Below are 115,343 nucleotides of genomic sequence, written 5' to 3'. Positions count from 1 at the left end.
GGGAGGGGCTCTCGACGAGGGGGGCGGCGGACTCCGTCATGCGGGTGTGCCTCCAGGCGCGATCCGGTCCGGCCGCTGACGGCCGGGCTCCGCGGGGCGGGAGTGCGCGGTCGGCACCGTTGCCTTCCGCCCGTTCCGCGTTCGTGCCTACCCTGCCACGACGATCGACGAGTTGGTCAGGCCGACCCACGGATGACGAGCTCGGGCGCGAAGATCAGCGGCTCGCGGTCGCCTCCGCCGTGCAGCTGGTCGAGGAGCCGTGCGCCGGCGGCCCGGGCCATCGCGATGACCGGCTGGATCACCGTCGTGAGCGGGGGGTTGGTCGAGGTCGCCACACCGACGTTGTCGTAGCCGACGATGGCGATGTCGCCCGGGACGTCCCGGCCGAGCTCGGCCAGCACGCCCATCGCACCGACGGCCATCAGGTCGGACGCGACGAACAGTCCGTCGATGTCGGGGTGCGCGGCGAGGAGCCGACGCGCAGCGGCCGCTCCTGAGGTGATCGTGAAGTCGCCGTGCACGACGGCGTCCTCGGGGAGCCCCGCGGCACGGACGGCCTCGCGCCAGCCCGTGAGCCGGTCGATGCCGGCGGACATGTCGAGCGGGCCGGCGATGGTCGCGAGGCGGCGCCGACCGATGCTGATGAGCCGCTGGGTGGCGATCCGACCACCTTCGACGTTGTCGGTGTCGACGTACTGCGCGTCACTCTCACCCGACAGCGGGCGGCCGACGAAGACGTTGGGGAGGCCGGACATCTCCAGGGCGCGGTCGAGCTCGTCGTCGCGGTGGTGCGAGACGACGATCGCGCCGTCGACGTGGCCGTTGCGGAGGTAGCGGATCGTCCGGGCACTGTCGCCCGGACGGGCGATGACGAGGACGAGCTGCATCTCGGAGTCGGCGAGCGCCGTGCTGAGCCCGTTGAGCATCCCGGCGAAGAACGGGTCCGACAGGACCCGCTCGTCGGGCTCGGGGACGACGAGCGCGATCGAGTCGGTCCGCTTGGTGACGAGCGAGCGCGCGGCGCGGTTGGGCGTGTAGCCGAGCTCGGCGATCGCAGCCTCGACCGCGGCCTGCGCCTCGGGGGAGACCCGCAGGCCGCCGTTGATGGCGCGTGACGCCGTGGAGCGCGAGACTCCGGCCCGCTCGGCCACCTGCTCGAGCGTGGGCGCGGGGGGTCGCCCGAGCGTGGGGCGGATCGCATCGTTGTCGATCACCATGGGTCGTCCCCTCGTGAGGCTGCCGGAGCAGCGAATGCAGCAAGAAGTGGTGGGCGGGACCCGCAGCGTGCAGGCCCCGCCCCGGGCTGTCAGCCCTTGACCGCTCCCTGCATGATGCCCGCAACGAGCTGGCGGCCCGCGAAGATGAAGACGACGACGAGCGGCACGACCGACAGTGTGACACCGGCCATGATGAGGGCCATGTCCTTGAAGTAGGTCGACTGCAGCAGCTGGACCGCGACCGGCAGTGTCGGGTTCGAGGACCCGAGCACGATGAACGGCCAGAAGAAGCTCGTCCACGAGCCCACGAACGTGAACAGCGCCAGCATGGAGGCCGCCGGTCGCGCCGCGGGAACTGCGACATGGTAGAAGGTCTGGATCATCGAGGCACCATCGACGCGCGCTGCCTCGATGAGCTCGTAGGGCAGGGCCGACTCGAGGTACTGGGTCATCCAGAACACCCCGAACGCGGTGACCATGCCCGGGACGACGACGGCCGTGAGCTTCCCGGTCCAGCCGAGCTTCGACATCACGATGAACAGCGGCACGATGCCGAGCTGGGTCGGGACCGCCATCGTCGCGATGACGAAGACGAGCAGCGGACCGCGTCCACGGAAGCGGAGCTTCGCGAACGAGAACCCGGCGAGCGTCGAGAACAGGACGACCGAGGCCGACGTGAGGACCGCGACGATGACGCTGTTGCGGAACGCCTTCCAGAACTGGATGTCGGAGTCCAGGACGCGCTTCACGTTGTCGAAGAACTCGCCGTGGGGCAGGAGCGACGGGATCGGGTTCTGCGCGATGGTTCCGGCGTTCGAGCTGGCGAGCAGGAACGCGTAGTACAGCGGGTACGCCGAGATCACGAGCACGAAGGCCAGGATCACGTACGTGACCCACCCGGCGCGACGGTCGGAGCCCGCACCGGTCGAGATGTGGCGCCGGCGGGCCGCGGCCCGGGCTGCACCGCGGCCGGCGGTCTGCTGGATGACGGGGATCGAAGGCGCGCTCATCGCTTGGCCTTCCTTCCGGACTTCGGCGCCGTGTCGGTGGAGATCCGGCGGGTGAGGGAGAAGTTGATGACGCCGACGGCGACGATGATGAGGAAGAGGATCCAGGCGACGGCCGCGGCGCGGCCGAAGCTCTTCTGGGCCCCCCAGCCGAGCTCGTACAGGTACATCGTCACAGTCAGCCACTGACGGTCGGCGCCGCCCTGCCCGAACTGGTCGAACATGCGGGGCTCGTCGAAGATCTGCAACCCACCGATGGTCGAGGTCACGACCACGAAGATGATCGTCGGGCGCAGCATCGGCACGGTGATCGAGAAGAACTGGCGCATGCGCGCGGCGCCGTCGAGGATCGCGGCCTCGTAGAGGTCGCGGGGCACGGCCTGCATCGCTGCGAGGAAGATCAGGGTGTTGTACCCGATCCACCGGAAGTTGACCATCGTCGCGATCGCGAAGTGGCTGGACAGCACATCGGCGTGCCAGCGGATCGAGTCGAGCCCGATGTTGTTGAGGATCGTGTTGATCATGCCGCTCTGGTCCGCGAACAGCTTCGAGAAGATGAGGCTGACCGCGACGGGCGCCACGACGTAGGGGAGGAGGACACCCATGCGCCAGAAGGTCCGGGCTCGCAGGTTCGCGTCCAGCACCGCGGCCAGGATGATCGCGACGAAGATCTGCGGCACCGACGACAGCAGGAAGATGCTGAACGTGTTGCGCAGCGCGCGCCAGAAGTTGGGCTGCTGCAGCACGAAGGCGAAGTTGTCGAACCCGACGAACGCACCCTCACCGCCGATGAGGTGCCACTTGTGCATCGAGACGTACGCCGTGTACGCGAGCGGGAACAGGCCCACGATGGCGAACAGGATGAAGAAGGGCGAGATGTACAGGTAGGGCGAGAGCTTGACGTCCCAGCGGCCGAGCTTCTGGCGGAGACCCACGCGGCGAGGGTCGCGGTCCCGCGTCGGCGGACTGGGGCGGCGGTCCAGGTGCGGAGTGGTCGAGGTCGTCATCGTGATCCTTAGCGGGGCGCTGGGTGAGATGGAGCGTAACCGGGCTGAGCCGACCCGCCGGTGCCTGAGCACCGGCGGGCCGGCTCGGTCGGGCATCAGCCCAGTGCGCTCACTGCGTCGATGAACTTCGTCCAGGACGCCTCAGCGTTGTCCGTCTTGTCCACGTCGACACGGCTCAGGGCCTGCTGCATCGCGTCGTTGATCGCGAAGTAGTTCGTGCCCTTGAACGGCGGGGTCGTGGGCAGCGCCTTGGCGCGGTTCGCGAGGATCTCGCCCGTGGGGGCAGCGTTGAAGAACGCGTTGGTCACGCCGAGCAGGTCGGGGCTCGACAGAGCCTCGGTCTGGCTCGGGAAGGTGCCCTTGTACTTGAACGCGGTGATCTGCTGCTCAGGGGCGGTGAGCCATGCGGCGAGGGCCTTGGCCTCCTCCGGGTGCGCACCCTGCGCCGGGACGGTCAGGAACGAACCGCCCCAGTTGCCGGCGCCGCCGGGGAAGACATCGGCGATGTCCCAGCCGGTGACACCCTTGGCGTTGCCCTCGATGACGCCGAGCATCCAGCCCGGTGCGAGCATCGTGGCGAAGCCGTTCGTCTGGAACGAGGCCTGCCAGTCCGGGCTCCACTGTCCGAGGTGCGCCGACAGGTTGTCGGTCACCGCAGCGGTGAGGACCTTGTTGTAGATGTCCTTCACCTCGGCGCTGTCCTTGACCGTGATGGTGCCGTCGGCCGGGTTCTCGTAGGCGTCGGTGACCTGGTTGATCATGCCCTGGTAGGTCGCGCCGGCGGAGTCGAAGAACGGCACGCCGGTGCCGGCCTTGGCGAACTGCTTGCCGACCTCGAAGTACTTGTCCCACGTCGCGTCCTTGCCGCCGAACAGCGCAGCAACCTCGGCGCGGTCGGTCGGGAGACCCGCGGCCTTGAAGAGGTCGGCGCGGTACGCGATGACCTCGGGGCCGATGTCCGTGCCGTAGCCGATGAGCCGGCCCGTGCTGTCAGTGGCCTGCGCGGTCTTGTACTCGAGCCAGCGACCCTTGGTCTCGTCGGAGTTCAGGTCGACGAACTTGTCCGAGTACTGGAGCAGCTCGGGGAGCCAGTCCACCTCGATGGCCTCGATGTCCGACAGGCCGGAGCCGGCGGCGAGACGCGTGTTCATGTTGTCGCGGGCCTCGTTGGACGTGGCGGCCTTGACGGGCTCGATCGTGATGTTCGGGTGCAGCTTCGTGTACGCGTCGTACAGCGAGCCTGCGGGGTCGTCGTAGCCGAACTCGTTGAACGTCGCGACCTTGAGCGTGATCTTCTCGGTGCTGGCTGCTGTCGTGGCCTTCTCGGTCGCGGCCGGCGTCGTGGATCCGCCTGAGCTGCATGCGGTGGCGAGGAGGGCGATGCCCGTGACCCCGGCCGCGGCTGCCCACATCTTGCGTGTGGTCTTGCGCACTGTGACTCCCTTGTCGTTCGGACGGCGTCCTCGCCGCACCTGAGGGTGTTCGCCGATCGCACCCGCCCAGGGGCGTGGACGATCAACGGACGTGGGCCGTGTGGACCCTCGCGTGGGAGCGATTCCGCCACCTGTGCGGGAGCGTTCCCACGCGCTGCGCTGAACTCTTGTCCGGTGCTGGTCGCGTGTCAAGGACGGGGTGGTCCAAACGGGTGTGGTAGCGATCCCACGGCAGCGTTTGTGCAGGTCAAAGCCCTGACTGTCGCCACCATGTTATCGAATTGTTACGCCTCGCCACCCGTTCCGTGACCTTCCAGCCAACGCACAGCAACGACCCCCTCGACGGAGAGCGCGTCACGGATCACGTCGGCGGCGGCGGATTCGACCGCGCCGGCGAACAGGGGGATGCCGGCCTTGAGATCGCCGTCATAGGTGAGGGTGGACGCCGCACCGTGCGCTGCGAGGACCATCGTCCCCGTCAGGCGCACGGGAGCTCCCGTGATCTCGACGACGACCGTCCCGCGCCGTTCCCCGTCGGGCCGCGGGGTGTCCCAGGCCTCGACCTGACGCACGTGCAGGCTCGACCCGACGAACGCGCGCAGGTTGGCCGGGATCTGGTCGGTCGGCAGCGACCTGCGGGTCGTCACGGTGAAGGCACCGTTCTCGCCGTTCACGACGTCGACCTGCTGGTCGAGCGCACCCGTCGCTCGCACCTTCGCGTGGACGAAGCCAGGGTCCGCGAGCATGCGCGTCGCCGTCGATGGGTCGGCCGGCAGGTCGAGCGTCACGGTCAGGTGCACAGGTCGGTCCTCCTCGTCGGCGCGTGCGTGCGCGCAGTGCTCGGCGCGTGCGTCGCGGGCGACTCGGCCACTGGCTCCGGGGAACCTCGCAGGTCGCGGGCCCTTGCGCGCGCGCCCGCCACCACGCTAGCGCGCCGTGCGCCCGCACGCCGCGAGTCCGCAGGGTCAGGCGACCTAGGCTGGACCTCGTGTCCACCCTGAGCGACCTCGCGTCGCGTCACGCCTCGCTCGATGCCGCCGACCTCGAGTGGCTGCACCTGCTCGTCGGGGACTGGCAGGTGGTGTCCGACCTCGCGTTCGCCGACCTCGTCCTGTGGCTGCCGACGTCGGACGGCGACTTCATCGCGATCGCCCAGTGCAGGCCGAGCACGGGTGCGACCGTCCACTACGACGACGTCGTGGGCTCTCGGCCGCCCGACGGTCAGCGACCGCAGCTGCGGCGCTCGCTCACCGAGGTGCGCGCGCAGCGCTCGCGCGAACCGCGCTGGTTCGGCTCGTACGCCGTGCGCGAGGAGGCGGTCCCCGTCGTCCACGACGGGCGAGCGATCGCGGTCATCGCCCGGCAGACGAACCTCGGTGGGGCCCGCACGCCCAGCCGCCTCGAGCTCAACTACGTCGAGGCCGCCGACGACCTCATGGGCATGATCGCCCGAGGGCACTTCCCGGCAGTCAACGCCCCCACCGGCCCGCGCCGGGGTGCGCCGCGCGTGGGCGACGGGCTCATCCGGCTCAACTCGGAGGGTGAGGTGCTCTACGCGAGCCCGAACGCCCTGAGCTGCTTCCACCGGCTGGGTGCGATCGGCGACCTCGTCGGGCGCTCGCTCGTCGAGGTGACGACCGATGTGATCGACGAGCCCATGGCGTTCGACGAGTCCATGCCGCTCGTGCTCATGGGCCGGGCGCCGTGGCGCACCGACCTCGAGCTGCACGGGGTCGCGCTGTCGTTGCGCGCCGTCCCGCTCACCGAGGACGGTCAGCGGCTCGGCGCCGTGGTGCTGTGCCGCGACGTCTCCGAGCTGCGCCGACGTGAGCGCGAGCTCATGACGAAGGACGCGACCATCCGGGAGATCCACCACCGGGTCAAGAACAACCTGCAGACCGTCGCGGCGCTGCTGCGGCTCCAGTCGCGTCGGATGAGCAGCCCCGAGGCGCGGGACGCCCTCGCCGAGGCCATGCGTCGAGTCGCGACGATCGCCCTGGTGCACGAGACGCTCTCGCAGACCCTCGACGAGATCGTGCCGTTCGACGACCTCGTCGGTCGCAGCCTGCGGCTGGCTGCCGACGTGGCCTCCGCGGGCGGCCAGGTGCGGACCGTCGTGCACGGCACGTTCGGTCTCGTGCCCGCAGAGGACGCGACGGCACTCGCCCTGGTCCTGACCGAGCTGGTCACCAACGCCGTCGAGCACGGCCTGTCGTCGCAGGGCGGGGGGACGGTCGACGTCACGGCCGAGCGCGACGGCTCCGAGCTCACGATCACGGTGGCCGATGACGGCGTCGGGATCCCCGTGGGCGCGGGCGCCGGGACGGGGCTCGGCACGCAGATCGTGCAGACCCTCGTCACGAACGAGCTCCGCGGCACGATCGCCTGGGAACCGCGGGAGGGCGGCGGGACGCAGGTCGTGCTCCACATCGTCCTGCGCAACCCGGGCCGGGACGCTGCGACGTCAGGGGAGTCGGGCGGCTGGTGACCCTGCGGGGCTCGTCCGCGCGACGAAGCCCCCGGCACGACGAAGCCGCCGGCGCTCAGGTGAGCGGCCGGCGGCCTCGGAAGAGTGGTGCGGGAACTAGCAGGTCAGCTCGCCCGGCGCTGGCGCGCGGTGCGACGCTTGAGCGCGCGGCGCTCGTCCTCCGAGAGGCCACCCCAGACGCCCGCGTCCTGTCCGGACTCGAGTGCCCACTTCAGGCACGTGTCCATGACGGGGCAGCGGCGGCAGACGGCCTTCGCCTCTTCGATCTGGAGCAGGGCCGGACCGGTGTTGCCGATCGGGAAGAACAGCTCGGGGTCCTCGTCGAGACACGCTGCGCGGTGGCGCCAATCCATGAACATCTCCTCAGGACACGGCAAACCCGTCCCGTTGAGGGGCTGGGCTCAGGGGGCGGACGCGACCTTGCCGTTGTGCAGGCACAGGCGAACCCGGCCCGCTACGAAGGGTGGTGGTCAACTGCTGAGACTTAGCCTCACACCTGAACAGGCGGGGCACAAGGGTTACCGCGAGGTTTCGCCCGCGTAAAGATGAGGTCTTCATCACACCTGTGTGCAGACCATGGATCTAGCGGTCACCGTACCCTGTCGGGCCATCTCGGTGCCAATTCCCTCCCGTAGCCTCGAACCGTGACATCTCGCCGCCCCGAACCCGCTGCCCGCCCGCCGCGTCCAGGTCGCCCGGCGGGAGCGCGAGGGGGCGACGGGGCGGAGTCCGCCGGAGCCCGGGCCGCCGGGGCCAAGCCTCTGATGCTTGTCGTGGTGTGCGTGCTCGTGCTCCTCGAGGCGACGCTGCTGGTCGCTGTCGGGATTGCGTTCGGTGCCCAGCTCGTGCGCGGGGCCAGCGTCCCGGGCGCCGCGGCGTTCCTGCTCGCCTTCATGCTCGGGGTCGCGGCCGTGCTGGTCGCCTCGGCGCGCGGACTCTGGCGGGGTCGGCGGTGGTCGAGGTCGCCGGTGCTGACCTGGCAGCTGCTGCTCGCCGTGCTCGCGTTCGGGTGGCTCGGGGTCGAGGCGACCTGGTGGGCGGGACTCGTCCTGGGGGCGGCCGTCGTCGTCGGCGTGGGACTCGTCCTCCCGTCGGTGGTCGCCGCGACGACCGGGGCTGCCTCGCCGACGAGCTGAGCCCGGCTCACGATCGGCTCGCGGCGTCAGCGACCTGGACGGGGACCACCTGTCGGTCGTCGTGGAGCACCCCGCGGCCGCGCGCGTGCGGCCGCGCCGGGTCGAGGGCCCACTCGAGCGTGCGGCCGAAGACGTCGGCCGATCCCGGCTCGTGGGGGTCGAGGACGAGCCCTCGGCGACCGGCACGCAGGCGGGCGAACGGCTCCCGGTACGCGGTCGCGGCCCGTGCGGTTCGCGCGGAGGCGATGAGCCGCACGTCTCGGTTCGCGTCCGGAGCGACGATCCGGGCGAGCAGCTCGACCTCGAGCGGGCAGGCCTGGTCGAGGTCGTCGAGGTCGTCGACGACGAGGTCGACGGCGTCGGTGCACGTCTCCAGCTCGTCGAGCAGCGCCCGCAGACCGTCGTGCCCGACGGACCACCCCAGCCCGGGAACGTCGCGCAGCGTGCCGGCGGGGGCGACGACCGCGACCCGACGGCCTGCGCGGACGAGCCCCACTGCGACGACCTCGAGAGCGTTGGACCGGCCAGAGCCCGGCGAGCCGACGACGAGCGCCCCGCAGCTCGTGTCGAGGTGCACGGTCGCAGCGTCGTCCCCGCCCCGTCCCATGGCCGCACCACGTCCTCGGCTCGGTGTGAGGGCAGCCCACGGGACATGCACCGGAACGGGGTGCAGCCGCACCGGCTCGCCTTCCGTCGCGACCTCGACCCTGTTGCCGGCGTGGCGTCCGCGCCCCCCGGCCCCCGCCGCCGTCTCGGAGACCAGCGCGACCTGGCACTCGACGGCACCGTCACCCGCGACGAGCACGGCCCTGCCGGGGGTGCGTCGAACGCCGGCGAGCTCCGTCGGGACCCCGACAAGGACGTCGGCGACCGCGTCGGCCTGGCCGAGCACGAGCCGTGAGGAGAAGTGCGGAGCGTGCGTGAGGGCTCGGGCGGACGCGCGCGCCCCGGCCACGACCGTGACACCCCGGCGACGGCCGTCGCGCAGGAGATCGAGGAGCCGCTCGCCGGCGGCGCCACGGGCCACCGAGGCGAGGGAGTCGAGCGCGGCCTCGAGGTCGTCGACGACGAGGAGACGCGGCGATCGGGTGTCGTCGGCCTCGGCAAGGAGCGTGACGAGGCGCGCGAGCCGGCGCGGGTCGTCCGTACCCACGATCGTCCCGAGGCTCGTGCCGTGACGATCGAGGTCCTCGTCCGACGAGCACAGGTCCACCGCCGTGCCCGTGGGGAGGTCGAGCCCGACGAGGTGGACGTGCAGCCCGAGGTCGATCGCGCCCGCTGCGACGGTCCGTAGCGCCGTCGTCCGACCGCTACCCGGACCGCCGAGGACGAGCAGGTGCCCGGCGGCCGGGTCCCAGCGCACCGCGGCGCGGCGCTGCTCGGACGGCAGGTCGCCGAGCGCGAGGGGGATCGTCCGCGCCGGGTCGACGCCCGGTTCGAGGGGGAGTGCGTCGATCTCTTCGACACGGACCCGCTCGGGCAGGGCCGGTAGCCACGGCGGCGTCGGTGCCGGAACGCCGTGGGCAGCGCGCCGGATGGCCTCGACGTAGCGACGGACGTCATCGGCAGGGGCCGTCGTCGGGCTCGTGCGGTCCAGCGCCCTGCCCGGGACGGACGACGTGCGCGTGCCGCTGCCCGCCCAGGGGACCCAGCTGGCGTCGGCGGCTGTCCACGACGCGGCCACGTCGACCGGGTTCCGTTGACCCGGTGCCAGCACCTGCGCGACCTGCACCCACTCGGGTCCGGCGGTGCCGCGCCGCACGAGTGCACGGCCGGGGGTCGACGGGAGGATCGAGGCGGCGTCGGGGATGTCGAGGACGTCGACGGACTCGGCGACGTCGGTCACGCGCAGCGCGATGCGCAGCGAGATGTTCGCCCGGAGGTCTGGGCCGATGGCCCCTGCCGGGCGCTGCGTGGCCAGCACGAGGTGCATGCCGAGCGAGCGGCCCTGGGCGGCGAGCCGCAGGAGCCCGGGAAGGAAGTCCGGGTGCTCGTCGGCCATCGCCCGGAACTCGTCGACGACGACGAGCAGCCGCGGCGGCGGAGCGGTGCTCGTCGTCCCGGCGTCATCGGCGAGCCACAGCGCGGCCAGGTCGGCGACCCCCGCCGCCGCGAGGGTCCGCTCGCGGCGGTTCAGCTCGGCGCGCAGTCCCGCGAGGGCGCGCGTGGCGAGGGCCCCGTCCAGGTCGGTGACCTGACCGACGACGTGGGGGAGGTCCGCGCACGCGCCGAAGCTCGCCCCGCCCTTGTAGTCGATCAGGGCGATGGCGAGCCGCGTCGGCGGGTGCGCGAGCGCGAGCGAGAGCACGAGGGTCTGCAGGAGTGCGGACTTGCCCGCGCCTGTCGTGCCCGCCACGAGGGCGTGGGGACCGTCGCGCACCAGATCGACGGACACCGCACCGTGCTGGTCGGCACCCAGCATCGCGCGCAGGCCGCTCGGTCGGGTTGCGGCCCAGCCGGCTCGGACCCGCGTCTCGTCGGGCGGTCCGACGTCCGGGAGGTCGCCGAGCGCGACCCGGTCAGGAAGGGCGTCCGAGCCCGGGGCGCCGGTGCGGTCAAGGGTCCGGATGGCCGCCGTGCGACGGCTCTGCCGGCTCGCCCAGTCGGCCCCGACCGCGCGCAGCGGGACGGGCCACGCCCGCGCGCCGCGTCGGAGCGTCACACCGGTCGCGCCGACCTCGACGACGGTGTCGCACCAGGCCGGCACAGCACCAGCGCTACGCGCGACGAGGACGAGGTGATGCGTCGCCCCGGCGCCGTGCCACCACCGGGCGATCTCGGGGTGGGTGCCCTCGCCGTCCGCCACGACGACCGTCCGTCCGGCGTCGGGACCCGGTAGCGGTGCCGAGCGGTGCGTGAGCCAGCGTGCCCAGCGCCATGACTCGTGCTCGCCGACGTCGCACCTGACGACGAGCGCTGTCTCGCCCGCGGGGCCGACCAGCCCGAGCGTGAGCGCCCTCGCGATCCCGAGGGCCAGCTCCCGCGGACCGACGACAGCGACCGCGCGACCCGCGGCACTCGCGCCGAGCGACCGGTCGGCGGACCCCGGACCCGCCGCGCCCTGCGCCGCTGCCCCGGGCCGGTCCGGGACCGGACCCGCGCGGACGGTCCCGCGCCGAAGCCTGACAAGGGCTGCGGTCGCGAGATCTGCGGGGTGGATGGAACCCTCCAGACATGACGCGTCGGACGCGACCCCGGCCCGGCCCCCCACGTCGGCGTGCTCGCGGGCCGCCCCACCTCGCCGTGCATCGGGACGCGAGGCGTGGCCCCCACTCGGGACCCGTCGGCGCTCGACGACGACCTGACCCAGCGCGATCGCCGGGGCGATCAGCATGCACACGAGCAGGACGCGGTTACCGGTCGCCGCGGCGAGCGCGACGGTGCCTGCCGCCGGGGCGAGCCAGGTCAGAGCGGTCGCGCCGAAGCCGGAGCCGGAACCGTCAGCCCGGACCGGCGGGGGAGGGCCGGACCCGCCTCGGTCACGGGCCCGCGGATCTCCACGACGCTGGCTCCGAGGTGCAGGCGGTCACCGGGCCGCACCCGAACCCAGCGGCGGTGCACCGCCCGGCCGTGGGGAACCCTCCGGGCGGCCCTGCGAGAGACGCTGCGCCGGACGAGCCTCGTCCCGTTCGTCGAGCCGACGTCGCGCACCGCGAGCTCGCCGCGTCGCAGCGTCAGCTCGACGTGACGCTCGGACATCGACAGGTCCCGCAGGGCCAGGTGACGTTCGTGCGCCGTCGCAAGCGTGCTCCGACGGGGGACGAGCGGCGGCTCCGGTACCCAGCGGCCGACCACGAGCGCTCCGCAGACGGCGCGCAGCGCACCGCAGTCGGGCCCCTCGACGACCGCGAGGTGGCGGCGTGCGTCGATCGCGTCGTCGTCGGCAGGCCGCGGGCCGCGCCCGATGCGGAGCCGTGCGCCGGCCAGCAGCGGCGGCTGGCCGCACGGTTGCTCGTCGTCGACCGCGACGTGATCGACCGAGAGCCGAGCGCCGGGGGTCGTCCAGCCACGGTGACCGGTGATCCGCGCGAGGTCCGCGCGCAGGTCGCCGAGGCGTGCCCCCGGGCGGACCTCGACGTCGGTCGCGACGAGCGCGGAGGTCGTCGCCGACTGCTCGGGCGTCAGGAGGGTGATCCGCACGACGGCACTGTGGACGATCGGGTCGGGACCCGGAGCGGAACCTGTGGACGCCGCACCGTGCGCCCGCGTCCACAGGCCAGCCTGTCGGCCGACGTCAGTCCACGGTCAGCGCCGCGACCGGCGAGGTGCGCGCGGCGGCGCGACCGGGGACCACCGACGCCGCCAACCCCGCCGCGACGGCGACGACCAGCACGATCACCACGTCCCGCCACGGCACCGCGAGGGTCACCGGCCCGACCGTGCTGAGCACCGTCGCGGCGCCGACCCAGCCGTACAGCAGCCCCAGCAAGGTGCCGAGCACGGCGCCGATCCCGGCGATGAGCATCCCCTCGATCGCCAGCATCCAGCGCAGCTGTCGTCGCGAGAGTCCGATCGCCCGCAGCGTCGCGGACTCGCGGCGACGTTCCAGGACGGACAGCGAGAGCGTGTTCGCGACGCCGACGAGGGCGATGACCACGGCGACCGCGAGCAGTCCCACGACGACGGCGAGCAGCGTGCTGATCAGGGTCTGGTACGACGCCCGCTGGAGCGCCGGTCCGTCGACGGAGACGGCCGCCGTCCTGATCGCGTCCTGCACCCGGGGGACGACCGACCCCGCATCGTTGACGTCCGCGAGCCGAACCCACAGCTCCGCGACCGGCGCAGCGGGTGCGACCGTCCGTCCGATGGTCGTCGTGACGAACGCGGCCCACCCCTCGGTGCCCGCGACGGCGACCGTCAACGTCGTGACCTGACCGCCCGGCGAGGGCGTGCTGTCGTCGGCGAACCCGGTGTAGGCCGCGACGTCGACGCGGTCCCCGGCCCCGACGCCGAGCCTCGTCGCGAGGACGGGGCCGATCACGATGGTGTCGTCGTCGAGAGCCGCGGGCAGGTCCGGCGTGCGGACGACGGCCGCGAGGTCGGCCGGCGAGATCGACCGCAGGTGGATCGCCCCGGCCGGGTCGGCCGGGTGCCCGGCGGTGCTGATGCGGGCCGCCGTGACGCGCATCTCGGTGACCTGAGCGACCCCGGCGACGTCGGCGATCGTCGGTGCGACGTCGGAGGGCATCGCATCGATCGATCCGTCCGCCGCGGCGGTGGCCTCGAGCGTGAGATCGACCGGGTAGTGGGTGTCGAGGTCGTTGTCGAGCGTCACGCGCGTGCTGGCCGCCCCCGCGCTCATCAGCGCGACGAGCGTGACGCCGATGAGCAGCGCGGAGCTCGTCGCGGCGGTGCGGCGGGGGTTGCGAGCCGTGTTGGCCGCCGCGAGCCGGGCGCTCGTGCCGGTCCGGGCGAGCCCCCGCCCGACGAGCGCGACGACGCGCGGGATCCAGAACACGGCGCCGACGAGCACCCCGACGAACGAGACCGCCCCGCCGAGGACGGCGACGGCGAGCCCGAGCAGAGGCTGCCCGGCGAGCGACAGCGGGACCCCGGCCAGCAGGGCGGCAAGCCCGCCGACGGAGAGCACAGCGGCGATCACCAGTCGCGCCCGGCCGGCCCGCTCGCCGACGGCCGGTGCGTCGGACGGACGCAGCGCCTCGATCGGCGCGACCCGGGTCGCAGCGCGGGCCGGGACGAGCGCGGCGAGCAGGGTGACGGCGGTCCCGAGGACCACGGGGACGAGGACGACCCAGCTGGTCACGGTCACCGCCGTGGGGAGCGGCACGCCGAGCTCCATCCGCCCGAGCACCATCAGCGCACCCTGAGCCAGAGCGATCCCGACGGCCAGCCCCACCAGCGACGCCGCAGCGCCGAGGATCGCGGCCTCGACGAGGACCGACCTGCGCAGCTGGCCGCGGTCGGCCCCGACGCAGCGCAGCAGCGCGAGGGTGCGGGTGCGCTGGGCGACGAGGACCTGGAAGGTGTTGGCGATGACCAGCGCCGCGACGACGAGCGCGACGGCGGCGAAGCCCAGCACGATCCCGGTCAGCACCTCGGCCTCGCTGCTGAGCTCGGCGATCTGCGCCTTGGCGGCCTCGTCGCGCGTACTGACCTCGGCGTCGGGCACCGCCGCACGGATCGTGGTGCTCATGGCACCCAGGTCCGTCCCCGGTGCGAGGGCCACCAGGACCGGGCCGTCGAGCCCGGCGAGCGAACCGGCCCCGCCCCAGCGGGCGGCGTCGGCGGCGGTGACGGCCGCGGCGCCGCCGAGCTGGGCGTAGGCGTGGTGCGGGTCGTCGAGCAGCCCGACGACCGTCAGGGTCTCGTCGACCGTCGTCCACGTGTCGGTCGGTGCGGCGGTGCTCGACGGGTCGTGGCTGGTCACGAGGACCGGCTGCGGCGTCACGAGGTGGTCGCCGACTCCGACGGCCAGCCGCTGCGCGACCGCGACCGGCAGGGCGATCTGGCCCGGCGCCGCCGGCAGGGCGCCCGCGCTCACGACCTGCGCGTCGAGGCGGGGGTCGGTCGTCGTCGGTGCCGCGTGCACCCAGACCCGCACCCCGCCGTTGTGCAGCTCGACGCCCACGAGAGGGACGGGATCGGCCGCGTCGACGCCGGGTACGGCCCGGATCGCCGCGAGCTGCGTGTCGTCGACGGTCTGCGTCACGACGAGGTCGGCCTGCGCGTACCGCGCGGTCACCGTGTCGTACGTGGACCGTGTCATGACGCCGCCGGCGAGAAGCGTGGCAGCGACGAACGCGGTCCCGATGGCGATCGCCACGCCGGCCGCCACCAGGCGGCCGATGCTGCGTCGCATCTGGGCGAGGGTCAGCCGCAGCATCAGGCACCCGCCCGCGGGAGCGCACCGAACGCCGTGCCGTCGCCGACCGGGTCGTCGAGCTGTCGCAGCGCATCGAGCCCCGCGAGCACCGACTCGGGTGTCGGGGCCTCGATGTCACCCGCGATCCGCCCGTCGGCGAGCAGCACGACCCGGTCGGCGTAGGCCGCGGCCGTCGGGTCGTGCGTGACCATGATGATCGTGCGCCCGAGCTCGCGGACGGACCGGCGCAGGAAGCTGAGGACCTCGGCACCCGAGCGCGAGTCGAGGTTGCCGGTCGGCTCGTCGGCGAACACGACGTCGGGCCTCGCGATGAGCGCGCGGGCGATCGCGACCCGCTGCTGCTGGCCGCCGGAGAGCTCGGAGGGACGGTGCGTGAGCCTCGCGCCGAGCCCGAGCGTCGCGACGAGCGTCTCGTACCACTCCTGGGTGTCGCCGGTCAGGGGAGTGCATGCCAGCTCGAGCGGGAGCGTGATGTTCTGTGCGGCCGTGAACATTGGCAGCAGGTTGAACGACTGGAAGACGAATCCGACGCGGTCCCGGCGCAGACGGGTCAAGGCGTCGTCGCCCAGGTGGGTGACGTCGGTGTCACCCAGGAAGACGGCCCCCGACGTCGCCGAGTCGAGACCGGCGAGCAGGTGCATGAGCGTCGACTTGCCCGAGCCGGACGGGCCCATGATCGCGGTGAACGCGCCGGCCGTGAACGCGACGTCGACCTCGTCGAGCGCACGCACCGCCGCGGCGCCCGTGCCGTAGACCTTCGTCAGACCCTGTGCTCGAGCAGCCACCGTGGGTGGTGCGAGCGTCTCGGTGAGGGGCAGGTACACGGTCGTGTCCACGGTGAGGCTCCATGCGTCGGCTTGTTCGGCTCGTTCGGTCGCCGACGACGCTACGGAGAGAGCCGGTCCGCCGCGTCAGGCCCAGGGCGGGCACAGCCTCATCCCGTGGTTGGACGCGGTCCCGAGATCCTCACGCGCCGGGTCGGACGAGCGCCGTCTCGTAGGCCACGACGACGGCCTGGACCCGGTCCCGGACCCCGAGCTTCGCGAGGATCCGCCCGACGTGCGTCTTCACCGTCGCCTCGGCGACGAACAGGTCCTGGCCGATCTCGGTGTTCGAGCGGCCGTGCGCCATGAGGACCAGCACCTCGCGCTCGCGGTCGGTGAGGTCGGCGACGGCGGAGTGGGCAGGGGTCGGCCCGTCATCGGGCAGCTCGGCGGGCAGCACGGTCACGAGGTGCTCGAGGAGCCGACGGGTGCTCGACGGAGCGATCACCGCGTCGCCCCGGTGCACCGTGCGGATCGCGCCCAGCATCTCCTCGGGCGGGGCGTCCTTGAGCAGGAACCCGCTCGCGCCGGCCCGGATCGCTGCGAGCACGTACTCGTCGAGGTCGAACGTCGTCAGGACGATCACGCGAGGTGCGGGGCACAGCTCGGTCCCCGCTGCGGTGATGGCTGCTGTCGCCGTCAGCCCGTCCATCGTGGGCATGCGCACGTCCATGAGCACGACGTCGACGTGCCCAAGGGCTGACCTGCCCGGCGACCCGCTCGCGAGCGCGCGCACGGCCTGGGCTCCGTCCCCTGCCTCGAGCACGACCGTGAGGTCGGGCTGGGAGTCGATGACCATGCGGAACCCGGCGCGCACCAGCTGCTGGTCGTCGACGAGCGCGACCCTGATCGGCTGGTCAGTTGGGTCGCTGCCTGCGGGGAGGGTGGTCACGGTCTGCTCTCTGGGGGTCGGGACGGAAGGCCTGTCGCGGCGAACGTGCTCACGGGGAGCGGGGTGGCGCGTCCGCCGGCGGCGCGTCGGGCGGGGCCGGAGGCAACGGGATCTGCGCCCGGATGCGGAAGCCGCCCCCGGGGCGAGGGCCGACGGCGACCGTCCCACCGAACATCGCGGCGCGCTCGCGCATGCCGAGCAGCCCCTGGCCCAGCCCGTCGGACTCGGCCGCCGCGCCGCGACCGTCGTCGCTCACCTCGAGGGTGATGCCGGCCGGGAGCCAGTGCACCAGGACCGTGACCGCCGGGTCCGGCCCCGCGTGCTTGAGCACGTTCGTCAGCGCCTCCTGGCAGATGCGGTACACGGTCAGCCCGGCGCCTGGCGGGAGACGGCGTGGCGTGCCCATCCGGACGAGCGAGACGCGCAGGCCGCTGGACCGCACGTGCTCGACGAGCGACTCCACATCCAGCTCGGCAGGCTGCGGCACGACGACGACGTCGCCCGTCCGCCCGGCTGACGCGGGGAGGCCGTCGGCGTTGGGGCGCAGCACGCCGAGCAGTCGGCGCATGTCGGCGAGCGCCGCCCGCCCCGTCTCGGAGACGGTGCCGAGCGCGCGCGTCGCTGCGTCAGGGTCTCGCTGTGCGGCGTACCGCCCGCCGTCGGACTGGGCGATGATCACGCTGAGGGAGTGGGCCACGATGTCGTGCATCTCGCGCGCGATGCGCGAACGTTCGGCCGAGGTGGCGATCTGGTGCTGCTGGTCGCGCTCGATCTCGAGCCGGTGTGCGCGGTCGACGAGCGCGTCCATGGCCTCGCGGCGGGCACGCCGGACGAGCCCGAACGCCCAGACGGCGAGGGCGACGGCCGAGCAGAACATCCAGATGCCACCGGCCGTCCCCCGCTGGGACGTTCCCGCGATCGAGACGGCCAGGACGAACGAGCCGGCGACCGCACCGGCGATCGCGACCCGGTGGGCCCACCGGGGCCCGTGCACCGTCACGGAGTACAGCGCGAGCAGGACCGCGAGGTCGGCGGGCACCAGGAAGCCGTGGCCGCGTGCGAGGTGGACGAGGGCCACGGCATACACGGTGGCGACGCTCGCCGCCGGCAGCTGACGCCGCCACGCGAGCGGTGCGACGAGAGCGAGGGCGAAGAGCGCGGTCGCTGCCGATCGGGTGCCCGACGCGAACGCGGTCGTGAACGGTACCGCCACTGCCAGGAGCAACGCGGTGCCCGCGGCGTCGACGGCGAACCGGTGGGTGTCCTCCCACCGGACGGCACGCTCCCACCAGCCCACGCCCATGAGAGTAGGCACTCGGGCACCGGGCCGTCGCGCACCCGGGGGCTGAGGCCGCGCTGGGCGGGCTCAGCCCTCGGACGGAGTGACGCACAAAGACTCAGCGCCGCCGGGTCGGGCGCGTCAATTCGGTGCTGTCGACGCGTTCGTTCGCGCTCCACACCCACTCGTGACCTAACATGGGCCGATGACCCAGGTGCTGCTGGCGGAGGACGACCCCGCGATTGCCGAGCCTTTGGCTCGTGCCCTCGGACGTGAAGGTTATGACGTCCGCGTGCAAGGCACCGGTCAAGGCGCGATCGACGCGGCGTCCGATGCGGACATCGTCGTGCTCGACCTCGGCCTGCCCGACATGGACGGGCTCGACGTCGCCCGCGCCATCCGCGCCATGGGCCTGACGACCCCCGTCCTCGTGCTCACCGCGCGCGCCGACGAGGTCGACCTCGTCGTCGGGCTCGATGCGGGCGCCGACGACTACGTCACGAAGCCCTTCCGGCTCGCCGAGCTGCTCGCCCGCGTCCGTGCGCTGCTACGCCGCTCCGCCGGCGACTCCGCCGACGAGGACGAGCTGCACGCACAGAACGTCCGCGTCGACGTGGCGGCGCACCGCGCGTTCCAGGGGGAGCGCGAGCTGCACCTGACCGCCAAGGAGTTCGACCTGCTGCGCGTGCTCGTCGCCGCTGCCGGCACGGTCGTCGCGCGCGAGACGCTCATGCGCGAGGTCTGGGGCTCCGACCCGTCCGGCTCGACGAAGACCCTCGACATGCACGTGTCGTGGCTGCGTCGCAAGCTCGGCGACGACGCCAACGCACCCCGCTACGTGACGACGGTGCGGGGCATGGGCTTCCGGTTCGAGATCGGCCCCGGCGAGCGGGGCTGAGTCCGTGCGGCGCCGCGTCCTCCAGGCCACGATCGCGGCCGTCACGGTCGCCGTCGTGCTCCTGGGCTTCCCCCTCGCGTTCCTCGGTGCCCAGCTCATCCGCGAGAACGAGATGCGCGGGCTCGAGGCCCGGGCGGATGCGCTCGCGCGCACCGTCGACTTCCGCATCGACGAGAGCATCCCGCTCACCGAACGCATGCTCGAGCCGTACGTCGGCGGCAACGGCACGCTGCGCGCCAACGTCTTCGTGCTCGCGCCCGACGGCGGTCGCTACCAGGCCGGCCCCGAGCTCACCGACCGAAGCCTGTCCGTCCGGACCACCTCGAGCAGCGGCGCCGAGATCAGCCTGTACGTGTCCTGGTGGGACGTGTTCTGGCTGAGTCTGCGCGTCATCGGCCTGGTCGTGGTCGCCACCGTCGTCGCGTTCGCCGCGGGGATCGCCATGGCCATCTGGCAGGCCAACAGGCTCGCCGCGCCGCTCGTCTACCTCGCGGCGTCCGCCGAGCAGCTCGGCTCCGGGCAGGTTCGTCCGCAGGTCCAGGCGTCCGGGGTCGAGGAGATCGACCTTGTCGCGTCCGAGCTCGCCCGCAGCGCCGACCGCCTCGCTGGACGGCTCGCCGCCGAACGCCAGTTCGGGGCCGACGCGTCCCACCAGCTGCGCACGCCGCTGACGGCGCTGTCCATGCGCCTCGAGGAGATCATGCTCGAGTCCGATCAGCCGACCGTCCGCGACGAGGCCCGCATCAGCCTCGAACAGGTCGAACGGCTCGTCACGGTCGTCGACGACCTGCTCATGCGCTCGCGACGGGCGAGCGGCGGCACCACCGAGGCCATCCGGCTCCTCGACGTGCTGCACCAGCAGGAGGAGGAGTGGGCGCCCGCGTTCGAGACCGCAGAACGCCGGCTCGTCATCGACGTCGACCCGCGCATCCAGGTCCTCGCGACCCCCGGCGCACTCGCGCAGGTTATCGCGACCCTGGTGGAGAACTCGCTCAAGCACGGCGGGGGGACGACGACGATCACGTCACGTCGCGGCGGCGCATCGGGAGCTGTCGTGGTCGAGGTCGCCGACGAGGGCGAGGGCGTCCCCGACGACCTCGCACCGCGCATCTTCGAACGCGAGGTCACGTCGGGGAAGGGGACCGGCCTCGGCCTGGCGCTCGCGCGGGACCTCGCGTCGGCCGACGGCGGACGGCTCGAGCTCGCGCAGCGCCGACCCGCGGTGTTCGCGCTGTTCCTTGCCGGGGTGCCTGCATCACTCGCGCCTGACGTGGTGCTGCCGCGCGGGTCGGTCGTGTCGCCGCGGACGGGGCGGCGGTGGCGGTAGGCCGAGACGGCTCCGGGGAGATCGCGACGGGACCGTGCGCTGACCGCGGTCCGCCGAGAACGGCTCGCCGCAGGACGTCAGGCCAGTGCTTCGACCTCGTCGTCGGAAGTGATCCGCTCGCGGTCTGCGAGCTCCGCATCGACCGACGGCGTGATGAACACGTACCGCTTGTAGCCGACGTACCGCACGATCGTGCCGAGCGCGATGCCGAGGACGGTCGAGATGTTGTCCGCGAGCGGAGTGTGCAGGCCCAGGGTGTAGTGCGAGAACGCGAGCGTCGCGATGCCGATCAGGACGCCGAGGACGTTGATGACTGCGTAGAGCAGCAGCTCGCGGCCGCGCTGGGCCGTCCGGTGGTCGGCGAACGTCCAGTGCCGGTTGCCGACCCACGACACGAGCGTGGCGGCAGCGACGGACAGCACCTTGGCGGTCAGCGGCTTGTGGAGCAGCAGCTCGCCAGGACCGAACCGGAGCAGATTGAACAGGCCCAGGTCGACCACGAACGACACGCCGCCGACGGCCAGGAAACGGGTGAGCTCGACGACGCGCGCCCGGACGGCCGCCAGCCGCGGAGACCGCGCCACGAGGTTGCTCATCGTTCGAGGATAGCCCGGGCGCCTGGACGGTTCCTGAGTCAAGGGTCCCGACCGAATCCTTCCGGGCGCGATGTCGCCTCGGAGCGTCCCACCGGCGCCCACCGGAAGCGGCTGCGCCGGTCGTCTCGGTTAGGCTCGGGCGCTGTGGCAGCACCCGTGGTGGCAGTGGTCGGTGGTGGGCAGCTCGCCCGCATGATGGCCGCGCCCGCGGCCGCCCTGGACGTGCACCTGCGGGTGCTCGTCGAGGACCCGGAGTCGTCGGCCGCCCAGGTCGTCGTCGACGCGCCGGTCGGTGCTGCGGGCGACGCAGCAGCGATCGAGGCGCTGGTCGCGGGTGCCGCGGTGCTCACGTTCGAGCACGAGCACGTCCCGAACGTCCTGCTCGAGCGGCTCGTCGCGCGCGGTGTCCCCGTCCACCCCGGCCCGGCGGCGCTCGTGCACGCCCAGGACAAGCAGGTCATGCGCACCCGGCTCACCGAGCTCGGTGTGCCGTGCCCGCGCTGGGCCCCGGTCCCGGACGCCGCAGCGCTCGAGCGGTTCCTGCGCGACGTGGGCGGTACAGCGGTCGTCAAGACGATCCGCGGCGGGTACGACGGCAAGGGAGTCCGCGTCGTGCACGCCGCGACCGAGGTCAGCGACTGGCTCGAGGCGTTCCACGACGGCGCCGGCGTGGCGCTCATCGTCGAGGAGAAGGTGCCGTTCACGCGCGAGCTCGCGGTCCTCGTGGCCCGCAGCCCGTCGGGCGAGGTGCGTGCGTGGCCCGTCGTGGAGTCGGTGCAGGAGCGCGGCGTGTGCTCCGAGGTCATCGCGCCTGCGCCCGACCTCGACCCCGCGACCGCGGCGCGGGCCCTCGAGGTCGCGCGGACCATCGCCGTCGGCCTCGGCGTCACGGGGGTCCTCGCGGTCGAGCTCTTCGAGGTCCCGGCCGCCGTAGCGGGCGACCCGCCGCTGGTGCTCGTCAACGAGCTCGCCATGCGCCCGCACAACTCCGGGCACTGGACCATCGACGGCTCCGTCACGAGCCAGTTCGAGCAGCACCTGCGAGCGGTCCTGGACCTGCCGCTCGGTGAGACCACCCAGACCGCCCGCTGGACCGTGATGGCCAACGTGCTGGGCAGCGGTGAGGTCGACCCGACCGATGCCGTCGGCGCCGTCGGGCGGTGTGACCCGGGCGCCAAGGTGCACCTGTACGGCAAGAGTGTGCGGGAGGGACGCAAGCTCGGGCACGTGAACGTCTCGGGGGACGGGCTCGCCGACGTGCGTGAGCGTGCCCGGACCGCCGCGGCGCTGCTGCGCGGCGCGGTGGGCTGACCGACCCGGTGTGTTCGAGACTGGTCTTCTCGAGACTGGTCATGATCGCGCTGATCATCTGAACGCTGAGCTTCTCGCACTGCACATCACGATCCTGGGAGACGGACATGGCTGTGAACCCGCTGGTCGGCATCGTGATGGGCTCGGACTCGGACTGGCCGGTCATGCAGGCGGCCGCCGACGCCCTGGCGGAGTTCGACGTCGCCGTCGAGGTGGACGTCGTCTCGGCGCACCGTCAGCCCGAGAAGATGCTCGACTACGGCCGCACGGCCGCGGCGCGAGGGCTGCGCGTGATCGTCGCGGGTGCCGGGGGAGCCGCGCACCTCCCCGGGATGCTCGCGGCCGTCACGACGCTTCCGGTCGTTGGAGTGCCCGTGCCGCTCGCCTACCTCGACGGGCTCGACTCGCTGCTGTCGATCGTGCAGATGCCCGCGGGGGTCCCCGTCGCGACCGTCTCGGTAGCCGGCGCGCGCAACGCGGGACTGCTCGCGGTGCGGATCCTCGCCTCGGGGACCGACGACGACGCGCGCCGGCTCGCTGTCGCGATGGCAACGTTCCAGGACGGTCTGCGGGCGCAGGCGGAGGCCAAGGGGGAGCGGCTCCGCGCGCAGTTCGGGTCGGGCCGACGGGGCGCCGCCGGGTTCAGCGCCTGAATCTCAGGCGGTCGGTGCCCCACCAACGGGGCCAGCGGGAAGCGTGCCGTTCTTGATCGCCTCGAAGAAGGCCGGGGTCGTGTCGGGGTCGAGCAGCACCGTGGACCCGAGCTTGTGCCCCGGGCGGTAGTCCATGTTCGAGATCGGCGGCGTACCCGTGATGCCGCCCGGACCCTTCGCGTTGCGGAACGCGATGGCCATGCGCCCCAGGTCGACGATGTCCGAGCCCTTGCTCACCGCGAGCGACCCGGTCCCTGCACGGATCAGGCTCACCTGCGTGCCCGGCGCGACCAGCAGCGAGGGCGTGGAGACCTTCGACGTGATCGCTCCGATGAGCTGCTGCTGACGCTCCGCTCGACCGATGTCACCCGCCGGGTCGGCCTTGCGCATGCGCGCGAACGCCAGCGCCTCGACCCCGCCCACCTCGTGGCAGCCGGGTGTCCACACCATGCCGGAGTCTGGGTCGTTGACCGTGAGGTCCGAGCACAGGCTCACGCCGCCGACGGCATCTACGAGGTTCTCCAGTCCTGCGAACCCGACCTCGGCGTAGTGGTCGATCGTCAGCCCCGTGAGCTGCTCGACCGTCTGCACCAGCAGCGGCGCACCACCCCACGAGAACGCCGCGTTGAGCTTGGCAGGCCCGTGCCCGGGGACGTCGACGTAGGTGTCACGCGGAAGGCTGATGAGCGCGGCCGGCCCGCTCGACGGCACCTGGAGCACCATGATCGTGTCGGTCCGGGCGCCCAGCGTCCCGTCCTCGGGCACGGCTCCGTCCCCGCGCGAGTCGGAACCGGTGAGCAGGTAGGTCGTGCCGGGCGTGCCGGCGGCGCCCGAGAGGGCATCGATGTGGGTCAGCCTGCCGTTCGCCCAGATCGCCAGGCCGATCGGCCACGCGAGCAGGGCCATGAGCACGACGACGGCGCCGATGACGATGGCTCGCCTGCGACCGATGCGGGTGCGGGCTGCGCCATCGACGGCGGGCATCGGCCGCGCCGGGGTCGCCGCTGTGCGAGAACCCGGAGACCTCGGGGTCGCCGACTGTGGTCCAGCAGGCGCCGCTGTGGGTCGTCGCCCCGGCGGGGGCGCGGTTGCCGGCCGCGCGGCGCTGGGCGTGGCGGACCAGCCCGGAGTCGTCGTGCGTGGCGGCGACGGTCGCGAGACCGGCGGTGCCACAGGGGACGCCGGGTGCGTGGGGCGACCGACGGGCACCGCATCATCGGCGGCAGCCGGTCGGGACTGCCCGCCCGCCGGCGCGAAGCTCGGCGGCGTCGCGGGAGCGCCAGGCCGCGGCGAGCCGGGGGTTGCGGACCGTCCGGTCGGGTTGACCGGACGTGCCGGGCCGCCGGCGCGGGCGCGGGAAGCGGCGGTCCGCTTCTCGGAGTCGTCGGACGGCATCGTCAGCTCTCCCTCGTCAGGAGCACGCGGCCGGCGCGGCGTCGTCCGGCGTGATCGTGCCGTCGGTCTGCGTGGTCGCGGCCGGGGTCGGCGCTGAGGTCGTCGCGCCGGGCTTGGGTGTTGACAAGGGCGACGTGCCCGGGGCTGTGGTCGCGGCCGGCGCCGTCGTCGCACCGGCAGTGTCGCCAGCAGTAGCGGTGGCAGTCTCGGTCGACAGCATGGGGACGTCCTGGGCGATGTTCGCCCAGATGGCGTCCGCGGCCTTGGTCCACACGACGCGGTTCGGGTCGCTCGGTGCCGCGGCGAACGGGATCGTCATGAAATGGATGTCCCGCGTGTCCTTCACGCTGAACGCCACACCGGACATGTTGGGGATCGAGGCGAGTCCGGGGTCGGCGGTGATCGAGCTGGTCGCCGCGTTGAGGAACCGGACGAGCTCGGGGATGTCGGTCAGCAGGTTCTTGGACCGCACCGCCGTCACCGTCGCGGCGAGCAGCTTCTGCTGCCGGATGATCCGGCCCGTGTCCGACCCGTCGCCGAGCCCCGCACCCTTGCGGGCGCGTGCGTAGGCGAGCGCCGTCGGGCCGTCGAGCGTCTGGAACCCCGCCGAGACGTGCAGCCCGGCGTCGGGAGAGTCCATGTCGTTGGGAACGCAGATCGGCACGCCACCCAGGGCGTTGATCATCGTGATGAAGCCCGCGAAGTCGATGACGACGTAGTGGTCGATGAACACCCCGGTCGTCTGCTCGACCGTCTTCATGGTGCACGCCGCTGCGTCGGAGACCTTGCCGCTCTCCGACCCGATCGAGAACGCCGAGTTGAACATCCCCGTCTGGGCCTTGGACGAGGTCCCGTCGGACCGGTCGCACTTCGGGATCTTGACGAGCGAGTCCCGCGGGATCGACACCGCCTCGATGCGGCTCCGGTCGGCCGAGATGTGGAGCAGGATCGTCGTGTCCGAGCGCATCCCCGTGACGACTCCGCCGATGGTGCCGTTCTCACCGGACCGAACGTCCGAGCCGATGAGCAGGATGTTGACGGCCTTGCCTGCGTTCGGGTCGTCAGGGTTGGCCGGCGCCTGGGTGGGGCGGTCGCCGAGCAGGCTCGTGACGTCGGCGGACTTGATGTTCCCCTGCAGGCGCGTGTACGCCGATGCGGCGCCGGCAATGCCGAAGGCCAGGACGGCCGTGACCACCAGTGCGACGCCGCGCAGGGCGTGATGGGTGCGGCCACTCCGGGAGTGGCGGGCCGTTCTGGGTCCGGGCGCGGCGGCATGGCGGGTGGTCACGTCAGGAGCCTAGGAGCAATGCCTGTGCAGGTCGCGGAGCGGCGCGTCGGAGCCGGTGGAGGATCTGTGCAGATCAGGCGGTCAGCGCCCGAGCTGCGCGTACTTGGCCTCGGTCGCGTCCTTCTGTGGGCGCCACCAGCCTTCGTTCGCCGTGTACCAGTCAATCGTCGCAGCGAGCCCGTCGCGGAAGTTCTCGTACTGCGGGGCCCACCCCAGCTCGTCCCGCAGCTTGAACGAGTCGATCGCATAGCGCAGGTCGTGCCCCGGCCGGTCGCTCACCAGGTCGTACGCGTCGCGCGGCTGCCCGGTGAGTTCGAGGATGAGCTCGACGACGTCCTTGTTGTTCTGCTCGCCGTTCGCGCCGATCAGGTACGTCTCGCCGATACGCCCGCGCTCGATGATGGCCCAGACGGCCGAGTTGTGGTCCTCGACGTGGATCCAGTCGCGCACGTTCTCGCCTGTGCCGTAAAGCTTCGGCCGGATGCCGTCGATCACGTTGGTGATCTGCCGCGGGATGAACTTCTCGACGTGCTGGTAGGGGCCGTAGTTGTTCGAGCAGTTCGAGATCGTCGCCTGCACCCCGAACGACCGGGCCCAGGCACGCACGAGCAGGTCGCTCCCGGCCTTGGTCGAGGAGTACGGGCTGGACGGGTTGTACGGCGTCTCGGGGGTGAACTTCGCCGGGTCGTCGAGCTCGAGGTCGCCGTACACCTCGTCGGTCGAGATGTGGTGGTAGCGCGTGCCGTGCCGACGGACAGCCTCGAGCAGCGTGAACGTGCCGATGATGTTGGTCTGGACGAACGGCCACGGGTTGCTCAACGAGTTGTCGTTGTGCGACTCGGCGGCGAAGTGGACGACGACGTCCGCGTCGCTCACGAGCTCGTCGACCAGGTCGGCGTCGGTGATGTCACCCTTGGCGAACGTGATGGCGTCCGCGACGGGCGCGAGGCTCTTCTCGTCGCCCGCATAGGTCAGCGCGTCGAGCACGGTCACCTCGACCTCAGGGTGCTCCCGGACGGTCTGGTGGACGAAGTTGGAGCCGATGAAGCCAGCTCCGCCGGTGACGAGCAGACGCACGAGGGACCTCCCGATCGACAAGCTTGCGAGCCAAGACTACCCAACCACGGGCGGCTGGTGGGCTGCAGCCGCGCCCCAGCACCCCGCACCCCCGCACCTCAGAGCGAGGCAGGGCGCTGGTATCGTTGCCGCGCCAACCATCATGCGGCCACCCGGGACGTCGGTGGCGGTCTGGCAGTCATGTGGTGCCCCTGACCTGGAGGATCCTCCAAATGGAAGCCAACAGTTCCGAGGTTGCTCTGCGGCTAAGCGCAGGCGATTCGGAAGGGTCCCCGCGGCCGGTTCGCGAGGTAAGATATACGCCACCCATTTGGCGGCAGTGGAATCTTGTCTGGAACTTCGGACAGCGAGACCTCAAGTCAAAATTCAAGGGTTCGGCGCTGGGTTGGGCCTGGTCGCTAGTCGTTCCACTGGCGACCCTGGGTATATACACAGTCGTATTTTCTGTTGTGTTCAAGAGTGCCCCGCCAGATCTTGGCAATGGTCGTAGCGGGATATTCGTGGTATGGTTGTTTGCCGGACTCATTGCATGGACGTTCTTTGCGTCGAGTATCAATGGCGGCATCAGTGGCCTCATCGGAACAGGGGCCCTGCTTAAGAAAATATACTTCCCGGCCTATGCCCCAGTCCTTGGAGCGACGGTCGCGGTTGGCGTCCAGAGCATGATCGAGCTCGGCATCTATGTCACAGTCCTGATCTTCCTTGGAAACGTCGGATGGAGTTGGCTCCTGCTGCCAGCGTGGGCGGCGCTCTTCGTGATCTTCTGTGCCTCAGTTGCCTCGGTGCTCGCCATCCTCAATGTGCTGGTTCGCGATCTTGCTCACCTTGTAGCGGTTGCCCTGCAGCTTGGATTCTATGCGACGCCGATCATCTATTCGCTTGGCGTCATTCCGGTCATATTTCACGGGATCCCCTTGCGCGGAATCATCAAGTGGAGCCCCATGAGCGTCTTCGTCGAGAGCCTGCGAGACCTGACATACGGCCGTACCGTCACCAGCGTCGCTGCGTGGGCGGCGATGATTGTGTCAGCGGCGGTGGCCTTCTGGCTCGCCGCTCTCGTGAATCGTCGCTTTGGCGGCGATCTGGGAGAGGAGCTGTGAGCGTGTCGGCGATCCGTATCGAGGACCTTTCCAAGACGTTCAAGCTGCATTCGGACAAGCGGGGCACCCTGAAAGAGCGGTTCGTTCGCGGTGGGACCAAGCCGACCGGTGACTTCAAAGCGCTCGACCACGTCTCGTTCGATGTCCCTCGGGGCACAACGTTCGGTCTCATCGGGCACAACGGTTCCGGGAAGTCCACGCTCCTGAAGATCCTGGCAGGAGTCTATCGCCCGACCGAGGGTGCGGTCATGGTCGACGGGAGGGTGTCGGCGCTCCTGGAGCTCGGTGCGGGCTTCCACGGCGACCTGACAGGTCGCGAGAACATCTACCTCAACGGTTCGATACTCGGCATGACACGTCGTCAGATTGACGAGTCGATGGATGACATCATTTCGTTCGCGGGTATCGGCGAATTTATCGACTCGCCCGTCAAGATCTACTCCAGCGGAATGTATGTCCGGCTCGGGTTCGCGATTGCAGTGACACTCGAGCCGGAGATTCTGATCGTCGACGAGATCATCGCCGTCGGCGACGAGGAGTTCCAACGCAAGTGCTTTGATTATCTCTACAAGCTTCGGAGTCAGGGCACGACGATCGTTCTGGTCACTCATTCGCTCGGACTGGCGGCTGAGCTGTGCGATAGTGCTGCTTGGCTGGATCATGGAACACTGCGGGCGCTCGGGCCGGCAGGTGATGTCATCGATGCCTACATTGCAGAGGTGAACAGGCGCGAGGCCGAGATCAACGAGGCACCGGTCATCGAGGAAGATGCAGGCATGGTCGTCGGTACGCGGACCGGATCTGGCGAGGCGTATATCACGGACCTTGAGTTTCTGGGTCCCGACGGCGAGCCGGTGCCAATCGTTCTGACGGGACAGCCGTTGATTGTGCGGGCTCACTATGTGGCTCGAGAGCCTGTCTCACGCATAACGTTCGCGCTAGGGTTCAACCACGAGAACGGCGTCGGCATCGCCGGAACCAATACCCGAATGCGCGGCGACTATCTCGACTTGGCCGCGGGGCGCGGACACGTGGACTACTCGTTCGACGAACTGCCGCTTCTTCCTGCCACGTGGCGTGTCTCAACTGCGATACGTAGTCAGGGGCATGTCTACGATCACATGGAGAAGGCATTTCCCCTCGTCGTGCGCGCCCCCGCGGGCGGCGCCGAACCGGGTGCGGTGCGGTTGAACGGGACATGGAGTGCAGTCGTTTCCGAGCCGCTCAACAGCGCGGAAATCGGAGTTTCGTGAGCGTCGACCCGCTCGAGCAGGGACGTGGTGCGCTCGCGGCCCACGTCGCTGAGCTCGAGCGTGAGGCCGCTGCGCTACGCGGCCAGAGAGACCAGGCGTGGATGCAGTTGCAAACGATGCGGCGGAGTTCCAGTTGGCGACTGACATGGCCGTTGCGATGTCTGGCCCGGATAGCCTCGCAATACTGGAGGCGGTGAAGTGCGGTGGCTCGGACTTGGAGGGCACGCGTCGGTGGTAGCGCTCGCGCGCGACAATACATCGGTCGAGCGCAGTGGCCGTGTGCAAGCCTGGGGCAATCGTGTGGCACTGCTTGCCCATTTTTCGAAGTCGTCTCGAGTGTCTCGTTCCTTTCGCGCTCTTGTTGAGGCATTCCAAGAAGAGTCTTACCGGGTTCTTGTGGTATCGAGCGCGACTTGCGCCGGCCCGCTCGACTGGGGTGATTTCACACTCGGCGACACGACGGTGATGCGCAAGCCGAACGTCGGTTACGACTTTGGGTCTTGGGCGATAGCGCTCGCACGTTTTCCTGACATTGCGAGCGCCGAAAACGTTGTGCTGGCCAACGACAGTCTCGTTGGGCCGTTCGCGTCGATCTCGAAGCTATTCGCCGCTTTCCACAGCAGTCCTGCCGACGTCTGGGGGCTCACGGAGACGCTCCAGTTCTCGCGGCACCTTCAGAGTTTCTTCGTCGGGTATCGCGGCGGCGTCCTCAGGGACGAGCCGCTAGCGCGATTTTGGCGCGACATCCGGCACTTCGACGATAAGAATGACGTCATACACCGGCATGAGATCGGTTTGGGACGACTGCTATTCAGCGAAGGCTACACAGTCGACGCTGCGTTTCCGGCAGGTCAGGTGGTGGATGCTGCGGACAACCCGACGATCATCGGCTGGCGCACACTCCTCGAACGTGGCATGCCACTCGTGAAACGTGAGCTTGTCCGGTCGCCGCACCTCGCCGAGGACGGCGCCGACATCGGTGCGGAAGTGCGGCGTAGGTACGGGACCGACGTGGCTGAGTGGCTGTAGTGATCGACGTAATGGTGGAGAGGATGCTGGAGGCATGAGACGAATAACGCGGGCAGGTCTCGCGGGCCGCATCAAGCGACTGCGGATTGCTGTGGGGACGCGCGTCGCGGGGATGCGGCCGCGACGCGTCGACTCTGGCTCGCGGACGAGCCTTGCGACCTGGGTGCGACGCGATCGGGGGCGGCGTTCGGGAACATTCCCTGATGCCTGGCGCGTGCACCCCAATCTGCCATTCGAGCAGCCGTCGCGGGTCGCAGTCCTCATGCATGTCTACTACCCGGAGCTCATGGGCGAGCTGCTTCAGCAGATCAGCCAGATCCCCGTCGACGTAGATCTCATCGTGACGAACTCGTCCGGCACTGATCTGGGTATCGACGTCGACTCATTGCCGTGTGTCCGGAATGTCGCTGTGCTCGAGTGCGCGAACCACGGGCGCGACATCCTGCCGATGATTAGCGTCGTCAATGCGGGGCTTCTCGATCCATACGAGCTGATTCTCAAGGTGCATACCAAGAACAGCACGTGGCGCGCGGACCATGAACTCCTGAACGGGAGCGGCGCCGAGTGGCGCGAAGAGTTCCTGGATGCCCTGCTATCGAGCACTCAAAACATCGAACATATCCTGGCGGCGTTTGCTGGCGAACCAAATCTTGGCGTCGTCACTGCCGATGGCAGTGCGCTCGGGCCGGAGTTCTGGGGCGGCGACGAGCGCGCGGCGAGGGAACTTCTTGAGCGGCTCGGACTGGAACTCGATCCCTCTGCACTTCGGTTCCCATCGGGATCGATGTACTGGACAAGAGGGTTCTTGCTGCAGGGCTTGCGTTCACTCTCGCTAACTGCTGACGATTTCGAGCCCGAGGCGGGCCAGGTCGATGGAACAACCGCGCACGCAGTCGAGCGCCTCGTTGGCATCCTTGCGGCGGAGGCCGGGCTTCGAGTCGAAGAAAGGTCGCTCCTCGAGGCGACGGGCAGCCCTCAGCGCTATGCGATTGATGCACCCGAGGCGCGACGTATTCGCGCGATTCCATTCTACCTTCCGCAATTCCATCCTACGCAGGAGAACGACCGATGGTGGGGCGCCGGATTTACTGAGTGGCAGAACGTGGTCGCGGCGCACCCAGTGTTCCCTGGACACCATCAGCCGCGTTTGCCGGCCGCGCTGGGATTCTACGATCTCCGGCTCGACGAGATACGCGAGGCGCAGCAAGACCTTGCAGCCAGGTTCGGCGTTGAAGGATTCATGTATTACTACTACTGGTTCGCGGGGCGTCGGCTTCTCTCGATGCCGATCGAGTCACTCGTGAGCGGTACAACCGACAAGCGGTTCTGCGTGATGTGGGCCAACGAGAACTGGACCAGACGGTGGGATGGCCGTTCCACTGATCTGCTCATCGGCCAGGACTACGACCAGGTGCCTGCGACCGAGTTCATCGACGACGTGATGGACCTGCTGCGTGACAAGCGCTATCTGCGAGTGGACGGCAAGGCCGTATTGTCCATCTACCGAATCTCGCAGATTCCGGACTACAGGAGCGTTCTTGAGCACTGGCGTGCGCGGGCGCGCGAGGAGGGTGTGGGCGAGCTCTTGCTCATCAGCGTCGACGTCGCGCGTGAGTTCGACGGGCTCGACTCGACAGCTTCGGCAGTCGGACTTGACGGCATCCATTGGTTCCCGCCGCACAACTCGAAATGGGATTGGATTGGCTATTCCGAGCTAGGAGCGGACGCGGAGTTCAAGGGCAATCTCCTGTCGTACGAGTCACTGGTGCGCGACGCCGAGGAGCGCGTGAAGTCGATTGATGCTTCCGCGTACCCAGCCGTGATGGTTGATTTTGACAACACAGCTCGCAGGCAGTGGAGCGCGGATATCTGGTACGGCTCCAATCCGTACACGTTCAGGCGATGGCTCGCGGCAACTGCCGATGCTGTGGCGACGCGTGAGGCCGAGCGGCGGCTGGTATTCATCAATGCGTGGAACGAGTGGGCCGAAGGTGCGATACTCGAGCCGACTGTCCGGCACGGATTTGGATATCTCTGCGCAGTCCGCGATGTGGTTCGAGGATGACGCCGGTTCGCCGGCCGATGAAGGATGTGGGATTCCGTGCCTGACGTAAAGACTCCGATGACCCCGCTGCGGAGTCTGGCGACAACTGACGATGGCGGCGTCCGGGTCATCCGTGACACGGGCGCCGCGTGGCTTGACGGATCCGAGCAGGTGCTTCTCGATAGAATGCGCAGCGGATTGGCGCTCGACTCGCTGAGCGACGAATTGTTTGCGACCGCAACGAACTGGCCGGAGCGATATCATTTGTCTCCGTCGAGGGCGAATGTGATCCGTTCACTCGATCTGCCATCGGATGCGGCTGTTCTTGAGATCGGCGCGGGCTGTGGAGCAATCACGCGCTACCTCGGCGAGACCTGCGCGACCGTCGATGCCCTCGAACCGACGCTCGCTCGCGCGCGTGTTGCAGCGGCACGGTCTGCGGATCTGCCTGGAGTAGCCGTCTTTTCAGGTGAGGTGTCCGACATCCCTCTGCAGCCAGCCTACGACGTCGTCGTCGTTGTCGGCGTGCTCGAGTACGTTGGCGGCGGGAGCGCCATCCGCGGCCCGTACATCACGTTCCTCGAGCTGTTGCGGCAGACGCTGCGGCCGGGTGGCCAACTTGTTGTGGCAATCGAGAACGCGCTCGGCGTCAAGTACCTCGCCGGTGCACCAGAGGATCACTCGGGTGAGGTCTTTCATTCAGTAGAGGGCTATCCGAAGGATGGTCCCGCGCGGACTTTCAATCGACGTCAGCTGGTCGGGCTTGCACAGGACGCTGGATTTGTGTCGACCTATGTGCTCGGTGCATTTCCGGACTACAAGTTGACGCGGCTCGTCTACGCAGACCGGCTACTAGAGCGCGCCCCTTCACTTGCGCTCGAGGTCCCAAGGTTTCCGAGTCCGGACTGGGTGATAGATCGCCCGGTGCTGCTCGACGAGGAGTTGCTCTGGACTCAGCTGGTTGACGCAGGTGTGGGTGCCGAGTTCTCCAACTCCTTTGTCCTGGTGGCACAGGCTGAGGGGACGCCGCGCCAGCTGTGGCCCGACGGCAGGCTCGCGTCGTACTTTTCGATGCGGCGTCGCCGTCCCTTCCAGGTGCGCAAGACGATTGACACCGCGGCCGGCAGAACCTTGGTGACGAGCGCGCTGCTCGGATCCGGCAGCGCGGACGGACTACGCGTGATTCCGTATGTCGAAGAGTGGGTCGAGGGTACGTCTCTCGTCGCCCTTGCGGTGGATGAGCCAGAGATCTTGCCGACTCTTGTTCGCGACTGGGTTCGCTTACTGAAAGAACGCGTCGGTTCAAGCGACGAGGGCACACCTTTCGATGTGCTTCCCCACAACGTGCATTACGTTAACGGCGAACCGCGCCTGATAGACGATGAGTGGCGCTCGGAGTTGATTTCCGTTGAGCAGACGATGATCCGCGGCTCACTGCTCCTCGCGCGAGACCTAACGAGCCGCTCCGAGTTGAGCCGTTGGGGTGTGGACTCGGTGAGCCAACTCGCTCAGCGGATCGCCCAGATGGTTGGTGCTCTTCTAGGTGAGACCTCGATCGATGTGGCGCTGGGGGATGAGGCGCAGCTTCAGGCGCTTGTTGGCGGCGGCCGTCCCGGAACCGCGGCATACGACACAACGCGGGCTGATGTGACTGAGCAACTCCGGCGGGTCTTCGTTGAACGACGCGCCGAGATGGCACCGGTCAAGGCGTGGATCGGCGAGAAGCAGATGGAACGAGATGCAGTCGTGGCACGTGACCAGCTCTTCGAGACGGGTCGCCAGCTTGGCGTCGCCCGTTCGGAGCGCGATGCAGCGCGAGTCGAGTTCGATGCAGCGCAGGCCCAGCTCGAACTCACGGAACGGGCCCTGCACGCAGCACGCGCCGAGCGGGACGCTGCGCGATCGGAAGTCCTATCTCTGCCGGTGCTTGTCGAGCGCGCTGGACGTCGAGGAGTCCGACGTGCCTGGCGTGCGATTGCCCGCCGACGCATCGGTCGGCCAGACTGAGGCGATCAGCGGATGTCTATGGCACGTTGATGGTGCGGCAGCCGAGGGGGCTGGATGTTCCCGGGCCTGTGTTGATGGCGTAGAGGCACACGGTGTGCCAGCCGGCGGGGGTGCTCATCGTGAGGCTGTAGCCGTGGGCTGGGCCCGCGGCTGGGAAGGCGTCGCCGATGTCGGTGCGGTTCTGGTTCGCCCAGGTGAGGGCATTCGTCGCGCCGTCGATGTACATCTGGACCATGATCGACGCGTTCGTGTCGGGGTCGATGGCCCAGCCGTTCGCGGTGACGGTGCTGGGTCCTGCCGTTGCGGAGTCGAACTGACCGAACGGGTTGCTGGACAGCACGTTGATGGTGCGGCAGCCGAGGGGGCTGGATGTTCCCGGGCCTGTGTTGATGGCGTAGAGGCACACGGTGTGCCAGCCGGCGGGGGTGCTCATCGTGAGGCTGTAGCCGTGGGCTGGGCCCGCGGCTGGGAAGGCGTCGCCGATGTCGGTGCGGTTCTGGTTCGCCCAGGTGAGGGCATTCGTCGCGCCGTCGATGTACATCTGGACCATGATCGACGCGTTCGTGTCGGGGTCGATGGCCCAGCCGTTCGCGGTGACGGTGCTGGGTCCTGCCGTTGCGGAGTCGAACTGACCGAACGGGTTGCTGGACAGCACGTTGATGGTGCGGCAGCCGAGGGGGCTGGATGTTCCCGGGCCTGTGTTGATGGCGTAGAGGCACACGGTGTGCCAGCCGGCGGGGGTGCTCATCGTGAGGCTGTAGCCGTGGGCTGGGCCCGCGGCTGGGAAGGCGTCGCCGATGTCGGTGCGGTTCTGGTTCGCCCAGGTGAGGGCATTCGTCGCGCCGTCGATGTACATCTGGACCATGATCGACGCGTTCGTGTCGGGGTCGATGGCCCAGCCGTTCGCGGTGACGGTGCTGGGTCCTGCCGTTGCGGAGTCGAACTGACCGAGTGGGTTGCCCTGATTCGGATCCGTGTCGAGGATGTCGTTGTCGATGTTGATCGTGACGCCACCGAACGTCTCGTTGTGGCCCCCGCGGTACTGCTTGATGCGCTGGTAGGGCGACCACTGGTCGTCGCGAACGTAGGGCGCATCACCGTAGACGTCTGGCACCCCGTTCCACCGGGCGATCCAGATCTTGTCGGGAGCGACGAATCCGGGCTGACCTGCGCCGATCGCGAGGTCGGCGATTCCGGACGCGAGGCTGCTGTACACGCCTGAGCTATAGCCGTTGTAGTGGAGAGTGTCTGTCCACGATGAGAGAAAGGCCCGAACTGACCCGCTGCACTGAGTACCTACGGTGTATCCCTCCATGTCGTAATAGATGTCTGAGCCCGCGCCGATGCCGAGAGCGCGCGCGCGCGAGACTGCGTCGAGTGCGGCATCGCGGCCCTGGTTCCACTCCTGCCCGTACGTGATCTTCGACGTGAAGTTGCTGCAAGGCGCCTGAACGCCGACGTAGATGGGCTGTGCTGTCCAGCCGAGGGTGGCGACGCTGCGGACCCAGCTCGATGTGAGGTTGGGCTGCGCGCATCCGCGAAGGGCCCCGCCGATGTACACGCCGATCGCCCGGTACGGCGACGCCAGCCATGCCTGCATGGTCGACAGGGCAGGGGCAGTGCAGGCGTCGAAGCCAGGCCCGTGGTGCCACGTGAACGTCCGATCGAGCGGTGGCGGGTCGGCCAGCGCAGCAGTTGCGAGAAAGCTGGTCGGCACGACGAGCCCGCGGCTCTGGACGCGCGCCGCCGCGACCGAAACGGTCTTCAGCGCTGCGACTGCCTCGCCGACGTCCGCACCGAAAGTGGCCGTGACGAGAACGTCCGAACCATCGACGCGGGCGACGATCTCGCCGGCGAGGATCTGCTCCGGGCTGGGCGCGACTGTGGTGCCAGGTATGAGTATCACGGTGCCGAACGGCAGCTCAGATGGAAGCGGCTGAAGCAGTATCGCCGCGATTCGTCCAGCGACGATGGCTGGACAGTCTTGGGCAGGCCCAGGCGTGCCCACGTACACGGCGTGCTTGTCGAAGCGGACACATGCGGTCGGGTCAGCGCTCAGATCAACAGTTGGCCAGCCTGTCGGGATGTCGACGCTGACATTCGCCACCGTCGCTGTCTGCAACACAGTCGCCGGCGGTGATGGTTCCGTCGTGGTCGTAGCGCTTGTCGAAGGCGATGAGTCAGGGGTGGGTGCGACGCTGACGGTCGGCGACGAGGATGCATCTGCCGTCGGTGTTGCGGGACTGGTCGCGTTGTCGACCGACTGCGCAGTCGTTGGGGACGTCTCAGCTGTTGGAGACGAGACCGAGGCCGGTTCGGTAGCGAGGGCGCTGCCCGGCACCGCGGCCGCCACCGAGAGCAGAAAAATCGCAACCCGACGTGGTCGAAAGCGCTGGCGCATTGTCCTATTTCTCCCTCGAGACCCGTTTTGCGGGATTGTGGGCGCGTGCCCGCAATCGCTCCAGACGATGACGCAGCGCCACGCCGCAGTTACGTGCACGCGGCGATCGTCGCACAGGTTACGTTACCGGCATTCGCACGGGCGTCGCAGGCAGACCTGCGCGTGTTGACCGAGGAGTCGTCATGAGTAGTCCAGTTCAGCGCCTGGTCGCGACGGTACTGACGTTTGTCACGATGTCCACTCTTGCGCTCGTGACCGTGGTCGCTGCACCTGCGCAGGCAGCCGAAGAGGCGTACGCGGTTCCTTCCTCCGGGCAATGGTCCGTGGAGGGTCGCGGCTACGGTCATGGCATCGGCCTGTCGCAGTGGGGCGCGCAGGCAGCCGCCCTGCAGGGGCAGTCTGCTGACCAGATCCTCGACTACTACTATCCGCAGACAGCCCGATTTGACATCGGCCAGGACTATGCACTGCGGGTCCGTCTGCTCCGGTTCGCTGGGACGCAGCTCACAGTCGGTCCTCTGCCCGGGGCCGCAGTTTTCGTCCTCGATGTCTCAACGGGCGAAAGAGTGGCAGCTCCCGTGGACGCCCGAGTGCAGGTGACAAGGACCGCGACGGGATTTGCGCTTTCCGCGATTGGGACATCGGCGAGCTTGCCTCTCGTGCTTGGTGCGACTTCCCAGGTCGTAGGTCCCGTAGAGGTCACAGGCGGGGGCGGGTCACAGCTGTGGGCATTCGACGCCGCGGGCAGCGGAACTAGGTATGCGGGGGCATTGCGCGCTCTTGCCACGTCGAGCTCAAGTCTCGAGGTGGTCAACAACGTGCCGATGGAGGAGTACCTCCGCGGTGTTGTGCCACGCGAGAGCCCTGCGTGGTGGGCGCCGGCTGCGCTCCAGGCACAGGCGATTGCCGCAAGGACATACGCGCTAGCCGTGCGACAGACAGCTGGCTCAGCCGACCTCTGCGATTCGACGCTGTGTCAGATGTACGGAGGCGCGGCCACCGTCACGGCAGCCGGGTCCGTGACTGAGCTTTATGACCCACGAACCGATGTCGCAGTCCTTGCAACGGCGCGAATTGCCCGCTATTTCGGGGGCGGGCCCGCGCTTACCCAATTCTCATCGAGTAACGGTGGGTATGCCAAGGACGGTGCGCGGCCCTACCTTGTTGCACACTCTGATCCGTACACCGGCTCGGCTCCCGGCGACACGGTCAGTCGCTGGACGAACACGCTCGAGGTGGCGCGTGTCGAGAGAGCGTGCCCGTCAGGCGGTCAGCTGCAGCGTCTTGTGCTGGAGCGAGACGGAAACGGAGAACTCGGCGGTCGCGTGACGTCCGCGAGAGTCGAGTGCACGACGGGCAACGCGACGATCTCATCTCCCGCATTTGGACTTCTCTCGAACTGGTGGCGGATCGTGGATGCGGCGCCGCCCTCACCGTTCGGCAACCTGGAGGTCGTCAAGGGTACGACGGGTGGCATCGGCGTCGTTGGTTGGGCGATCGATCCCGACACCACCGGACCAATCGACGTGAGCGTGGCGTTCTCCGGCCAGACCAGAACAGTCCTTGCGGACCGCGACCGTCCGGACGTCGGCGCGGTCTTTCCAGCGTCCGGCTCGAGTCACGGTTTCGACGCGACACTCTCGGCCGTTCCAGGTGCCACGCGTGTGTGCGTCACGGCGATCGATGTCGGTGGCGGCAGTGATACCACGCTCGGGTGTGCCGACATCCAGGTCCCCGCGGGGGCCCCATACGGGGCGGTCGACTTCGTAGGTGGGCAGCCCGGAAACGCGGGCGAAGACACACATCTTGATGTGAGCGGCTGGGCTGTCGACCCGGACGCGGGTACGGGGGCTGTCGCCGTGCTCGTGGTGACAGACAAGCAGGAGCCGATCACGGTGACAGCAAATGGCATCAGGCACGATGTTGAGGCGGCTCTGCCGGGAGTCGGCGCAGAGCACGGCTTCTCGGCAAGTATCCCGGCCGAACCGGGAACTCACCGTGTCTGTGTCCTTGTCGTGAATGAGCCGGCTGGGCCTAACCCATTGTTGGGGTGTCGGTCAGTGGTGGTCCCTGGTGGGTCGCCGCTGGGGAGGGTCGACGCGGTGACGGGTGCGTCGGGCGGTGTGTCGGTGAGTGGTTGGGTGGTGGATCCCGATACGTCGTCCTCGTCGTACGTGTGGGTGGACGTGGATGGTCGGGGGCAGCCGGTGCTGGCGGGGTTGCTGCGCGCTGATGTGGGTGCGGCGTTCCCGGGGTATGGCGATGCGCATGGTTTCGCGGGGTTGGTCAACGCTGTGCCGGGTGCGCACCGGGTGTGTGTGACGGCGGTGAACGTGGGTACTGGTGGTGACGTCTCGCTGGGGTGTCGGTCAGTGGTGGTCCCTGGTGGGTCGCCGCTGGGGAGGGTCGACGCGGTGACGGGTGCGTCGGGCGGTGTGTCGGTGAGTGGTTGGGTGGTGGATCCCGATACGTCGTCCTCGTCGTACGTGTGGGTGGACGTGGATGGTCGGGGGCAGCCGGTGCTGGCGGGGTTGCTGCGCGCTGATGTGGGTGCGGCGTTCCCGGGGTATGGCGATGCGCATGGTTTCGCGGGGTTGGTCAACGCTGTGCCGGGTGCGCACCGGGTGTGTGTGACGGCGGTGAACGTGGGTACTGGTGGTGACGTCTCGCTGGGGTGTCGGTCAGTGGTGGTCCCTGGTGGGTCGCCGCTGGGGAGGGTCGACGCGGTGACGGGTGCGTCGGGCGGTGTGTCGGTGAGTGGTTGGGTGGTGGATCCCGATACGTCGTCCTCGTCGTACGTGTGGGTGGACGTGGATGGTCGGGGGCAGCCGGTGCTGGCGGGGTTGCTGCGCGCTGATGTGGGTGCGGCGTTCCCGGGGTATGGCGATGCGCATGGTTTCGCGGGGTTGGTCAACGCTGTGCCGGGTGCGCACCGGGTGTGTGTGACGGCGGTGAACGTGGGTACTGGTGGTGACGTCTCGCTGGGGTGTCAGTCAGTGGTATCCAGCGGCTAGATTTCTACAGCAAGCGACTTGCTCATCCGGATTCCCAACGGGCTGAACTGTGTCGCGCGTGAGCCCGCGAACTTCTCGCGCACGCGGCCACTGGCGGTCCCTACAGAAGACGTCGCACACACCGCCAGTAGAGGCGCAGCGCACCTTGAGCGGCGTTCGCGCCAGACGGCAACGAGAACTGAGCTGGGTCGAACTTGTCAGTGAGCAGGTATGCCAAGTCCTTGTCTCGGATTGTCCGGGAAGACTGCACGGCGGATCGCCGCGAGCGGAGCCAAGTGAGGTGAGAAAGGATCCAACGCCATCCTCGAATCTTCTGGGGCGCCCAGCCCTGCGCGGCGGCAACGATCACAAGCGCGAGTTCCATGATCACGAGCGGGAACCCCAGCAACAGCAGTGTGCGCGACTCGTAACAGGTGGCGAGGAAGATCAGCCGATTGCGCTCCACCAGATACATCTTGAGGTCGCTGCGGCTGAAGTCGTAATGATGGTTGGCAACGGCCGAAGGAACGTACTCGACCCGAAGGCCACGCTGCCAACAACGCCAGCTCAGCTCGAGGTCTTCGAGATAGGCGAAGTACTCCACAGGGAAGCCCCCGAGCTGCTCCCAGACCTCGCGGCGCACTGCTGCGCACGCGCCGCTGATGCTTGTCACAGTGCCAGGTTCGCTGTGCAGGGCGACGGGCTCGTTCATGTGCCCTGCCCAGGAGAGGCCTAGAACATGGAGCGGATTGCCCGCTGAGTTGATCATCCCCGGGTCGCCGGCCAGTCGGATCTGGCCGCTCGCCAGCCCGACGCCCGGGTCCGCAACTGCTCTGACCAGTTCGGCGAGGGCTGTTGGCTCGACTGTCGCATCAGAGTTCACGAACGCCAGCACGTCGGCTCGCGCGCGGGCGGCACCGAAGTTCACGCCCCCGGCAAAGCCGAGATTGCGTGAGGGGGTCACGAGAGAGATTCGATCGTCAAGCGGGAGCTCGCGGACGGCACTGCTGGAGCACCCGTTGTCCACGAGGATGATCTCGACGTGGACACCCGTTGACGCGAGCACGGCGTGGATCGCCTCACCCAAGTACTTCTCGTCTCCGTATGCCAGCACGATCACACTGACGTCAGGCTGCGTCGGGGCCATGGCCGACCTCCTGTGCCCAGTGGGAAAGAGCTCGCCGCAGTGCGATCGACGCCGCAGCAAGGGCTGCGAGAGATCCGCATACGAGGGCTGCCGAGACGCGGGTGCTCAACGGCAGCGGAAGAGTGAGCCCAGCGCCAAAGCCGATGAGACCGACGACCCAAGATGCCGTGGCCGGGGCGTCGGCAGATCGGGCGAGCAAACCCTGGACGAGCACCTGAACGTTCATGAAGAGTGCCGCCGACGCGGCAAGCAGCACGATGTCGAGTCGTCCGATGTCGAAGGTCGGACCGAAGAGCAAACGAACAGCCTCCGGCCCCGCGCCCCAGGTCGCCAGTACTCCGAGCGCTCCGAGAAGCGCAGTGACGGACGTGGCCCGACTCAGCGCAGCCTCGTACTTGTCACGGCTGCCAAGGCCGACGTATCGAGCCAGCGTAGGGAGAAACACCGCTTGGACGGCCGCGAAGAGGAAGAGCGGGATGCGCGCGACGGTCAGAGCGTTCACCAGATTGCCGGCCGACGCGCTCTCGTTCGAGCGCTTCAGAAGCTGGACGGCGACCGGGCCGGCGTTGGCGAGTGATTGTGACGCCAGTGATGCAACGGCGAGGCGGACGATTCCGCCAGTCGCTCCCGTGCGGCCGGTAGAACCGGGATCGAGCAGGCGCCCCGAGCGCGCCAATGCGAGCGCAGACGCGAGCATCGGAGCGCCAGCCAGGACGATGCCGTACGACACTGCGTCAGGACTGCCCGCGGCCGCCAGAGCGCTGGCGCCGGCGACGCGGAACAGACCGTCGATCGCGAGCTGGAGACCATATCGAGGGAATCGACCCGTTCCTGCCAGGATTCCCCGCACAAGGTAGGCGATTGCCATGCCAGCGAGGGCGACGACGAAAACTGCGGTGAACTGCGTGTTCCCACTGAACATCCCGTCAGCGATGGGGCGCCGAGCGAAGAACGCCACCGCAGCGAGCGTGATCAACGTCACGGCGGCATACCGCGTCGGTCCCGCGAGTGTCCCCGACGTGGTGTGGCTGAGGCTGCGGCGCGCCGCAATGGTTCGGCCGGACTCCTGCTCGATCGGCAGGTACAGGCCGATTCCGAGAGCGTTGAGCAGCGTCCACAGGAGGGCGAGGCTGTTGTATCCCGGACTTTGCCCCAATGCGTGTCCGGCGATCGCGAGGAAGGCGAAAGACGACAGGCCGTAGACCCCAATCCCGGCGCCGACCCACAGCACGCCGGAAGTGACGCCGCGCGAAAGCTTGACGCTCTTTGCTCTCACGTGGCTCGCTCGTTGTCTGAGGCCGTCGGCTCGTCGGTCGATCCGCGGCGGATGTCGCCCCTGAGGAACTGCTCATCGACCTCGATACGACGCCCCAGCAGGGCAACCTCCTCGGCGATCGTACGGGTCTCTTCCTCGAGCCGAGAGATCTCCATGCTCAACTGGATGCACACGAGCAGCAGGACCACGAAGCTGCTCGCAAAGAGCAGATTTGTCGGCGTTTCGACGCCGACCGCCCTCGCGAGTCCGAACAGGACCCCGGGGAATGCGCCGAGTACGACAACTGCTGCGAGTACCAGGAACCAGATCGCTGCATACTTCTCGCGGATCCGACGCGTTCGCAGGAGGTAGACAATGAAGCCCACCGTCACGACGCATAGGGCCACTGCAAATGGATATCCGCTCATCGCGTCACCTCCGGAGCGAGAGGGGTCGCTGGCCTCGTGAGGGCGATCCCGAGCGCGAGACCAGCTCTGAGCAGGAATATCGCCGAACGGATTGGGCTGTGCGACGGCTGGCCTCCGGATCGTGGCCTCATCTCGACACCGACCTGTCGGATGCTCAGCCCGGCCCGATGCGCGATCACCAACGACTCGACGGTGTCGCCGAGATACTCTGCTGGGTAGTTCGTCGCGAAGAGACGGACCGCTCGCGGTCCGGACAGCTTGAAGCCGGACGTTGTATCCGTGAGCCGAGTGCCAACGAGCCGCGACAGGACGAAAGACAAGCCTCGCATCGCCCATCTCCGAGGGCCACGGGATTCATAGGCACCGACACCGGCAAATCGCGCGCCAATGACAACGTCGACGTTCGCGCTAGCCATCGCCTGTAATAGGGTCTCGACATTTCGTGGGTCGTGCTGCCCATCGGCATCGAGCTGGATCACCGCGTCATGCCCGGTTCTGAGCGCGTACTTGAAGCCCGCGCGCATCGCACCTCCGACCCCGAGGTTCACGGGCAGGTCAAGGACGGGCACACCCAGCCGTCGAGCCACATGCGACGTGGCGTCCGTCGAGCCGTCGTTGACGACAAGCACGGCGATGCCCGGCATCAACGTCCGAATCTCCTGCAAGACGCTCGGCAGGGCTTCCTGTTCGTTCCACGCGGGCAAGACGATCAGCGGATTTACGGGTTGGTGGTCGAGGTGTACCGGGGTTGTCATGTGGTCGCCAGCGTCCGTGGGTGTCATGGGTGCCTTATGCGAGTCGCGCGAACGACAAGGTGAGTGTTCCGGCCGCGATCAGCACCATGATCGCAGTCGCGGTGCGGGTTCGGATGCACGTCGCGGTGAGCGCAACCATCATGGGGACGAGCGTGTATCCGTAGCGGGCGGGCGGCGGAACATAGACGGATTGTGCGTAGAAGCTCGCGACGATGAATACCGACGCGCCAACGAATGCAGTCGCGAGGCACGCCCAGGCCATGGTGCGGATGCGCAACGATCGCTCGCCGAACAGGGCGGTGGCGATCAGGCCCGCTGCGATGAGGAGTTGACCGAGGCGCTGGAGGACGGTAGTCAACTCAGGGTTGCCCACAGACGCCCACGCATTGGAGAGCGGCGTGATCCAGTTCCCGAGATTCCCGACGAGTGGGCTGACAACGAGAGTGGTCGCTGTAAACTGTTGATTCATCGGAATGTCGGAGAGGTCCCCGTGCGTGAGCGCATGCTGCACCGCGAGCCAACCAAGCGTGACGACGAGCGCCGAGCTCGCGAGTGCAGTTCCGCCGATGATCCAGGAGCGACCTGCAGGCGATTCATCCGGGGCGACGTCCTCCGAGTCGTTCTGGCGAGGCAAGTGCAGCTGAATGAGGCGCAGCAACATGTAGAGGCCAATCGCCCCGATAACAACGATGTTCGTCATCTTCATCGCTAGTGCCAGTGCTGTGACGATGACGATCATCGGCCAACGGCGCTGCGGCCTCTTCTCCCACCACAGCGCAACCCAGAGCACGGCGGCGCCGACCGCGAAGGTTGCCGCGTCGGGAGTGATCGTCGCACTCGGATACACAACAGCGGGTGCACACGCTATGACGATCAGGAGGGCGGCGAGCTGCCACCGTCCCGCGCCGAGGCGTTGGCCGGCGAAGTAGGTCATCAGGAGCCCGACGCCGAGCCATAGCCCGCCGACGGCACGACCGGCTGTCACGAGGCTCGTCATCCCGGTGACTCGCAGCAGGACTGTCGCGAGTCCGTGCGTGATCGAGTAGTAAAGCGGCGTGTTCGCTGACGCGGTGTTGTAGCCCTTCTCCTGGAAGTCGCCCGGTCGATAGACGGTGCCGGTCGAGCATGCAGGCAGCGGAAAGCCGGGGTAGTCGAGGCCGCGGCACGCTTCCTCGCGCATCGCGTCCTGACCGATGCGATCCCCGGGCGCGACCAAGGCTGGGCTCTTGTATAGATAGTCGATGTGCTGGAGCTCGTCGATCGGCCCCACCTTGGTGTAGATGTGGACGTGCAGAGCGACCGTGGTGACGGCCACGACGATCAGCAGCGCGGGGATGAGCCACCGGTGCGAGCCGTTGTCGAGGCGCATGCGTCGGTGCGGTGCGGCTTCTCGCGCACGATGGCTCTCGTCAAGAACGGACACGTTCATACCCCAACGGTGCTCGCGAATGTGAAGGTCGTCGGCCGGGACGGCCGCGATCACCCTACCTTGTGGCACGCCGCGGGTGGAGTCGCCGACTGGGCGGCTGCGCCAACGGCCCGCCTTGTCCGTCGCACCCGTCTCGCAGCCCGCGCAAGAGGAGCTTGGCGCGCACGATTCGAGGAGCGGTCGTTAGTGCGTAGAACACGCTGTACTTGGTGATCCACGCCGCGTAGCCCCACGCCCACTGGGTCGTGAGCAAGCCGGATCGGATCAGCAGGATGGTGTTCCGTGCCATGTAGTAGTTGCGGACGGGCGAGTGGATGTGCACATCGCGCGCGCGTCCGGGAATCCGTTGAGTACGGTCGCCGAGCGAGTGCGCAAGCTTTGCACCTACCACGCCGTAGACGCCGAAGCCCGCGCGCCTGGCGCGAAGTCCCCACTCGAGGTCGATGTGGTCGATGAACCACGACTCATTCATCGGGCCGATCACGTCGAGGGCTTCCATGTCGATGAGGCAGCCGGATGCGATGAGGAACGTGGCATCGATCAGGGCTCCATCCTGTTCGGGGACGACGGCCCGACGAGGACCCCACCGCTGTGAGGCGAAGATCAAAACGGCGCCGCGGTTTCGTTGGTCCACCGTGATGGGGCCGACGGCCGCCGGGGGCAGCCCCCCCTCATCCAGAGCGTGGGTGGCCGCATTGGCGAGGCCAGCGAGGAGGCGGCTCACCATGTCCGGTGCGGGTAGTGAGTCCTGGTCGGACAGGAGGATGAAGTGCGCACCATGCTCACGGGCCCATGCAATACCGATGTTCTGCGCGGCGGCGATGCCCAAGTTGGATCCGAGGAGTCTCAACTTCGCGCCGACTTCGGCGGCCACTTTCGCAAGGTCACGAATCGTCGTCGCGCTGCTGCCGTTGTCGACGATGATGATGCTGCCAACCTGCGGGGCGAGCGCGCGCAACAACTCTGCCGTCGCAGCGACCTCCGGTCCGTAGGTCACGACGACGGCGAACACGTGCTCGAGAGTGGCTACCTCGGCGACCGAACCGTCGCTCGCCGAGGCTGGTTCTGTCTTCACCTCACCGGCGTCTCGACGCGGCATACGCGTCGACCGCCTCGAGCGTGGGCAAGAGGCCTTCCGCGCGTGCGACCTCCAGTGTTGGCGCGGCGACGTCCTTTTCTGACAGGAGCGGGACCAGCGGGCTCCCGTCCCGGGCGGTCGTCGGCCAGGCGATGCCGATCGCGGGATCGAGCGGGTGGATGCCGTGCTCCCGTCCCGGGGCGTATTCGGTCGAGCAGAGGTAGATCACGGTCGAGTCGTCCTCGAGGGCCATGAATCCGTGCCCAAGACCCTCGGACAGATAGATCGCGCGCCGGTCGACGTCGTCGAGCAGAACCGCGTCCCACTGCCCGTAGGTCGGGGAACCGACGCGAACGTCGACTGCCACGTCGAGCACTGCCCCCTTGACGCACGTGACGTACTTCGCCTGGCCGGGCGGGACATCGGAGAAGTGGATGCCGCGGACAACGCCTGCAGCGGACACGGACATGTTCGCCTGCCGCAGGTCCAGGTTGTGCCCCACGGCATCCAGGAAAGTCGTCGACTTGAACCACTCGAGAAAGATCCCGCGGGAATCCCCGAACTGCTGGCTCGTGATCTCCCAAGCTCCTGGAACGGCAAGTTGGCGGTACTCCACGTGGCTCTCCTCCGTCGACGTCGGTCAACGTCTCAGCCTACCGGCGCAGCTAGGCTGACCCGGAACACGTCGTCGGACATGGGAGTGGTTGTGCGTTGGTTGGTCACGGGTGCCCGGGGCATGCTTGGACAGGATCTAGTTGCTCGGCTGCTCGCACGCGGCGACGAGGTGACTCCGTCTGATCGCGACGAACTTGACATCACGGACCCGCGCGCCACGTCGGACGCCGTTGCGGGTCACGACTTCGTAGCGAACTGTGCTGCTTGGACCGCCGTGGACGACGCGGAGACCAGGGAGCCGGCAGCCTTCGGGGTCAACGCGATCGGTGCCGCTTCCGTCGCACGCGCCGCTGCACGCCATGGTGCACGCGTCGTGCACGTCTCGACCGACTACGTCTTCGACGGCACGGCCACCTCCCCATATCGGGAGGACGGCCCTCTGAGCCCCCGTTCGGCATACGGTCGGACGAAGGCGGCTGGTGAGTGGGCGGTACGAGCAGAGGCCGCCGACCACCTCATCGTGCGCACTGCGTGGCTGTACGGTGCCGGCGGTTCTTGCTTCCCAAAGACGATCGCGCGCGTAGCGGCCGAACGTGGCGCGCTCGACGTCGTCGACGACCAGGTCGGGCAACCGACCTGGACGGGTGACCTCGCAGACCTGATTCTGAGGCTTGCTGACGCCAAGGTGCCGTCGGGTGTCTACCACGGCACGTCCTCCGGAGAGACGTCCTGGTTCGGGTTCGCTAGGGCAATCGTTGCTGCGGCGGGACTCGATCCTGAGATCGTACGGCCGACGACGAGCGGTGCTTTCCTCCGACCGGCGCCTCGACCCAGCTATTCGGTCCTCGGACACGACGGCCTGCGGGTCGTGGGTGTCGCACCAATCGCGGCGTGGGAGGAGCGGTGGAAGCTGGCTGCAGGCGCCGTGCTAGGTGGGTGACGTGCGGAGTCATCGCACGCCCCCGAGCTCCCAAGGCAGGATCAGCGGCATGGATCTGACGGTCATCGACCGCTCCGCTGAACGGGCGCGGCCCGGGTTGCGCGGCGTCGGCGACGTCTTCGACGGCTCGCTCGATGTGACCGTTGCATCGCTCGCCTGGTGGACGATTATCTATTTCGGACTCTTGGTCGGACTACCACTATCCGCAGGCTGGGGCGCGTGGTTGGTCGGTACAGCGGGATTGGCCTTCCTCCGAGTTCGCAGACCCTGGTATCCGGCTCCGCCCTCGGGTTGTGGCATCGCGACACCGACCGTCACCGTGATCGCGCTCGTGACTGCCATTCTGGCATCATCGATGTCAAGGCCGGAGTGGGATGACGCCTTCTATGTCACCCGATCCACATGGGTGGCAGATCACGGCGTTCCCGCAGTGCGGGACTTTCTCTTCACAGACGGACGCTGGTCCGCCACCGTTGGTGCGGTTCCCAACGTCAGCTCGATCGAGACGTTCTTTGGTGCAGCAGCTCGGTTCCTGCACGTCGCCACAGGCGATCTCGTCTATCGAGGTTTCGTTCCGGTCGCTGCCTTCGGAGCAGTCTGGTCATTGTGGCTGCTGCTCCGATCACTGCACGCCCGACGTCCGACGGCATCGTTGCTCATCGCGATGGCGTTCCTTGTGATGGGTGGCTACACGCACGCGTCTTGGGGCAACATGTTCATCGGACGCATCTGGCAGGGCAAGGTTGTGCTGCTGGCAGTTCTGGTGCCCTACATCTACGCGGTCGCGGTGTCGGCTTCCCGTCTGGCACTCGACACCGCCGGTCGCATTCCTCGCGTCCTCCTCCTGGTGTTGAGCGCCTGCGGCGTCGCCGCCGTCGGCGCATCGTCGACAGCTGTGTTTCTGGTGCCGCTGATTGCGATTGTGGCCGCCATCCCACTCCTGCTCAGGCGCCTGCGGCCGGCGGCTGCGTGGATGGCCGTAGCACTCTCCGGCGGACCTGTGGCGGCTGGCGTCGCGACACTCCAATCGCCGGTCGGCTCTCGAAACATCATGGTGTCGGAGAGGAACGTTGTCTGGCAGCAGGTGTTTTCTAGCGGCTGGATCGCTGCGTTGGTGATCGGCGGCGGCTTGGCCGTCCTCATCGGTGCGATCTGGCCGCGACGATGGGCGGCGATCGACGCCTCGTCCTACGAGCTGCTGGCGTCCGCCGCCGTCTGCGGGGCTCTCGCCACCCTCACGCCCATGTACTCCCTACTCGTCCGAGCCATGGGGGGCGACGCCATCGCCTATCGACTCGCCTGGCTCGTGCCCGTGCCTGTTGTCGTCGGTCTCGTCGCCAGTATCAGTGTGCGTCGAGTCGCGGCGATCGGATCAATGCTCACTATCGCGATCATCTTCGCGGTCGGCGCACCGATCTGGAACGTCTCGAACGCCGTGCATCTTTCGGGGCTTAGCAGCTGGAAGATTCGCTCCGACGATGACCTCGCGGCCGCCCGATGGGTGGTCTCGCGCCACCCGGCGAATTACCTCGCAGCCAACTGGGTGACGTTCCTGGTAGGCACGGTCTCGTCCGGCCCGCGTCCCGTCGGGACGAGACTGGACTACCTCGAGACACTGAAGGACGTGCCGGGTTCGCACTATGGCCAACGCGTTCTCCTCCAAGGAATCGCCGATGGAGCCGACGGTCGACGCCCATCACAACGGCAGGCGGCTCAGCAGGCGCTGACCGACCTGCGGGTCGATGTCGCTTGCGTTGCGTGGAACGACGCGTTCACCGACACATTGTTCTCCTCATCTGGCTATGGGGTTGGCTTCGTCCAGGGTCCATGGACGTGTTGGGCGCTGGAACTCGGCGGAGCTCATGCCTGAAGTTTTGCCCGTCATGATCAGGCATGGTTCGCAGCGATTGGCGGCCAGCGACCGCGATCGACATGCTGACCTTCGGCCGAACTTCGCGCAGACCCTCGAACAGTCCGATTCGACATCCGTCACGAATCGCAATGAAGGAGCAGCCGGACCGTGAGCAGTGCTCTGTCATGAGAACCCTCGAGAAATTGCGGGGTGGTCTCGTTGAGTCCGGTGCCGCGAGCGCGTTGTTTGGCTACGGGATCTATCTCCTTGTCCTCACCGTGGCGCCCTACTGGCTCAGCTACACGATCTCGGCCGTCGCGAGCGCGCTCCTCGTATGGGCGGTGCATCGGTTCAAGGCGTACCGCACACTCGGGGATCTTGTCGGCCCGATCTTCACAACCAGGACGTACGTGCTCCGATGGGCTATTGGACTGCTGATCGTCCGGCTGTGGATTCGCACATTCGGACTGCCGGCGGTCTGGGCGCCGTTGGTGGCTGCGGCCATTGTGATCCCAGTTGCATCTCTCTGGGGCACGCGCTTCATTGAGCGTTTTCAGACTTTGGCACCCGCGGCTCGGACCTCCGCCTCGAGAGCCCGATCAAACGTCGCCGCGACTGTGCTCACGGCAACGGCAGCGCTAGCGGTTCTGCTGGGATTCTCCTATATCGGGTACGGATATGTCTTCTCCAATGGACTTTGCTGCGCTGACGACTCTTCGATTGCCGTCGCAGCAAAAAACTTGGCTCTTGGGTACGGATACACAACCTCCGTACCTTATCTCGGCGGCGGCGGCATGAGAGCTTTCGACCCGCTGCTGTCTACGGGTCCGACCCTCGTGCTCCCTGCAGCGGCGATCATCAAGTTGTTCGGACCAAGCCCATGGGCTCCCGGACTCGCGACGGCAATCGTGACCACGCTCCTGCTGGCTCTGATTGGCGTGGTGATCGCTCGACACGTCAGCAGAGTTCGAGCGCTCGGGTACCTCGCCGCCATGGTTGCGGTGCAGTACACGACGACTGCGGGTGCGCGTTTCGTGCAGTGGTACTCCTTGCTCGGTGAGGTGCCGGCTGCAATGCTCACCGTTCTCGGCGCAGCGCTACTGGCGTGGGGCGGGGGACGAAGAAGGTCCTTGGTCACCTCCTTTCTCGCTTTCGGGCTCGCTGTCATGGCCAAGACGCTCGCGCTGCTCGGCGTCGTCCCAGCGGTCGTCTGGCTGCTCTGGTTGCTTGTGCGTCGAAGCGGTCTGCGAACGCGCAACTGGACTGACATCGCAATCGCTGCCACGAGTTTCTCTCTACCGATAATTGCCTTTGAATGCTGGAAGCTGTCAACACTCGGCATGACAGGCTACGTTGCGAATCTCCGAGACTTCCGTCACTTCCTGACAAGCACAGGCGGTAACGTGAGTCCCGATGGAGCGGGCGCGGTTTTGGCGAAGATTGCCAACAATGCGACTGTAATGCGCGACAACTTCGGGTTCGGACTCTTCGAACTTGTCCTGGTTGTCATCATTGCAGTGTGCGTGGTCAACTTGTCAGCCGAACGCAATTCGAAAGTATTCGCGGGGCTTGTCGTGGGGAGCGGAACCATGCATCTCGTATGGTTCATGTGCGCGTCCGTAGGTAACCCACGCTATGCACTCATCGGTATTCTCCTTCTCGCTGCAGGTGTTTCGTGCGTCATATTCTCGCGGCCGGCCACGCCCGCTGCTCTAGCCACGATCGTGGTGATACTTCTTGCGGCGGCCCCGGCGTACGCGCGACTGTGGGGCCCGGTTGCTTTCGCTCAGGACGGCGGGTTCCGACCGAATGAGCGGGTGGCGAATCTGCACGCGACGACGGACTATCTCACCAAGCTCGGGCGCGACCAACCATTCGTGGGAGGTTGGTGGGCAACCGTGGTGGATCTGGAATATATGCTACCGAAAGTGGAGAACTTCGAGAATGTTGACGACGTGGATCCCGCGGACATGCGGCGCGGACGGATACTTGTTCGCAATGAATTCTTCGCCGGCTTGGCACCGGCTCCGCTGTTCACCGAGTGGGAGAAGGTGTGCAGCGAGGTTCTCTTCACAGCCCCGCCATATCTGGTGACGCGATGTCCGGACGATCGACAAGTGCAATAGGATCTTAACTATTCACGGCGCAGCGGGCTTGTCGCGCGCTGCGCCGAAGCCCGCACGTCGCCTCAATGGGCCGATCCAAGTGCCAGCGCCGGGAGTGTGCCCCTGCGATGGGCTTTCAGGACTGCGTCGGCTGTTCGCCGGATTCCAACGGGCAATGGTGTCGGCCGCTGGGCCGCTTCGAGCGGCCAGCGCGAGCGCAGCCGCAGGTCGCGAGCATGACCAGTGCCGGGCGTGATGATCTTCTGGGTGACGCCGACGCGGCTCCGCGTGACGGTGCGAACGATGTGGACGAGTTCTGCGATCGTGGTGGCACGCTCGGAGGCCATCACCTGCAACTGAGGCGCGTGGCCGGTCAACAGTCGATGGACGACCTCGCGTGTGAGACGTGCCGCGTCGTCGACATACAGGTAGTCGCGGAGCGTGTCCATGGGAACGTAGATGCTGATCGGACGGTTGAGCGCGGCCTGGACGCACATCTGGCTGATTAGCCCTTGGGGCTTGTCGAGACGTTGGCCAGGTCCATACAGAGTCGAGAAGCGGCCGATCGTGAATGGCACCTTCTCGGTCAGAAGCGAAGACGCGAGGACCTCCTGGCCGAGTTTCGTGCGACCGTACGCGTTCATCGGTTGCGGTTCGGACAGCTCATCGAATGGTGCATGGGCCGAGCCCGCGTACACGCCGGCCGAAGACGACAGGAAGAACCCGCCCACGCCACGTGGTGGCCTACGGGCCAGTCGGGTCAAGAATTCCTCTGTGATCGAAAGCTCGTCTCTGAGACTCGAGGCAGGGGTCGCGATGACAGCTGCTCCTGCCGCCCAGACGATCGACCATCGATCGGTGCCGGATATTCCTCCGCTGAACCGCTCGAATTCGGCGCTCAAGACTGCCGACGCCGCGTGGGGCTCACGCCAAGGGATCGGTTGACTCCGAAACATGTCCAGGCCCGCCAGGGCACGTGTCACTGCCGAGCCCAGAAGCCCGCCACCTCCGACGACCCAGACCCGTGCTGGGCGGCTGCTAGTCATCGCGCGGATTCTCGTCGAGGAAGGTCCCGTAGGGGTCGCCCACAACGACGTAGAGCGGCTTTCCCATCGACATGCTTGCTGCCGTGCCTACGTACTCAGCTATCACACCCAGAGAGATCATGATCACGCCCCCTACGACAAGTTCGGCAACAATGGCGGACGTCCACCCCTGGACCGAAGTGGCACCGGTGATCCGCTCGACGACCAACCAGACCGCGAGCACGAGTCCGAGCGCAGCCGTGAGAAGGCCGAGACCGGAGACGATCCTGAGCGGCCGGGTGCCTGACGACAGGACGAGTCGCCAGAAGTGCGACAGAAGCTGGCGTGTCCGGTAGTTGGAGGCCGCTCGGCCCTCGTCCCGCATGTGAACGGGGCACGTCGTCGCGCGCGCGATGACCCAGCCCAGTGCAACGTCCAGGTAAACACCCGGTCCCATGTAGGCGGCGACGCTGCGGCCCTGCTCGCCGCCGACGAGTCGAAAGCTGTGGAACGGAACGGTCGGACCGGGAGACAGGAGCCGGAGAAACACCGTCTTCACAGTCCAGGACGCGATATTGCGCAACAGAGAGTGCGGAGGCTTGTTAATGGGGCTGGCGTACACCAGGGTCGCTCGTTGATCGAACGCTCTGTCGAGCATTCGGCCGATGTCTCGCGGGTCGTGCTGTCCGTCCTCATCCATGGTCACGATCCAGTCGCCGTCAGTTGCGGTCATGCCCGCAACTGTTGCCGCGTGCTGCCCGAAGTTGCGAGACAGCCAAACTGGCCTGATCCATTCATGCTGAGCTGCGAGCTCACGGATCACGAGGTCGCTGCGGTCGGGCCCACAGTCCCAGGCGAGCACCAGCTCCACGACGGCGAATCTCCGGCCCTCAGGTGTGGTTCGCCCGGCCAAGTACTCCGCGAGCTCGTTGACCAGAGCAGGCAGCGTCTTGGCGCCGCGATACACGGGGATCACCACACTCACAGTGTGGACTCGGGTGCCCTCCGGTGCAGTATCGAGCTGGGTCACAATTTCCCCTTCGTGTGGTTGCCCTGACGGGGTGCCGTCAGTGCCGGATCCGACGTCCCGGCGCGAAACACAACGTTCTTGTACATGACGAAGTTCCACACGGCGGCAACGACGATCCCTGTGCACTTGCCGGCGACGAGGCCGATGGTGTGGCCCACGGGCAGAATTTGGTCTAGGAGGTCGGCGACGGCGAGGATGGTGATTGGCTGGATGATCCAGATGCCGATGGCGCAGACGACGAAGAACAACGTTGCCTCACGTACGGGATGGCCAGTGCGCCCGAAGACGAACCGCCGGTTGCCAACGAAGCTTACGGCCATACCAAGAGTCGTAGAGATGGTGTTGGCAGCGAGGACGCCAAGACCGAGCCGTGTGAGCACGAGAAAGACGCCAAGGTCGACGAGTGTATTGACGACTCCGACCGAGGCGAAACGGCCGACCTGGTGCCTGGCCATGCGTACCAGCCGGTCGCGCAGGATTGCGGTCCGTGGCGCCTTGGACGCGCTCATGATGCTTCACTGGCAGTCACGCGCGCCGCAAGGTGAACATCGTGCGCCTCCGTCGGCTTGGAGCGACCTGAGTGAGCCTTATCCGAGGTGAATGTCATCACCGCGCGAATGGCAGGCCATACGAACAGTCCTGCCAGACCCGTAGCGAACGCGAGCCACGCTGCAGTCAAACCCGGGAGAATGTACCTCAGCGTGACCGTCGATCGTCCGCGCGGTACGTCCAGACGCACTTCGCCTGCTCGTCCGCGCAGTGGTGTCGCGGCGGAGCACGAGGATTTGTCAGTGCAGACCTCCGCCTGCCAGCCGGGGTAGAATGCCTCGTTGAATGACACTGTGGTGTCGGCCTGACTGACGACGTCGTATGTCATTGGGGTGGCGGGTGTATAGGCGACCGGTGTGACCTGGACCCCCTCCCCGCATTGCGCTGTCCGGACGCACCTCAGGACCACGTCGTGTAGCGGCAGCCCGCCGAGCTCCCGCGACGAAGTTACGGCAATGCCTGGCGCAGACCAGAATGCGGCGGCGTCGGCAGCAGTCACAGGGTCGAGCAGTTCGCTGTGAATGGTCTCGAAAGTCTCGGCACCCTTCAGGTTTGCGTATCCTGCGACGCTCAGACCGCCAGTGTAGAAGACGCGTGCCCACCGGGTGTCCAGCATTCCTGCCTCGGAAATCGCGGAGCCGGGGCCGACCCGGGCCGGACGCTGCGTCGTGTGAAGGGGTTGCTCAGGCCTCTGAGCAACGAGAGTATCAACGGGCGAACCGAAGGCGCGTTCGGTAGACACCCTGTCGACGTGCCACGGGATAGTGGTCGTCATGACAGCCAGCAGGCCCGAGCACGCTGCGACCAGGATAAGCCCCGTTACGGCCCGGGTCGCCGAGGTGCGTGACCGCGCGGCTGTCGCCCATGTGATCGTTGCCGCGCATACGACAAGCGCCCACTGTCCGAGCCACGCATATCGGCCGAAGGGTCCACTCGCGCCGACGGCGGCGGCGGCGATGACGACGATCGCAATATAGGCCGCACGCCAGGGCCCAATGTGGCCAAGGATGGATCGAGTATGCGCTTCGCCAGCTGGTACGCCTTTTGCGCAACGCGCTGCGCCCAACATCGCGAGTATGCAGATACTGGCGAGCAACATGAGCTTGAAGTCGTCCATTTTGAATCGGCTCAGGTGCAGCCCTGGGAGCGATTCGACGAGCGGACTCCAGGGCGAACCGGGAAATCCCAAGGCTATCGAAGCCGCCGTAGTGCCGGCGGCGATGCGTGCGAGCGGGTGGCGCCATGCAACGAAACCGACGAGCACCAGGGCCACTACCGGCAAGAAGAACGAGCGCATGGTGATGTCGTTGGGAAGGCGGGGGTCTCCGTAGGCGTAGAGCAACGTCCCGATAAGCCGCCATGAGAATATCGACGTATCGCCGGCCGATGGGGTCCCCAGGCCGCGGACGAGGGCGAACGGGAGGAATCGCAACAACGTCATCAGGATGGCGAGAGTTGTCGCCGCGGCGATCGGCGCGATGTAGTCGCGAATCCGCGGGCGCAGCGTCAACTGGACGAGGAGAACCCAAACCAGGAACGCGTAGACCGAGGCAACTAGCGCGCCAGGGTACATCGCGAGGATCGCTTGCCAGATCACGAGTCCCGCCAGAGGTGGTCCCCACCACCGCTTCCACGCCCACTGGGGTGACACGCACAGCAGGACCCACGGAATCCAGGCATATCCTCGCATGATGTCAAGGTGCGAGGCATGGGCGTAGAAGCCCGACGCGAAGAACCAGATCACGAGCCCCAGAAGTGCCGCGACGTGCGGCAGCCGCCACCGGCGGCCGAGGACGTACATCCCGACCGAGCCGAAGCCGACATGTAGGGCCGAGAGGATCGCCGAAGCGTGCAGGTCAAATGTGGTCACCGCGCTCATCAGTCCGACTGGTAGATACCAGGAGCTGTTCTGGAGATCGAGTGTCGCGGGGTATCCGCCCCACATGTAGGGCATCCACTGCGGGGGTGAGAAGAAGGTGCCATCGCGCCACCAAGCGAACGCCTCGGTGTTGTAGTGGCTCAGAAAGTCCCATCCGACGATCGATCGGCCCGAGAAGTAGTCGTGGAAGATCAACAGCTCAAGCACGACCACCACGGTTGCGACCGTCGTCGCACTTCGGAATCGATCGCGGATGCCGGGTCGGGCGGCCGCCATTTTGTTGCTGTCCGGTCGAGCTAGTCCACTCGGTCTGACGTGCTGTATCACGCTCCACGCTCGAGGAGGTCGAGCAGATAGCCTCCGTAGCCCGACTTCAGGAGCTTCTCCCCTTGCGCGCGCAACCCGTCATCGGACAGGAAACCTCGGCGCCACGCGACCTCTTCGGGCGCCCCGATCTTGAGTCCTTGGCGGTGCTCGATGGTGCGGACGTAGTCGGACGCTTCGACGAGGGAGTCAAATGTCCCGGTGTCGAGCCACGCGGTACCGCGAGGCAATACCTCGACCTGGAGGCGGCCCTGTTCGAGGTACACGCGGTTCACATCCGTGATTTCGTACTCTCCGCGCGGGGAAGGTTTGAGGTCGCGGGCGATCGCGATCACGTCGTTGTCGTAGAAGTAGAGCCCCGGGACCGCGAAGTTGCTCTTGGGATGGGCCGGCTTCTCCTCCAGCGACAGCGCCCGACCTGTCTCGTCGAACTCGACCACGCCGTAGGCAGTCGGGTCGGCGACGCGATAGGCGAAGACGGCACCCCCGTCGATGTCATGGAAGCGCTGGAGCCGGGAACCGAGCCCTGGCCCGTAGAAGATGTTGTCACCGAGCACGAGCGCAGCGGAGTCGTCGCCGACGAACGTGGCGCCGAGCACGAATGCCTGCGCTAGCCCGTTCGGCTCGTGCTGCACGGTGTAGCTGATCGAGATGCCGAACTGCGATCCGTCGCCGAGGAGCCGATGGAACTGCTCGGCGTCGTGTGGCGTCGTGATGACCAGCACGTCCCGGATGCCCGCCGCGATGAGCGTGGACAGCGGGTAGTAGATCATCGGCTTGTCGTAGACAGGCACCAGCTGCTTGCTGACTCCCAGGGTGATCGGGTGGAGCCGAGTGCCCGAGCCGCCTGCCAGAATGATTCCGCGCATGTGGCCCATTGTGGCGCATGCGCAAGGACGTCATGAACGTATCTGGCGTCGAGCCCGGCGGTCCGGTGTCGCCACCCAGGGCTCGTCGCAACCGGCCAGGAGGTCGACGTGATCGAGATCGTCGGCGCGTTGCGCCACTACGCGTGGGGGTCGCGAGTCCTGATCCCAGAACTGGTCGGCATGCCGCCGGACGATCGCCGTGTGGCGGAGGCGTGGCTCGGAGCGCATCCGACCGGACCCTCGGCCATCGTGGCTCCCGACGGGTTGCCCGGCGACCTCTGCGACCTGATCGCGAGCAGTCCGGTCGAGTATCTCGGTGAGGACGTCGTCGCCCGCTTCGGCTCGCATCTCCCGTACCTCCTCAAGGTGATCGCTGCTGAGAAGCCTCTGTCTCTCCAGGTGCACCCGCACATCGATCGCGCCCGGGAGGGCTACGAGGAGGAGGAGCGCGCGGGAGTTCCGATCGATGCACCGCACCGCAACTACAAGGATCCCAACCACAAGCCCGAGCTCGTGCTCGCTCTCACGAAGTTCGAGGCACTCTGCGGGTTCCGCGCTCCACGACGGGCAGCGGAGCTGTTCTCGGGGCTGCAGGCGCCACTCGCGAAGGAGCTGCACGGCGTGCTGACGGCCCAGCCGACGGTCCAGGGGATCCGCGCTGCGTTCACGCAGCTGCTGGAGCCGAGCACACGGCCGAGTGCGGCCGAGGTCGAGGAAGTCACGGAGGCGTGCCTCGCGCGCCTTGCGGTCGGTTCGACGTCACCGCGGGCGGACCGGACGGTGGGGCAGCTCGCCGCGGCGTATCCGGGCGACCCGGGTGTGGTGACGTCGCTCCTTCTCAACCCCGTGACGCTGCAACCGGGCGACGCGATGTTCGTACCTGCTGGGGGCGTCCACGCATACCTGCACGGACTTGGCATCGAGGTCATGGCGAGCTCTGACAACGTGTTGCGTGCCGGCCTCACGCCCAAGCACGTCGACGTCCGGGAGCTGCTGCGGAACGTCGACTACGTCGCGGCGCCGCCGATCCGCATCGCGCCCGAGACGTTCCACGGCGCGACGAAGGTGTTCTACGCCCCGGTCGACGACTTCGAGCTGTCGGTGACCACCATCTGTGACGACGTCGCCCACCCGATGCCGGGTCGCGGTCCGCGGATCCTGCTGTGCCTCGAAGGGCGGGTGACCGTCACCTCATCGGGTGCAGGTTCGCTGACCCTCGAACGCGGGCATGCTGCTTTCGCGCCTGCATCTGACGGCCGACTCACAGTGACGGGCGCCGGGAAGCTCGTGCAGGCGGACGTCCCCTGAGGATCCTGACGCCGGCGGCGCCCTTGTGCCGAAGGGAGTGCCTCTAGACTCGAGCAGTGCGGGCGGCGCCGATAATGCGACGCTTTGTCCTTGCACGCTTGTGCCTGACCCGCTGGTCGTTCGGTGACCCGGTGGTCGAGTGCACGCGCCAGAAGACCAGCCATGGGCGCAGAGCAGCCCAGGGCAATTCCCGCACCGATGCATCGAGCGCACGACCTGGACCGAGGGGAACATGTGACAACCGCTCTCCTCTGCGTGGCAGCGGCGGCGCTCTGCTCGGGCACCGCGACGGTCCTGCAGGCGCTCGCCGCCCGCCGGATGCCCGTCCACCCCCGGCTCGACCACGTCCTGGTAGGTCGGCTGCTGAAGAGTCGGACGTATGTCGCCGCGCTGCTCCTGGTCGGGGCGGGGTCGGTGCTCTCGCTGGTCGCGCTGCGCACCCTGCCGCTCTTCGCTGTGCAAGCCGGCCGCGCGTCGAGCCTCGCGGTCGCAGCCGTGCTGGCGACCGTCGTGCTGAGCGCACATCTGCGGTGGATCGACTACTCGGCGCTCGTCGGCATCGGGACCGGCCTCGTGCTGCTCGCGCTGTCGGTCGCCCCCTCGCCGGCGGGCGCGGCGAGCAGCGCCACCGAGGGCGTGCTCGCGGGTGTGGTCGTCGCGGCGGTCGTGGCGGCGGCGGTCGCGCTCCGGATGAGCTCGGCGTCGCGGGCCGGGCTCGTCATGGGTGCCATCGCGGGTGTGGCCTTCGCCGTCGTGGCTGCCGGTGCTCGGACGCTCCCGAGCCTGGCGCCCGCGGTTCTCGTCGGAGATCCCGTCGCGTGGACGATGTGCGTGGCCGGCGTCGTGGGTCTCGCCGTCAACGCGCTCGCGTTGCAGCGCGCGGCTGCGGTGGCCACGACGGCGCTCATGGTCGGGATCGAGACGACGCTCGGTGCCGGGCTCGGCATGGTGCTGGCGGGGGACCGGCCTGTGGTCGGTGCCGAGGTGCGGACCGCGATCGCGTTCCTGCTCGTCCTGCTGGGCACTCTGGCGATCGCGCGGTTCGCCTCGCCGGACGGCGTGCTGGTCGCGGCGGGGCTCGAGGCCGTGGCGGACGACCAGGTGGCCGAAGCAGACGAGCCGGCCGACGAGGCAGCTGTCGTCGCGGGCGGCCCGCCGGCTTCCTAGCCGGGGAACCTCAGCTGGTGGCGGACGTCACCGTGATCCGCTCGGTCGCCACGAGCCGGTCGCGGCGACTCGCGTCCGATGCGAGCGCCTCGGACATGACGGGGTCGACGAGGACGACCGAGCCCGTCGATCGCAGCGCGGCGAGCACGTCGTGCAGCGCGCGTGCAGTCCCGTCGGCGACCGAACCGCTCGCCGAGGTCGGCACCAACGCGCGGGCACCGTCCGGGATCGCAGCGTTGACGGGCCAGGCGATCAGCTGCGCATGTGTGACCTCCAGCCCGGCACCGACGAGCGCGGGCGCGGCCGGGTCGACCGGCGGCGCCCAGCCGAGGACGTCCCCATAGGTCATCACCGCCGCGGCGGCGTCGACCGCACCGGCCGGCAGTGCGGACCCGAACGTGCGGGCGAGCACCGGCAGCGCGACCGCGACCACGGGAGCTGGCCGGTCGAACTTGTCGGGCCGGTCGGTGACGACCACCTCGACCTCCGACGTCGACGCGTCCGACCCCAGCACCACGCAGGCGCCGACCCGCCACGCGGCGAACGCCCACACGACGGTCCGCCAGTGCGGGGGCAGGTCGACCAGGACGCGCACGCCAGGCCCGGCGTCGAACTCCTCGACGAGCAGGTTCGCGGTCTTGCTCACCCAGTTCTCGAGGACCGCTCCGGACAGCTCGATGCGCTCGCCGCCGTCGCCGTACCACGTGAGGCGTGGCCGACCTGGCTCGCGCTGGAGGGAGGCAAGAACATCGGCAATCGTGGGTGCTGGCACGGCCACAGCGTAGGTCGTTCGGCGTGTCGCGGAACTTCACCCGACAAACCGCGACAACTAGCACAGCCCGGCTTGACGGGTGAGAACGACACGCGTGTAATTCGTAGGAACCGTTTCAGATCAGGAACTGTCGCGGGGTGGCGCATCCGTGCGTCGCACTCGCACATGGTGAACAGCACCATCGAGCACGGAGGAACCCATGTGGAATCTGCTCGACGACGACGGATCCTTCCCCTCCGACGCACGCCACGCCACGTCGATGACCGAGGCGCCGTCCAACGTCCTGCCGATCTTCGGCACCCCCGATGACGACGGCGTCATGGGGTGGCAGGAGCGCGCGCTCTGCGCCCAGACCGACCCCGAGGCGTTCTTCCCCGAGAAGGGAGGCTCGACCCGCGAGGCCAAGAAGGTCTGCACAGGTTGCGACGTCCGCTCCGAGTGCCTCGAGTACGCCCTCGCGCACGATGAGCGGTTCGGCATCTGGGGTGGGCTGTCCGAGCGAGAGCGGCGCAAGCTCAAGCGTCGTGTCGTCTGACGTTGCTGGGCCGGCCGCGCGCATGATGTCGTGAGGATGACTGACTCAACGCTGACCACCCCCTCGCGCGCCGGCACCGCATCGTTGCGGCCCGTCGCCGCCGTGACGGCCGTCGTCGTGACCCACGGCGTGAGCCGATACCTCGCCACGACGCTGGCCGCGCTCGCGGCGCAGACCCGCGCGCCGGGTCGCGTCCTCGTCGTCAACGTCGCTTCGGAGCAGGACGCGAGTGTGTCGCGGGCTGCGGGCGACGCTTTCGCGGCGCAGCCACCCGACAGCTCGTGGGACGGGCACGGTGCTCGCGCGCCCGAGGTCCTCGCGGTGCACGCTCCCGGAGCCCGGACGTTCGGCGACGCCGTCCAGCGTGCCCTCGCCGGTCTGACGTCCCAGGTCCAGACCGCCGCAGGGCAGCCGTGGCTGTGGCTCCTGCACGACGACAGCGCGCCCGAGCCGTCCGCGCTCGCCGAGCTCGTCCGCGCCGTCGAGAAGGCTCCGTCGGTCGCGATCGCGGGCGTCAAGCAGCGCACCTGGACCGACCCGCCCCGACTGCTCGAGGTCGGCGTCCGCACGTCGAGGTCGGGGCGGCGGATGACCGGCATCGAGGATGCCGAGGTCGACCAGGGCCAGCACGACGGCCGTGACGACGTGCTCGGGGTCGGCATCGCCGGTGCTCTGGTCCGTCGCGACGTCTGGGATGCGCTGGGCGGCACCGATCCCGCACTGGGTGCGTTCGGCGACGGGTTGGACCTGTCTCGGCGCGCGCGCCTCGCGGGGCACCGGGTCGTCGTCGTCCCGAGCGCCGCCGTGCGGCATGCGCAGGCCGGGTATCACGGTCTGCGCGACGCGGCGGTGGCGGATGTCGAGGTCGACGCCGACTCGGACGGCGTCCCCGACTCGGCGGATCCGCGCCGGTCGTTCGCCGCGCGTCGGCGTTCACTGCTGCACCAGCGGCTCACGTCGGTGCCGCTCCCACTGCTGCCCGTCATCGCCGTCCTGGCCGTGGTGGTCGGGGCGATCCGCTCGCTGGTACGGGTGACGACCAAGGAGCCGGCCCTCGCGGTCACCGAGCTCGGGGCGCCGTTCCTCGCGCTGTCACGGCTCGGCGCGATCGCCCGGTCCCGGACGCGAGCCCGCGCCACCCGGCGGCTCCCACGTCGCGCTCTGCGCCCCCTGCAGGCCACGTGGCGGGACGTGTGGGCGGAGTGGCGGGACCGTCGGCTCGCGCGCGCCGAGGCGCGGAAGGTCGGCCAGGCGCCGAGCGAGCTCGAGATGGGGGAGCTCGCCGGGCTCGCATCGCGTCGCCGCGTCGGGCTCGGGGCTCTCGCGGCCGTTCTCGTCGGGGTGACGGCGCTCGCACTCGGGCAGGTCCTCTCGGGTGTCGTCGGCGGCGCTGCCTTGGTCGGCCCCGCACTGGTGCCGAGCGCGGCCCGGCTCGCCGACCTGTGGGCCGCGGCCACCTCGGGCTGGGTGCCCGGAGGGCTCGGAGCTCCAGGCCCGGCGGACGCGCTGCTTGTCGCACTTGTCCCGGGCACAGCCGCGCTCGGGTCGTCGTCCGCCGCGGTCGCAGGGCTCCTGCTCGGTGCCGTCGTCCTCGCGGGCGTCGGCGCATGGTTCGCGGCGGGGGCGGCGACGCGCTCGGTCGGTGTGCGCGCCTGGGCCGGGATCGCCTGGGCCGCTGCGCCCGCGCTGCTGCTCGGGCTCGGTGAGGGGCGGATCGGCGCCGTGCTCGTGCACGTCATGCTGCCGTGGGTTGGGCTCGGGCTCGCACGGGCGATCGGCGTGCAGCGCGTGGACACGGTCGTCTCGGGCCTGGTCACCGCGCGGCGCAGGGACGACGACGTGGTCGACGACCCGGATCTCGACGCGGACTGGCGGGCCGAGGTCGCCGCGCACCGGGACGAGATCCAACCGACCGAGGAGGACGACGGCGGTGCCGATCGTCCGGATCACGTCGCTGCCGCGGACCACTTCGCTGCCGCCGGCGACGCGGCGGCCCTCCGCGCGACGGCTCGTGCCGACCGGGCCGCGGACGCTCGCGGGCGCACGGTGGCCGTCATCGAGCCCGCGGTCGATCAGAGCCTTCGCGTCGGCGCGCCCACGCCCACCGGGTCGCTGGCAGCAGCGGCAGGCGCAGCCCTGGCCTTCGCGGCGGTCGTCGCGGGGGCGCCCGCGCTGATCGTCCCTGGCGTGCTGGTGCTGCTGGCGGTCGCCCTGTGCGCACCCCGCGGACGGGTGCGGGTCCTGCTCGTGCCGCTGCCCGCGCTCCTCCTGCTCGGACCGACTCTCGTCGAGGCCGCCGGCCGCGGTGCGGGCGGACTGCGCCTGCTGCTGGCCGATCCGGGACCCGCGCTGAGCTCGGTCGCCGCGAGCCCCGTCGAGCAGCTGCTCGGCGTGCCGGCGTCGGCGGGGCAGATCGTGCCGAGCGGCCTGACCGGCGTGCTGCGTGACGTGTGGCCGCTCGCCGTGGGCGGGGCTGTCCTGCTCCTCGCACTGCTGGCCCTGCTGCGCGGGTCGCCGGTGGCTCGCGGGGTCCGGGTCGCGTGGCTCGCCGCCGCGGCCGGGCTGGCCGTCGCCGCGGTCGCGGGGCTCGTCCCCGTCGCGGCGTCCGACGGCGGTGCGGTGCACGGCTGGCCCGGGAGCGGGCTGTCGTTCGCCGGTGCCGGGTTGCTCGCGGCCGCGGTGATCGGGACCGACGGCCTGAGCGCGCGGCTCGCGAGGTCGTCGTTCGGCTGGCGTCAGCCGGCCGCGGTGCTGCTCGCGGTCGTCGTCGTGGCCGCCCCGGTGGCGACGCTCGGCGCGTGGTCGTGGCAGGCGCGGACCGGCGACGCGACCCGGTTGACTGCGCTCGACCGGCGCGTCGTGCCCGCCGTCGGGCAGCAGGCGCAGGCCTCGCCGACGGCTTCCCGCGTCCTGGCACTGACGGCCGGTGCCGACGGCGTGATCACGTGGCAGCTCCTGCGGGGCGACGGTCCGCAGCTCCTCGAGGAGTCCGCAGCCGTGCGGGCGCGCGGTCTGAGCGGCTCGATCACCGACGCCACGATCGTCCCGGCCGACGCCGGCACGGCCGAGGTCGAGGACCTGGTCGCCCGCCTGGGCTCCGGGTCGAGCGGCGACGTCTCGTCGGACCTGTCGGTGATCGCGGTGGCTGACGTTCTCGTGCCACCCGCGACCGGAGATGCGAACGCGACGGCGCGGGCCCAGCTGGTCGGGAGGCTCGACTCGACCGCGGGGCTGGAACGGATCACGGCGAACTCGTCCGGGGTGATCTGGCGCGTCCAGCCGGCGACGGTGGCCGGTGCGGCCGCCACTCCTGTCGTCAGCTCGTGGGCCCGACTCGTGACTCCGCCCGCGGCGGGGGCCGCCGAACCGTCAGGCCAGGCCACCGGCGCGACAGACCCCGTCGGGATCGCCTCGGACGGACGCTCCATCGACACCCGGATCCCGGCTGGCACCGCCGGACGACTCGTCGTGCTCGCCGAGCGCGCCGACGCCGGGTGGCACGCGACCCTCGACGGGCACCCGCTGCGGTCCGTGTCGGGCGGCTGGCGTCAGACGTTCGAGGTCGGGGCTGACGGCGGGCGGCTCGTCGTCGAGCTCCAGGCGCCGAACCGTGTCCCGTGGCTCGTCGCGCAGGGCGTGGTGGGGCTGCTCACGCTCCTGCTGGCGATCCCGGTCCGACGACGGAAGGCGGGACGGCGATGACCGACGACGTGAATGCTGGCACGTCGTCGCGCGTGTGGCGCGGCCGGATCCTGCGTGCGACCACCGCCGTGGCCGCGCTCGGGCTGGTCGCCGCGGTCGTCGCGAGCCCGCGCCCGGCCCGCGGGGACCTGGCGGGCGCGTCGGACGCCACGCTGGTCGCCGTGGCGCCGCCCCGCACGACCCTGGTGTGCGCAGGTCCGCTGATCCTGCCTGCTGCCGGGAGTGCCGACTCGGCCTTCAACCGGGTTCCGGTCGCACCGGTGACGCGGGTGGACGCCGTGACCGCGCCGGGCGCCGACGCGACGGCGGCGACGGGTTCGCTCGCTCTCCTCGGTGCCGCGACGGCGACCGCAGCGCTGGACCCGTCGACCGGGAGTGCGTCAGCGGGCATCGACGGACCGTCAGCACCCGTCGTCGTGCAGGCAGACCCCGCGGGCTCCGACCCTGCACGGGCGGCGGGGGTCACGTCGGCGCTCGTGACCGCAGGAGACCTGCGCGGCCTGACCGCGTCGAGCTGCCAACGCCCCGCCACGGACCTGTGGCTGGTCGGAGGCAGCACCGAGATCTCCAGCTCGGCCGACCTTGTGATCGACAACGCCGGGAGCACGTCGAGCGACGTGACCGTCGAGGTGTGGGGACCGTCCGGCAAGGTCGAGCTTGCGGGCGGCGAGCACGTCCTCGTCGCGCCCGGAAGCGAGCAGGTCGTCGGGCTCCCCGGGATCGCGGCCGAGCAGCGGCGCCTCGTCGTGCACCTGGCCGCAGCCGGGGGGAACATCGCCGCCCACGTGCAGGACTCGTTGCTGCGGGGCTTCACTCCTGCCGGTACCGACCTCGTCGTTCCCGGCGCTGCCCCCGCGACCCGGCAGGTCGTCTCGGGGATCGTCGTGGGCGCCTCGACTGTCGCAGACTCCGATCCTGCGGTCCTGCGCGTCCTCGTCCCGGGTGGCACGGCGGCGACAGCGCAGATCACGATGCTCGGTCCCGACGGCGTCGTCGCGCTGCCCGGGGCGGACTCGATCGACGTCGCACCCGGTGAGGTGACCGACGTGCCGCTCGGGGGCCTGCCGCCCGGCGCGTACACGGCGGTCGTCGACGCACCGGTGCCGCTCGTCGCAGCGGCGATGATCACCCGACCCGGTCTGCCGGGCGAGCTCGACGACACCCCGACCCTCGAACGCGCGTGGGTGGCGTCCGCGACATCCGGTGCCGGGAGCCTCGTCGCCGTCCCCCGCGGGACTTCCGCGAGCCTGGTGATCGGCGCGGTCGCGGCCGGCGCCGACACCACAGCGGGGGGCGCGGTCACCGCGAACCTGCGGGCGCTCGGCCCGGACGGCAGTGTCGTGACGGAGCGCGCGATCAGCGTCGCCGCGGGCAGCACGACCCACCTTGACGTCGCGAACCTCGGCCTCGGAGTCACGGGGATCGAGCTCGAGCCGGCGGGCGACGACCCCGCGGGCGTGAGGTTCGCCTGGTCGCTGATCGTCACCGTGACTCAGGCGGACGGGGAGCTGGTGTCCGTCCTCCTGCCGACCCCCGACGGTCAGGACGTCAAGCAGGTCCCGGTCCGCGCCGGCACACGGCTGGGACTCGGCTGAGCGGTCTGCCTTCACCGCTCAGCCGACGCCGGTCGGACGAGCGGGCAGGTCACCAGCGGTGCGCGACGTCCACCACGATCCGCGAGCCGGTGCCGGGGCCGTCGAGGGTGAAGACCCGGAACGGCAGGCGTGCACGCGTGCCCAGCCCGATCGTCGTGTAGCCCTCGAACGAGCCGCCCCACGCGACTTGCCGGAAGGTCCGGTACGTGGCGACCTTGGCGAGCTCCTTGGGGTTGGCCGGTGTGTACGTCGCGGTGCCGGTGTTGACGTCGTACGCCGGGTCGTGGACGACGATCTGCAGGAACGCACGCCCGCGCAGGGCGATCGCGAGGCCCGAGCCCTCCGCAGCGACCTGGCTGACGTAGCCGACCGTGTAGCCACCCGCCGGGCCGGCGACGTCGATGACCAGCCTGTCGTAGCACGCGTGGCGGCCGGTGCGGACGGCGGTCATCGGCGCGCTCGACATGGCGGGGTCGGTCTTGGTGAGCGAGCCCCAGCGAATGCCGCAGTACGGGGACGCATCGGCGGGGGAGGCGAGCGTCACTCCGGTGGCCGCGAGCAGGACGACGAGCAGGACCCTCATGAACCGCTTCATCGCGGCACCCTCTGTCCACTCAGGTGCAGTCCGTGCGACCGGTTCGGCCACCACGGCCGACGCGGCCGGCGCAGGGGTTCCGGCGTCGCCGTGCTGCCCTGCCAGGCTATCGCCGGTACGTCACGAAATCGACACGAAACGGACCACGACCCGCGTCACGAGGGGTCACCGCGCGGCGCGCAGCTCCACGAGCTCGCGGACCTTCAGCCCGATGCGCAGCGCGACCCGCACCGGCCACTCGAACCATCGGTCGTAGCGCCCGGTCAGGTAGCGCGTGGCGCTCGCGTGGTGCGCCGAGATCATCGTTGCGGGGCGCTCGCGCCAGGAGGTCCCGCCCACGTGCGTGACCTGCGCGGACGGGACGTACACGTTGTTCCACCCCGCTCGCCCGAGCCGCTCGCCGAGGTCGAGGTCCTCGAAGAACATGAAGTACGACGGGTCGAACCCCCCGACCGCCTCGAAAGCCTCCCGGCGCAGCAGGAGGCACGCACCGGACAGCCAGCCTGCGGTCCGCTCGGTCCCGACCTGCTGCTGGCGGCGCTGGTAGGCGCGCGTCCACGGGTTTCCCGGCCAGACTCGGCCGAACAGCGCGTGCCCGGCTCCCTGGGTGAGGGACGGCAGCTCGCGGGCGGACGGGTAGACGGTTCCGTCGGTGTTGAGCAGCGCGGGTCCGAGCGCGCCGGCCCGGGGGAGCCGGTCGGCGGCGTCGAGGAGCAGGTCGAGCGACCCGGGGTGCCAGACGATGTCCGGGTTGACGACGACGATCCACGGCTGGGTGGCCCCGTGGGCGCCGAGGTTCGCCGCGACGCCGTACCCCAGGTTGCCCCCGGGCGCCACGACGCGACCGCCGTGCGCCTGGGCCACCCGTCGGGACTCGCTGTCGTCGGTGCCGTTGTCGACGAGGACCAGCTCGAGGGGCGCCGTCGTGGCCTGTCCGATCGAGGCAGCGAACGCCTCGAGCTCAGGTCCGGGGTGGTAGACGACGCAGACGACGCGGACTGCGCGGGGATGGGTCGGTCCGGCGGTGCTCATCGTCGTCCAGGTTAGTGCCCGTCGGAGTAGCCCGGGTCCACGTCGTCGGGCGACCGGCCGAGGAGGTGCGCGACCTGTTCGACGACGACGTCGTGCACGAGGTCAGCGAGGTCGTCGTGGTCGAGCGCGCGGGTCTCGAGCGGGCGGCGGTACACGACGATGCGAGCAGGGAGCCCGGCGTCCGCAGGGAAGTACCGGCCGAGCGGGACCCCGCCGCGCTCCCAGGGCGCGGGGTTGGACGGCGGGACGTCCTCGACGGCGAACTCGGTGCCCTCGAGCTGGCGCGACCACTGCTTCTCGAGCCCGTCGACCGCACCCAGGACGAGCTCGTCGAACCGCCGCGCGCGCGACCGGTACGCGGGCACCGTCGCGGGCAGCAGAGGTCCGCGCGGACCGCGCCCACGCCGGTCGCGGCGCCGGACCGGGCGCGGCTCGACGGGCTCGTGGGGGACGGGGGAGCTCACCTCGGCACTGTAACGCGGCGTGGCCGTGCACTGCGGTCGCGCGCGCGGCGGTACCGTCAGCCTGTGAGATCCGTCCGGCAGTGTTCGCGCCCGGCGTGCGTCCGGTCGGCCGTCGCCACCTTGACCTATGTGTACGCGGACTCGACCGCGGTCCTCGGTCCGCTCTCGACCACAGCCGAGCCGCACTCCTACGACCTGTGCACGGAGCATGCCGCGCGGCTGACCGCGCCCCGGGGCTGGGAGGTCGTGCGGTTGACGCCCGACTTCGTCGAGGTGGGCCCGAGCAAGGACGACCTGCTCGCGTTGGCCGACGCGGTCCGCGAGGCCGGCCGGCCGCGCGCGACCGCCCGACCTGCAGTCGTCGAGCCCGCGGGACGGCTCGCACCGGCCTCGGCGCTCGCCGAGGGCAGTGCACCTCGTCGCGGGCACCTGCGCATCCTGCGCGGGGACGAGGGCTGAGCCCGTGACGTCCACGAGGAGCGGCGCAGCGGCCTCGGACGAGCCCGGCCGCAAGCCGCGGGCACGCAAGCCGGTAGTCGCGACGGAGCCGTTGGGCTCCCTCATCCAGGGTGACGACCTGGCCGGCCCGGGCGGGTCGGAGTGCCGGTCGTGCCGGGGGACGCTGCTCACGCAGCTGCGGATGGTGCTCGGTGACGGCACCCCCGTCGTCTTCGTGTCGTGCCACCAGTGCGAGGAGCGGACCTGGTTCGCGCTCGACGGGACAGGTCAGGAGCTGACCCGCGAGGACGTGCTCGAGCGCAGCGCCAAGCGGTGACCAGTAAAGTTGCCGCGTGCCCACGAACGACGCAGTGACCGCTGCCGCAGGGCCTTCGCGTGACCTGTCGGACCTCATCAAGGCCTACGACGTGCGCGGCGTCGTCCCCGACCAGCTGAGCCCCGAGGTCGCGCGGGCGATCGGCGCCGCCTTCGCCGACGTCGTCGTCGTCCCCGAGTCTTCAACGGGCCTGCGTCCGCAGGCCGTCATCGCCCACGACATGCGTGCGTCGGGTCCTGAGCTCGTCGTGGCGTTCACCGACGGACTGACCTCGCGCGGGGTCGACGTCACGCTCACCGGGCTGGCATCGACGGACGGTCTGTACTACGCGTCGGGGCTGCTGGACGTCCCCGGCGCGATGTTCACCGCGAGCCACAACCCGGCGCAGTACAACGGCATCAAGATGTGCCGCGCGGGTGCGCGCCCGGTCGGTCAGGACTCCGGCCTGGCCGCCATCCGTGACCTCGCCGCGCAGCACCTCGCTCGCGGCGTCCCCGCGCTGCCCGACGACGGCGTTGCGGGCAGCGTCACGGAGCGCGACCTGCTCGCGGACTACGCGGGGTTCCTGCGCTCGCTCGTGGACCTGTCCGCCATCCGCCCGCTCAAGGTCGTCGTGGACGCGGGCAACGGCATGGCGGGGTTCACCGCCCCGGCCGTGCTCGGGACAGGCGCGGGCCTGCCAGCGCTGCCGCTCGACGTCGTCCCGCTGTACTTCGAGCTCGACGGCACGTTCCCGAACCATGAGGCGAACCCGCTCGAGCCCGCGAACCTGCTCGACCTGCAGGCCGCCGTCGTCGCGCACGGCGCGGACCTCGGGCTCGCGTTCGACGGTGACGCGGACCGCTGCTTCGTGGTCGACGAGCACGGCGACCCGGTGAGCCCGTCGGCGATCACCGCGCTCGTCGGGCTGCGGGAGATCGCCCGGGAGCGGGCTGCGGGCCGCACGCCGACCATCATCCACAACCTCATCACCTCCCGCGTCGTGGCGGACCTGGCACGCGCTGCGGGTGCCACCGTGGTGCGCACGCGGGTCGGGCACTCGTTCATCAAGGCCGAGATGGCGCAGCACGACGCCGTGTTCGGCGGTGAGCACAGCGCGCACTACTACTTCCGCGACTTCTTCTTCGCGGACACGGGCATGCTCGCGGCGCTGCACGTCCTCGCGGCCCTCGGTGGCCAGCCGCACCCCTTGTCCGCCCTCGCCGAGCTGTACCAGCCATACTCGGCGAGCGGCGAGATCAACTCCCGGGTCGCGGACGTCCCTGCGGCGCGCGCACGCGTCGTGCAGGCGTACGTGACCGACCAGGGCGCCGGGCCGGTCGAGGTCGACGAGCTCGACGGGCTGACCGTCTCGCACTGGGGCACCTCGCCCCAGTGGTGGTTCAACCTCAGGGCGTCCAACACCGAGCCGCTGCTGCGGCTCAACGTCGAGGCCGCCGACGAGGACATCATGGTCAAGGTGCGCGACGACGTCCTCGCGCTCGTGCGCACCGGCCTGACCGAAGGGATCTGACATGACATCGAACGACGCTCGCGAGGGCACACCGCGTCTCGAGCCGTGGCTGCGTGACATCCTGCGGTGCCCGGTCACGGGCGCCGAGCTGGTCGACGGCGTCGGGCCCGACGGGTCGCCCGAGCTGCACTCGACCGACCCCGACAACCCGCTGGCCTACCCGGTGCGCGACGGCATCCCGGTGCTCCTCGCCGACGACGCCCGCCCGCTCACCCGCTGAGCCCACCCCGCCCGCACGAACCTCGCCCGCACCGAACCTCGCCCGACTGCCCGTCGGTGCTGACAGGAGAATCCCATGGCCCACGACGGCGGTAGCAGGGCGATCATCGCGGCGCTCGGCGCGAACCTCGGCATCGCAGCGACGAAGCTGGTCGCGTTCTTCCTGACCGGCTCGAGCTCGATGCTCGCCGAGTCCGTGCACTCGTTCGCCGACTCGGGCAACCAGCTGCTGCTGCTCGTCGGCGGCCGGCGGGCGCGGCGCGAGGCGGATGAGGCGCACCCGTTCGGGTACGGACGCGAGCGCTACCTCTACGCGTTCATCGTCTCGATCGTGCTGTTCAGCATCGGCGGCCTGTTCGCGCTGTACGAGGCCTGGCACAAGTGGGCCGACCCGCACCCGATCGAGTCGTGGCAGTGGGTCGCGCTCGCGGTGCTCGTCGCGGCGATCGGCATGGAGGGGTTCTCGTTCCGCACCGCGATCCACGAGTCCAACCGGACCCGCGGCGGGCTGTCGTGGGTCCAGTTCATCCGGACGGCCAAGGCTCCGGAGCTTCCCGTCGTCCTGCTGGAGGACGCCGGCGCGCTCGTCGGCCTGATCTTCGCGCTCGGCGGCGTGAGCATGACGCTCGTCACCGGGGACGGCCGCTGGGACGCCGCGGGCACCGCCAGCATCGGTGTGCTGCTCGTCGTCATCGCGGTCGTCCTCGCGCTCGAGACGAAGTCGTTGCTGCTCGGGGAGTCCGCCACGGCGGACGACGTCCGCGCGATCGAGGCCGCCCTTCTGGGTGAGGGCGTGGTCTCCGTGATCCACCTGCGCACCCTGCACCTGGGCCCCGAGGAGCTGCTGGTCGCGGCGAAGATCGAGGTCGACGGCGCCGAGACGGCCGCGCAGGTCGCGCTGGCGATCGATGTGGCCGAGCAGCGCGTACGCGCGGCGGTCCCGATCGCCCGGGTCATCTACCTCGAGCCGGACCTGCGGCGAGTCGCGGGCGCCACCGCGGACGACGCCGTTCAGGCGGGCGGCACCGGCACCCTCTGACGCCGGGCCAGCTGTCCGGTGAGGAAGGTCTCGACGACCGAACCCGGGAACCCGGAGGCGTCCAGCACGAGCTCGGGGAGCGGCTCGGCGCCCCAGCGGGCCAGCTCGCGCCGCAGCGCCGGTCGCCACACGGCCCCGTCGGGCACCGTGGCCACGGCCAGGACGACGACCGCGTACCCGGCACGCGCGTAGTCGACGGCATCCCGGGCGAGCCCGGTGACCCCCTGGCCCTCCTCGGGGTCGCCAGCGACGTGCGACGGGAGCTGCAGCAGCCCGAACCCGCACCGGCTCAGGATCGTGAGAATGTCCGGTGGGGCGAGCTCGAGGTGGGCGTATCGGGGCGCGTCCGGGTTGACCAGGCAGTCGGGGACGAGGGCGACGCCACGCCCGGCCACACCACCAGGCAGGCTCATCCGGCGAACCTCGTGGCGGACTGGCGCATGAACCGTCGCAGCTCGTGCACGGCGAAGGGCACCTCCGTGTCGGGGAGGCCGACGTCGAACCCGGTCGCGCGGGGGAACGGCAGGCCGGCCTCGGCGAACGCCGTGCGCAGCACCTCGATCCAGACCCCCTCGCCCGGCACCGGGACCGGGTCGTCGACGGTGGTCGGCCGACCGCCCCAGCCGGCCTCTCCCGAGGTGGTCCGAACCCCGCACGACGGGCTGCCGTCGACGCCGATGACCACCGCGTCGTACCCCGCGGCCCGGAACTGCTCCACCTGCCGCAGGACGGGCCCGGCCAGCCGCCGGCAGTGCGCCCGGAACCCGGGGGTGTCGAGCATCTCGCGGGACTGCCACCACCGTCGCACGCCGAGATGGCCGACCTCGGCGGCCGGCAGCTGGACCAGCTCGCACCCGAGGTCGCGCAGCGTGCTCACGACGGGCAGCACGGGTCCCCGCGACGCGGGGTGCCGGCCCGCGTCCGCGGCCGGGTTCAGCAAGCTGTGCGTGAGGAACGCGACCTGTCGGGTCGTCACGTCCGGTTCGAGCTCCATGTCCGCCTCCTTGCCGAGGCCACGAGCATCTACCAACGCAGTTACCCCTGCGCGGCGCCCGTGTGACATCCGTGTGACGTCGAGCGGCGGCGGCCCGACGCGGCGCCGCTGGCCGGTCGTCGGCGGGCTCAGACCTCGCTGACGCTGCCCGCATCGACGACCCAGCGACGGTTGACGCTCACGGCGTCGAGCATCCGCCGGTCGTGCGTGACGAGCAGCAGGGTCCCGGTGTAGCCCTCGAGCGCCGCCTCGAGCTGCTCGATGGCGGGCAGGTCGAGGTGGTTCGTCGGTTCGTCGAGCACCAGCAGGTTCACGCCGCGGGCCTGGAGGAGCGCGAGGGCCGCGCGGGTCCGTTCGCCCGGCGAGAGCGTCGTGACCGGTCGGAGCACGTGCGCCGCGCGCAGGCCGAACTTCGCGAGCAGCGTCCGGACGTCGCCGTCCGGCCAGTCGGGCAGCGCGCGCGCGAACGCCTCGAGCAGCGGTGACTGGGCCCCGGCGTCGAGCTGCGCCCGTGCCTGGTCGACCTCACCGATCGCGACGCTCGAACCGAGCGAGGCAGCCCCCGCGGTGAGCGGTGCACGCCCGAGGAGCGCATGGAGCAGCGTGCTCTTGCCCGACCCGTTGACACCGGTGATGGCGATCCGGTCACCCGCGTCGACCTGCAGGTCGATCGGACCGAGGGTGAAGGCGTCGCCCCCGTCTCCCCGTTCGCCGAGGCGCACGACGGCTCCCCGCAGCGTCGCGACGACGCTCGAGCTGCGTGGTGCGGCGGCGATCTCGTACTGCAGCTCCCACTCCTTCCGCGGCTCGGCGACCTCCTCGAGCCGTTCGATCATCCGGTCGGTCTGCCGGGCCTTGGCGGCCTGCTTCTCCGAGCCCTCGCGGCGGGCGTTGCGCAGGAGCTTGTCCGGGTCGCTCGCCTTGCGGACGGCGTTGCGCACGCCCTTGTCCATCCAGCCGCGCTGCATGCGACCGCGGGCCTCGAGGGACGAGCGACGGTCGGCGTACTCGTCGTACTCCTCGCGCGCGTGCTGCCGTGCGCGGGCGCGCTCCTCGAGGTAGGCGTCGTACCCGCCCCCGTACACCGCGACCTGCTGCTGCGCGAGGTCGAGCTCGACGACGCTGGTGACGCACCGGGCCAGGAACTCGCGGTCGTGGCTCACGACGACGATCCCGGCCCGCTGCGCGCTGACGAACGACTCGAGCCGGGCAAGACCGTCGAGGTCGAGGTCGTTGGTCGGCTCGTCGAGCAGCAGGACGTCGAACCGGGACAGGAGCAGCGCCGCGAGGCCGACGCGGGCCGCCTGCCCACCGGAGAGCCCCGTCATCGGGTGGGAGGGGTCCACGTCGAGGCCCAGGTCGGCGAGCACCGCGCCGGTCCGTTCCTCGAGGTCGGCGGCCCCGATCATCATCCAGCGGTCGAACGCGACGGAGTAGGCGTCGTCGGCACCGGGGACGCCCTCGGCCAGGCCGGCGGCGCTCTCGTCGAGCGCGTGCTGCGCGGCGCTCACCCCGGTGCGACGCGCGAGGTGGGCCGCGACCGACTCTCCCGGGATGCGCTCGGTCTCCTGCGGCAGCCAGCCCACCAGGGCGTGCGCGGGGGACAGGCTCACCGACCCGTCGTCGGGCGCCCGGAGCCCGGCGAGGAGCCGCAGCAGGGTCGACTTGCCGGCACCGTTCGCGCCGACGAGCCCGACGACGTCACCCGGGGCGACCACGAGGTCCAGCCCGGAGAAGAGCGTGCGGTCGGCGAGTAGGACGGCGAGGCCGCGGCCGACGAGGGTTGCGGTCATGGCGTCAGTCCACCGGGTCGGGGACGGCGTGCGGCAGGCGCGCGAGCATGGCGCTCTCCGCGGCATCACGCTGCTCCGCCCGGAGTGCGGCGGCGTGCTCCCGGTCGCGCCGCTCGGCGAGCACCGCGGCGAGAAAGTACTCGGGGTGCGTCCCTGCTGGCGGCAGCGGAGCGACGTACCGGGCGACCTGCGTCGCGAGGTCGGTCCCGAGCTGCACGCGGGAGGCCGGGTGCAGCGTGCTCGTGCGCCCGAGGAACTGCCGGACGCTGAGTGCGAGACCGTCGGGGAGCCGGCGCACGTCCGCGGTGCGCGCCCACCCGGCGAGCTGGGGCGGCATGTCGATCGTGGCGCGGGTCGGTGCCCGTCCGCGGAGCCGGATCGCGTACGTGCCCGCGAGCACGTCGCCGACGCGCTTGCCCTGCGGGTGCACGAGCGAGCAGATCAGCGCGACCGAGCCGACCGTCAACCACAGCTCGCCCACACCCACCAGCGCGCGGATGAAGGCCTGCCGGAACCGGACGGGGCCGCCGTCGTCGCGCACGATCCGGATGCCCATCGCGAGCTTGCCGAGCGAGCGGCCGCGCGTCGCGGTCTCGACGGTGGTCGGCACGACGACGGTGACGACGGCGATGAGCACGACGGACAGGATCCGTGCGCCGTTCGAGGTCAGGTTCAGCGCCGTCTGGGAGGCCACGATGACGACAGCGATACCCACGACCGCAAGCACCGCAACGTCGATGAGAGACGCGAGGAAGCGGGAGGCGAACGACGTCGGTCGCGTGTCGAGCAGCACGCCCTCGCCGGTGACGATGCCCTCGTCCATCGGTCTCCCTCTCCGAGTCGTGCGGTGCCCGCACTCCCGGAGCACGGAGGTGACCGGAGCGCGGATGCGCGGGACCGCGCTGTGGCAGGGTATCGGGCGTGGACCTCGATGCCTTCACCGCCGTGCGCGCGGGCTCCTGGGCGCGGCTCGACGAGCTCGCCCGACGGCGCAGGCTGACCGGTGCCGAGGCGGACGAGCTCGTGCGGCTCTACCAGGCGGCGGCGACCGACCTGTCGACGGTGCGCTCGAGCGCGCCGGACCCCGAGACCGTCACGCGGCTGTCCCAGCTGATCGCGCGCGCGCGTGCCCAGATCGCCGGCGCCCACGAACCCGCCTGGCGTGACGTGGCCCGGTTCCTCGTCGTCTCGCTGCCGGCGGCCCTCTACCGGATCCGCTGGTGGACGCTCGCGGTCACCGTGGCGAGCGTGGCGCTGGCTGTCGTCGCCGGGGTCTGGGTCGCGACCCAGCCCGACGCGCTCGCGGCCATGGGGACGCCGAGCGAGCAGAAGGAGTACGTCGACAACGCCTTCGCGTCGTACTACGCCCCGGGCGCCGGGTTCGCCGCGATGGTGTGGACCAACAACGCGTGGATCGCGGCGCAGGGCGTCGGGCTCGGGATCACGGGCGTCATGCCGGTGTTCGTCCTGGTCAACAACGCGGTGAACGTCGGCGCGACCGGCGGGATGATGGCCGCGCACGGCGAGCTCCCGATCTTCCTCCAGCTCATCGCCCCGCACGGCATGCTTGAGCTCACGGCGATCTTCGTCTCGATCGCCGCGGGGCTGCGGCTGTTCTGGACGTGGGTCGCACCGGGGCCGCGCACCCGGACCCGCGCGCTCGCCGAGGAGGGCCGGGCGCTGTTCACCGTCGCGCTCGGTCTCGTCGGCGTCCTGGCGGTCTCGGGGGTGATCGAGGGGTTTGTCACGGGGTCGGCGCTCCCGTGGGTGGTCAAGATCGCGATCGGGGCGGTGGCGCTCGCGGCGTTCTGGACCTACGTGCTCGTGCTCGGCCGCCGCGCGGCTGCGGACGGCGAGACCGGTGACCTCGAGGCGGACCAGGCCGGGTACTCGCTCGCGGTCGCCGCGTAGCCGTATCGGCAGCAGGACCGGCTCACCGCAGCGGAGGATCACCGCAACGCTGGCTCACCGCAGCGGCGCCCCACCTCGACGCGGCCTGGCAGCGGCCCGGACCGCGGCGCCGCGGTCCGGTCAGGGCGGCACCACCCGCACACGATGGTCGGCCGCGTCGTCCGCGACGAAGCGCACGAGGCCTTCGCCCTCGGCCGTCACCGCGCGGCTCGTCGTGGCGTCGAGCGCGTCGAAGGGGCGCAGCTCCAGCGTCGCGAGCTCGCGACGAGGACGCACCTGTCCGGTGTCGACGCGTTCGCGCGTGACCGTCCACGTCCCCGCGACACGCCCGTCTGCGAGGAACGAGCCGGGGAGCCCGCCGTTGAGGCTGGTGAGGCGCCGTCGATGCTCCTCGGAGATCACGCGCGTCCGGTCGGCGTGCGCGAGGAGCAGGTTGTCCAGGTCCGGCAGGAACCTGATCGGCGCGTCGACCGCGGGGTCGGGGCGCGGGGCGTCGGGCAGGTCGAACAGCTCCCGACCGGTCGCCGAGCCGGGACCCGGCTCGGCCCTGAACGTCACGAGCCGGTCACGGAGCTGATCGACCACCGACCGCAGGCCACCGAGCCCCGACCACTGCTGGACGTCGGCCACGCTCGCCGGGCCGAAGGCCGCGAGGAACCGCAGCACGAGCCGCTCGAGCTCGGCGGCGCGCGCGTCCGGGTCGGTGAGGTCGGGCGCGCTCTCCACGGCGGCCGGTCCGAACCAGGCGTCCGCCGTCGTCCACGTCGTCGCTCCGGACTGCCGCCACACCCCGCGCGGCGGCACCTGGACGAGCGGAAGGGTTCCGCGCGCTCCGTAGGCGAGCGTCGTGGGCGCGACGCGGGGCCACCGTTCGGCGAGCAGTCGGCCGAGCTCGGTCGTGGTCCGGGGCGACTCCTCCACGAGCGCACGGGCCGCGTTCGTCAGCTCGGCAAGCTCCAGCTGCCGCAACCCGGCGCCGTGCTGGGTGTTGAAGCGCAGGTCACGGGCGTACAGGGGCGACGCCAGGCCGGGGAGCACGAGCGCGTCCGCGGCAGTCACGAGGTGGATCGTGCCGCGCATGACGGCGATCCGCGCGGCTCGGCGGCTCTCGAGAGCCGCACCGATGTCAGCGTGCCGGAAGCCCTCGAGGCGGCTCCAGAGGGCCGTGTACGGGCTCGGCGGGTTCTGCGCCTGCAGGCCGACCAGGTGGTCGACGAGGTCGAGGGCCGGCCCGGTGGCGCGCGCGAGCAGGTGCTGGCGCGCGAGCAGCGCACGGTTCAGCGCGGCGCGGGTCAGGAGCGGGGCATCGACCGTCGGCACACCGCGACGTTACCGAGCGGCCCTGACACCGGCACGGCTCGCCGCCGGATGGCGCCCCGCTGGCGAGCGGCGGGCCCGGCTACAGGCGCCCGGCAGCCTTGAGCGCGAGGTAGGTGTCGGCGAGCCGCGGGGCCAGGTCGTCGGGCAGTGCGTCGACGATCTCGACGCCACGCTGCCGCAGCCGCACACCGACCGCGGCACGCTCAAGCCCCGCGCGCTCGGCGGCTGCGGCGTCGAACACCTCGGCAGCGTCGCGGCGACCGGTGCGCAGCTCCTCGACCTCGGGGTCGCGGACCGAGGCGAGCACGACGCGGTGGCGTTCCGTGAGCTGCCCGACCACGCCGAGCAGGCCCTGCTCGACCGCCGCAGGCTCGAGGGTGGTCAGGAGCACCACCAGCGAGCGTTGGGTCAGTCGCGCACGGACGACCTCGACGGCACCCGGCCAGTCGGTCTCGACGAGCGTGGGCTCGACGCCGGCCAGCGCGTCGGCGATCGCGGGCATGAGACGTGGACCGCTCACGCCCGCGACCCTGGCGCGCACCCGCCGGTCGAACGCGACGAGCTCGACGCGGTCACCGGCACGGGAGGCGAGAGCGGCGAGCAGCAGCGCGGCTTCGATCGACGCGTCGAGGCGCGGGGCGTCGAGCACGCGGGCGGCCGAGGTGCGGGAGGTGTCGAGCACGATCAGCACGCGGCGGTCGCGCTCCGGGCGCCACGTCCGCACGACGACGTCGTTACGGCGGGCCGTCGCGCGCCAGTCGATCGACCGGACGTCGTCACCGATGACGTACTCGCGCAGCGAGTCGAACTCGGTCCCCGCACCTCGCAGCTGCACGGCCGCGCGCCCATCGAGCTCACGCAGCCGCGCGAGCCTGCTCGGGAGGTGCCGCCGGGAGGCGAACTCGGGCAGCACGCGTAACGTCGCGGGCACGTCGAGCGAGACCTGGCGCCCTGCGAGCCCGAGCGGTCCGACCGTGCGGATCGTCACGCGGTCGGCGTGCCGGTCGCCGCGACGCGTCGGGACGAGCGACGTCACCAGTCGGCGACCGTCGCCGGGCGGGACGTCGACCTGGTGCCTGTTGGGGCCGGCACCGGCCGACGGCTGCCACGCGTCGCGGACCGTCGCGCGCAACCTCCGCGGGCCGACGTTGGTGACAGTCACGGTCGACGTCGCCGGCTGGGTGAGCCGGACCGAGCCGGGCACGGTGCGCGTCACCGCCACGAGCCGCGGGGAGGCAGCCAGGCCGGCGTCGAGGGCGCACGCGATCGCGACGACGACTGCCCAGAGCAGCACCGTGCCAGGAACGGGCACGACGAGCACGGCCGCGATCCCGAGCGCGGCGAGCGCGACGGCCCGCCAGGTGATCGCCACGGCTCAGCGGGGGACCGGCACGGAGGCGAGCACCGTGTCGAGCACGCTCTCGGTGCTGACACCCTCGAGCTCCGCCTCGGCGCGCAGCTGGACCCGGTGCCGGAGGGTCGGGTGCGCGAGCGCCTTGACGTCGTCGGGAGTGACGTACCCACGGCCGGAGAGCCACGCCCACGCGCGGGACGTCGCAAGCAGCGCGGTGGCGCCACGCGGGGACACCCCGAGCGAGAGGGACGGCGACTGGCGGGTCGCCCGGCACACGTCGACCGTGTACCCGAGGACCTCGCGCGAGATCTGCACCCGAGCCACCTCGGCGCGGGCCCGGGCGAGCACGTCGACGCCGGCCGCGGGCCTGACCCCGGCCCCGGCGAGGTTGCGCGGGTCGAACCCGCCGGCATGCCGAGCGAGGATCTCGATCTCCTGGTCGCGCTCGGGCAGCGGCAGCGTGAGCTTGAGCAGGAACCGGTCGAGCTGCGCCTCGGGGAGCGAGTAGGTCCCCTCGTACTCGATGGGGTTCTGCGTCGCGATGACGAGGAACGGGTCCGGCAGAGCGCGCGGCAGACCGTCGACGGTGACCTGTCGCTCCTCCATCGCCTCGAGCAGCGACGCCTGGGTCTTCGGCGGCGTCCGGTTGATCTCGTCGGCCAGCAGCAGGTTGGTGAACACCGGGCCCGCGCGGAAGGAGAACTCGGCGGTCCGCGCGTCGTACACGAGCGAGCCCGTCACGTCGCCCGGCATGAGGTCCGGGGTGAACTGCACCCTCTTGGTGTCGAGGTCGAGCGCTGCCGAGAGCGAGCGCACGAGCAGCGTCTTGGCGACGCCCGGCACCCCCTCGAGCAGCACGTGGCCGCGGCACAGGAGCGCGATGACCAGACCGGTGACGGCGGCGTCCTGCCCGACGACCGCCTTCGCGACCTCGGCCCGGACGGCGCCGAGCGCGTCGCGCAGCTCTTGCGACGGTGTCGGACCGGTGGCGGGCGACAGGGCGGGCGACATGGCAGGGGACAGGGCGACCCCGCTCGTGTCGTGCACGGTCGGCCACGGGGTCTTCGGGTGTTCCTCGGTCACGATCGGTGAACCTCGCTCTCCAGCTCGTCGAGCCTGCGGGCCAGCTGTGCCAGCCCGACATCGTCGGTCGGTGGTGGTCCGTACAGCAGTGCGGCGACCTCGTTGCTCGGTCGACCGGTCGCGCGGGCGAGGGCGTCGATGACCGCGGGGGCGCCCGCCGTCCGGGGCAGCCCGACCCGCGCGGCCGCCCGCGTCGCGGCACCGGCCCGCAGCGCTGCGGCCGCATGGCCGTACGAGCGGGACCGACGGTACAGGCGGCCGCGACCGCGCGTCGTCTCGGCCGACCGCACCGTGACGGGCAGCGGCTCGGTGACGACCCGACCGAGCCGTCGCGCGCGCCAGACCCCGGCGACGACCGCGATGAGCAGCAGCTCGAGCGCCAGCACCGGTGCGACAGGGGGCAGCAGATCGGTGAGCGACGGGCCGGTCATCGTGTCCGAGCCGGTGTCAGCCAGCGACGGGACGTACCAGGTGAGGTGCTCGTGGCGGCCGAGCGCCCGCAGGACGAGCGCGGCGTTGCCGTCGTCGGTGATGCGGTCGTTGCTCACCACGCTCGCGTCGGCGAACGCCGTGATGCGCCGGGTGCCCTCGACGACGAGGTAGGCGCCGTTGCTCCGCTGCTCGGTCGCGGCCGGGAAGCAGACGGTCGCGGACGGCCCGAGCGCCTCGAACCCGTCCGCGGTGCCGGACATGGTGCCCGCGGCCTGCGCGTCGGGGTCGGCGCACTGCGGCGTCCGCGGCGCGGTCGAGACCGCGTCGGGGGCCCAGGACGTCGTGGCGGCGTCGGTCACGGCGTCGAGCAGGTAGCCGGGCGCGAGCAGGACCAGGTCGGCGCCCGTCTGCGCGAGACGGTCGATCTGGTCGGGGCCCAGCAGGTAGTCGCTCGTCACGAGGAGTGTCGTTCCGGCCGTCGCGTGCGCCGTCGCCGACGCCGTCGTGCGCACGTAGTCGATGGTGACGCCCTGCCGTCCGAGCACCTGGGCGACGGCGCGCGCACCGATGCCCTGCGGGTTGTCCGGGGCGAGCGGGGTGGACGAGGTGCGCGGCTCGGGCAGCGCCGCGAGCAGAGCGGTGAGCAGGATGACGCCGACGACTGCCAGCGGCCAGCGCGCGCGCCGCCATCGGCTGCGGGCCCGGGTCCGCGCCGTCGTGCCGTCGCCGACGACCGGAGCGGGACCGGTCACGGTCGCCGCGTTCACGTCGGCCCCCCGCCGTGCGTGCCTGCCTCGGACGGTGTCGAGATCCCCGCCGACACCCTGGCGCGCGCGACGGAGTCGTCGAGACCACGCAGCCACGTGTCGTCGGTGGCGTCGGCGGGCCCGTCGCCGTAGACCACGTCGTCGAACCGGCGCGCCGCGCGGCGCAGGTCCGCGTCCAGCTCGGGCAGTCGCGCTGCCGCGGCGTCGACCGCCTCGTCAGCGGTTCGACCCGGTCGGTCGTCGAGCACCGTGCGCTGCTCCAGGTCGCGCACGATCGCACGGAACCGTTCGGCGACGGCGAGGCCCCAACGACCCTGGTTCGCGGCCTCGTCGGCGGCGGCCCGGAGCTCAGCAGCCGTGCGACGGTCGTCCCCTGCGCGCAGCGCGCCGGCGGCGCGCACCCGGCGGGAGCGGCGCACCGGACCGGCCACCCAGAACGCGAGCACGGCGACGACCAGCAGGACGCCGACGACGACGGCCGCGACGACCAGCGACGGGGCGCCGAACCGCGGCGCTCCCTCGAACTGCTGCTGGAGCCAGTCGAGGAAGCGCTGCAGGAGGCTGCGGCTGCGGTGGTACACGGGATCGAGCAGCTCGTCCTCGAGCCATGAGCGCGCCTCGTCCGCGCCCGGGGTCACCGGGACAGCGGACGCGACGAACGCGAGGAGCCGGTCGCTCACGCGGCCGTCTCTGCGGCCCGCGCCAGCTCGACGTCGAGGCCCTCACGGCGCATGCGCACGTCGATGTAGAGCAGCGCGATGACCGCGGCGGAGAACACGGTCGACAGCGTCTGCGCGACGACGGAGCCGGCCGAGGTGAGCGCGATCTGCCCGAACGAGGTCATCGTCGGGTCCTGGAACAGGACCATCGACAGGAGGGTGACCGGGTAGACGATGATCGAGGCGACGACGCCGACGATCACCTGCACGAGCAGGTAGATGCCGAACAGCCGCCAGAAGCTGCCCCGGGTGAGGAGCCAGGCCCGCCGGACGGTGGCCCAGAACCGAGCCCCTTCGAGCATGAGTGCGGCCGGGACGAGCAGCGTCCGCACGGTGACCCACACGACCCCGACCGCGAGCGCGAGCCCGCCGGCGAGCGCGACGGCGGCGAGCGCGCCCCACTGCTCCTGGCTGGCGAGCAGCGCGATCGAGCCGCCGTACAGGGCGAAGGCGACGGACCAGGCGAGCCCGAGCAGCACCGTGAAGCCGACCACCCACCAGATGCGCCCGCGCGCGATCCGGTTGACCTCACCGACGCTGATCTTCTGGCCGATGACCGACCGGCTCACGGACACGATCAGCAGGCCGGTCAGGAGGGTCGTCGCGAGCGCGACGAACGGTGTGGTGAGGATGGTCGCCAACGACGGCCCGAACTGGTCCGCGAGCCCGAGCTCGCCGGTCGGGTCCGCGGATCGCGCGAGGTCGTCGAGCGCGCCCGCGATCAGCCCGCCGACGTACCAGGTCAGGACGGCCTGGATCGCGACGACGACCGCCACGACCGCCGCGCTGAGGCCGAACATCACGCGCGGGTTCGCCCGGATCGCGCGGAAGGACCCGTCGAGGATCTCGCCGAGACCCAGGGGGCGCAGCGGGACGATGCCGGGCTGCAGGGCCGGGGGACGCCAGGCCGGGACCCCGTACCCCGAGGGCGGGCCGGGCTGACCGTAGCCGGGGCCACCGTAGCCGGGCCCTCCGTAGCCGGGGGCGGGCCCCCAGCCGGGTGGCTGCGTGGACCCGGGGGCCGGTCCCCACCCTGGCGCCGGTGGGACACCCGGCGCCGCTGGTCCACCCGGAGCAGGCGGTCCGACCGGCCCTGCTCCCGGCGCAGCAGCGCCCGGCCCACCAGGCGGAGGGCTGCTCGGGTTCGGGAGCGCCCAGCCCGGCGGCCGGGGCGTGTCCTCGTGCGGGGTGGTCATCGCGGGTGCTCCTGGTTCGTGGTCGGCTCCATCGTGGATCTTCGCAGGTCCGACGCCCTGGCGTGCCGCTGTCGGCCTGTCGAGGTTCGATCCGGCCCGACCGGCACATCGTGCCACGCCGTGCTGCGCCGGCGCCGGGGTTGCTGCTGCCTCGTCCGACGCCGACGCCGGGGTGAGTTCGGGCCGCTCGGGCCGCGCGGAGGGGTGATCTGCGCCCGGACGTCCCCATGGATCGGGTACGCGATGCGATCATGTGCGCATGAAGGGTCGAGTGCTCGTCGTCGACGACGACACCGCGCTGGCGGAGATGATCGGGATCGTGCTGCGCTCGGAGGGGTTCGAGCCGGTGTTCTGCGCGGACGGCGACGGTGCGCTGGCCGTGTTCCGGGCGTCGCAGCCAGATCTGGTGCTGCTCGACCTGATGCTCCCGGGCAAGGACGGCACCGAGGTGTGCCGGCTGATCCGGGCCGAGTCGGGTGTGCCGATCGTCATGCTCACGGCCAAGACGGACACCGTCGACGTCGTCCTGGGGCTCGAGTCGGGGGCGGACGACTACATCTCGAAGCCGTTCAAGCCCAAGGAGCTCATCGCGCGGGTGCGCGCGCGGCTGCGGCGCAGCGACGACCCGGCGCCCGAGCACCTGGGGATCGGTGACCTGACGATCGACGTCACGGGCCACCGGGTCACGCGCTCCGGCACCCCGATCTCGCTGACACCCCTGGAGTTCGACCTCCTCGTGGCTCTCGCACGCAAGCCGTGGCAGGTCTTCACGCGCGAGGTGCTCCTGGAACGCGTCTGGGGCTACCGGCACGCGGCCGACACGCGCCTCGTGAACGTGCACGTGCAGCGCCTGCGCTCGAAGATCGAGGCGGACCCGGAGCGGCCCGAGATCGTCGTCACCGTCCGCGGCGTCGGGTACAAGGCGGGCGTCACGCCGCAGTGAGTGCGACGGGGTCAGCGCGCGCGCGACGGGCGTGGCGCCTCATCCGCGTCCGGCTCGCCCGCCGACCGCGGGCATTCGCTCGCTCCTGGCGCTCCTCGCTGCAGCTGCGCGTCATCGCCACGACCCTCGCGATCGGTCTCGCGACCCTCGCCGGCCTCGGTGTGTACCTGTCCGACCGGATCCGCAACGGGCTGTTCACGCAACGTGTCGACCAGGTGCTCGAGGAGAGCGCCCGCGGCACCCAGCAGGCGCAGGCGACCTTCGACTCGTCGACGGCGACCACCTCGACCGAGGTCCAGCAGCTCATCAACGACGTCGTCCTGGCGCTCAGCTCGGGCGGCTCGGGCGATCGCGAGGTCTTCATGCTCCGGGCTCCCGGTCAGGCCATGCCTGTCCTGGTGATCCCGATGGCATCGGACTCGAGCCTCGTCTCGTTGATCGGCCCGGACCTGCGCGCGCAGACGCAGGCGGGCAAGGGGCAGCGCTGGCAGTCGGCCGCGTGGCCGTCCGCGACGGTCACCGAGGCCGGCGCGCCGAGGGTCGAGCCTGCGGTCGTGGTCGGCCAGACGGTCACCGTCCCCGTGGCGGGCACCTACGAGCTCTACTTCCTGTACAGCCTGCAGTCCGAGCAGGAGCGGCTCGCGTTCCTCCAGCGGATGCTCGCGATCGCGGGGGCCGCGCTCGTGGTGCTGCTCGGCACGATGACCTGGATCGTCACCCGGCAGGTCGTCCGGCCCGTCCGGATCGCGGCGGAGGTCGCGGAGCGCCTCGCAGACGGTCACCTCGAGGAGCGCATGCCGGTGCGCGGTCAGGACGAGCTCGCGACCCTGGGCCGTTCGTTCAACGAGATGGCGGAGAGCCTCCAGGAGCAGATCATCCGCATGGAGCAGCTCGGTGCGCTCCAGCGCCGCTTCGTGTCCGACGTGTCCCATGAGCTGCGCACCCCGCTCACGACCATCCGCATGGCGGGGGAGGTGCTGCACGCCTCGCGCGCCGACTTCGAGCCCGGGATCAAGCGGTCGGCCGAGCTGCTGCTCATGCAGATCGACCGGTTCGAAGACCTGCTCGTCGACCTCCTGGAGATCAGCAGGTTCGACGCCGGTGCGGCCGTGCTCGACGCCGAGGGCCGGGACGTGCGCGATGCCGTGACCGCTGTGGTCGAGCAGTCCGTCCCGCTCGCGGAGCGCAAGGGTTCGTGGCTGAGCGTCGTCCTGCCGGAGCAGCGCTGCCAGGCCGACATCGACCCTCGTCGGGTCGAACGCATCTTGCGCAACTTGCTGGTCAACGCGATCGAGCACGCGGAGGGCACGACGGTCGAGGTCACCCTGGCAGCCGATGCCGAGGCGGTCGCGGTCACGGTGCGCGACACGGGGGTCGGGATGACGCGCGAGGAGAGCGAGCACGTCTTCGACCGGTTCTGGCGCGCCGACCCGGCGCGGGCGAGGACGACCGGCGGCTCGGGGCTCGGGCTCGCCATCTCGCTCGAGGACGCGCACCTGCACGGCGGCTGGCTCGAGGTCTGGAGCCGCCCGGCGCAGGGTGCGTGCTTCCGGCTCACGCTGCCACGGCGCGCCGGGATCCGGCTGACCGGGTCGCCGCTGCCGCTCGAGCCCGCGCGGCCGCCGGACGTCGCAGCCCCCGTCGAACGCACGGGGGCCGATCCGGCCGCCCTGCCCGACCTCGAGCCGGACACCGACCTCGACCACCTGGACGCCCGATGACCACCACGCGCAGGCCTGTCCGCCGCACCGCCGTGCTTCCCCTGGTCGCGGCGCTCGTGGTGGTGCTCCTCGGTGCGTGCGCGGCGATCCCCACGTCGGGCGCGGTCGGTGTCGGCGTCAACGAGGTGAGCGAGCCCGGCCCGCTCAGCCCGCTCGGTGAGCGGCCCGACCCCGGCGCGGGGCCGGTGGCGATCGTCCAGGGGTTCCTCACGGCGAGCGCGGCCGGCTTCAGCCGCGACCCGAGCGCCGACGTGAACAACGACTTCAGCGTCGCGCGCGAGTACCTCGCTGGGGAGGCCCGCGGCACCTGGCGACCGCGCGAGCGCGTCGTGGTGTACCCGACGTCGTCGATCCCCGAGATCACGCTGGTCTCCGACACGCAGGTCCAGGTCAAGCTCACCGTGGCGGCACGGATCGACGCGAACGGCCAGTACGCCGAGGCGGTGCCGGGAGCCCAGGAGTCGCTGGTCTTCGACCTCGTCGAGGACAGCTCCGGGCAGTGGCGGATCTCGGTGCTCGACGACGGCGTCGTGCTGTCCGCACCGAGCTTCGAGCAGGTGTACCGGTCGGCCGCGATCTACTTCCTGTCTCCGGACAACAGCTACCTCGTGCCCGACGTCCGGTGGTTCCCGGTGCGCAACCTCGCGACGTCGGTCGTGCAGGCACTGCTCGCAGGCCCGTCGGCGTGGCTTCGGGACGGTGTGCGGACGGCGGTCCCGGACAGCGTCGAGCTCACCCCGGACGCCGTGCCGATCGCTGCCGACGGCACGGCCGTGGTGGGCCTGTCGGGGGCGGCCCTGGCCGATGCGGACGAACGCGCCCTGCTGCTCGCGCAGATCGAGGCGACGCTCCGGATCCCCCGCGTGAGCGGGGTCGAGGTCACGGCGGGAGGTGTCCCGCTCACGACGACGCCGGCCGTGCTGGAGAGGGGTATCGCCTCCGACGAGCCGCTCGAGGCTCTGCAGGGCGACGTCCTGACGACGATGTCGAAGGGCGCGCTGGTGCCCGTCGACGGCGTGGGCTCGCTGGCCGGTCTGGCGGCTCACGACCCTGCGCGCGACGAGGCCGGCACGTTGCGCGTCCTGCTGTCGGGCACCGACTCGCTGGTGCTGGCGCCCACCGTCGACGCGCCCGCGAAGGCTCTGCTCCAGGCGCCGGGGCTCGTGGCGCCGTCGGTGGACCGGCTCGGCTGGGCGTGGACGGCGCACACCGGGGCGACCGGCTCGCTCGACGCGGTCAGGGCCGACGGGCAGCTCGTCTCCGTGGGCGCCGACTGGCTCGTGGGACGGACGGTGCGGTCGTTGCGGGTCTCGCGGGACGGCACCCGGATCGCGGTCGTGTCCAGCGGGCCGGACGGCCTCACGCTCGACGTCGCGGCCGTGATGCGGGACGACAAGGACCGACCGCAGCAGCTCGGCGCGGCGCTGGGTGTCGGCTCCACGCTCGTCGATGCGACCCGCGTCGTCTGGGTCGACGACTCGACCCTCGGCGTCCTCGGCCGATCCGGAGCGGCGACTGCCGCGGCCTACCACCTCGTGCCGCTCGCCGGGCAGACGCGCGCCCTGCCCACCCTCGAGGACGCGGTGACGATCGCCGGCGGCAAGGGTGAGCGCGCGCTGTACGCAGCGACCTCCGACGGGCAGCTGTTCTGGCGGTCCGGGCAGAGCTGGGTGGTTGCCTCGACGGGTGCGCGGGACCCGTACCTGCCGGGCTGAGACCTGCAGGGCCGAGTCGACCCGGCCCTGTGGACGGGGTCGGCACGTCGGCCGCCGAGCCGGGCACTCTGAGGGCATGCCGACTGCCACGACGCGGAGCGACGGACGGGCGCCTCGGACGCCCGTGAGGATGCTGGGCGGGCTGGTCGGCGCGGTCGCCGACCTGGGCGGGCTCGTCCTGCCGGTGTCCTGCCCGGGGTGCGGTGCCTACGACGAGGTCGTGTGTGCCGAGTGCCTCGCCCTCCTCTGCGGCCCTCCGTGGAGGTGCGAGGCGGGGGCCGGACGGCTCGACCGGATGGACGGGCGCCCGCTGCTGCCGGTGTGGACGCTCGCCTCCTACACCGGGCCGCTGCGTGAGCTCGTCGTCGCCTGGAAGGACCGGGGGCGTGCAGACGTCGGCGGCCGGTTCGAGCAAGCGCTCGACCGAGGTGTTCGCGAGCTCGTTCCTGCCCTCCGGGCCGGGACGACCGATGCGCTGCTCGTCGTGCCTGCGCCGTCCTCGGCGGCCGCGCGACGGCGCCGGGGGGACGACGTCGTCGGACGCCTCGCGCGGGCCACGGCTCGGGCGTGCTCGACCGAGGGCCTTGCTGCGGTCGCCGTGCCGGTCCTGGTCCGTCGCGGCCGGGGCCGCGACCAGGTCGGGCTCGGGGCGCGGGCCCGCTCCCGCAACCTCGCGGGGCACGTCGTCGTCCGGCGCGCCTCGACCTCCTCGATCCGCGGGCGCTCGGTCCTGCTGCTCGACGACGTCCTGACGACGGGAGCGACGTTGGCCGCCTGCGAGCAGGCGCTCGGGCTCGCCGGCGCCGTCGTGATCGGCGCCCTGACGATCGCCGCGACGCCTTCACCCGGTCGAACCGCGGGGCGAGTGGAAGTTGGCGCGGACCCGGTCTAGCGTGAGTCAACGAACCGACGGTATCGGGGAGCGACAGCACGTGGACCGCACAGGTCCACGGAGCGGGGCCCCCGGTGCGGGAGGAGGTGGTGCCGGTCGTTCGCCCCGCGGGGCGCCCCCAGCACGTCACCGGGCGGTAAGCAAATCTCGCCCTTCCCTCCAGGAGGTTCACATGGAGATCGTGGTCACAGGCCGTCACACGGAGGTCCCGGAGAGGTTCCGGCTGCACGCCGTCGACAAGCTCGCCAAGCTCGATCTGCTCGCCCCCCAAGCCCAGCGCATCGACGTCGAGGTGACGCACGAGCGCAACCCCCGTCAGGCGGAGAGTGCCGAGCGCGTCGAGCTGACAGTCGTCGACAAGGGTCCTGTGATCCGCGCCGAGGCATGCGCGGACGACCGGTATGCGGCGCTCGACCTTGCCCTTGCGAAGCTCCAGGAACGCCTGCGCAGGTCGCGCGACCGGCGCAAGGACCACCACGGCAACGCGACGGTCCCACCCGTCGACGTCCGTCCCGCGCCTCCTGAGGAAGACGTGGCCGGTGTGCCGGCCCCGCACGTGCCCGGCGACGTCACGGAGACGACCCTGGGTGACTCGCCCGTCGTCATCCGCGAGAAGGTCCACGCCGCCAAGCCGATGACGGTCGATGACGCGCTCTACGAGATGGAGCTCGTCGGGCACGACTTCTACCTGTTCATCGACATCGAGACCGCACAGCCGTCCGTCGCCTACCGGCGTCGCGGCTGGAGCTACGGAGTGATCAAGCTTGACAGCCCGGTCGCTCTGCCCGGTGGCCAGGACAGGTCGGCAGCTGCCAGCTGAACCTGCGCAGCCCGCACGGATCGCCCAGCACCGCCCGCCGACCGACCGGTCGACGGGCGGTGCTGCGTCGTCCGGGTGCCCCGCGGGCCGGGGACGTGGTGGTTCGTGTCGGGGGTGCCGGGCAGGATGAGCGTGTGCCGCTCACGTCGTCGACCCTCTCGCTCGCCCAGGCCCGCCGCGTCGCCCTGCGTGCGCAGGGGCTCGACCGTCCGCGCGCCGCCAGGACCGCGCCGGCCACGATGCGTCAGTTCCAGCAGGTCGTGGACCGGGTCGGCCTGCTGCAGATCGACTCGGTCAACGTGCTGGCGCGCGCGCACCTGATGCCGGTGTTCTCCCGGGTCGGCCCGTACGACACCGCCCTGCTCGACCGCGCCGCCGGCGACGCGCCCCGCCGCCTGGTGGAGACCTGGGCCCACGAGGCGTCGTACGTCCCACCCGCGACGTACCCGCTGCTCGGCTGGCGGCGGCGCGACTACCTGTCGACCGCGTGGGGCATCATCCGCGACGTCCCGCTGCAGCACTCGGGGCTTGTCACCGAGATCCGCGCGCTCGTCGCCGCCCACGGCCCGATGACCGCGAGCCAGGTGCAGGTGTTCTACGAGGCGGATCATCCGCGCAGCCGCACCGGGTGGGGCTGGAACTGGACGGCCGCCAAACGCGTCCTGGAGTTCCTGTTCTTCACCGGCGAGGTCACCCCGGCACGGCGCAACGCCTCGTTCGAGCGCTGCTACGACCTCACCGAGCGGGTTCTTCCCGCCGACGTGCTCGCACGTCCCGCGCCCAGCGACGCCGATGCCGTCCGCGCGCTCGTCGAGATCTCGGCGCGAGCGCACGGCATCGGCTCGCTGCGCTGCCTCGCCGACTACTCCCGGATCTCCACGGCCCGCGCCACGCCGGCCGTCGCGGACCTCGTCGAGGCGGGCACCCTCGTCCCGGTGGCGGTCGAGGGGTGGAACCGCACGGCGTACCTGCACCGGGACGCGGCACTGCCGCGCCGTGCGCATGGCCGGGCGCTCCTGAGCCCCTTCGACCCGCTCGTGTTCGAGCGGCGCCGGGTCGAGGAGCTGTTCGGGCTGCGCTACCGCATCGAGATCTACGTCCCGGCCGACAAGCGCGTGCACGGCTACTACGTCCTGCCGTTCCTCCACGGCGACCGTCTCGCGGCCCTCGTCGACCTCAAGGCCGACCGGCGGGCAGGCGTGCTACGGGTGCACGCGGCGCACAGCGTCCCGGCGGGTGTTGGTCGAACCGACCCCGACGTCCCAGCGGCGCTCGCGGCCGAGCTGCGGCTGCTGGCGGACTGGCTCGGGCTCGGCGAGGTGGCGATCGGGACGCCGGGCTCCGGCGCGCTCGGGGACCTTGCTCCCGCGCTGGTCGCGGCGCTCGCGACCGCCCACGACGTCGCGCGCTGACGGCCCGGGGCAGCGCCGCGACCCGAGATCTTCGTCGCCCGCGTGCAGGCTCGCCTACGATGGTCGGGCCCGGCCGAGCGGTCGGGTCAGCTCAGCTCGCTCCGACGCCGCGCGCGCGGAGCGCGAACACGTCGGGAGTCACGCGTGCCTGCGATCCTCGAGAAGGTCCTGCGCCTCGGCGAGGGCCGGATCGTCAAGAAGCTGTCCGGCATGGCCAACCAGGTCAATGCGCTCGAGGACAGCTTCCACAGCCTGTCCGACGCGGAGCTCCGGGAGGAGACCGACCGCTTCAAGGCGCGGCTCGCCGACGGTGAGAGCCTCGACGACCTGCTGCCTGAGGCGTTCGCGGCAGTGCGTGAAGCGTCGCGCCGGACGCTCGGCCAGCGCCACTTCGACGTGCAGCTCATGGGCGGTGCGGCCCTGCACCTCGGGAACATCGCCGAGATGAAGACCGGTGAGGGCAAGACGCTCGTCGCGACCCTCCCGGCCTATCTCAACGCGCTGTCCGGCAAGGGCGTGCACGTCGTCACGGTCAACGACTACCTGGCGAGCTACCAGTCCGACCTCATGGGTCGCGTCTTCCGGTTCCTCGGCATGTCGACCGGCGTGATCCTGTCGAACCAGACGCCCGCCGAGCGGCGTGAGCAGTACGCGGCCGACATCACGTACGGCACGAACAACGAGTTCGGTTTCGACTACCTGCGCGACAACATGGCGTGGACGACCGACGAGCTGGTCCAGCGCGGTCACAACTTCGCGATCGTCGACGAGGTCGACTCGATCCTCATCGACGAGGCCCGCACCCCGCTGATCATCTCGGGCCCGTCGTCGGGCGACGCGAACCGCTGGTACGGCGAGTTCGCGAAGGTCGCGCGGCGACTGACCGCCGAGCACGACTACGAGGTCGACGAGAAGAAGCGGACCGTCGGCGTCCTCGAGCCCGGGATCGCCCGCGTCGAGGACTACCTCGGGATCGACAACCTCTACGAGTCGCTCAACACGCCGCTCATCGGCTTCCTGAACAACGCGATCAAGGCCAAGGAGCTGTTCAAGCGCGACAAGGACTACGTCGTCATGAACGGCGAGGTCCTCATCGTCGACGAGCACACCGGGCGCATCCTGCCGGGACGCCGCTACAACGAGGGCATGCACCAGGCGATCGAGGCCAAGGAGGGCGTGGCGATCAAGGCCGAGAACCAGACGCTCGCCACGATCACGCTCCAGAACTACTTCCGCCTGTACGGCAAGCTCGCCGGGATGACCGGCACCGCCGAGACCGAGGCCGCCGAGTTCCAGGGCACGTACAAGCTCGGCGTCGTGCCCATCCCGACGAACAAGCCGATGCGCCGCCTCGACCAGGGTGACCTCGTCTACAAGAACGAGTCCGCCAAGTTCGACGCGGTCGTCGTGGACATCGTCGAGCGGCACGCCAAGGGGCAGCCGGTCCTCGTGGGCACGACGAGCGTCGAGAAGAGCGAGCTGCTCTCGGCGAAGCTCAAGAAGCTGGGCGTGCCGCACGAGGTCCTGAACGCCAAGCAGCACGCACGTGAGGCGTCGATCGTCGCGCAGGCCGGGCGCAAGGGTGCCGTGACGGTCGCGACGAACATGGCCGGTCGCGGTACCGACATCATGCTCGGCGGCAACGCCGAGTTCATGGCCGTCGCGGACCTCGCCGCACGCGGCCTCGACCCGGCGGATGACGCGGTGGAGTACGAGGCCGCGTGGCCCGACGCTCTCGCGAAGGCCGTGGAGGCGGTCGCCTCCGAGCACGACGAGGTCGTCGACCTGGGTGGCCTGTACGTGCTCGGCACCGAGCGCCACGAGTCGCGGCGCATCGACAACCAGCTGCGTGGACGGTCCGGGCGCCAGGGCGACCCGGGGGAGTCGCGGTTCTACCTGTCGTTGCAGGACGACCTGATGCGATTGTTCAACTCGGGGCTCGCGGAGTCGCTCATGACCCGCGCCGGCTTCCCGGACGACCTTCCGCTCGAGTCGAAGCTCGTGACCCGCGGGATCCAGAGCGCGCAGTCGCAGGTCGAGGCGCGCAACTTCGAGATCCGCAAGAACGTCCTCAAGTACGACGACGTGATGTCCCGTCAGCGCACCGTGATCTACGACGAGCGTCGACGCGTCCTGGAGGGCGAGGACCTCCAGGAGCAGATCCAGCACTTCTCTCGCGACGTTCTCGCGGCGTACATCACGGGTGCCACGAACGCCGGGCGCCCCGAGGAGTGGGATCTCGACGCGCTCTGGGTCGCGCTCCGCGGCGTGTACCCGATCACGATCACGCCGGACGAGGTCGTCGAGCAGGCGGGCGGTCCGACCCGCCTCAGCACCGAGCTGATCGAAGCCGAGGTGGTCTCGGACGCGACGCACGCCTACGCCGAGCGCGAGGCCCTGATCGGCGAGGAGAACATGCGTCAGCTCGAGCGACGGGTCGTCCTGTCGGTCCTCGACCGCAAGTGGCGCGAGCACCTCTACGAGATGGACTACCTCAAGGAGGGCATCGGCCTGCGCGCCATGGCCCAGCGTGACCCGCTCATCGAGTACCAGCGCGAGGGGTTCCAGCTGTTCGGGGCCATGACCGACGCCATCAAGGAGGAGTCGGTCGCGTACCTGTACAACCTCGAGGTCAAGGTCGCCGAGCCGGAGGCCGAGGAGGGTCAGGTGACGGCCCAGTCGGCCGCCCAGGCCGCTCTCGGGGCCGGAGCCGCCGCAGCCGGACCGCGCCCTGACGGTGGCGAGGCGCCGTCGGTCACGCCGGCCGCGGTCGAGTCGGGACCGCAGCGCACCCGACGCCCGACGATCGTGGCGAAGGGCATCGACGGCCCGGAGCGGCGCGCGCCCCTGCAGTACTCGGCGCCGAGCGTCGACGGCGACGCGGGAGCGGCGGGCGCTGCATCCGCCGCAGCAGGGTCGGACGACGCGGGTGCAGGAGCAGCCGGCAGCAACCGCGAGGAGCGCCGCAAGGCGGCCAAGCAGCAGCGTCGCCGCGGCTGATCGTCAACCGGCACAGGCCCGTCCCCTCGGGGGCGGGCCTGCGCCGCGCCTGGAGCCGTGTCGCACGGCTGCGCCCTGCGCACCGGGTCAGCCGATCTCGAGCGCCACGGCCCGCCACGCCCCACGCCACGACTCGAGCCTGACGGCGACGGCCCGCACCCGATGGCCGTCGTCGACCACGACGCTCGCCTCGGCGACGTGCTCGCCGATGCGGCACACGCGCACACGCCGGACCTCGGGGCGGCGCGACGCCGCTCGTGCACCGAGCACGCGAACGGTCAGCGCGGCGCGCGTGCTGAGCGCCTCGTAGACCTCGGGGGTGACCCATCGGGCCAGCTGGGCCACGGAGCGGATCCCCGCGAGCGACTCGACCGCGGCCAGGACGAGCGAGCAGCACACGGACGTCGGGTCACCGGTCGGCACGGGCCCGACGGCTGACTCGGCCGTGGCTGCGGCCCGCTCGGCGGCGAGCGCTGCGCGACGGCGGGCGAGGACACGCTCGTCGAGCGTCGGCGGACGGGAGTGGCCCGGGCCGGCGGGTGCGGTCAGCCGGGGGAGCGGCGCCAGGCTCGGGACGAGGCGAGCCCGGACGGGTGTCGGTGACTCGGCCCGTCGGCCTGCGCAGGCGGCAGGGTTCTCGCCGACGCCGCCACGACTGACGCGGCCGACATGACTCGACTGAGCGGTGGGCGCGGGATCCGGCGCGGCGTCCGGCTCGGCCAGGTCGTTGGTCTGTGCCGGCGTCGAGGGGCGGTCGTGCGCCGGCCCCACGCTCGCCCGCGCGCCGACGATCGCGGTGAGACCGACGATGGCGGACTCGGCGGCTGTGAGCGTCAGGGGATCGTTCGTGATGCCCGCGCGGTCCAGGGTCAGGGTGGTCATGAGGCACCGTCCGTCGAGGTCGTGGTGGGGGCGTGCAGCACCTGGCCGGGTTGGAGCAGGTCGGGGTCGTCGCCGATGAGTGCGGCGTTGGTGGCGTACCAGGCGGGCCAGGCCGAGGCGATGTCGGCGGCTCCCGCGTCGCTCGGCAGCGCTCTCTGGGCGATGTGCCAGAGCGTGTCGCCCGGCTGCACGATCACGCTGTCCGTGGGTGCCGTGGGTGCCGTGGGTGCCGTGGGTGCGTCCGGCCCGCTCGCGACCGAGCTGACCGTCGTGGCGGCGGCCGGTGCGGTGCCTTCCGCCGAGCGGGGCGTGGCTACCACGACGGGATCCACGGTCGCCGTCGTGGCTGTCGCGGACCATCCGAGGTCGAGGTCGCCGGGCGCTGCCGCGGTCGCGCCGGTGGCCGCGGACAGCCCGATGCCTGCCCCGACGGCGAGGACGAGCGCCCGGCGCACGAGGTCCGGCGCGCAGCGGGCGACCAGCCGCTCGCCGGCGCGCCAGGTGACGCCTGCGGCGCGACCGGTGGCGCACGCCGTCGCGACGACGAGGGACAGGGCGAGCCAGCCCGCGAGGCCGACGCCGACGACGAGCACCCCGGTCTCGACCAACCGGTCGACGCTCGCGCCCGCGAGGCCGTCGGTGAGCACGGCGTCGAGGCGTGCCGCGATCCCGACGGTGAGCCCTGACGCGGCGACGAGGCCGAGCCAAAGCACGCCGAGCGCGGCAGGCGCGGTCTGTGAGCGTCGCCGCGGGTCGGTGGGGGTGGTGCCGGTCGGTCGCATGGCCGCCTCCGTCGTTCATCGCATTTGATGTCGTTTGATGATGCCTGGTGCGACTAGGTGTAGTGCATCAACCGGGCGGCGTCTAGAGGGTGTCCACAATCGGACATCTCCGACATGCGATTGACCGGGGTGCCCTACCGTGAGCGCATGCGCTGGGAGGCCCTGTTCGCCGACATGGAGGCGCAGCTCGATGCGGCCCGGACCGCCGACCTCGCCGCCGAGGTCGTGGAGCTGACCCGCGCGGAGCGAGCGACCGTCGCCGTGGCCGACCGGTTCCGGGCAGCGCACGGGGCCCAGCTGACCGTGCGCACCCACGGTGGCGAGCAGGTCAGTGGCGTCCTCCGGGACGCAGCCACGCAGTGGATCCTGCTCGATGTGCAGGGCCGGAGCTCACTCGTCCCGCTCGGTGCCATCACTGCGGTCCGCGGCCTGCCCCGGCACTCCGCGGGTGCGGGCGGGGTCGTCGAGCGACGCCTGACGCTCGGCCATGCCCTGCGTGCGCTCGCGCGCGACCGGGTCGTCGTGCAGGTCGTGACCGACGGCGGCGAGCTCGCCGGACGGGTCGAGCGGGTCGGCGCCGACCACCTCGACCTCGCGGCCGGTCATGTCGAGTCGCGCGACGGCGAGCTGTGGGCTGTGCCGTTCGCGGCCATCCTCGTCGTTCGATCGAGCTGAGCCTCGGGCGTCAGTCGACGAGCAGCCCGTCCACGTGTGCGCCCGGACCGGGCGAGGTGTCGTGGTCCGTCTCGATCCGCGCGCGGGTCTGCTGGTACATCCGCTGGATGTAGTTCTCGAGCTCCGTCGCCTCGATGCGCCACTGGAGGCGCCCGCCGATCTGGATCGCGGGGAGCTCACCCGAGCGGACGAGGGCGTAGGCCTGAGGTGCGGAGATGTTCAGCACCTCCATCACGTCGGCGAGCGTGAGGAACCGAGAAGCCATGACCGAAGTGTGGCACGGGCGCGCACGGAGGTCCGGTTGTCCACAAGGCTGTGCCCGAGATGTCGGAATCGTCGGCATGATGGTGCCCTCGCGCGTGGACGAGCGGAACAGAGGAACAGATGGACACGACGGTCCTGGACCTGCCGACACCGGTGGCGAACCGGTTGCGACGCCCTGGCTGGCGCGACCCGCGCCTGCTGGCAGGGGTCGCGATGGTCGCCGGATCGGTCGCGCTCGGCTCATGGGTGGTGCAGGGAGCCGAACGGACGACGCAGGTCTACGTGGCCCGCGACGCCCTCACCCCGGGGTCGGCCGTCGAGGCGAGCGGGCTCGGCGTGGCACAGGTGAGGCTCGTCGACGTCGACGTCGAGCGCTACGTCACGGTGGCCGACGGCGTGCCGCTGGACGCGGTCGCGTTGCGTGTCGTGGCTCCCGGGGAGCTCGTGCCCCGTGCCGCGCTCGGGTCGGCAGCCGACCTTGACGTGCGTCCCGTGGCGATCGCCGTGACGGTGGCGCCGTCGGCGGACCTGGTCGCGGGCTCGCTCGTGGACCTGTGGGACGTTCCGGCAGCCACCCGGTCCGCAGGCGGTAACGAGGCCGCTGTGCTGCCTCGCGAGCTGGCCCCCGCCCTGACCGTCGCTCAGGTGAAGCGCCCGGACGGCGCCTTCGTGACAGGCGGTTCGACCGTCGTCTACGTGCTGGTCCCGACCGCGATCCTGCCGACGGTGCTGGCGGCGGTCGCGGGTGAGGGGGAAGTGCAGCTCGTGCATGTCCCGGGGTCGGGGAGCTAGGCGATGACGGTCGGGGTGCTGTGCGCGGTGCGGGGATCGGCCGAGGCTGTGATCGTGCAGGCGGTCGACGGCACAGGCGGCCGGCTGACGGTCACGAGGCGGTGCGCCGACCTGGCTGAGCTGTTGGCTGCCGCAGAGGCCGGGCTCGGGCGCATCGCTGTCGTGTCGGTGGACCTGCCGATGCTCGACCGGGACGCGGTCGCGGCTCTCCACCGTTCGGGCGTCCGGCTCGTCGGGCTCGGCGAGGCAGGGGCTCCCTGGTTGAGCGAGCGGATCACTGCGCTGGGCGCCGATCTCGTCGTCGACACGCCCGACGACGCAGCCGGGGCGGCCGCGCTCGTCCGTGACGTCGTCGAGGTGCTGGGGCGAACGGCCGACGACGTGGGGCAACCCGGTGCGACGCCGACCGACGGGCACGCCCGTGGCCCGCGCTTCGACCCGCCCCACGACGCCGCCGGCGTCGATCACCTCGGGGACCCGCCACGGCGCACCCAGCTCGGCCGGGTCGTGGCGGTGTGGGGTCCCACGGGAGCTCCTGGCCGGACGACTGTCGCAGTCAACCTCGCGGCTGAGCTGGCCCTCCTCGGCGGTCATACGCTGCTCGTCGACGCCGACACCTACGGCGGCACGATCGCTCAGGCGGTCGGTCTGCTCGATGAGGCGCCCGGGCTGGCCGCGGCGGCTCGAGCCGCTGGTCAGGGTGGTCTCGACACGGAGCTGCTCGCGCGACTGTCTCCGCTCATCTCGCCGGACCTGCGCGTGCTGTCCGGGATCTCGCGTGCCGACCGGTGGCCGGAGCTGCCGTCGGCTGCGCTCGACGTGGTGTGGACCGTGGCCCGGACCCTCGCTGCCTGGACCGTGATCGACTGCGGCTTCTGCATCGAGCAGGACGAGGTTCTGAGCTACGACACGCGCGCCCCGCGCCGCAACGCCGCGACGTTGTCCGCGCTCGGTGACGCCGACGAGGTGGTGGTCGTGGGGGCCGGGGACCCGCTCGGGATCCAGCGCCTGGTGCGTGCGCTCGGCGACCTCGCCCAGCTGGGGCTCGTCGGACGTACGACGGTCGTGGTCAACCAGGTGCGGGCGTCGGTGGCCGGCCCTCGGCCAGGTGAGGCCATCACGGCGGCGCTGGATCGCTACGCCGGAGTGAGTGCTCCGCAGCTCGTCCCCGAGGATCGGCCGGCGCTCGATGCTGCGCTGCTCGAGGCGCGGCTGCTCCATGAGCTCGCGCCGACCTCGCCGGCTCGCCGCGCGATCGCCGCACTGGCGCTGCGGCTCGGCGACCGGCCGAGCCGGTCGAGCGTCGCGCGCCCGGCGCGCCGGTCCCGCGAGCCGGCCGCTCTCAGCGAGCCCCGGGATGCGGCGCGCCTGGCGGGGGCGTGAGTGCCGAGCGGCAGACTGGGCGCGTGCGCATCTACCTTCCCTCGACCCTCGACGAGCTCGACGCGACGGGCGCGGTCCCGTCCGGCGCACCAGGCGGTGCGGTCGCGTCGTTCGAGCCGCGCATCGTCCACGCGGTGACGGCGGCGCTCCGGGCCGCCCTGCCGGATGAGGACGAGGAGGGTCTCGAGTTCGTCGCCCTGCTCGCCGCCGCCGACGAGGTGCTTCTCCGGCTCGCCGGGCGCCCGGACGCACCGCGTCTGCGGCTCGTCCTCTCCGTCGACGTCCCCGAGGCGGACCTCACGGCCGTCGACGACGACGAGCGGGCACCGAGCGCGGCGCAGCTCCGGGTCGCTGTGAAGCGGGACGACATCGTGTGCGCGCACGTCGACGAGCCGGCGGCGTCGGCTGACGTCGAGCGTGCCGTCGCGGGGGACTCCGGTGCGGTCGAGCGGCTCGACGACCTCGACCTGCTCTGGTACGACGCGACGGAGCTCTCGGCGATCCCGCGCTGACGACGGGCTCTCGCGCTCACGGGCATCGCGCCGGTCGGGTTCGCCGAGCAGAGGCTCGCGACGACCGGCCGCGACGATCAGCCGTCGATCGGGTCGAGGACCTCGAGCGCGGCAGCGTGGAGCAGGCCGTTGGAGACCAGCGCCGACCCGCCGAAGGGTCCCGGCACGCCGGTGATCGAGGTGAACGTGCCGCCTGCCTCGGTGACGATCGGGACGAGCGCGGCCATGTCGTGCAGGGCGAGGTCAGGTTCGGCGGACAGGTCGACTGCGCCCTCGGCGACGAGGACGTGCGACCAGAAGTCACCGTAGGCGCGTGTGCGCCACACCTGACGACCGAGCTCGAGGAAGTTGTCGAGCTTCCCCCGCTCCTCCCACCCGGTCAGGCTCGAGTACGAGAGCGACGCGTCCTTGAGGGTGCTCACACCGGACACCTGGAGGCGCGACGCGGCGGCCAGCGACTTGCCGGTCCACGCCCCGGAACCCTGGGCTGCCCACCACCGGCGGCCGAGCGCCGGCGCGCTCACGAGCCCGACGACGACCTCGTCGCCGTCGAGCAGCGCGATGAGCGTCGCCCACACGGGGACGCCGCGGACGAAGTTCTTGGTGCCGTCGATCGGGTCGATGACCCATCGGCGCGGTCCGTGCCCGGTGTCGGGCATCTCCTCGCCGTGCACGGCGTCCCGCGAACGGGCGCGCGAGAGCTGGCCACGGATGATCTCCTCGGCCGTGCGGTCGGCGTCCGTGACAGGCGTGAGGTCCGGCTTGGTCTCGACGCGGAGGTCCTGAGCCTTGAACCGGGCCATCGTGACGGAGTCGACCTGGTCGGCCATGACGTGGGCGAGGCGCAGGTCGTCGTCGTAGCCGGGGCGCAGGGTCATGCGAGACACCGTACTGGCGCCGCGTCGGGGTCGAGGGCGACCCACCGGGCCGAGGCGACGCGAGGCGGCAGGTACGGCATCAGCCGGCACTGGCGACATCGGGTGCCGAGCTGACCGTCGGCTCGGCCTCGACGGCGCCCGTCCGGCTCGCGAAGAGGCGCCGGAAGGACTCCACGCGGGCTGCGCGAGCGAGCCGCACCGGCTCGTCGGGGGCTCCCGCGACCCACGCGTCGAGCACGCAGTCGGGGGCGTCGGCCGTGTGCGTGCAGCCGCGCGGGCAGTCGTCGGCGACCTCGGCGAGATCGGCGAACGCGCCCAGGAGGTGCTGGGGATCGACGTGGGCGAGGCCGAACGAGCGCACCCCGGGGGTGTCGATGACCCAGGTGGGTGTGGCGCTGTCCGGCACGACGACCCGCAGGGCGACCGCCGACGACGACGTGTGCCGACCGCGCCCCGTCGTGTCGTTGACCACCCCGGTCGCCCGGTACGCACCGGGGACGAGCGCGTTGACGAGCGTCGACTTCCCGACCCCGGAGTGACCGACGAGCACCGACGTGCGCCCGGCGATCGCGCCGCGGAGCTCGTCGAGGCCGATGATGCCGTCGGGCCCGCGGCTCGTGATGACGACGCGCACGCCGATCGGCTCGTACATCGCGACGAGCTCGGCGGGATCCGCCAGGTCGGCCTTCGTCAGCGCGAGCAGTGCGTCCATGCGCGCGTCGTAGGCGGCAGCGACGCAGCGGTCGATCATGCGGGTGCGGGGCTCGGGGTCGGCGAGGGCCGTGACGATCACGAGCTGGTCGGCGTTGGCGACGATGACGCGCTCGATCGGGTCGGAGTCGTCGGCGGTGCGACGCAGCACCGTGGTGCGCTCGCGGATCCGCACGATCCGGGAGAGCGAGCCGTCGACGCCGGACGTGTCGCCGACGAGGTCGACCCGGTCGCCGGGCACGACCCGTTCCCGACCGAGCTCGCGGGCCTTCATCGCGATAGCCTTGCGCTCGTCAGGCCCGCCGACATCGACGAGGACGGTGTAGCGACCGCGGTCGACGCCCGTGACGAACCCGACCTCGGAGTCGGCGTGCTCGGGGCGGGTCTTCGTGCGTGGCCGTGTCCCGCGGCGCCCCGGTCGGATCCGGACGTCCGACTCGTCGAGGGCCCGGCGCGCCACGCTCAGCAGCCCCCGCCGTGTGCGGGCGTCATGCGAGCATCCCGGACCACAGGCCGACGAAGTCGGGGATGGTCTTGGCCGTGGTCGCGACGTCTTCGACCCGGACACCGGGGACCGCGAGCCCGATCAGTGCGCCGGCGGTCGCCATCCGGTGGTCCTTGTAGGTGCGCACGGTGCCGGACCGCAGCGGCCGCGGCGTGATGACCAGTCCGTCGGTGGTCTCCTCGGCCTGCCCGCCGAGGCGGGTGATCTCGGCCGCGAGCGCCGCAAGACGGTCGGTCTCGTGACCGCGCAGGTGGGCGATGCCGCGCAGTCGCGTGGGGGAGTCCCCGAGCGCGGCGAGGGCCGCGATGGTGGGGGCGAGCTCGCCGGCGGCGTGCAGGTCGAGGTCGATGCCGTGGATCGCACCCGTGCCGCTCACCGCGAGAACGTCGCCCTCGAGCACCGTCGTGGCGCCCATGCGCTCGAGGATGCCGGGCAGGAGCCCGCCGGGCTGCGTGGTCTCGCCGGGCCAGCCCGGCACGCGCACGGTTCCGCCGGCGACGAGCGCGGCGCACAGGAACGGTGCCGCGTTGGAGAGGTCGGGCTCGACGCGGATGTCACGTCCACGGATGGGGCCCGGCGCGACGTGCCAGATCGCGGGACGCGAGTCGTCGATCTCGACCCCGGCGGACCGGAGCAGCTGCACCGTCATGGCGATGTGCGGCAGGCTCGGCAGGGTCGGCCCGATGTGCCGCAGCGTCAGCCCGTGCTCGAAGCGCGCGGCCGCCAGCAGCAGGCCGGAGACGAACTGGCTCGAGCCGGACGCGTCCACGTCGATCTGACCGCCGCGCACTGACCCGCGCCCGGTCACCGTGAAGGGGAGACGCCCGGGCTCGCCGTGCTCCTCGACGCGGACGTCGAGGATCCGCAACGCGTCGAGCACCGGGCCCATGGGGCGCACGCGTGCTCCGGCATCGCCGTCGAACCGCACGGCGCCGTCCGCGAGGGCAGCGACGGCGGGGAGGAAGCGCATCACCGTTCCGGCGAGCCCACAGCTGATCGTCGCGGGTGCGCGGGGAGGCGTCGGCGTGACCACCCAGTCGTCGCCCCCGCCGGGTGCATCCTCGATGCGGGTGCCGAGCGCGCGGAGGGCATCCGCCATGAGCAGGGTGTCGCGTGAGCGCAGCGCGCCGCGCAGCCGCCCGGGCGCGTCGGCGAGAGCCGCGAGGACGAGGTAGCGGTTGGTGAGGGACTTCGATCCGGGGACCTCGACGGTGGCGTCGAGCGGGCCGGGCGCGATCGGTGCGTCCCACGCGTCCTCGTCGAGGCCGACGGTGTCCAGAGTCTCGGGCGTCGTCATGGGGTCAGGGTATCGGCCCGCGGGTCGGCACCGACGGGCAACGGCCCGGCCGCGGCCCGTCGGGCGATCCGTCGCACCGCGTCACTGCGCTGCGGACGCGTGCTCCTCGCGTGCCTTCGCGACCCGCCACGCCACGCCGGGACGACCCTCGTAGTCGGCGCCGGCGAGCAGCGCCCCACCGGTGAACGCGACGGCGCGCACCAGGCGGTCTCGGCGGTCGCGGCGCGCCTCCTTGTCGAGCGCCGGGCGCTCGCGGAGCGGCAGGTTCGCCACGATCAGCGGCGCCGTCAGTGCGGCGAGCGCGAGCGCAGCGGTGCGGGGCGCCCTGCCGGTCGCGAGCATCATGCCGGCTGCGGCCGTGGCGGCGCCGTGCGCGCGCACCAGTGCCGCGACCTGGGCGGTCGTCGGTGCGCGGTAGGGGTCGAGCGCGCCACCGAGCGCCCCACGCGGCACCAGGCGGGCAACGCTCTCCACAGCGGCGCGTGCGCGCACCGCGTGCGCGTCGGGACGTCGTGCCGCGTCGTACCCCTCGGACACGAACCAGGAAGCGAACAGAGGGCGGGCGATGCGGCGGAGCAGCATGGCGGATCTCCTTGACAGCCGGGGGCGGGTGCGGTCGCTGGTCGAGCTCAGAGTGCTCCGCCGGCCGCCGCAGGTGCGTCCGCGGACTCGCCGCCGTCGCCGACCTGCTCGCGTGCGACGTAGTTCTCGAGGTCGAACAGGTTGTCGCCGGCGCGTGTCGCGACGGTGCGCAGCGTCGTGGCGGACGCGACCTCCTCGACCTGCTCCTTGAGGAACCACAGGAGGAACTGCTCGCCGAGGGCGTCGCCCTCCTCGCGAGCGGCCCGGAAGATGGCCTCGATCTGCTCGGTGACCTGCTGCTCCTGCGCGAGCGCGAGGGAGATCGGGTCGAGGACCGACGCGAAGTCGTTCCGCACCGGTCCGCCGGCCGGGATCTCGACCTGCAGGCCTCGGTCGAGCAGGTAGCGCACGATCATCAGCGCGTGGTTGCGCTCCTCGATGGCCTGCCGGTAGTAGTGCCGGGCCAGCTGGGGCAGGTCCTGACCGTCGAACCAGACGGCGATCGCGACGTACTGCTGGTGGGCGTCGAACTCGTGGCCGATCTGCTCGCGGAGCAGCTGCAGGTATCTCGAGTCAGTCATGACGTCACGCTAGCGCGCACGCCACGCGTCTGCCGAGGGGCGCAGGCGGCGGGGCAGGGAATCGCCGGGTACCGCACCGCGTTGTGCGCATCATGAGCTGTGCACTCGCCGCCCGCCCGACCGTCAGGTCGCTGCCCGGCCTCACCGACCCGATCTCGCCCTGGGGGGGCCTCTCGGCGTCGAGCCGCCCGGCGGTTGCGGGGCTAGGCTCGACGACGATGAACGAGGACACTGACCGAGCGCCTGGCGCCGAGGACGACGCGGCACGCAGCGAGCGGTTCGAGACAGAGGCGCTGGTCTACCTCGACCAGCTCTACGGTGCTGCGCTGCGCATGACCCGCAACCCTGCCGACGCCGAGGACCTGGTGCAGGAGACCTTCACCAAGGCGTTCGCCGCCTTCCACCAGTACCGACCGGGCACGAACCTCAAGGCGTGGCTGTACCGGATCCTGACGAACACGTTCATCAACACCTACCGCAAGAAGCAGCGGGAGCCGCTGAAGTCCGCGGCCGAGGACGTCGAGGACTGGCAGATCGCGCGTGCCGCGTCACACACGTCCACCGGGCTGCGGTCGGCCGAGGCCGAGGCGCTCGACCACCTGCCCGACTCGGACGTCAAGGAGGCTCTGCAGAGCATCCCGGAGGACTTCCGGATCGCGGTGTACCTCGCGGACGTCGAGGGGTTCGCGTACAAGGAGATCGCCGAGATCATGGGGACGCCCATCGGGACGGTGATGTCCCGGCTCCACCGCGGGCGCGCTCAGCTGCGTGACCTGCTGTCGGACTACGCACGCGGCCGTGGACTCGTCGCGGCCGCACCTTCGACACCGGAGGACGCCCGATGACCGCCCATGAGGAACCCGAGAGCACGTCGAGCCTCAATCTGACGCCGCGAGCGCACGGCGACTGCGGGGTCGGGTGCACGGAGGCGCTCGACAGGTTGTTCGAGTACCTCGACTCCGAGCTCGTCGCGCCGGACGCCGACCGGGTGCGGGCGCACCTGGCCGAGTGCACGGGCTGCCTCGAGGAGTTCGACGTCGAGGCCGTCGTGAAGAAGATCGTCCGCCGCAGCTGCCAGGAGGCGGCACCGGCGGAGCTGAGGGTGCGGATCCACGAGCGGCTCGTGTCGTTGCGCGTGAGCGACGGCACGGTCTAGCGAGAGGTCGGCTGACCGGGGCCCTGACGAGGGGACCGGGGGACGACGAAGGGCCCGGTGCTTGCGCACCGGGCCCGCGTCATGTCTCTGACGTCCGCGCGAACGACTCAGGCGTTCGGGCGGTTGCCGTGGTTCGCGGCACTGCCCTTGCGGGCGCGACGCTTGCGGCCACGCTTGCTCATCGGTATCTCCTCGGGTTCTGGCGCCCACGGTGCGCGCCGGATTCGGCTCCATCGTCCCACACTGTGCGGGTCGCGTTCGCCGCTCCCCTGGGTGCGACCGGCGATCTGACGCCGTCACGGGTTCAAGTCGGGCCGGGTGCGCTCCGATGTACGAGGGGTGAGTGACCAGCCCATGTCCGTGATCCCGCTGCTTCATGCCCTCGCGAGCACGGGAGGCTCCGACCTGCACGTGAAGGTCGGGTCCGCCCCGCGCGTCCGTGTCGACGGGAGGTTGCGCAAGCTGCAGGTACCCGAGCTGCGCCCCAACGACACCGAGCACATGGTCGCCGAGGTGCTGCCCGAGGACCTGGTGGACGAGTTCCGCAGGACGCACGAGGCGGACTTCGCGTTCTCCGTCTCGGGGGTCGGGCGCTTCCGCGTCAACGCGTTCCAGGCCCGTGGGACGTTCGGTCTCGTGTTCCGGCGCGTGTCGATCGGGGCGCAGTCCCTGGCGGAGCTCGGGCTGCCCGAGGTCGTCGGCGAGCTGGCCCTCGAGCCGCGCGGGCTGATCCTCGTGACGGGGCCCACAGGCTCGGGCAAGACGACGACCCTGGCCTCGATGGTCGACCTCATCAACTCCTTCCGTGAGGTCAACATCGTGACGATCGAGGACCCGATCGAGATCCTCCACCACGACAAGAAGGCGATCATCTCGCAGCGCGAGGTGCGTCAGGACACGGCGGACTTCACCGTCGCGCTCCGTGCGGCGATGCGGCAGGACCCCGATGTGATCCTGGTCGGCGAGATGCGCGACGTCGAGACCGTGCGTGCCGCGCTGTCCGCCGCCGAGACCGGGCACCTCGTCCTGTCGACCCTGCACACGATCGACGCGGCGGAGTCCGTCAACCGGATCGTCGACTTCTTCCCGCCGCACGAGCAGAAGCAGATCCGCATCGCGCTGGCGCAGGCGTTGCGCGGCATCGTGTCGCAGCGACTGGTGCGCAAGGCTGACGGCACCGGCCGGAGGCCCGCCATCGAGGTGCTCGTCAACACCGGCCGCACGGCCGAGGCGATCCTCGACCCGTCGACCGCCCCGCCGCTCCTCGACCTCATCCGTGAGGGTGAGTACTACAAGATGCAGACGTTCGACCAGCACCTGTTCCAGCTGATCCGTGATGACGTCATCACGTACGAGGAGGCCTGCTCGGTCGCCACGAACCCGCAGGACCTCACGGTCGAGCTGCGGGGTGCGGGGCTCGTGTCCTGACTCCTTGCCTCCTGGGCATTTCGAGATATATCGTGTCTTGAACGCGATATATCTCGAAATGAGGAGCAGTCATGCCCACGGAGTCCTGGGTCGTTGCCGGCCCGCAGATCATCGAGGTAGAACAGGTCGACTCGCTGCGGGTGCAGCTGGTGGGCGGCCGGGTCGATGTCGTCGTGCACGACGACCCCGCCGAGACCGGCGCGCGCATCGAGGTCCACGCCGTGAGCGGCAAGCCGCTCGAGGTGTCGCTGGCCGACGGCGAGCTGCGGGTCGGGTACAGCTTCACGCTCGTCGGCTGGGAGGCCTTCGTCGAGAAGTTCCGCACCTTCCGCGACAAGGACTCGGCCGACGTGCACATCGCCGTGCCGCGCACCATCGCCGTGAAGCTCGGCACGGTGACTGCCGAGGGCCTGCTCGCGGGCGTCCAGCACGACGCGAGCGTCTCGACCGTCTCGGGGAGCATCGTGACCGACTCGACGCGTGGCGCGCTGTCGGCGAACGCGGTCTCGGGCGAGATCGTCGTCCGAGGCCACACCGGTGACCTGACCCTCAACACCGTCTCCGGCGACGTCACCGCAGCGGGGGACCTCGCGCGCGTGCACGCGAACACGGTCGCCGGCGCCCTGGTGCTCGACGTCTCGACCGGGACGTCCTCGATCGGCGCGACGACCGTCTCGGGAGACATCACGGTGCGGCTGCCCCAGGGGCGCGGCGTGAACGTCGAGGCGCGCAGCGTGACGGGCCGGGTCGTCGTCGACGGGCACGACTACAAGGCGCCGATGCCCGGTCAGACGAAGGTCGACCTGCGCTCGGGCGAGGGTGCGTGCTTCGTGTCCACCACGAGCGTCTCCGGTCACCTGACGGTCCTGCGCGGCGGCGGGGTGGCGTGATGGCGCCGGTGTTCGCCCACGGCCAGCTGAGGCTGTACCTGCTCTCCCTGCTGGAGTCCGGGCCCAAGCACGGCTACGAGCTCATCACGGCCCTCGCGGACCGGTTCGGGGGGACCTACCGGCCGAGCCCGGGGACTGTCTACCCGCGTCTCGCCCGGCTCGAGGAGGAAGGGCTGGTCCGACGCGTGGACGACGGCCGGAAGGGCACCTACGCGCTCACGGATGCCGGCCTGGCCGAGCTCGCCGCGCGCAGCGGGGAGCTCGCGTCGCTCGAGGAGGGGCTCGCCGAGACGGTTCGCGGCCTCGCCGCTCAGGTGCGTGCCGACGTCCGCGGCTCGATGGCCGGACTGCGGGCCGACCTGGCGGCGGCGGCCCAACAGGCGCGGGCATCGGCCGTCCCCGCAGCGAGCGCGCGACCGGGTGACGCCCGGACCGCCTCGCACGTGCGCTGGACCGAGAGCGAGGCGATGCTCCAACGGTTCCGGGACGACCTGCGGGCCGAGCTGCGCCGGGTCGACGCGGTCGACGGGGTCACCCAGCTCACCGTCGACACGCTGCGGACGGTCCTCGAGAGTGCCCGTACCGCTGTGCGAGCGACGCTGCAGTGAGCGCGACGCCGCAGTGCGCGTGACGCTGCAGTGAGCGGGTCACCCGGCCGGGCTCAGGTCGGGTGACCCGAGCTCAGACGGCGTCGTCGGGCAGCCCGAGCCAGCCGTGCCACCCGGTGTGGAGCACGAGCCATGCCATGAGCCCGTAGCCGGCCTGACCGGGCAGGACACCGTCGCCTGCGGCGAGGTCACCGAGCCACTGCTCGTGCGCCGCGAGCGGGGTGTAGGTGTCCACGTAGGGGACCCGTCGTCGCGTCGCGACGTCGCCATAGGCTCCGGAGAGGTCGGCGATCTTGTCGCCGTCCCCGGCGCGGCCCGGCGGCGGGCCGACGACGAACGTGCTGATCCGGCGCTGCTCGGCGATGTCGAGGACGTTCGCGAGGTTGAGCCGGCTCCGCGCAAGCGACAGCCCGGCCTCGACGTCCGCGCGACCGAGGGCGACGACGAGGCGGTTGTCCGCCTCGGGGGACAGGCGCCGATCGACCTCGTCCTCCCAGCGCGCGCCGAGCGCGGTGCTGGTCTCACCGGGCACGGCCAGCGTCAGGACGGTCACGGGGGTCGGGGCATGGGTGCGCGCGGCGACGCGCCCGACCCACCCGAGGCCCTTCGGGTCGCCCACGCCGGCGACCAGCTCGTCGCCGATCACCGCCAGGCGCAGCGGCAGGTCGCCCACAGTCATCACTCCTCGGAAGTCGTGTGCGCGGGTCGGCCGGGTCGCTTGCCCGGTGACGCCGCACGTGTCGGCCCCAGTGTCGCAGGCAGGGCGCGCCGGGCCGCGGTCATCGCCGGGCGCGCCGGAGCCTCACCGCGCGAAAGCGCCCTCGAGGAGGGCAGCCTGCTCGGCCTGGTGCTGCTTGGCCCGACCTGCGGCCGGCGACGCCGACGCCGACCGCGAGACGACCCGGACCGGGCGCCCGACGACCTGCGGCAGGTGCATCGACACGTGGGTCCACGGGCCCTGGTTCTCAGGCTCGTCCTGGACCCACACGAGCTCGGTGTCGCCGTACGGCGCGAGGACCTCCGCGAGCGTGTCGCCGTCGAGCGGGTACAGCTGCTCGAGGCGGACGATCGCGGTCCGCTCGTCGCCGATCTCGGTGCGGTGCGCGAGCAGGTCCCAGTAGACCTTGCCCGAGCAGAGCACCACGCGGTCGACCTGGCTCGCGCGCGTCGCCGCCACGTCGTCCCCGATGACCGTCCGGAACGTGCCCGAGGTGAAGTCGGCGACGTCGGACGCCGAGGCCTTGAGCCGCAGCATCGACTTCGGTGTGAAGACGACGAGGGGTCGACGCGGACGGTCGTAGGCCTGGCGCCGGAGCAGGTGGAAGTGCGAGGCGGGGGTCGACGGCTGTGCCACCGTGAGGTTGTCCTCGGCGCACATCTGCAGGAACCGCTCGATCCGTGCCGACGAGTGGTCCGGTCCCTGGCCCTCGTAGCCGTGCGGCAGGAGCAGGACGACCGACGAGTGCTGGCCCCACTTCTGCTGCGCCGAGGAGATGAACTCGTCGATGACCGTCTGCGCGCCGTTGACGAAGTCGCCGAACTGCGCCTCCCACAGGACGAGCGCGTCCGGGCGCTCGACCGAGTAGCCGTACTCGAAGCCGAGGGCCGCGTACTCGCTCAGGGACGAGTCGTAGATCCAGAACTTCGCCTGGTCGGCCGCCAGGTAGAGCAGCGGCGTCCACTCGGCGCCCGTCTGGCGGTCGTGCATGACGGCGTGCCGCTGCACGAACGTCCCGCGGCGCGAGTCCTGCCCGGCCAGCCGCACCGGTGTGCCCTCGATGAGCAGTGAGCCGAACGCCAGCAGCTCGCCGTAGCCCCAGTCGATCCCGCCCTCGCGTGACATCTGCTCGCGCTTGGCGAGCAGCTGGGCGAGCTTGGGGTGGATCGTGAACCCCTCGGGTGGCCGGACGTGCGCGCGGCCGATCCGCTCGAGCACGCTCGCGTCGACGGCCGTCTTCCAGCCGACCATGACGCCGGCGTCCTCGAGCTGGGACTCCGGGCGTTCCAGCCCGGCGACCGGCTCGCTCGACGGCGGCGGGGTGTAGCCACCCTCACGTGTCTCGCTGAAGACCCGCTCGAGCTGCGTCTGGTAGTCCCGCAGGACATGCTCGGCCTCGTCGACCGTGATGTCGCCGCGTGCGACGAGCGTCTCGGTGTAGAGCTTGCGGACCGAGCGCTTCGCCTCGATGAGGTTGTACATGAGCGGCTGCGTCATCGACGGGTCGTCGCCCTCGTTGTGGCCGCGACGCCGGTAGCAGACCATGTCCACGATCACGTCGCGGTCGAACTGCTCGCGGTACTCGAACGCGAGCTCGGCGACGCGCACGCACGCCTCGGGGTCGTCCCCGTTGACGTGGAAGATCGGCACCTGCAGGCCCTTGGCCACGTCGGTGGCGTACTGCGAGGACCGCGACGAGGACGCGCCGGTCGTGAACCCGACCTGGTTGTTGATGATCACGTGGATCGTGCCGCCGGTGCGGTAGCCGCGCAGCTGCGAGAGGTTGAGCGTCTCGAAGACGACGCCCTGGCCCGCGAACGCCGCGTCGCCGTGGATCAGGATCGGCAGCACGGAGAACCCGTCGCCGCCGAGGTCGATCCGGTCCTGCTTGGCGCGCACGATGCCCTCGAGCACCGGGTCGACGGCCTCGAGGTGCGACGGGTTCGCCGCGAGGTAGACCTGGGTCGTCGCGCCGGACTCCGCGGTGAACGTGCCCTCGGTGCCGAGGTGGTACTTGACGTCGCCCGAGCCCTGGACCGACTTCGGGTCCTGGTTGCCCTCGAACTCGCTGAAGATCTGGCCGTAGCTCTTGCCCGCGATGTTGGCGAGCACGTTGAGCCGTCCGCGGTGGGCCATGCCGATGCCGACCTCGTCGAGCCCGCCGTCCGCGGCCTTCGACAGGATCGCGTCGAGCAGCGGGATGACGGCCTCGCCGCCCTCGAGCGAGAAGCGCTTCTGCCCGACGTACTTGGTCTGCAGGAACGTCTCGAACGCCTCCGCGGCATTGAGCCGGCGCAGGATGCGCAGCTGGTCCTCACGCGGTGTGCGCGCGTACCCGGACTCGAGGCGCTCCTGGAGCCATCGGCGCTGGCGCGGGTCCTGCAGGTGCATGTACTCGACGCCGACGGACCGGCAGTAGGAGTCGCGCAGGAGTCCGAGGACCTCGCGCATCCGCGCACGCGGCTTGCCGGTGAACCCGCCGGTCGGGAACGTGCGGTCGAGGTCCCACAGCGTGAGGCCGTGCGACTGGATGTCGAGGTCCGGGTGCTTGCGCTGGCGGTACGCGAGCGGGTCGGTGTCCGCCATGAGGTGGCCGCGCGAGCGGTAGGAGTGGATCAGCTCGGCGATCCGTGCCGGCTTGATCGCCTCGGCGTCCGGGTCGTTGGACGAGTCCCGGACCCACCGGACCGGCTCGTACGGGACGCGCAGTGCGGTGAACACGCGGTCGTAGAAGCCGTCGCTCCCGAGCAGCTTGACGCCGAGGATGCGCAGGAAGTCGCCCGACTGCGCGCCCTGGATGATGCGGTGGTCGTACGTCGAGGTGATCGTGAGGACCTTCGACACGCCCATCCGGTTGAGCTGGTCCTCGGACGTGCCGGCGAACTCTGCCGGGTAGTCCATGGCGCCGACGCCGATGATCGTGCCCTGCCCGGCCATGAGGCGCGGGACCGAGTGGACCGTGCCGATCGTGCCCGGGTTCGTGAGCGAGATCGTCGTCCCGGCGAAGTCCTCGACCGTCAGCTTGTTGCCGCGCGCGCGGCGGACGACGTCCTCGTACGCGCTCCAGAACTGCGCGAAGTCGAGCGTGTCGGCCTTCTTGATGCTCGGCACGAGCAGCTGCCGGGTGCCGTCGGGCTTGGCGAGGTCGATCGCGAGCCCGAGGTTGACGTGCGCAGGGGTGAGCACGGCGGGCTTGTCGGCCAGGAGCGTGAAGGCGGTGTTCATCGCGGGCATGTCCGCGAGTGCCTCGACGAGCGCGAACCCGATGAGGTGCGTGAAGGAGATCTTGCCGCCGCGAGTCCTGGCCAGGTGGTTGTTGATGACGATGCGGTTGTCGACCATCAGCTTGGCCGGGATCGCACGCACCGAGGTCGCCGTGGGGACCTCGAGGCTCGCCTCCATGTTCGCCACGACGCGCGCGGCGGGGCCGCGAAGCTTCTGCACGTCGTCGGTCGCCTCGACGGCGGGCTCGGGCAGGTGGTGCGTCGCCGCGACCTCGGCGTAGGGCGCCGTGGCGGGCTGTGCGGTGGCGACCGGCGAGGCGAGGGCGAGTGCCGTCGGCTCCGGCTCGGCGACCGGCGTCGGGGATGCCGCCGGAGCGGCCACGACGGACGACGGGTCCGCAGACGACGCGACCGCGGACGCCTGGACCGCGGGGGTCGGGACCGCGGGCGTCGCGGGGACGGCGGCGGCCGGGGCGCCCGCGGGCGCGGGCGGAGCCGAGGGTGCCGGCGCGGCTGCGACGGGAGCGGTCGTCGTGGCTCCGGAAGGCCGGTAGCCCTCGAAGAACTCCCACCACGCGGGGTCGACCGCGTCCTTGTCCTTGAGGTATTGCTCGTACAGCTCGTCCACGAGCCATTCGTTGGCTCCGAAGTCGGCGTGGTTCGAGTCGGGCTGAGCCTTCTGGGACACGCGAGTTCCGCCCACTTCCGCCGCGGCATCTTCCGCGTCATCGTCGGTTCTGTTGTTGACAACACTACGGCCTGCGACCTGTGGCGACGCGCCCCGGAAGGCATCGGGGACGCACTTTCACGACACGTCGACAATCTGGTCAACGCAGGGCAACGACCCCTTCGGGCGAGGACAAAGGGGGGGTGCGGTAATCGTCCCGACGGGTCATGTGATCTACCTGCGCGCGAAGAACGACGTCGGTCGCCGGCTCGGCAGGGTCACCCGCATGGTGCAGCCGACGTCGGTGTCGGCGACCTCGATCGACCCGCCGTGCAACGAGATCGCCCACCGCGCGATCGCGAGGCCCAGCCCCGTGCCGCCGGTCGACGCCTGGCCGGTGATCGCGGGGTTGTTGCCGCGGGCGAACCGTTCGAAGACCTGGGCGCGCTGCGCCCGGTCGATCCCGGGGCCGTGGTCGACGACGTCAATGCGCACGTCGGACCCAGAACGCGTCGCGACGAGCCGGACCTCCTCGTCGGGAGGGGAGTGCCGGACGGCGTTGTGCAGGAGGTTGGCCACGACCTGGTGGAGGCGCTCGGGGTCCGCCGGCACCACGAGGTCGGGCGGGTCGACCTCGACGGGGAACGTGAGCCCCTTGTCGGCCCCCACGAGCGACGCGCCGGCCGCGGCCTCCTCGAGGAACGCTCGCAGCGGGACCTCCGTGATCTCCAGGCCCACGGCGCCCGCCTCGACGCGCGACAGGTCCAGCAGGTAGGTGACCAGCCGGCCCAGGCGTTCGGTCTGCGCGAGCGCGACGCGCATCGTCGCCGGGTCGGCCTCGCTCACGCCGTCGACGATGTTCTCGAGCTGGGCCTGCAGCGCCGTCACCGGGGTGCGCAGCTCGTGCGAGACGTTGGCGATCAGCTCGCGCCGCAGCGTGTCGGCCTGCTCGAGGTCGTCGGCCATCGTGTTGAACGCGGTCGCGAGCTGCCCGACCTCGTCGCGGCTCGTCGCCCGCACGCGCCGGGAGTAGTCGCCGCCCGCCATCGCGCGTGCGGCCGCCGTCATCTCACGCAGCGGCGACGTCATGCCGCGCGCCAGGAGCTGGGTGAGGACGAGCGAGATGAGGATCGCGAGCGGGAGCGTGCGCGACGGCCCGAGGTGGTTGTTGGTGCCGAGCCACGTGATGAGCGCGGCGAGCGTCACCGTCGCCGCGACGAGCACCCCGAGCTTGATCTTGATCGAACGCAGGCCGTCGAGCGGACGCACGTCCGGCAGCCTGCCCCGCAGGGCCTCGCCGCGCACGTGCTGGGGCATGCTCACTCGGGCGGCTCCGCCGGCTCGAAGGCGTACCCGACGCCGTGCACCGTGCGGATGAGGTCGGCGCCGAGCTTGCGCCGCAGCGCCTTGACGTGCGAGTCGACGGTGCGGGTGCCGCTCGCGTCGACCCAGTCCCACACCTCGGCGAGCAACCGCTCGCGCGTGAGCACGGTGCGCGGGCTCCCGGCGAGCGTCACGAGGAGGTCGAACTCGGTGGGCGTGAGATGCACCTCGACGTCGCCGCGGTAGACCCGGCGCTGGGCCTGGTCGACGACGACGTCGCCCACGGTCAGCGCCGGCTCGGCGAGGCTCGGTGTGCTCGCGAGCTCGGCTGCCCGGGCCGCGCGTTCGGTCCGCCGCAGCAGCGCCTTGGTCCGCGCGACGAGCTCGCGCATCGAGAAGGGCTTGGTCATGTAGTCGTCGGCGCCCACGCCGAGCCCGATGAGCATGTCGGTCTCGTCGTCGCGCGCCGTGAGCATGAGGACGGGCACCGGTCGCTCGGCCTGGATGCGCCGGCACACCTCGAGCCCGTCGATGCCGGGGAGCATCACGTCGAGCACGACGACGTCGGGCTGCATCCGGGCCGCCGCCTCGACGCCCGCATGCCCGTCACCGACCGACTCGACGCGCCACCCCTCGGCCGACAGCCGTTGGACGATCGCCGACGCGATCGCGGGCTCGTCCTCGACCACGAGAACCACGGTGGTGGCTGTTCCCTCGCTCGGCCGCGTCGGCGCGCCGGCGCTGTTGCTCATCGCCATGAGGTCAGCGTGGCACAGGGAGGGGTGGAACTCCTGGCAGGACGCCTCGCGACACCCGGTCGGCTGCAGCAGGTGCAGCGCCATCGTCCGGCGCCGGGACGCGTTCCGTATGATGGCACTCACCATGAGCAGCTCAAGTAGCTGCCGGCGTCCCGTCCGGGCTCTCGAGCCCGGGAGCGACCATGCCGGCTCCCACACTGTCCTGATCATCCCTGCCTGCAGCGTCCTTCCTGCCCGCAGCGCACGCCGCGGCGGTGGCCTGTGCTGACCGAGTGGCTCCTCGTCGGCCTCGGCGTGCTCCTCACCGCTGGGACCGCCGTCTTCGTCGCGAGCGAGTTCTCCCTCGTCACGCTCGACCCCGGGGTCGTCGACCGGAAGACGAAGGCAGACGACCGTCGCGGCCAGTCCGTCCGCAAGGCGCTCGCCCGGCTGTCGACCGAGCTGTCCGGGGCGCAGGTCGGCATCACCGTGACCACGATCCTGCTCGGGTACACGACCCAGCCGGCGGTCATCGCGCTGCTGCGCGTCCCCCTCGAGGACTCGGTGCTCGGCCGGGCGGTGGGTGGAGCCGTCGCCGGCGTGCTGGCGCTCGTCCTGGTCAACGGGTTCTCGATGCTGTTCGGCGAGCTCGTCCCGAAGAACTTCGCGCTCAGCCGCCCGCTCGGCACGGCGCGGGCCGTCTCCACCTTCCAGCGCACGTTCACGACGGTGCTGCGCCCGCTCATCGTCGTCTTCAACGGGAGCGCCAACGCGTTGCTGCGCCGGGTCGGGGTCGAGCCCAGGGAGGAGCTGTCCGGCGGCCGCTCGCCCCAGGAGCTCGCCTCGCTGGTGCGCCGGTCGGCGCAGGTCGGCACGCTCGACGAGTCCACCGCCACGCTGCTGACGAACTCGCTCGACTTCGAGGAGCTCACCGCGATCGACGTCATGACCGACCGTCAGCGGGTCGTCGTCGTGCGCCGGGACGACCCGGCGTCCCACGTCGTCGCCCTCGCCCGCGAGACCGGCCACTCGAGGTTCCCGGTCGTCGGCGACGGACGTGACGACATCGTCGGGCTCGTGCACCTGCGCCGGGCCATCGGCGTCCCGTACGGGCGGCGGAGCGAGGTGCCCGCCGCTGCGCTCATGGTCGACGCGCCCCGTGTTCCCGAGACGGTGCGCCT

General features: G+C 70.7%; 99 protein-coding genes (2 of these 99 only partly in view). 43 read left to right on the top strand and 56 right to left on the bottom strand.

The window, feature by feature from the left end:
- From DDP54_RS02975 to DDP54_RS02950, 6 genes are all read right to left on the bottom strand, one after another.
- A protein-coding gene (locus DDP54_RS02975) for a Glu/Leu/Phe/Val dehydrogenase (protein ID WP_109130492.1) crosses the window boundary here: on the bottom strand, nt 1–40 show its 5' end (the start). Its footprint begins 1,232 nt before the window's first position; 40 of the gene's 1,272 nt are visible here — the first part of the coding sequence; it begins with the start codon at nt 38–40; its stop codon lies beyond the left edge, outside the window.
- Between the two features lie 136 nt (nt 41–176).
- Nucleotides 177–1,217, bottom strand: coding sequence for a LacI family DNA-binding transcriptional regulator (locus tag DDP54_RS02970; protein WP_109130491.1), 1,041 nt, complete (start codon nt 1,215–1,217; stop codon nt 177–179).
- Nucleotides 1,218–1,306: 89 nt separating this feature from the next.
- Nucleotides 1,307–2,227, bottom strand: coding sequence for a carbohydrate ABC transporter permease (locus tag DDP54_RS02965; RefSeq protein ID WP_109130490.1), 921 nt, complete (start codon nt 2,225–2,227; stop codon nt 1,307–1,309).
- A complete protein-coding gene (locus DDP54_RS02960) occupies nt 2,224–3,231 on the bottom strand; it encodes a sugar ABC transporter permease (protein WP_109130489.1) in 1,008 nt (335 codons plus the stop codon). The genes DDP54_RS02965 and DDP54_RS02960 overlap by 4 nt, the downstream gene beginning before the upstream one ends.
- Before the next feature lie 95 nt (nt 3,232–3,326).
- Nucleotides 3,327–4,664 (bottom strand): extracellular solute-binding protein, encoded by a 1,338-nt coding sequence (locus DDP54_RS02955; protein WP_242448184.1) that lies wholly within the window; start codon nt 4,662–4,664, stop codon nt 3,327–3,329.
- Nucleotides 4,665–4,948: 284 nt separating this feature from the next.
- Entirely contained in the window at nt 4,949–5,464 is a 516-nt protein-coding gene (locus DDP54_RS02950) for a DUF2505 domain-containing protein (RefSeq protein ID WP_109130488.1), read from the bottom strand.
- Between the two features lie 197 nt (nt 5,465–5,661).
- Between DDP54_RS02950 and DDP54_RS02945 the strand changes: the two genes are divergently transcribed.
- On the top strand, nt 5,662–7,152 hold the full coding sequence (locus DDP54_RS02945; RefSeq protein WP_109132307.1) for a PAS domain-containing sensor histidine kinase: 1,491 nt from the start codon (nt 5,662–5,664) through the stop codon (nt 7,150–7,152).
- A gap of 104 nt (nt 7,153–7,256) precedes the next feature.
- Here DDP54_RS02945 and DDP54_RS02940 read toward each other — a convergent pair whose 3' ends face one another.
- Nucleotides 7,257–7,505: a WhiB family transcriptional regulator gene (locus DDP54_RS02940; protein WP_109132306.1), complete on the bottom strand. Its 249-nt coding sequence runs from the start codon at nt 7,503–7,505 to the stop codon at nt 7,257–7,259.
- Between the two features lie 291 nt (nt 7,506–7,796).
- On the opposite strand from DDP54_RS02940, the gene DDP54_RS02935 reads away from it, so the two are divergent.
- Nucleotides 7,797–8,288 carry a hypothetical protein gene (locus DDP54_RS02935; protein ID WP_242448183.1) on the top strand — a complete coding sequence of 164 codons (492 nt, stop codon included), beginning with the start codon at nt 7,797–7,799 and terminating at the stop codon, nt 8,286–8,288.
- Nucleotides 8,289–8,295: 7 nt separating this feature from the next.
- Here the strand turns inward: DDP54_RS02935 and DDP54_RS02930 are convergent, their stop codons facing one another.
- The 6 genes from DDP54_RS02930 to DDP54_RS02905 all read right to left on the bottom strand — a co-directional run bounded on the left by DDP54_RS02930 (nt 8,296) and on the right by DDP54_RS02905 (nt 18,163).
- A complete protein-coding gene (locus tag DDP54_RS02930; protein ID WP_109130486.1) occupies nt 8,296–11,622 on the bottom strand; it encodes an FtsK/SpoIIIE domain-containing protein in 3,327 nt (1,108 codons plus the stop codon).
- Between the two features lie 71 nt (nt 11,623–11,693).
- Nucleotides 11,694–12,428, bottom strand: coding sequence for an FHA domain-containing protein (locus tag DDP54_RS02925; RefSeq protein ID WP_109130485.1), 735 nt, complete (start codon nt 12,426–12,428; stop codon nt 11,694–11,696).
- Between the two features lie 94 nt (nt 12,429–12,522).
- Entirely contained in the window at nt 12,523–15,108 is a 2,586-nt protein-coding gene (locus DDP54_RS02920; protein WP_242448182.1) for an FtsX-like permease family protein, read from the bottom strand.
- A 23-nt stretch (nt 15,109–15,131) separates the two neighbouring features.
- Nucleotides 15,132–15,968 carry an ABC transporter ATP-binding protein gene (locus DDP54_RS02915; RefSeq protein ID WP_109130483.1) on the bottom strand — a complete coding sequence of 279 codons (837 nt, stop codon included), beginning with the start codon at nt 15,966–15,968 and terminating at the stop codon, nt 15,132–15,134.
- A 130-nt stretch (nt 15,969–16,098) separates the two neighbouring features.
- Nucleotides 16,099–16,848, bottom strand: a complete 750-nt coding sequence (locus DDP54_RS02910) for a response regulator transcription factor (RefSeq protein WP_109130482.1) — start codon at nt 16,846–16,848, stop codon at nt 16,099–16,101.
- 49 nt (nt 16,849–16,897) lie between these two features.
- Nucleotides 16,898–18,163, bottom strand: a complete 1,266-nt coding sequence (locus DDP54_RS02905) for a sensor histidine kinase (protein ID WP_347338490.1) — start codon at nt 18,161–18,163, stop codon at nt 16,898–16,900.
- Nucleotides 18,164–18,332: 169 nt separating this feature from the next.
- On the opposite strand from DDP54_RS02905, the gene DDP54_RS02900 reads away from it, so the two are divergent.
- Nucleotides 18,333–19,025, top strand: coding sequence for a response regulator transcription factor (locus tag DDP54_RS02900; protein WP_109130481.1), 693 nt, complete (start codon nt 18,333–18,335; stop codon nt 19,023–19,025).
- A gap of 4 nt (nt 19,026–19,029) precedes the next feature.
- Nucleotides 19,030–20,352, top strand: a complete 1,323-nt coding sequence (locus tag DDP54_RS02895; RefSeq protein ID WP_109130480.1) for an ATP-binding protein — start codon at nt 19,030–19,032, stop codon at nt 20,350–20,352.
- Nucleotides 20,353–20,429: 77 nt separating this feature from the next.
- Here the strand turns inward: DDP54_RS02895 and DDP54_RS02890 are convergent, their stop codons facing one another.
- Nucleotides 20,430–20,948 carry a GtrA family protein gene (locus tag DDP54_RS02890; protein ID WP_109130479.1) on the bottom strand — a complete coding sequence of 173 codons (519 nt, stop codon included), beginning with the start codon at nt 20,946–20,948 and terminating at the stop codon, nt 20,430–20,432.
- Between the two features lie 144 nt (nt 20,949–21,092).
- On the opposite strand from DDP54_RS02890, the gene DDP54_RS02885 reads away from it, so the two are divergent.
- Nucleotides 21,093–22,259 (top strand): 5-(carboxyamino)imidazole ribonucleotide synthase, encoded by a 1,167-nt coding sequence (locus DDP54_RS02885; RefSeq protein ID WP_109130478.1) that lies wholly within the window; start codon nt 21,093–21,095, stop codon nt 22,257–22,259.
- A 107-nt stretch (nt 22,260–22,366) separates the two neighbouring features.
- Complete coding sequence (gene purE / locus DDP54_RS02880) at nt 22,367–22,912, top strand: 5-(carboxyamino)imidazole ribonucleotide mutase (RefSeq protein WP_109130477.1); 546 nt, start codon at nt 22,367–22,369, stop codon at nt 22,910–22,912.
- A gap of 3 nt (nt 22,913–22,915) precedes the next feature.
- Here purE and DDP54_RS02875 read toward each other — a convergent pair whose 3' ends face one another.
- From DDP54_RS02875 to rfbB, 3 genes are all read right to left on the bottom strand, one after another.
- Nucleotides 22,916–23,896, bottom strand: a complete 981-nt coding sequence (locus DDP54_RS02875; protein WP_242448181.1) for an LCP family protein — start codon at nt 23,894–23,896, stop codon at nt 22,916–22,918.
- Nucleotides 23,897–24,323: 427 nt separating this feature from the next.
- On the bottom strand, nt 24,324–25,595 hold the full coding sequence (locus tag DDP54_RS02870; RefSeq protein WP_146192349.1) for an LCP family protein: 1,272 nt from the start codon (nt 25,593–25,595) through the stop codon (nt 24,324–24,326).
- A gap of 81 nt (nt 25,596–25,676) precedes the next feature.
- Nucleotides 25,677–26,672 (bottom strand): dTDP-glucose 4,6-dehydratase, encoded by a 996-nt coding sequence (gene rfbB, locus DDP54_RS02865; RefSeq protein ID WP_109130474.1) that lies wholly within the window; start codon nt 26,670–26,672, stop codon nt 25,677–25,679.
- 212 nt (nt 26,673–26,884) lie between these two features.
- Here rfbB and DDP54_RS02860 point away from each other — a divergent pair, with 212 nt between their 5' ends.
- From DDP54_RS02860 to DDP54_RS02840, 5 genes are all read left to right on the top strand, one after another.
- Nucleotides 26,885–27,772, top strand: a complete 888-nt coding sequence (locus tag DDP54_RS02860) for an ABC transporter permease (RefSeq protein WP_109132304.1) — start codon at nt 26,885–26,887, stop codon at nt 27,770–27,772.
- Between the two features lie 2 nt (nt 27,773–27,774).
- Complete coding sequence (locus DDP54_RS02855; RefSeq protein WP_197711293.1) at nt 27,775–29,025, top strand: ABC transporter ATP-binding protein; 1,251 nt, start codon at nt 27,775–27,777, stop codon at nt 29,023–29,025.
- A gap of 231 nt (nt 29,026–29,256) precedes the next feature.
- Nucleotides 29,257–30,054: a rhamnan synthesis F family protein gene (locus DDP54_RS02850; RefSeq protein ID WP_146192348.1), complete on the top strand. Its 798-nt coding sequence runs from the start codon at nt 29,257–29,259 to the stop codon at nt 30,052–30,054.
- Nucleotides 30,055–30,088: 34 nt separating this feature from the next.
- On the top strand, nt 30,089–32,119 hold the full coding sequence (locus tag DDP54_RS02845; RefSeq protein WP_109130471.1) for a glycoside hydrolase family 99-like domain-containing protein: 2,031 nt from the start codon (nt 30,089–30,091) through the stop codon (nt 32,117–32,119).
- 36 nt (nt 32,120–32,155) lie between these two features.
- Complete coding sequence (locus tag DDP54_RS02840; RefSeq protein ID WP_158274436.1) at nt 32,156–34,105, top strand: methyltransferase; 1,950 nt, start codon at nt 32,156–32,158, stop codon at nt 34,103–34,105.
- A gap of 16 nt (nt 34,106–34,121) precedes the next feature.
- Here DDP54_RS02840 and DDP54_RS02835 read toward each other — a convergent pair whose 3' ends face one another.
- Nucleotides 34,122–36,506 carry a glycoside hydrolase domain-containing protein gene (locus DDP54_RS02835; protein ID WP_109130469.1) on the bottom strand — a complete coding sequence of 795 codons (2,385 nt, stop codon included), beginning with the start codon at nt 36,504–36,506 and terminating at the stop codon, nt 34,122–34,124.
- A 182-nt stretch (nt 36,507–36,688) separates the two neighbouring features.
- Between DDP54_RS02835 and DDP54_RS02830 the strand changes: the two genes are divergently transcribed.
- Nucleotides 36,689–39,520, top strand: coding sequence for a SpoIID/LytB domain-containing protein (locus DDP54_RS02830; RefSeq protein ID WP_109130468.1), 2,832 nt, complete (start codon nt 36,689–36,691; stop codon nt 39,518–39,520).
- Nucleotides 39,521–39,620: 100 nt separating this feature from the next.
- On the opposite strand, the gene DDP54_RS02825 is transcribed toward DDP54_RS02830, so the two are convergent.
- From DDP54_RS02825 to rfbC, 7 genes are all read right to left on the bottom strand, one after another.
- Nucleotides 39,621–40,646: a glycosyltransferase family 2 protein gene (locus DDP54_RS02825; RefSeq protein WP_109130467.1), complete on the bottom strand. Its 1,026-nt coding sequence runs from the start codon at nt 40,644–40,646 to the stop codon at nt 39,621–39,623.
- Entirely contained in the window at nt 40,627–41,922 is a 1,296-nt protein-coding gene (locus DDP54_RS02820) for a hypothetical protein (protein ID WP_109130466.1), read from the bottom strand. Before DDP54_RS02820 ends, DDP54_RS02825 begins: the two co-directional genes overlap by 20 nt.
- Nucleotides 41,919–42,329 carry a DUF2304 domain-containing protein gene (locus DDP54_RS02815; RefSeq protein ID WP_109130465.1) on the bottom strand — a complete coding sequence of 137 codons (411 nt, stop codon included), beginning with the start codon at nt 42,327–42,329 and terminating at the stop codon, nt 41,919–41,921. Before DDP54_RS02815 ends, DDP54_RS02820 begins: the two co-directional genes overlap by 4 nt.
- Entirely contained in the window at nt 42,326–43,084 is a 759-nt protein-coding gene (locus DDP54_RS02810; protein ID WP_109132303.1) for a glycosyltransferase family 2 protein, read from the bottom strand. The genes DDP54_RS02815 and DDP54_RS02810 overlap by 4 nt, the downstream gene beginning before the upstream one ends.
- 34 nt (nt 43,085–43,118) lie before the next feature.
- Nucleotides 43,119–44,567, bottom strand: a complete 1,449-nt coding sequence (locus tag DDP54_RS02805) for a DUF2142 domain-containing protein (protein ID WP_109130464.1) — start codon at nt 44,565–44,567, stop codon at nt 43,119–43,121.
- 1 nt (nt 44,568) lies between these two features.
- Entirely contained in the window at nt 44,569–45,525 is a 957-nt protein-coding gene (locus DDP54_RS02800; protein WP_197711292.1) for a glycosyltransferase family 2 protein, read from the bottom strand.
- A gap of 64 nt (nt 45,526–45,589) precedes the next feature.
- On the bottom strand, nt 45,590–46,207 hold the full coding sequence (gene rfbC / locus DDP54_RS02795; protein WP_109130462.1) for a dTDP-4-dehydrorhamnose 3,5-epimerase: 618 nt from the start codon (nt 46,205–46,207) through the stop codon (nt 45,590–45,592).
- Between the two features lie 78 nt (nt 46,208–46,285).
- On the opposite strand from rfbC, the gene rfbD reads away from it, so the two are divergent.
- From rfbD to DDP54_RS02780, 3 genes are all read left to right on the top strand, one after another.
- The gene (rfbD, locus tag DDP54_RS02790; protein ID WP_197711291.1) at nt 46,286–47,146 is read left to right on the top strand and encodes a dTDP-4-dehydrorhamnose reductase; all 861 of its coding nucleotides are present in this window, start codon (nt 46,286–46,288) and stop codon (nt 47,144–47,146) included.
- Between the two features lie 49 nt (nt 47,147–47,195).
- Nucleotides 47,196–49,016: a DUF6077 domain-containing protein gene (locus DDP54_RS02785; RefSeq protein ID WP_146192347.1), complete on the top strand. Its 1,821-nt coding sequence runs from the start codon at nt 47,196–47,198 to the stop codon at nt 49,014–49,016.
- A 167-nt stretch (nt 49,017–49,183) separates the two neighbouring features.
- Nucleotides 49,184–51,124 carry a hypothetical protein gene (locus DDP54_RS02780; RefSeq protein ID WP_146192346.1) on the top strand — a complete coding sequence of 647 codons (1,941 nt, stop codon included), beginning with the start codon at nt 49,184–49,186 and terminating at the stop codon, nt 51,122–51,124.
- 62 nt (nt 51,125–51,186) lie between these two features.
- Here the strand turns inward: DDP54_RS02780 and DDP54_RS02775 are convergent, their stop codons facing one another.
- The 5 genes from DDP54_RS02775 to rfbA all read right to left on the bottom strand — a co-directional run bounded on the left by DDP54_RS02775 (nt 51,187) and on the right by rfbA (nt 56,779).
- The gene (locus DDP54_RS02775; protein WP_109130459.1) at nt 51,187–52,149 is read right to left on the bottom strand and encodes an SDR family oxidoreductase; all 963 of its coding nucleotides are present in this window, start codon (nt 52,147–52,149) and stop codon (nt 51,187–51,189) included.
- Entirely contained in the window at nt 52,142–53,107 is a 966-nt protein-coding gene (locus tag DDP54_RS02770) for a glycosyltransferase (RefSeq protein ID WP_242448178.1), read from the bottom strand. Before DDP54_RS02770 ends, DDP54_RS02775 begins: the two co-directional genes overlap by 8 nt.
- A gap of 47 nt (nt 53,108–53,154) precedes the next feature.
- Entirely contained in the window at nt 53,155–53,667 is a 513-nt protein-coding gene (locus DDP54_RS02765; RefSeq protein ID WP_109130458.1) for a GtrA family protein, read from the bottom strand.
- Entirely contained in the window at nt 53,664–55,802 is a 2,139-nt protein-coding gene (locus DDP54_RS02760; RefSeq protein ID WP_146192345.1) for a hypothetical protein, read from the bottom strand. The genes DDP54_RS02765 and DDP54_RS02760 overlap by 4 nt, the downstream gene beginning before the upstream one ends.
- Nucleotides 55,803–55,909: 107 nt before the next feature.
- Nucleotides 55,910–56,779 (bottom strand): glucose-1-phosphate thymidylyltransferase RfbA, encoded by an 870-nt coding sequence (rfbA, locus tag DDP54_RS02755; RefSeq protein ID WP_109130456.1) that lies wholly within the window; start codon nt 56,777–56,779, stop codon nt 55,910–55,912.
- Nucleotides 56,780–56,887: 108 nt separating this feature from the next.
- Between rfbA and manA the strand changes: the two genes are divergently transcribed.
- Entirely contained in the window at nt 56,888–58,087 is a 1,200-nt protein-coding gene (gene manA / locus DDP54_RS02750; RefSeq protein ID WP_109130455.1) for a mannose-6-phosphate isomerase, class I, read from the top strand.
- 234 nt (nt 58,088–58,321) lie between these two features.
- Nucleotides 58,322–59,254, top strand: a complete 933-nt coding sequence (locus tag DDP54_RS02745) for a hypothetical protein (protein ID WP_146192344.1) — start codon at nt 58,322–58,324, stop codon at nt 59,252–59,254.
- 10 nt (nt 59,255–59,264) lie between these two features.
- Here DDP54_RS02745 and DDP54_RS02740 read toward each other — a convergent pair whose 3' ends face one another.
- Nucleotides 59,265–60,026, bottom strand: coding sequence for a TIGR03089 family protein (locus tag DDP54_RS02740; RefSeq protein ID WP_109132300.1), 762 nt, complete (start codon nt 60,024–60,026; stop codon nt 59,265–59,267).
- A gap of 199 nt (nt 60,027–60,225) precedes the next feature.
- On the opposite strand from DDP54_RS02740, the gene DDP54_RS18795 reads away from it, so the two are divergent.
- From DDP54_RS18795 to DDP54_RS02725, 3 genes are read left to right on the top strand one after another with little or no spacing between them, the layout of a single operon-like run.
- Entirely contained in the window at nt 60,226–60,561 is a 336-nt protein-coding gene (locus tag DDP54_RS18795; RefSeq protein WP_109130453.1) for a WhiB family transcriptional regulator, read from the top strand.
- A 36-nt stretch (nt 60,562–60,597) separates the two neighbouring features.
- The gene (locus DDP54_RS02730) at nt 60,598–64,263 is read left to right on the top strand and encodes a glycosyltransferase (protein WP_109130452.1); all 3,666 of its coding nucleotides are present in this window, start codon (nt 60,598–60,600) and stop codon (nt 64,261–64,263) included.
- Entirely contained in the window at nt 64,260–65,858 is a 1,599-nt protein-coding gene (locus DDP54_RS02725; protein WP_109130451.1) for a DUF5719 family protein, read from the top strand. The genes DDP54_RS02730 and DDP54_RS02725 overlap by 4 nt, the downstream gene beginning before the upstream one ends.
- Before the next feature lie 49 nt (nt 65,859–65,907).
- Here the strand turns inward: DDP54_RS02725 and DDP54_RS02720 are convergent, their stop codons facing one another.
- The 3 genes from DDP54_RS02720 to DDP54_RS02710 form a co-directional block, all read right to left on the bottom strand.
- Nucleotides 65,908–66,453, bottom strand: a complete 546-nt coding sequence (locus DDP54_RS02720; RefSeq protein WP_109130450.1) for a hypothetical protein — start codon at nt 66,451–66,453, stop codon at nt 65,908–65,910.
- 165 nt (nt 66,454–66,618) lie between these two features.
- Nucleotides 66,619–67,485: a glycosyltransferase family 2 protein gene (locus tag DDP54_RS02715; RefSeq protein WP_109130449.1), complete on the bottom strand. Its 867-nt coding sequence runs from the start codon at nt 67,483–67,485 to the stop codon at nt 66,619–66,621.
- Nucleotides 67,486–67,496: 11 nt separating this feature from the next.
- Nucleotides 67,497–67,949, bottom strand: coding sequence for a metallopeptidase family protein (locus tag DDP54_RS02710; RefSeq protein WP_197711290.1), 453 nt, complete (start codon nt 67,947–67,949; stop codon nt 67,497–67,499).
- A 63-nt stretch (nt 67,950–68,012) separates the two neighbouring features.
- Between DDP54_RS02710 and DDP54_RS02705 the strand changes: the two genes are divergently transcribed.
- From DDP54_RS02705 to DDP54_RS02685, 5 genes are all read left to right on the top strand, one after another.
- Entirely contained in the window at nt 68,013–68,408 is a 396-nt protein-coding gene (locus DDP54_RS02705; RefSeq protein WP_109130448.1) for a DUF3499 domain-containing protein, read from the top strand.
- A 4-nt stretch (nt 68,409–68,412) separates the two neighbouring features.
- The gene (locus DDP54_RS02700; protein WP_109130447.1) at nt 68,413–68,724 is read left to right on the top strand and encodes a hypothetical protein; all 312 of its coding nucleotides are present in this window, start codon (nt 68,413–68,415) and stop codon (nt 68,722–68,724) included.
- Between the two features lie 16 nt (nt 68,725–68,740).
- On the top strand, nt 68,741–70,237 hold the full coding sequence (locus tag DDP54_RS02695) for a phosphomannomutase/phosphoglucomutase (RefSeq protein WP_242448177.1): 1,497 nt from the start codon (nt 68,741–68,743) through the stop codon (nt 70,235–70,237).
- 1 nt (nt 70,238) lies between these two features.
- A complete protein-coding gene (locus DDP54_RS02690) occupies nt 70,239–70,457 on the top strand; it encodes a hypothetical protein (RefSeq protein ID WP_109130445.1) in 219 nt (72 codons plus the stop codon).
- A gap of 75 nt (nt 70,458–70,532) precedes the next feature.
- Entirely contained in the window at nt 70,533–71,495 is a 963-nt protein-coding gene (locus DDP54_RS02685) for a cation diffusion facilitator family transporter (RefSeq protein ID WP_109130444.1), read from the top strand.
- Here DDP54_RS02685 and DDP54_RS02680 read toward each other — a convergent pair.
- The 4 genes from DDP54_RS02680 to DDP54_RS02665 form a co-directional block, all read right to left on the bottom strand.
- Nucleotides 71,468–71,908, bottom strand: a complete 441-nt coding sequence (locus DDP54_RS02680) for a hypothetical protein (RefSeq protein WP_146192343.1) — start codon at nt 71,906–71,908, stop codon at nt 71,468–71,470. The two genes, DDP54_RS02685 and DDP54_RS02680, sit on opposite strands and share 28 nt — an antisense overlap.
- Nucleotides 71,905–72,489 carry a hypothetical protein gene (locus DDP54_RS02675; protein ID WP_109130442.1) on the bottom strand — a complete coding sequence of 195 codons (585 nt, stop codon included), beginning with the start codon at nt 72,487–72,489 and terminating at the stop codon, nt 71,905–71,907. Before DDP54_RS02675 ends, DDP54_RS02680 begins: the two co-directional genes overlap by 4 nt.
- Before the next feature lie 128 nt (nt 72,490–72,617).
- The gene (locus DDP54_RS02670; protein WP_109130441.1) at nt 72,618–74,282 is read right to left on the bottom strand and encodes an ABC-F family ATP-binding cassette domain-containing protein; all 1,665 of its coding nucleotides are present in this window, start codon (nt 74,280–74,282) and stop codon (nt 72,618–72,620) included.
- Between the two features lie 4 nt (nt 74,283–74,286).
- A complete protein-coding gene (locus DDP54_RS02665; protein ID WP_109130440.1) occupies nt 74,287–75,105 on the bottom strand; it encodes an RDD family protein in 819 nt (272 codons plus the stop codon).
- Between the two features lie 98 nt (nt 75,106–75,203).
- Here DDP54_RS02665 and DDP54_RS02660 point away from each other — a divergent pair, with 98 nt between their 5' ends.
- Complete coding sequence (locus DDP54_RS02660; protein WP_109130439.1) at nt 75,204–76,193, top strand: stage II sporulation protein M; 990 nt, start codon at nt 75,204–75,206, stop codon at nt 76,191–76,193.
- A gap of 120 nt (nt 76,194–76,313) precedes the next feature.
- On the opposite strand, the gene DDP54_RS02655 is transcribed toward DDP54_RS02660, so the two are convergent.
- From DDP54_RS02655 to DDP54_RS02630, 6 genes are all read right to left on the bottom strand, one after another.
- The gene (locus DDP54_RS02655; RefSeq protein ID WP_109130438.1) at nt 76,314–77,513 is read right to left on the bottom strand and encodes a winged helix DNA-binding domain-containing protein; all 1,200 of its coding nucleotides are present in this window, start codon (nt 77,511–77,513) and stop codon (nt 76,314–76,316) included.
- Nucleotides 77,514–77,592: 79 nt separating this feature from the next.
- Nucleotides 77,593–78,885 carry a DUF58 domain-containing protein gene (locus DDP54_RS02650; RefSeq protein WP_109130437.1) on the bottom strand — a complete coding sequence of 431 codons (1,293 nt, stop codon included), beginning with the start codon at nt 78,883–78,885 and terminating at the stop codon, nt 77,593–77,595.
- A gap of 3 nt (nt 78,886–78,888) precedes the next feature.
- Nucleotides 78,889–79,878 (bottom strand): MoxR family ATPase, encoded by a 990-nt coding sequence (locus DDP54_RS02645; RefSeq protein WP_109132298.1) that lies wholly within the window; start codon nt 79,876–79,878, stop codon nt 78,889–78,891.
- Between the two features lie 68 nt (nt 79,879–79,946).
- Entirely contained in the window at nt 79,947–81,134 is a 1,188-nt protein-coding gene (locus DDP54_RS02640) for a DUF4350 domain-containing protein (RefSeq protein WP_109132297.1), read from the bottom strand.
- 11 nt (nt 81,135–81,145) lie between these two features.
- Nucleotides 81,146–81,829 (bottom strand): DUF4129 domain-containing protein, encoded by a 684-nt coding sequence (locus tag DDP54_RS02635; RefSeq protein ID WP_109130436.1) that lies wholly within the window; start codon nt 81,827–81,829, stop codon nt 81,146–81,148.
- Complete coding sequence (locus tag DDP54_RS02630) at nt 81,826–83,064, bottom strand: hypothetical protein (RefSeq protein ID WP_109130435.1); 1,239 nt, start codon at nt 83,062–83,064, stop codon at nt 81,826–81,828. Before DDP54_RS02630 ends, DDP54_RS02635 begins: the two co-directional genes overlap by 4 nt.
- Nucleotides 83,065–83,323: 259 nt before the next feature.
- Here DDP54_RS02630 and mtrA point away from each other — a divergent pair, with 259 nt between their 5' ends.
- From mtrA to secA, 7 genes are all read left to right on the top strand, one after another.
- Nucleotides 83,324–84,007 (top strand): MtrAB system response regulator MtrA, encoded by a 684-nt coding sequence (mtrA, locus tag DDP54_RS02625; protein WP_109130434.1) that lies wholly within the window; start codon nt 83,324–83,326, stop codon nt 84,005–84,007.
- Nucleotides 84,004–85,728, top strand: coding sequence for an MtrAB system histidine kinase MtrB (mtrB, locus tag DDP54_RS02620; RefSeq protein ID WP_242448176.1), 1,725 nt, complete (start codon nt 84,004–84,006; stop codon nt 85,726–85,728). The genes mtrA and mtrB overlap by 4 nt, the downstream gene beginning before the upstream one ends.
- Nucleotides 85,725–87,443 (top strand): LpqB family beta-propeller domain-containing protein, encoded by a 1,719-nt coding sequence (locus tag DDP54_RS02615; RefSeq protein WP_109130433.1) that lies wholly within the window; start codon nt 85,725–85,727, stop codon nt 87,441–87,443. The genes mtrB and DDP54_RS02615 overlap by 4 nt, the downstream gene beginning before the upstream one ends.
- Nucleotides 87,444–87,519: 76 nt before the next feature.
- A complete protein-coding gene (locus DDP54_RS02610; RefSeq protein WP_242448175.1) occupies nt 87,520–88,335 on the top strand; it encodes a phosphoribosyltransferase family protein in 816 nt (271 codons plus the stop codon).
- 172 nt (nt 88,336–88,507) lie between these two features.
- Nucleotides 88,508–89,155, top strand: coding sequence for a ribosome-associated translation inhibitor RaiA (gene raiA, locus DDP54_RS02605; protein ID WP_109130431.1), 648 nt, complete (start codon nt 88,508–88,510; stop codon nt 89,153–89,155).
- A gap of 134 nt (nt 89,156–89,289) precedes the next feature.
- Nucleotides 89,290–90,567 (top strand): crosslink repair DNA glycosylase YcaQ family protein, encoded by a 1,278-nt coding sequence (locus DDP54_RS02600; protein ID WP_242448174.1) that lies wholly within the window; start codon nt 89,290–89,292, stop codon nt 90,565–90,567.
- 144 nt (nt 90,568–90,711) lie between these two features.
- The gene (gene secA, locus DDP54_RS02595) at nt 90,712–93,567 is read left to right on the top strand and encodes a preprotein translocase subunit SecA (protein ID WP_109130430.1); all 2,856 of its coding nucleotides are present in this window, start codon (nt 90,712–90,714) and stop codon (nt 93,565–93,567) included.
- A gap of 87 nt (nt 93,568–93,654) precedes the next feature.
- Here secA and DDP54_RS02590 read toward each other — a convergent pair whose 3' ends face one another.
- Both DDP54_RS02590 and DDP54_RS02585 read right to left on the bottom strand, forming a co-directional pair.
- Nucleotides 93,655–94,449: an Rv3235 family protein gene (locus DDP54_RS02590; protein WP_109130429.1), complete on the bottom strand. Its 795-nt coding sequence runs from the start codon at nt 94,447–94,449 to the stop codon at nt 93,655–93,657.
- Nucleotides 94,446–95,231, bottom strand: coding sequence for a LysM domain-containing protein (locus DDP54_RS02585; RefSeq protein WP_109130428.1), 786 nt, complete (start codon nt 95,229–95,231; stop codon nt 94,446–94,448). The genes DDP54_RS02590 and DDP54_RS02585 overlap by 4 nt, the downstream gene beginning before the upstream one ends.
- 147 nt (nt 95,232–95,378) lie before the next feature.
- Here DDP54_RS02585 and DDP54_RS02580 point away from each other — a divergent pair, with 147 nt between their 5' ends.
- Entirely contained in the window at nt 95,379–95,906 is a 528-nt protein-coding gene (locus tag DDP54_RS02580) for a hypothetical protein (RefSeq protein WP_146192342.1), read from the top strand.
- A gap of 10 nt (nt 95,907–95,916) precedes the next feature.
- On the opposite strand, the gene DDP54_RS02575 is transcribed toward DDP54_RS02580, so the two are convergent.
- Entirely contained in the window at nt 95,917–96,171 is a 255-nt protein-coding gene (locus DDP54_RS02575; RefSeq protein WP_109130426.1) for a helix-turn-helix domain-containing protein, read from the bottom strand.
- A 119-nt stretch (nt 96,172–96,290) separates the two neighbouring features.
- Between DDP54_RS02575 and DDP54_RS02570 the strand changes: the two genes are divergently transcribed.
- The 3 genes from DDP54_RS02570 to DDP54_RS02560 are packed head-to-tail and all read left to right on the top strand — an operon-like array spanning nt 96,291 to nt 98,857.
- Nucleotides 96,291–96,962: a hypothetical protein gene (locus tag DDP54_RS02570; protein WP_109130425.1), complete on the top strand. Its 672-nt coding sequence runs from the start codon at nt 96,291–96,293 to the stop codon at nt 96,960–96,962.
- A gap of 3 nt (nt 96,963–96,965) precedes the next feature.
- Nucleotides 96,966–98,345, top strand: coding sequence for a hypothetical protein (locus tag DDP54_RS02565; RefSeq protein WP_109130424.1), 1,380 nt, complete (start codon nt 96,966–96,968; stop codon nt 98,343–98,345).
- Nucleotides 98,346–98,368: 23 nt separating this feature from the next.
- Complete coding sequence (locus DDP54_RS02560; protein WP_197711289.1) at nt 98,369–98,857, top strand: hypothetical protein; 489 nt, start codon at nt 98,369–98,371, stop codon at nt 98,855–98,857.
- Between the two features lie 77 nt (nt 98,858–98,934).
- On the opposite strand, the gene DDP54_RS02555 is transcribed toward DDP54_RS02560, so the two are convergent.
- The 5 genes from DDP54_RS02555 to DDP54_RS02535 form a co-directional block, all read right to left on the bottom strand.
- Nucleotides 98,935–99,735 (bottom strand): inositol monophosphatase family protein, encoded by an 801-nt coding sequence (locus DDP54_RS02555; RefSeq protein WP_109130423.1) that lies wholly within the window; start codon nt 99,733–99,735, stop codon nt 98,935–98,937.
- Nucleotides 99,736–99,814: 79 nt separating this feature from the next.
- Nucleotides 99,815–100,906 carry a ribosome small subunit-dependent GTPase A gene (gene rsgA / locus DDP54_RS02550; RefSeq protein ID WP_109130422.1) on the bottom strand — a complete coding sequence of 364 codons (1,092 nt, stop codon included), beginning with the start codon at nt 100,904–100,906 and terminating at the stop codon, nt 99,815–99,817.
- Nucleotides 100,907–100,934: 28 nt separating this feature from the next.
- Entirely contained in the window at nt 100,935–102,248 is a 1,314-nt protein-coding gene (gene aroA / locus DDP54_RS02545; protein ID WP_109130421.1) for a 3-phosphoshikimate 1-carboxyvinyltransferase, read from the bottom strand.
- A gap of 81 nt (nt 102,249–102,329) precedes the next feature.
- Entirely contained in the window at nt 102,330–102,830 is a 501-nt protein-coding gene (locus tag DDP54_RS02540) for a DoxX family membrane protein (RefSeq protein ID WP_109130420.1), read from the bottom strand.
- A gap of 47 nt (nt 102,831–102,877) precedes the next feature.
- Nucleotides 102,878–103,411: a ferritin gene (locus tag DDP54_RS02535; protein WP_109130419.1), complete on the bottom strand. Its 534-nt coding sequence runs from the start codon at nt 103,409–103,411 to the stop codon at nt 102,878–102,880.
- A 92-nt stretch (nt 103,412–103,503) separates the two neighbouring features.
- On the opposite strand from DDP54_RS02535, the gene DDP54_RS02530 reads away from it, so the two are divergent.
- The 5 genes from DDP54_RS02530 (at nt 103,504) to DDP54_RS02510 (ending at nt 107,493) form a co-directional block, all read left to right on the top strand.
- Entirely contained in the window at nt 103,504–104,256 is a 753-nt protein-coding gene (locus DDP54_RS02530; RefSeq protein WP_109130418.1) for a sigma-70 family RNA polymerase sigma factor, read from the top strand.
- Nucleotides 104,253–104,567 carry a mycothiol system anti-sigma-R factor gene (gene rsrA / locus DDP54_RS02525; protein ID WP_109130417.1) on the top strand — a complete coding sequence of 105 codons (315 nt, stop codon included), beginning with the start codon at nt 104,253–104,255 and terminating at the stop codon, nt 104,565–104,567. Before DDP54_RS02530 ends, rsrA begins: the two co-directional genes overlap by 4 nt.
- Nucleotides 104,568–104,906: 339 nt before the next feature.
- Complete coding sequence (locus DDP54_RS02520; protein WP_197711287.1) at nt 104,907–105,995, top strand: PilT/PilU family type 4a pilus ATPase; 1,089 nt, start codon at nt 104,907–104,909, stop codon at nt 105,993–105,995.
- A 71-nt stretch (nt 105,996–106,066) separates the two neighbouring features.
- Nucleotides 106,067–106,885, top strand: a complete 819-nt coding sequence (locus tag DDP54_RS02515; RefSeq protein WP_109130415.1) for a DUF4097 family beta strand repeat-containing protein — start codon at nt 106,067–106,069, stop codon at nt 106,883–106,885.
- On the top strand, nt 106,885–107,493 hold the full coding sequence (locus DDP54_RS02510) for a PadR family transcriptional regulator (RefSeq protein WP_109130414.1): 609 nt from the start codon (nt 106,885–106,887) through the stop codon (nt 107,491–107,493). The genes DDP54_RS02515 and DDP54_RS02510 overlap by 1 nt, the downstream gene beginning before the upstream one ends.
- Nucleotides 107,494–107,566: 73 nt before the next feature.
- On the opposite strand, the gene DDP54_RS02505 is transcribed toward DDP54_RS02510, so the two are convergent.
- The 4 genes from DDP54_RS02505 to DDP54_RS02490 form a co-directional block, all read right to left on the bottom strand.
- Complete coding sequence (locus tag DDP54_RS02505; RefSeq protein ID WP_109130413.1) at nt 107,567–108,172, bottom strand: GDSL-type esterase/lipase family protein; 606 nt, start codon at nt 108,170–108,172, stop codon at nt 107,567–107,569.
- Between the two features lie 123 nt (nt 108,173–108,295).
- Entirely contained in the window at nt 108,296–112,123 is a 3,828-nt protein-coding gene (locus DDP54_RS02500) for a multifunctional oxoglutarate decarboxylase/oxoglutarate dehydrogenase thiamine pyrophosphate-binding subunit/dihydrolipoyllysine-residue succinyltransferase subunit (protein WP_109132293.1), read from the bottom strand.
- A gap of 213 nt (nt 112,124–112,336) precedes the next feature.
- Nucleotides 112,337–113,419 carry an ATP-binding protein gene (locus DDP54_RS02495; RefSeq protein ID WP_109130412.1) on the bottom strand — a complete coding sequence of 361 codons (1,083 nt, stop codon included), beginning with the start codon at nt 113,417–113,419 and terminating at the stop codon, nt 112,337–112,339.
- 2 nt (nt 113,420–113,421) lie between these two features.
- Nucleotides 113,422–114,177, bottom strand: a complete 756-nt coding sequence (locus DDP54_RS02490) for a response regulator transcription factor (RefSeq protein ID WP_109132292.1) — start codon at nt 114,175–114,177, stop codon at nt 113,422–113,424.
- Nucleotides 114,178–114,444: 267 nt separating this feature from the next.
- Between DDP54_RS02490 and DDP54_RS02485 the strand changes: the two genes are divergently transcribed.
- Nucleotides 114,445–115,343: the 5' portion of a hemolysin family protein gene (locus DDP54_RS02485; RefSeq protein WP_109130411.1), read on the top strand. The gene runs 496 nt beyond the window's last position; the window shows 899 of its 1,395 coding nt (coding positions 1–899); its start codon is at nt 114,445–114,447; its stop codon lies off the right edge, out of view.

Origin of the sequence: Cellulomonas sp. WB94 (genome assembly GCF_003115775.1) — a bacterium.
Taxonomy (GTDB): Bacteria; Actinomycetota; Actinomycetes; order Actinomycetales; family Cellulomonadaceae; genus Cellulomonas_A.
This window is presented reverse-complemented; position numbering and strand designations above follow the sequence as displayed.

Coding starts and splice junctions, on each gene's coding strand:
- DDP54_RS02970 (WP_109130491.1), bottom strand. CDS start 1,217: ATGGTGATCGACAACGATGCGATCCGCCCCACGCTCGGGCGACCCCCC.
- DDP54_RS02965 (WP_109130490.1), bottom strand. CDS start 2,227: ATGAGCGCGCCTTCGATCCCCGTCATCCAGCAGACCGCCGGCCGCGGT.
- DDP54_RS02960 (WP_109130489.1), bottom strand. CDS start 3,231: ATGACGACCTCGACCACTCCGCACCTGGACCGCCGCCCCAGTCCGCCG.
- DDP54_RS02940 (WP_109132306.1), bottom strand. CDS start 7,505: ATGGATTGGCGCCACCGCGCAGCGTGTCTCGACGAGGACCCCGAGCTG.
- DDP54_RS02930 (WP_109130486.1), bottom strand. CDS start 11,622: ATGCTGATCGCCCCGGCGATCGCGCTGGGTCAGGTCGTCGTCGAGCGC.
- DDP54_RS02920 (WP_242448182.1), bottom strand. CDS start 15,108: ATGCGACGCAGCATCGGCCGCCTGGTGGCGGCCGGCGTGGCGATCGCC.
- DDP54_RS02900 (WP_109130481.1), top strand. CDS start 18,333: ATGACCCAGGTGCTGCTGGCGGAGGACGACCCCGCGATTGCCGAGCCT.
- DDP54_RS02890 (WP_109130479.1), bottom strand. CDS start 20,948: ATGAGCAACCTCGTGGCGCGGTCTCCGCGGCTGGCGGCCGTCCGGGCG.
- purE (WP_109130477.1), top strand. CDS start 22,367: ATGGCTGTGAACCCGCTGGTCGGCATCGTGATGGGCTCGGACTCGGAC.
- DDP54_RS02875 (WP_242448181.1), bottom strand. CDS start 23,896: ATGCCCGCCGTCGATGGCGCAGCCCGCACCCGCATCGGTCGCAGGCGA.
- DDP54_RS02860 (WP_109132304.1), top strand. CDS start 26,885: ATGGAAGCCAACAGTTCCGAGGTTGCTCTGCGGCTAAGCGCAGGCGAT.
- DDP54_RS02845 (WP_109130471.1), top strand. CDS start 30,089: ATGAGACGAATAACGCGGGCAGGTCTCGCGGGCCGCATCAAGCGACTG.
- DDP54_RS02835 (WP_109130469.1), bottom strand. CDS start 36,506: ATGCGCCAGCGCTTTCGACCACGTCGGGTTGCGATTTTTCTGCTCTCG.
- DDP54_RS02830 (WP_109130468.1), top strand. CDS start 36,689: ATGAGTAGTCCAGTTCAGCGCCTGGTCGCGACGGTACTGACGTTTGTC.
- DDP54_RS02825 (WP_109130467.1), bottom strand. CDS start 40,646: ATGGCCCCGACGCAGCCTGACGTCAGTGTGATCGTGCTGGCATACGGA.
- DDP54_RS02815 (WP_109130465.1), bottom strand. CDS start 42,329: ATGAGCGGATATCCATTTGCAGTGGCCCTATGCGTCGTGACGGTGGGC.
- DDP54_RS02810 (WP_109132303.1), bottom strand. CDS start 43,084: ATGACAACCCCGGTACACCTCGACCACCAACCCGTAAATCCGCTGATC.
- rfbD (WP_197711291.1), top strand. CDS start 46,286: ATGGGAGTGGTTGTGCGTTGGTTGGTCACGGGTGCCCGGGGCATGCTT.
- DDP54_RS02785 (WP_146192347.1), top strand. CDS start 47,196: ATGGATCTGACGGTCATCGACCGCTCCGCTGAACGGGCGCGGCCCGGG.
- DDP54_RS02780 (WP_146192346.1), top strand. CDS start 49,184: ATGAGAACCCTCGAGAAATTGCGGGGTGGTCTCGTTGAGTCCGGTGCC.
- DDP54_RS02775 (WP_109130459.1), bottom strand. CDS start 52,149: ATGACTAGCAGCCGCCCAGCACGGGTCTGGGTCGTCGGAGGTGGCGGG.
- DDP54_RS02765 (WP_109130458.1), bottom strand. CDS start 53,667: ATGAGCGCGTCCAAGGCGCCACGGACCGCAATCCTGCGCGACCGGCTG.
- rfbA (WP_109130456.1), bottom strand. CDS start 56,779: ATGCGCGGAATCATTCTGGCAGGCGGCTCGGGCACTCGGCTCCACCCG.
- DDP54_RS18795 (WP_109130453.1), top strand. CDS start 60,226: ATGTGGAATCTGCTCGACGACGACGGATCCTTCCCCTCCGACGCACGC.
- DDP54_RS02730 (WP_109130452.1), top strand. CDS start 60,598: ATGACTGACTCAACGCTGACCACCCCCTCGCGCGCCGGCACCGCATCG.
- DDP54_RS02725 (WP_109130451.1), top strand. CDS start 64,260: ATGACCGACGACGTGAATGCTGGCACGTCGTCGCGCGTGTGGCGCGGC.
- DDP54_RS02720 (WP_109130450.1), bottom strand. CDS start 66,453: ATGAAGCGGTTCATGAGGGTCCTGCTCGTCGTCCTGCTCGCGGCCACC.
- DDP54_RS02715 (WP_109130449.1), bottom strand. CDS start 67,485: ATGAGCACCGCCGGACCGACCCATCCCCGCGCAGTCCGCGTCGTCTGC.
- DDP54_RS02690 (WP_109130445.1), top strand. CDS start 70,239: ATGACATCGAACGACGCTCGCGAGGGCACACCGCGTCTCGAGCCGTGG.
- DDP54_RS02685 (WP_109130444.1), top strand. CDS start 70,533: ATGGCCCACGACGGCGGTAGCAGGGCGATCATCGCGGCGCTCGGCGCG.
- DDP54_RS02680 (WP_146192343.1), bottom strand. CDS start 71,908: ATGAGCCTGCCTGGTGGTGTGGCCGGGCGTGGCGTCGCCCTCGTCCCC.
- DDP54_RS02675 (WP_109130442.1), bottom strand. CDS start 72,489: ATGGAGCTCGAACCGGACGTGACGACCCGACAGGTCGCGTTCCTCACG.
- DDP54_RS02670 (WP_109130441.1), bottom strand. CDS start 74,282: ATGACCGCAACCCTCGTCGGCCGCGGCCTCGCCGTCCTACTCGCCGAC.
- DDP54_RS02665 (WP_109130440.1), bottom strand. CDS start 75,105: ATGGACGAGGGCATCGTCACCGGCGAGGGCGTGCTGCTCGACACGCGA.
- DDP54_RS02645 (WP_109132298.1), bottom strand. CDS start 79,878: ATGTCGCCCGCCCTGTCGCCCGCCACCGGTCCGACACCGTCGCAAGAG.
- DDP54_RS02630 (WP_109130435.1), bottom strand. CDS start 83,064: ATGACCACCCCGCACGAGGACACGCCCCGGCCGCCGGGCTGGGCGCTC.
- mtrA (WP_109130434.1), top strand. CDS start 83,324: ATGAAGGGTCGAGTGCTCGTCGTCGACGACGACACCGCGCTGGCGGAG.
- DDP54_RS02615 (WP_109130433.1), top strand. CDS start 85,725: ATGACCACCACGCGCAGGCCTGTCCGCCGCACCGCCGTGCTTCCCCTG.
- DDP54_RS02610 (WP_242448175.1), top strand. CDS start 87,520: ATGCCGACTGCCACGACGCGGAGCGACGGACGGGCGCCTCGGACGCCC.
- raiA (WP_109130431.1), top strand. CDS start 88,508: ATGGAGATCGTGGTCACAGGCCGTCACACGGAGGTCCCGGAGAGGTTC.
- DDP54_RS02590 (WP_109130429.1), bottom strand. CDS start 94,449: ATGACCACCCTGACCCTGGACCGCGCGGGCATCACGAACGATCCCCTG.
- DDP54_RS02585 (WP_109130428.1), bottom strand. CDS start 95,231: ATGCGACCGACCGGCACCACCCCCACCGACCCGCGGCGACGCTCACAG.
- DDP54_RS02580 (WP_146192342.1), top strand. CDS start 95,379: ATGCGCTGGGAGGCCCTGTTCGCCGACATGGAGGCGCAGCTCGATGCG.
- DDP54_RS02575 (WP_109130426.1), bottom strand. CDS start 96,171: ATGGCTTCTCGGTTCCTCACGCTCGCCGACGTGATGGAGGTGCTGAAC.
- DDP54_RS02570 (WP_109130425.1), top strand. CDS start 96,291: ATGGACACGACGGTCCTGGACCTGCCGACACCGGTGGCGAACCGGTTG.
- DDP54_RS02565 (WP_109130424.1), top strand. CDS start 96,966: ATGACGGTCGGGGTGCTGTGCGCGGTGCGGGGATCGGCCGAGGCTGTG.
- DDP54_RS02555 (WP_109130423.1), bottom strand. CDS start 99,735: ATGACCCTGCGCCCCGGCTACGACGACGACCTGCGCCTCGCCCACGTC.
- aroA (WP_109130421.1), bottom strand. CDS start 102,248: ATGACGACGCCCGAGACTCTGGACACCGTCGGCCTCGACGAGGACGCG.
- DDP54_RS02540 (WP_109130420.1), bottom strand. CDS start 102,830: ATGCTGCTCCGCCGCATCGCCCGCCCTCTGTTCGCTTCCTGGTTCGTG.
- DDP54_RS02535 (WP_109130419.1), bottom strand. CDS start 103,411: ATGACTGACTCGAGATACCTGCAGCTGCTCCGCGAGCAGATCGGCCAC.
- DDP54_RS02530 (WP_109130418.1), top strand. CDS start 103,504: ATGAGCTGTGCACTCGCCGCCCGCCCGACCGTCAGGTCGCTGCCCGGC.
- rsrA (WP_109130417.1), top strand. CDS start 104,253: ATGACCGCCCATGAGGAACCCGAGAGCACGTCGAGCCTCAATCTGACG.
- DDP54_RS02515 (WP_109130415.1), top strand. CDS start 106,067: ATGCCCACGGAGTCCTGGGTCGTTGCCGGCCCGCAGATCATCGAGGTA.
- DDP54_RS02510 (WP_109130414.1), top strand. CDS start 106,885: ATGGCGCCGGTGTTCGCCCACGGCCAGCTGAGGCTGTACCTGCTCTCC.
- DDP54_RS02505 (WP_109130413.1), bottom strand. CDS start 108,172: ATGACTGTGGGCGACCTGCCGCTGCGCCTGGCGGTGATCGGCGACGAG.
- DDP54_RS02495 (WP_109130412.1), bottom strand. CDS start 113,419: ATGCCCCAGCACGTGCGCGGCGAGGCCCTGCGGGGCAGGCTGCCGGAC.
- DDP54_RS02490 (WP_109132292.1), bottom strand. CDS start 114,177: ATGAGCAACAGCGCCGGCGCGCCGACGCGGCCGAGCGAGGGAACAGCC.